The 113,619-nt window shown below is 72.0% G+C and carries 100 protein-coding genes, 2 pseudogenes, 2 CRISPR repeat arrays and 1 riboswitch (1 of these 105 running past the window's edge); of the genes and pseudogenes, 59 read left to right on the plus strand and 43 right to left on the minus strand.

The window, feature by feature from the left end; all coding sequences use genetic code 11:
- Positions 1-2,251 carry the 3' portion of a restriction endonuclease gene (locus tag AB852_RS03350; RefSeq protein ID WP_073783393.1) on the plus strand. The gene continues 83 nt to the left of window position 1, outside the view, so 2,251 of the gene's 2,334 nt are visible here — the last part of the coding sequence; its start codon lies beyond the left edge, outside the window; it ends in the stop codon at positions 2,249-2,251.
- A 547-nt stretch (positions 2,252-2,798) separates the two neighbouring features.
- Here AB852_RS03350 and AB852_RS03355 read toward each other — a convergent pair.
- Positions 2,799-4,190, minus strand: coding sequence for an NAD(P)/FAD-dependent oxidoreductase (locus AB852_RS03355; protein ID WP_073783395.1), 1,392 nt, complete (start codon positions 4,188-4,190; stop codon positions 2,799-2,801).
- 113 nt (positions 4,191-4,303) lie between these two features.
- Here AB852_RS03355 and AB852_RS03360 point away from each other — a divergent pair, with 113 nt between their 5' ends.
- The gene (locus tag AB852_RS03360; protein ID WP_073783397.1) at positions 4,304-5,248 is read left to right on the plus strand and encodes an aminoglycoside phosphotransferase family protein; all 945 of its coding nucleotides are present in this window, start codon (positions 4,304-4,306) and stop codon (positions 5,246-5,248) included.
- Between the two features lie 47 nt (positions 5,249-5,295).
- Positions 5,296-5,769, plus strand: coding sequence for a GNAT family N-acetyltransferase (locus AB852_RS03365; RefSeq protein WP_073783399.1), 474 nt, complete (start codon positions 5,296-5,298; stop codon positions 5,767-5,769).
- Positions 5,770-6,070: 301 nt separating this feature from the next.
- Here AB852_RS03365 and AB852_RS03370 read toward each other — a convergent pair whose 3' ends face one another.
- A complete protein-coding gene (locus tag AB852_RS03370; RefSeq protein WP_073783401.1) occupies positions 6,071-6,499 on the minus strand; it encodes an ATP-binding protein in 429 nt (142 codons plus the stop codon).
- 137 nt (positions 6,500-6,636) lie between these two features.
- Here AB852_RS03370 and AB852_RS03375 point away from each other — a divergent pair, with 137 nt between their 5' ends.
- The 3 genes from AB852_RS03375 (at position 6,637) to AB852_RS03385 (ending at position 9,043) form a co-directional block, all read left to right on the plus strand.
- A complete protein-coding gene (locus AB852_RS03375) occupies positions 6,637-7,743 on the plus strand; it encodes a helix-turn-helix domain-containing protein (protein ID WP_073783403.1) in 1,107 nt (368 codons plus the stop codon).
- 19 nt (positions 7,744-7,762) lie between these two features.
- A complete protein-coding gene (locus AB852_RS03380) occupies positions 7,763-8,341 on the plus strand; it encodes an HD domain-containing protein (RefSeq protein WP_073783405.1) in 579 nt (192 codons plus the stop codon).
- Between the two features lie 321 nt (positions 8,342-8,662).
- Complete coding sequence (locus tag AB852_RS03385; protein ID WP_073783407.1) at positions 8,663-9,043, plus strand: hypothetical protein; 381 nt, start codon at positions 8,663-8,665, stop codon at positions 9,041-9,043.
- A gap of 661 nt (positions 9,044-9,704) precedes the next feature.
- Here AB852_RS03385 and AB852_RS03395 read toward each other — a convergent pair.
- Both AB852_RS03395 and AB852_RS03400 read right to left on the minus strand, forming a co-directional pair.
- Positions 9,705-9,911: a DUF397 domain-containing protein gene (locus AB852_RS03395; RefSeq protein ID WP_073783409.1), complete on the minus strand. Its 207-nt coding sequence runs from the start codon at positions 9,909-9,911 to the stop codon at positions 9,705-9,707.
- A complete protein-coding gene (locus tag AB852_RS03400) occupies positions 9,908-10,747 on the minus strand; it encodes a helix-turn-helix domain-containing protein (protein ID WP_073783411.1) in 840 nt (279 codons plus the stop codon). The genes AB852_RS03395 and AB852_RS03400 overlap by 4 nt, the downstream gene beginning before the upstream one ends.
- Positions 10,748-10,842: 95 nt before the next feature.
- Here AB852_RS03400 and AB852_RS03405 point away from each other — a divergent pair, with 95 nt between their 5' ends.
- The 3 genes from AB852_RS03405 to AB852_RS03415 all read left to right on the plus strand — a co-directional run bounded on the left by AB852_RS03405 (position 10,843) and on the right by AB852_RS03415 (position 13,211).
- The gene (locus AB852_RS03405; protein WP_073783413.1) at positions 10,843-11,106 is read left to right on the plus strand and encodes a hypothetical protein; all 264 of its coding nucleotides are present in this window, start codon (positions 10,843-10,845) and stop codon (positions 11,104-11,106) included.
- Positions 11,094-11,357 carry a hypothetical protein gene (locus AB852_RS03410; RefSeq protein WP_143201168.1) on the plus strand — a complete coding sequence of 88 codons (264 nt, stop codon included), beginning with the start codon at positions 11,094-11,096 and terminating at the stop codon, positions 11,355-11,357. The genes AB852_RS03405 and AB852_RS03410 overlap by 13 nt, the downstream gene beginning before the upstream one ends.
- A gap of 1,035 nt (positions 11,358-12,392) precedes the next feature.
- Positions 12,393-13,211, plus strand: coding sequence for a phosphotransferase (locus tag AB852_RS03415; protein ID WP_073783417.1), 819 nt, complete (start codon positions 12,393-12,395; stop codon positions 13,209-13,211).
- A gap of 47 nt (positions 13,212-13,258) precedes the next feature.
- On the opposite strand, the gene AB852_RS03420 is transcribed toward AB852_RS03415, so the two are convergent.
- The gene (locus AB852_RS03420) at positions 13,259-13,507 is read right to left on the minus strand and encodes a GntR family transcriptional regulator (protein ID WP_245876597.1); all 249 of its coding nucleotides are present in this window, start codon (positions 13,505-13,507) and stop codon (positions 13,259-13,261) included.
- A gap of 519 nt (positions 13,508-14,026) precedes the next feature.
- Here AB852_RS03420 and AB852_RS03430 point away from each other — a divergent pair.
- Positions 14,027-14,224, plus strand: a complete 198-nt coding sequence (locus AB852_RS03430) for a hypothetical protein (protein WP_073783421.1) — start codon at positions 14,027-14,029, stop codon at positions 14,222-14,224.
- A gap of 166 nt (positions 14,225-14,390) precedes the next feature.
- Positions 14,391-14,843: a CRISPR direct-repeat array (repeat unit 26 nt; unit sequence CCACCCCCGCGCGTGCGGGGACCACT).
- 91 nt (positions 14,844-14,934) lie between these two features.
- Here the strand turns inward: AB852_RS03430 and AB852_RS37590 are convergent.
- Positions 14,935-16,353, minus strand: coding sequence for an NsdA family TPR-like regulatory protein (locus tag AB852_RS37590; protein ID WP_245876598.1), 1,419 nt, complete (start codon positions 16,351-16,353; stop codon positions 14,935-14,937).
- A 326-nt stretch (positions 16,354-16,679) separates the two neighbouring features.
- Here AB852_RS37590 and AB852_RS03435 point away from each other — a divergent pair, with 326 nt between their 5' ends.
- Positions 16,680-17,498, plus strand: a complete 819-nt coding sequence (locus tag AB852_RS03435; protein ID WP_073783423.1) for a phosphotransferase — start codon at positions 16,680-16,682, stop codon at positions 17,496-17,498.
- Between the two features lie 49 nt (positions 17,499-17,547).
- A CRISPR array of direct repeats spans positions 17,548-18,368; the repeat unit is 28 nt; unit sequence GGACCACCCCCGCGCGTGCGGGGACCAT.
- 562 nt (positions 18,369-18,930) lie between these two features.
- On the opposite strand, the gene AB852_RS03440 is transcribed toward AB852_RS03435, so the two are convergent.
- Positions 18,931-20,484: an MFS transporter gene (locus tag AB852_RS03440; RefSeq protein ID WP_425444147.1), complete on the minus strand. Its 1,554-nt coding sequence runs from the start codon at positions 20,482-20,484 to the stop codon at positions 18,931-18,933.
- Positions 20,485-20,540: 56 nt separating this feature from the next.
- Positions 20,541-21,770 (minus strand): alcohol dehydrogenase catalytic domain-containing protein, encoded by a 1,230-nt coding sequence (locus AB852_RS37595; protein WP_079184260.1) that lies wholly within the window; start codon positions 21,768-21,770, stop codon positions 20,541-20,543.
- Positions 21,771-21,886: 116 nt separating this feature from the next.
- Between AB852_RS37595 and AB852_RS03455 the strand changes: the two genes are divergently transcribed.
- A complete protein-coding gene (locus AB852_RS03455) occupies positions 21,887-22,552 on the plus strand; it encodes a pentapeptide repeat-containing protein (RefSeq protein ID WP_079184261.1) in 666 nt (221 codons plus the stop codon).
- A gap of 44 nt (positions 22,553-22,596) precedes the next feature.
- Here the strand turns inward: AB852_RS03455 and AB852_RS03460 are convergent, their stop codons facing one another.
- From AB852_RS03460 to AB852_RS03470, 3 genes are all read right to left on the minus strand, one after another.
- A complete protein-coding gene (locus AB852_RS03460; protein WP_073783425.1) occupies positions 22,597-23,097 on the minus strand; it encodes a hypothetical protein in 501 nt (166 codons plus the stop codon).
- A gap of 154 nt (positions 23,098-23,251) precedes the next feature.
- Positions 23,252-23,914, minus strand: coding sequence for a response regulator (locus AB852_RS03465; protein WP_073783427.1), 663 nt, complete (start codon positions 23,912-23,914; stop codon positions 23,252-23,254).
- Positions 23,911-25,251 (minus strand): sensor histidine kinase, encoded by a 1,341-nt coding sequence (locus AB852_RS03470; RefSeq protein ID WP_079184395.1) that lies wholly within the window; start codon positions 25,249-25,251, stop codon positions 23,911-23,913. The genes AB852_RS03465 and AB852_RS03470 overlap by 4 nt, the downstream gene beginning before the upstream one ends.
- A 614-nt stretch (positions 25,252-25,865) precedes the next feature.
- On the opposite strand from AB852_RS03470, the gene AB852_RS03475 reads away from it, so the two are divergent.
- The 8 genes from AB852_RS03475 (at position 25,866) to AB852_RS03505 (ending at position 30,950) form a co-directional block, all read left to right on the plus strand.
- A complete protein-coding gene (locus AB852_RS03475; protein WP_079184262.1) occupies positions 25,866-26,513 on the plus strand; it encodes a GlcG/HbpS family heme-binding protein in 648 nt (215 codons plus the stop codon).
- A 234-nt stretch (positions 26,514-26,747) separates the two neighbouring features.
- Complete coding sequence (locus tag AB852_RS03480) at positions 26,748-28,211, plus strand: M1 family metallopeptidase (RefSeq protein WP_073783429.1); 1,464 nt, start codon at positions 26,748-26,750, stop codon at positions 28,209-28,211.
- A gap of 123 nt (positions 28,212-28,334) precedes the next feature.
- Positions 28,335-28,544: a hypothetical protein gene (locus AB852_RS03485; RefSeq protein ID WP_073783431.1), complete on the plus strand. Its 210-nt coding sequence runs from the start codon at positions 28,335-28,337 to the stop codon at positions 28,542-28,544.
- Positions 28,528-29,049 carry a DUF6879 family protein gene (locus AB852_RS03490; RefSeq protein WP_073783432.1) on the plus strand — a complete coding sequence of 174 codons (522 nt, stop codon included), beginning with the start codon at positions 28,528-28,530 and terminating at the stop codon, positions 29,047-29,049. The genes AB852_RS03485 and AB852_RS03490 overlap by 17 nt, the downstream gene beginning before the upstream one ends.
- Positions 29,046-29,882 carry a helix-turn-helix domain-containing protein gene (locus AB852_RS03495; RefSeq protein WP_073783434.1) on the plus strand — a complete coding sequence of 279 codons (837 nt, stop codon included), beginning with the start codon at positions 29,046-29,048 and terminating at the stop codon, positions 29,880-29,882. Before AB852_RS03490 ends, AB852_RS03495 begins: the two co-directional genes overlap by 4 nt.
- A gap of 54 nt (positions 29,883-29,936) precedes the next feature.
- Positions 29,937-30,083 carry a hypothetical protein gene (locus AB852_RS39525; RefSeq protein WP_178390931.1) on the plus strand — a complete coding sequence of 49 codons (147 nt, stop codon included), beginning with the start codon at positions 29,937-29,939 and terminating at the stop codon, positions 30,081-30,083.
- Positions 30,084-30,116: 33 nt separating this feature from the next.
- The gene (locus AB852_RS03500; RefSeq protein ID WP_073783436.1) at positions 30,117-30,356 is read left to right on the plus strand and encodes a DUF397 domain-containing protein; all 240 of its coding nucleotides are present in this window, start codon (positions 30,117-30,119) and stop codon (positions 30,354-30,356) included.
- A gap of 120 nt (positions 30,357-30,476) precedes the next feature.
- Positions 30,477-30,950, plus strand: a complete 474-nt coding sequence (locus AB852_RS03505) for a hypothetical protein (protein WP_073783438.1) — start codon at positions 30,477-30,479, stop codon at positions 30,948-30,950.
- Between the two features lie 33 nt (positions 30,951-30,983).
- Here AB852_RS03505 and AB852_RS03510 read toward each other — a convergent pair whose 3' ends face one another.
- Positions 30,984-31,559, minus strand: a complete 576-nt coding sequence (locus tag AB852_RS03510) for a TerD family protein (RefSeq protein ID WP_073783440.1) — start codon at positions 31,557-31,559, stop codon at positions 30,984-30,986.
- Between the two features lie 220 nt (positions 31,560-31,779).
- Here AB852_RS03510 and arfB point away from each other — a divergent pair, with 220 nt between their 5' ends.
- The gene (gene arfB, locus AB852_RS03515) at positions 31,780-32,217 is read left to right on the plus strand and encodes an alternative ribosome rescue aminoacyl-tRNA hydrolase ArfB (RefSeq protein WP_073783442.1); all 438 of its coding nucleotides are present in this window, start codon (positions 31,780-31,782) and stop codon (positions 32,215-32,217) included.
- Positions 32,218-32,451: 234 nt separating this feature from the next.
- Here the strand turns inward: arfB and AB852_RS03520 are convergent, their stop codons facing one another.
- A complete protein-coding gene (locus tag AB852_RS03520; RefSeq protein ID WP_073783444.1) occupies positions 32,452-33,027 on the minus strand; it encodes a flavin reductase family protein in 576 nt (191 codons plus the stop codon).
- 510 nt (positions 33,028-33,537) lie between these two features.
- Here AB852_RS03520 and cdgB point away from each other — a divergent pair.
- The 3 genes from cdgB (at position 33,538) to AB852_RS03535 (ending at position 40,056) form a co-directional block, all read left to right on the plus strand.
- Positions 33,538-35,229 carry a diguanylate cyclase CdgB gene (cdgB, locus tag AB852_RS03525; protein ID WP_073783446.1) on the plus strand — a complete coding sequence of 564 codons (1,692 nt, stop codon included), beginning with the start codon at positions 33,538-33,540 and terminating at the stop codon, positions 35,227-35,229.
- A 1,341-nt stretch (positions 35,230-36,570) separates the two neighbouring features.
- On the plus strand, positions 36,571-37,572 hold the full coding sequence (locus AB852_RS03530) for a carbohydrate-binding protein (protein WP_073783448.1): 1,002 nt from the start codon (positions 36,571-36,573) through the stop codon (positions 37,570-37,572).
- A 663-nt stretch (positions 37,573-38,235) separates the two neighbouring features.
- Positions 38,236-40,056: an LCP family protein gene (locus tag AB852_RS03535; RefSeq protein WP_073783450.1), complete on the plus strand. Its 1,821-nt coding sequence runs from the start codon at positions 38,236-38,238 to the stop codon at positions 40,054-40,056.
- 135 nt (positions 40,057-40,191) lie between these two features.
- On the opposite strand, the gene AB852_RS03540 is transcribed toward AB852_RS03535, so the two are convergent.
- The 4 genes from AB852_RS03540 to AB852_RS03555 all read right to left on the minus strand — a co-directional run bounded on the left by AB852_RS03540 (position 40,192) and on the right by AB852_RS03555 (position 44,086).
- Positions 40,192-40,620 (minus strand): hypothetical protein, encoded by a 429-nt coding sequence (locus tag AB852_RS03540; protein ID WP_143201169.1) that lies wholly within the window; start codon positions 40,618-40,620, stop codon positions 40,192-40,194.
- A 191-nt stretch (positions 40,621-40,811) separates the two neighbouring features.
- Positions 40,812-41,750, minus strand: a complete 939-nt coding sequence (locus tag AB852_RS03545) for a 1-phosphofructokinase family hexose kinase (protein WP_073783454.1) — start codon at positions 41,748-41,750, stop codon at positions 40,812-40,814.
- Positions 41,751-41,888: 138 nt separating this feature from the next.
- Positions 41,889-43,034 carry an N-acetylglucosamine-6-phosphate deacetylase gene (gene nagA, locus AB852_RS03550; protein WP_073783456.1) on the minus strand — a complete coding sequence of 382 codons (1,146 nt, stop codon included), beginning with the start codon at positions 43,032-43,034 and terminating at the stop codon, positions 41,889-41,891.
- Positions 43,034-44,086, minus strand: coding sequence for an ROK family protein (locus AB852_RS03555; protein WP_342748454.1), 1,053 nt, complete (start codon positions 44,084-44,086; stop codon positions 43,034-43,036). The genes nagA and AB852_RS03555 overlap by 1 nt, the downstream gene beginning before the upstream one ends.
- A gap of 193 nt (positions 44,087-44,279) precedes the next feature.
- Here AB852_RS03555 and AB852_RS03560 point away from each other — a divergent pair, with 193 nt between their 5' ends.
- From AB852_RS03560 to otsB, 3 genes are all read left to right on the plus strand, one after another.
- Positions 44,280-45,548 carry an extracellular solute-binding protein gene (locus AB852_RS03560; RefSeq protein ID WP_399503392.1) on the plus strand — a complete coding sequence of 423 codons (1,269 nt, stop codon included), beginning with the start codon at positions 44,280-44,282 and terminating at the stop codon, positions 45,546-45,548.
- A 501-nt stretch (positions 45,549-46,049) separates the two neighbouring features.
- Positions 46,050-46,286, plus strand: a complete 237-nt coding sequence (locus AB852_RS03565; RefSeq protein WP_073785341.1) for a DUF3263 domain-containing protein — start codon at positions 46,050-46,052, stop codon at positions 46,284-46,286.
- A gap of 402 nt (positions 46,287-46,688) precedes the next feature.
- Complete coding sequence (otsB, locus tag AB852_RS03570; protein ID WP_073783460.1) at positions 46,689-47,540, plus strand: trehalose-phosphatase; 852 nt, start codon at positions 46,689-46,691, stop codon at positions 47,538-47,540.
- 61 nt (positions 47,541-47,601) lie between these two features.
- On the opposite strand, the gene AB852_RS03575 is transcribed toward otsB, so the two are convergent.
- The 3 genes from AB852_RS03575 to AB852_RS03585 all read right to left on the minus strand — a co-directional run bounded on the left by AB852_RS03575 (position 47,602) and on the right by AB852_RS03585 (position 51,077).
- A complete protein-coding gene (locus AB852_RS03575; RefSeq protein ID WP_073783462.1) occupies positions 47,602-49,041 on the minus strand; it encodes an alpha,alpha-trehalose-phosphate synthase (UDP-forming) in 1,440 nt (479 codons plus the stop codon).
- Positions 49,042-49,769: 728 nt separating this feature from the next.
- Positions 49,770-49,985, minus strand: coding sequence for a hypothetical protein (locus AB852_RS03580; RefSeq protein WP_143201170.1), 216 nt, complete (start codon positions 49,983-49,985; stop codon positions 49,770-49,772).
- A gap of 108 nt (positions 49,986-50,093) precedes the next feature.
- A complete protein-coding gene (locus tag AB852_RS03585) occupies positions 50,094-51,077 on the minus strand; it encodes a glucosyl-3-phosphoglycerate synthase (protein WP_073785343.1) in 984 nt (327 codons plus the stop codon).
- Positions 51,078-51,213: 136 nt separating this feature from the next.
- Positions 51,214-51,431: riboswitch (SAM riboswitch) on the plus strand.
- A gap of 18 nt (positions 51,432-51,449) precedes the next feature.
- Between AB852_RS03585 and thrC the strand changes: the two genes are divergently transcribed.
- The 4 genes from thrC to groL all read left to right on the plus strand — a co-directional run bounded on the left by thrC (position 51,450) and on the right by groL (position 56,007).
- On the plus strand, positions 51,450-52,745 hold the full coding sequence (gene thrC / locus AB852_RS03590; RefSeq protein WP_073783466.1) for a threonine synthase: 1,296 nt from the start codon (positions 51,450-51,452) through the stop codon (positions 52,743-52,745).
- A gap of 234 nt (positions 52,746-52,979) precedes the next feature.
- Positions 52,980-53,255 carry a MoaD/ThiS family protein gene (locus AB852_RS03595; RefSeq protein WP_073783468.1) on the plus strand — a complete coding sequence of 92 codons (276 nt, stop codon included), beginning with the start codon at positions 52,980-52,982 and terminating at the stop codon, positions 53,253-53,255.
- A 448-nt stretch (positions 53,256-53,703) separates the two neighbouring features.
- Entirely contained in the window at positions 53,704-53,907 is a 204-nt protein-coding gene (locus AB852_RS03600; protein ID WP_037910665.1) for a cold-shock protein, read from the plus strand.
- 477 nt (positions 53,908-54,384) lie between these two features.
- Entirely contained in the window at positions 54,385-56,007 is a 1,623-nt protein-coding gene (gene groL / locus AB852_RS03605; RefSeq protein ID WP_073783470.1) for a chaperonin GroEL, read from the plus strand.
- A gap of 283 nt (positions 56,008-56,290) precedes the next feature.
- On the opposite strand, the gene AB852_RS03610 is transcribed toward groL, so the two are convergent.
- From AB852_RS03610 to AB852_RS03625, 4 genes are all read right to left on the minus strand, one after another.
- Positions 56,291-56,569: a hypothetical protein gene (locus AB852_RS03610; protein WP_073783472.1), complete on the minus strand. Its 279-nt coding sequence runs from the start codon at positions 56,567-56,569 to the stop codon at positions 56,291-56,293.
- 76 nt (positions 56,570-56,645) lie between these two features.
- The gene (locus AB852_RS03615) at positions 56,646-58,124 is read right to left on the minus strand and encodes a PTS transporter subunit EIIC (RefSeq protein ID WP_073785345.1); all 1,479 of its coding nucleotides are present in this window, start codon (positions 58,122-58,124) and stop codon (positions 56,646-56,648) included.
- A gap of 119 nt (positions 58,125-58,243) precedes the next feature.
- A complete protein-coding gene (gene murQ / locus AB852_RS03620) occupies positions 58,244-59,212 on the minus strand; it encodes an N-acetylmuramic acid 6-phosphate etherase (protein ID WP_073783474.1) in 969 nt (322 codons plus the stop codon).
- A 130-nt stretch (positions 59,213-59,342) separates the two neighbouring features.
- The gene (locus AB852_RS03625) at positions 59,343-60,281 is read right to left on the minus strand and encodes a MurR/RpiR family transcriptional regulator (protein ID WP_073783476.1); all 939 of its coding nucleotides are present in this window, start codon (positions 60,279-60,281) and stop codon (positions 59,343-59,345) included.
- A 316-nt stretch (positions 60,282-60,597) separates the two neighbouring features.
- Between AB852_RS03625 and AB852_RS03630 the strand changes: the two genes are divergently transcribed.
- From AB852_RS03630 to AB852_RS03640, 3 genes are all read left to right on the plus strand, one after another.
- Positions 60,598-61,077, plus strand: a complete 480-nt coding sequence (locus AB852_RS03630) for a hypothetical protein (RefSeq protein WP_073783478.1) — start codon at positions 60,598-60,600, stop codon at positions 61,075-61,077.
- 143 nt (positions 61,078-61,220) lie between these two features.
- Positions 61,221-61,547 carry a hypothetical protein gene (locus AB852_RS03635; RefSeq protein ID WP_073785347.1) on the plus strand — a complete coding sequence of 109 codons (327 nt, stop codon included), beginning with the start codon at positions 61,221-61,223 and terminating at the stop codon, positions 61,545-61,547.
- Positions 61,544-61,813, plus strand: coding sequence for a DUF4031 domain-containing protein (locus AB852_RS03640; RefSeq protein ID WP_073783480.1), 270 nt, complete (start codon positions 61,544-61,546; stop codon positions 61,811-61,813). Before AB852_RS03635 ends, AB852_RS03640 begins: the two co-directional genes overlap by 4 nt.
- 73 nt (positions 61,814-61,886) lie before the next feature.
- Here AB852_RS03640 and AB852_RS03645 read toward each other — a convergent pair whose 3' ends face one another.
- The gene (locus AB852_RS03645) at positions 61,887-63,119 is read right to left on the minus strand and encodes a Cmx/CmrA family chloramphenicol efflux MFS transporter (protein WP_073783482.1); all 1,233 of its coding nucleotides are present in this window, start codon (positions 63,117-63,119) and stop codon (positions 61,887-61,889) included.
- A 171-nt stretch (positions 63,120-63,290) separates the two neighbouring features.
- A complete protein-coding gene (locus AB852_RS03650) occupies positions 63,291-63,932 on the minus strand; it encodes an HD domain-containing protein (RefSeq protein WP_073783484.1) in 642 nt (213 codons plus the stop codon).
- 392 nt (positions 63,933-64,324) lie between these two features.
- On the opposite strand from AB852_RS03650, the gene AB852_RS03655 reads away from it, so the two are divergent.
- Entirely contained in the window at positions 64,325-65,023 is a 699-nt protein-coding gene (locus tag AB852_RS03655; RefSeq protein ID WP_073783486.1) for a copper homeostasis protein CutC, read from the plus strand.
- Positions 65,024-65,217: 194 nt separating this feature from the next.
- Here AB852_RS03655 and AB852_RS03660 read toward each other — a convergent pair whose 3' ends face one another.
- Positions 65,218-67,317, minus strand: a complete 2,100-nt coding sequence (locus AB852_RS03660) for a HelD family protein (RefSeq protein ID WP_073785349.1) — start codon at positions 67,315-67,317, stop codon at positions 65,218-65,220.
- Positions 67,318-67,524: 207 nt separating this feature from the next.
- On the opposite strand from AB852_RS03660, the gene AB852_RS03665 reads away from it, so the two are divergent.
- The 3 genes from AB852_RS03665 to AB852_RS03675 all read left to right on the plus strand — a co-directional run bounded on the left by AB852_RS03665 (position 67,525) and on the right by AB852_RS03675 (position 68,731).
- Complete coding sequence (locus AB852_RS03665) at positions 67,525-67,920, plus strand: ArsR/SmtB family transcription factor (protein ID WP_073783488.1); 396 nt, start codon at positions 67,525-67,527, stop codon at positions 67,918-67,920.
- Complete coding sequence (locus AB852_RS03670) at positions 67,917-68,429, plus strand: SRPBCC family protein (RefSeq protein WP_073783490.1); 513 nt, start codon at positions 67,917-67,919, stop codon at positions 68,427-68,429. The genes AB852_RS03665 and AB852_RS03670 overlap by 4 nt, the downstream gene beginning before the upstream one ends.
- 104 nt (positions 68,430-68,533) lie before the next feature.
- On the plus strand, positions 68,534-68,731 hold the full coding sequence (locus AB852_RS03675) for a hypothetical protein (protein ID WP_073783492.1): 198 nt from the start codon (positions 68,534-68,536) through the stop codon (positions 68,729-68,731).
- Positions 68,732-68,750: 19 nt separating this feature from the next.
- On the opposite strand, the gene AB852_RS03680 is transcribed toward AB852_RS03675, so the two are convergent.
- Positions 68,751-70,415: a DNA repair helicase XPB gene (locus AB852_RS03680; protein WP_073783494.1), complete on the minus strand. Its 1,665-nt coding sequence runs from the start codon at positions 70,413-70,415 to the stop codon at positions 68,751-68,753.
- A gap of 158 nt (positions 70,416-70,573) precedes the next feature.
- Positions 70,574-73,141 carry a helicase-associated domain-containing protein gene (locus AB852_RS03685; RefSeq protein WP_073783496.1) on the minus strand — a complete coding sequence of 856 codons (2,568 nt, stop codon included), beginning with the start codon at positions 73,139-73,141 and terminating at the stop codon, positions 70,574-70,576.
- A gap of 1,039 nt (positions 73,142-74,180) precedes the next feature.
- Here AB852_RS03685 and AB852_RS03690 point away from each other — a divergent pair.
- Positions 74,181-75,521 (plus strand): hypothetical protein, encoded by a 1,341-nt coding sequence (locus AB852_RS03690; protein WP_073783498.1) that lies wholly within the window; start codon positions 74,181-74,183, stop codon positions 75,519-75,521.
- 182 nt (positions 75,522-75,703) lie between these two features.
- A complete protein-coding gene (locus tag AB852_RS03695; protein ID WP_073783500.1) occupies positions 75,704-76,237 on the plus strand; it encodes a hypothetical protein in 534 nt (177 codons plus the stop codon).
- 112 nt (positions 76,238-76,349) lie between these two features.
- Here the strand turns inward: AB852_RS03695 and AB852_RS03700 are convergent, their stop codons facing one another.
- The 3 genes from AB852_RS03700 to AB852_RS03710 all read right to left on the minus strand — a co-directional run bounded on the left by AB852_RS03700 (position 76,350) and on the right by AB852_RS03710 (position 79,364).
- Positions 76,350-77,195, minus strand: a complete 846-nt coding sequence (locus tag AB852_RS03700) for an ABC transporter ATP-binding protein (protein WP_385917668.1) — start codon at positions 77,193-77,195, stop codon at positions 76,350-76,352.
- Between the two features lie 8 nt (positions 77,196-77,203).
- Positions 77,204-78,217 (minus strand): FecCD family ABC transporter permease, encoded by a 1,014-nt coding sequence (locus AB852_RS03705; protein ID WP_073785352.1) that lies wholly within the window; start codon positions 78,215-78,217, stop codon positions 77,204-77,206.
- A 154-nt stretch (positions 78,218-78,371) separates the two neighbouring features.
- On the minus strand, positions 78,372-79,364 hold the full coding sequence (locus AB852_RS03710) for a FecCD family ABC transporter permease (RefSeq protein ID WP_073783502.1): 993 nt from the start codon (positions 79,362-79,364) through the stop codon (positions 78,372-78,374).
- A 268-nt stretch (positions 79,365-79,632) separates the two neighbouring features.
- On the opposite strand from AB852_RS03710, the gene AB852_RS03715 reads away from it, so the two are divergent.
- Positions 79,633-80,202: an HAD family hydrolase gene (locus AB852_RS03715; protein ID WP_073783503.1), complete on the plus strand. Its 570-nt coding sequence runs from the start codon at positions 79,633-79,635 to the stop codon at positions 80,200-80,202.
- 144 nt (positions 80,203-80,346) lie between these two features.
- Here the strand turns inward: AB852_RS03715 and AB852_RS03720 are convergent, their stop codons facing one another.
- Positions 80,347-80,604 (minus strand): hypothetical protein, encoded by a 258-nt coding sequence (locus AB852_RS03720; RefSeq protein WP_073783504.1) that lies wholly within the window; start codon positions 80,602-80,604, stop codon positions 80,347-80,349.
- A 200-nt stretch (positions 80,605-80,804) separates the two neighbouring features.
- On the opposite strand from AB852_RS03720, the gene AB852_RS41280 reads away from it, so the two are divergent.
- Positions 80,805-81,188 carry a cold-shock protein gene (locus tag AB852_RS41280; protein ID WP_073783505.1) on the plus strand — a complete coding sequence of 128 codons (384 nt, stop codon included), beginning with the start codon at positions 80,805-80,807 and terminating at the stop codon, positions 81,186-81,188.
- A gap of 22 nt (positions 81,189-81,210) precedes the next feature.
- Here AB852_RS41280 and AB852_RS03730 read toward each other — a convergent pair whose 3' ends face one another.
- The 4 genes from AB852_RS03730 to AB852_RS03745 all read right to left on the minus strand — a co-directional run bounded on the left by AB852_RS03730 (position 81,211) and on the right by AB852_RS03745 (position 85,246).
- The gene (locus AB852_RS03730) at positions 81,211-82,083 is read right to left on the minus strand and encodes a 1,4-dihydroxy-6-naphtoate synthase (protein WP_073783506.1); all 873 of its coding nucleotides are present in this window, start codon (positions 82,081-82,083) and stop codon (positions 81,211-81,213) included.
- Complete coding sequence (locus AB852_RS03735; protein WP_073783507.1) at positions 82,080-82,811, minus strand: futalosine hydrolase; 732 nt, start codon at positions 82,809-82,811, stop codon at positions 82,080-82,082. Before AB852_RS03735 ends, AB852_RS03730 begins: the two co-directional genes overlap by 4 nt.
- A gap of 4 nt (positions 82,812-82,815) precedes the next feature.
- Entirely contained in the window at positions 82,816-83,328 is a 513-nt protein-coding gene (locus tag AB852_RS03740; protein WP_073783508.1) for a DUF2771 domain-containing protein, read from the minus strand.
- Between the two features lie 532 nt (positions 83,329-83,860).
- The gene (locus AB852_RS03745) at positions 83,861-85,246 is read right to left on the minus strand and encodes an MFS transporter (protein WP_073783509.1); all 1,386 of its coding nucleotides are present in this window, start codon (positions 85,244-85,246) and stop codon (positions 83,861-83,863) included.
- A gap of 441 nt (positions 85,247-85,687) precedes the next feature.
- Here AB852_RS03745 and AB852_RS03755 point away from each other — a divergent pair, with 441 nt between their 5' ends.
- The 7 genes from AB852_RS03755 (at position 85,688) to AB852_RS03785 (ending at position 95,962) form a co-directional block, all read left to right on the plus strand.
- A complete protein-coding gene (locus AB852_RS03755; RefSeq protein ID WP_073783510.1) occupies positions 85,688-86,662 on the plus strand; it encodes a DUF3027 domain-containing protein in 975 nt (324 codons plus the stop codon).
- A gap of 835 nt (positions 86,663-87,497) precedes the next feature.
- Complete coding sequence (locus AB852_RS03760) at positions 87,498-90,794, plus strand: sacsin N-terminal ATP-binding-like domain-containing protein (protein WP_073783511.1); 3,297 nt, start codon at positions 87,498-87,500, stop codon at positions 90,792-90,794.
- Between the two features lie 276 nt (positions 90,795-91,070).
- The gene (locus AB852_RS03765; protein ID WP_073783512.1) at positions 91,071-91,853 is read left to right on the plus strand and encodes a calcium-binding protein; all 783 of its coding nucleotides are present in this window, start codon (positions 91,071-91,073) and stop codon (positions 91,851-91,853) included.
- Between the two features lie 311 nt (positions 91,854-92,164).
- Complete coding sequence (locus AB852_RS03770) at positions 92,165-92,932, plus strand: calcium-binding protein (RefSeq protein WP_342748455.1); 768 nt, start codon at positions 92,165-92,167, stop codon at positions 92,930-92,932.
- 258 nt (positions 92,933-93,190) lie between these two features.
- A complete protein-coding gene (locus AB852_RS03775; RefSeq protein ID WP_073783514.1) occupies positions 93,191-94,015 on the plus strand; it encodes a hypothetical protein in 825 nt (274 codons plus the stop codon).
- A 218-nt stretch (positions 94,016-94,233) separates the two neighbouring features.
- Complete coding sequence (locus AB852_RS03780) at positions 94,234-95,037, plus strand: DUF5707 domain-containing protein (protein ID WP_073783515.1); 804 nt, start codon at positions 94,234-94,236, stop codon at positions 95,035-95,037.
- Between the two features lie 139 nt (positions 95,038-95,176).
- Positions 95,177-95,962, plus strand: coding sequence for a hypothetical protein (locus AB852_RS03785; RefSeq protein ID WP_073783516.1), 786 nt, complete (start codon positions 95,177-95,179; stop codon positions 95,960-95,962).
- 442 nt (positions 95,963-96,404) lie between these two features.
- Here the strand turns inward: AB852_RS03785 and AB852_RS03790 are convergent, their stop codons facing one another.
- Together AB852_RS03790 and AB852_RS03795 are read right to left on the minus strand one after the other, a co-directional pair.
- Entirely contained in the window at positions 96,405-98,960 is a 2,556-nt protein-coding gene (locus tag AB852_RS03790; RefSeq protein ID WP_079184266.1) for an HAD-IC family P-type ATPase, read from the minus strand.
- A 93-nt stretch (positions 98,961-99,053) separates the two neighbouring features.
- Positions 99,054-99,395, minus strand: coding sequence for a DUF2530 domain-containing protein (locus tag AB852_RS03795; RefSeq protein WP_073783517.1), 342 nt, complete (start codon positions 99,393-99,395; stop codon positions 99,054-99,056).
- 219 nt (positions 99,396-99,614) lie between these two features.
- Between AB852_RS03795 and AB852_RS03800 the strand changes: the two genes are divergently transcribed.
- Positions 99,615-101,066, plus strand: a complete 1,452-nt coding sequence (locus AB852_RS03800) for an NCS2 family permease (RefSeq protein ID WP_073783518.1) — start codon at positions 99,615-99,617, stop codon at positions 101,064-101,066.
- Between the two features lie 316 nt (positions 101,067-101,382).
- Here AB852_RS03800 and AB852_RS41475 read toward each other — a convergent pair.
- Positions 101,383-101,553 (minus strand): annotated as a pseudogene (locus AB852_RS41475) (ribbon-helix-helix protein, CopG family); the annotation flags it as partial.
- 144 nt (positions 101,554-101,697) lie between these two features.
- Here AB852_RS41475 and AB852_RS03810 point away from each other — a divergent pair.
- A complete protein-coding gene (locus AB852_RS03810) occupies positions 101,698-102,135 on the plus strand; it encodes a MarR family winged helix-turn-helix transcriptional regulator (RefSeq protein WP_073783519.1) in 438 nt (145 codons plus the stop codon).
- A gap of 24 nt (positions 102,136-102,159) precedes the next feature.
- On the plus strand, positions 102,160-103,770 hold the full coding sequence (locus AB852_RS03815; RefSeq protein ID WP_073783520.1) for an MFS transporter: 1,611 nt from the start codon (positions 102,160-102,162) through the stop codon (positions 103,768-103,770).
- A gap of 106 nt (positions 103,771-103,876) precedes the next feature.
- Here AB852_RS03815 and AB852_RS03820 read toward each other — a convergent pair whose 3' ends face one another.
- Complete coding sequence (locus AB852_RS03820; RefSeq protein ID WP_073783521.1) at positions 103,877-104,392, minus strand: GNAT family N-acetyltransferase; 516 nt, start codon at positions 104,390-104,392, stop codon at positions 103,877-103,879.
- Positions 104,393-104,423: 31 nt separating this feature from the next.
- On the opposite strand from AB852_RS03820, the gene thpR reads away from it, so the two are divergent.
- Both thpR and AB852_RS03830 read left to right on the plus strand, forming a co-directional pair.
- Complete coding sequence (thpR, locus tag AB852_RS03825; protein WP_073783522.1) at positions 104,424-105,008, plus strand: RNA 2',3'-cyclic phosphodiesterase; 585 nt, start codon at positions 104,424-104,426, stop codon at positions 105,006-105,008.
- A gap of 1,110 nt (positions 105,009-106,118) precedes the next feature.
- Positions 106,119-106,703, plus strand: a complete 585-nt coding sequence (locus tag AB852_RS03830; protein ID WP_073783527.1) for a DinB family protein — start codon at positions 106,119-106,121, stop codon at positions 106,701-106,703.
- Between the two features lie 9 nt (positions 106,704-106,712).
- Here the strand turns inward: AB852_RS03830 and AB852_RS03835 are convergent, their stop codons facing one another.
- Positions 106,713-107,684, minus strand: coding sequence for a GlxA family transcriptional regulator (locus tag AB852_RS03835; RefSeq protein WP_073783529.1), 972 nt, complete (start codon positions 107,682-107,684; stop codon positions 106,713-106,715).
- Positions 107,685-107,826: 142 nt separating this feature from the next.
- On the opposite strand from AB852_RS03835, the gene AB852_RS03840 reads away from it, so the two are divergent.
- Complete coding sequence (locus tag AB852_RS03840; protein ID WP_073785356.1) at positions 107,827-108,666, plus strand: S1 family peptidase; 840 nt, start codon at positions 107,827-107,829, stop codon at positions 108,664-108,666.
- A 22-nt stretch (positions 108,667-108,688) separates the two neighbouring features.
- A complete protein-coding gene (locus AB852_RS03845; RefSeq protein WP_073783531.1) occupies positions 108,689-109,618 on the plus strand; it encodes a GlxA family transcriptional regulator in 930 nt (309 codons plus the stop codon).
- Between the two features lie 243 nt (positions 109,619-109,861).
- Here the strand turns inward: AB852_RS03845 and AB852_RS03850 are convergent, their stop codons facing one another.
- Positions 109,862-110,854, minus strand: coding sequence for an aldo/keto reductase (locus AB852_RS03850; protein ID WP_073783534.1), 993 nt, complete (start codon positions 110,852-110,854; stop codon positions 109,862-109,864).
- Positions 110,855-111,011: 157 nt separating this feature from the next.
- On the opposite strand from AB852_RS03850, the gene AB852_RS03855 reads away from it, so the two are divergent.
- From AB852_RS03855 to AB852_RS03865, 3 genes and pseudogenes are all read left to right on the plus strand, one after another.
- On the plus strand, positions 111,012-111,509 hold the full coding sequence (locus AB852_RS03855; RefSeq protein ID WP_073783536.1) for a helix-turn-helix domain-containing protein: 498 nt from the start codon (positions 111,012-111,014) through the stop codon (positions 111,507-111,509).
- A 162-nt stretch (positions 111,510-111,671) separates the two neighbouring features.
- Positions 111,672-112,638 (plus strand): annotated as a pseudogene (locus AB852_RS03860) (tyrosine-type recombinase/integrase).
- A 304-nt stretch (positions 112,639-112,942) separates the two neighbouring features.
- On the plus strand, positions 112,943-113,344 hold the full coding sequence (locus AB852_RS03865; protein ID WP_073783538.1) for a hypothetical protein: 402 nt from the start codon (positions 112,943-112,945) through the stop codon (positions 113,342-113,344).
- Positions 113,345-113,619: the final 275 nt, after the last annotated feature.

Raw genomic sequence — 113,619 nt, forward strand, 5'->3', positions numbered from 1 at the left:
CCGGCAGGCCCGCGAGCGGCGGGAGTACGAGCGCGAGCAGCGGGCCCGGGAGCGGGACCTGGCCCGGATGCACCGGGAGCAGCAGGCCGCGTACCGCGCGCGGCGGGAGGCGGACGCCCGGGGGCGCACCGAGGAGATCGAGGCACGGGTCGCGGAACTGAGCGGGCTGCTGGTCGCGGGCTGCCGGGCGCCCGCGTTCCGGGTGGCGGCGCTGCGGCGGGAGGAGTCGGTGGCCCCGTTCGAGCCCGGTCCGCTCGCGGCGCCCGTGCCGATGCCCGACCCGAGGGCGTACGTCACCCAGGGCGGCGGCTGGACGGCCGGCGCGCGGGCGCGGGCCCAGCGGGACGCCGAGGACCGCTACCGCCGGGACTGGGACACGGCCCGGCTCGCGGAGGAGCGGCGCCTGCGGGAACTCGCGGACTACCGGCACCGCTACGAGACCTGGGCCGCCGGACGGAACGCCGAGGTCCGCGCGCACAACGCGAACATCCAGGAGATGACGTCCAGTCTGCGCGGCGCCGAACCGGAGACGGTCATCGAGTACTTCTCCGCCGCCCTGTACGCCAACTCGGTCTGGCCGGAGGGCTTCCCCCGGCAGGTCAGCGCCGCGTTCGACCCGGCCGCCCGGCAGTTCGTCCTCAACTGGCAGCTGCCCGCGGCCGACGTGGTCCCCGAGGCCAGGTCCGTACGGTACGTGGTCAGCGCCGACCAGCTGAAGGAGACGGCCCGGCCGCAGACCCAGCGGCGGGCCGTCTACCGGGACGTGCTCGCGCAGAGCGTGCTGCTCGCCCTGCGGGACGTGTTCGCGGCCGACGAGTTCGGGGTGCTGTCGTCCGTCGCGCTGAACGGCTTCGTGGACGACTTCGACCCGGCGACGGGCCGCCGCACGGAGCTGTTCGTGGCGTCGGTGCTGGCGGAGCGCGGCGCGTTCGACGGGCTGCGGCTGGAGACGGTGAACGCGGCGGACTGCCTCACGGACGGGCTCGGCGGCTCGCTGTCGGCCAAGCCCGACCAGCGGGTCGCGGTCCGTCCGGCGCGGCTGCCGGAGCAGGTCGGCGCGGGGGTGGTCAGCCACGGGGACGGTACCGAGCCGGATCTGCTGGAGATGGACCCGCTGGCGTTCGAGGCGCTGGTCGCGGAGCTGTTCCGGGCCCGGGGCATGCAGGCGGTCACCACCCAGCGGTCGGGTGACGGCGGGGTCGACGTCGACGCGGTCGACCCGGACCCGATCAGCGGCGGCAAGATCGTCGTCCAGGTCAAGCGGTACCGCAACACCGTCCCGCCGAGCGCGGTCCGCGATCTGTACGGGACCGTGCAGGACGCGGGCGCCAACAAGGGCGTCCTCGTCACCACGTCCGGCTTCGGCCCCGGTTCCTACACCTTCGCGAACGGCAAGCCGCTGACCCTGGTGTCCGGGCCCGAGCTGGTGGAGCTGCTCCATCAGCACGGGTTGCGGGGGCGCCTCGGGGACGGGGGTCCCCGGGGCGGGTCGTCCGGGGGCGGCCGGTCCTCCGGTGGGGCCCGGTCGTCCGGCGGCAGGCCTTCCAGCGGCGGGCGGTCATCCGGTGGCTCGGGGGGCGGTGCGGAGCCGATCGGCGGTACGGGGTCGGGTGGGGTTGGTTCAGGTGGTTCAGGTGGTTCGGCGGGGTTCTCGTCCACGGCGCCCACGCTGGTCATGCCGACCGGGCCCGACGGCCCTGCGGCGGGGCACGGCCGGCCCGCCGACCGCACCCACGGGGAGGACGACGGGGACCCCGGCGATCACGGGGACTTCAACGTCCTCGGGATGTCCTGGTCCGGGGCGGTCGCCCTCGACGTGTGCGCGCTGGTGTGCCAGGGCGGGCGGGTCCTCGCGGACGACTGGTTCGTCTTCTTCAACAATCCGCGCACCCCGGACGGCTCGGTCCGGATGCTCGGGGACTTCGCGGGGGACCGGGCGGCGGTGCGGGTCGCGTTCGACGCGGTGCCGGACCGGGCCGACCGGATCGTGCTCGTCGCGGCCGTCGACCCGGCGGTCAATCCGGACGCCGACCTCGCGGGCTTCACCGGCGCGGGGATACGGCTGCGCGCGGCCGACGGCACCGAGCTCGACCGGCTGGAGGTGTCCGACGGCCGTGCGGGGGAGAGCGCGCTGGTACTCGGGTCGTTCCGCCGCCGCGCGGGCGGTGACTGGACCTTCGTGGTCGGCGGCAAGGGGTACGGGGGTGGCCTCGGCGAGTTGGTGGGGGACTTCGGTATCGACGTCCAGTAGTCGCCTTCGCTTGCGCCTCCGAGGTCCGTCCGGCGGGACGTACTTGGTTCCTGTGCCGTCGCTCGTCGTTTTCGCGCAGTTCCCCGCGGGGCGCCTTCGCTTGCGCTTCCGAGGTCTGTCCGGGTGGGCGCGCTTGTTCCTGTGCCGTCGTTCGTGGGGTGCGCAGTTCCCCGCGCCCCTTTGGGGCGCATCCGGCCGGTTCTTCGGGTCGGTGCCGGTCGGGATTCTCCGTCCTCGATCCGACACGCTCGGTACGACGTACCCGTACCCGACTGAAGAGCATCGGAGTCTGCGGGCAGAGATTCCCGCCCACCCCCTCCCGCAGCAGCGCGAGTGCGGGAGGAAGGGGGGTGCCCCAAAGGGGCGCGGGGAACTGCGCGAAGACGAGGACCGGCCCGCACCCGAAGAGCGACCGCAAAGGGGCAGCACCTCAGGGGCGCGGGGAACTGCGCACCCACGAACGACCCGCACGGGAACAACTACGCCCAGCCGGACAGACCTCGGAAGCGCAAGCGAAGGCGTAACGCGGAGGTGACCCGGAGAGGGATCAGCCGCGTCCCGCAACGCGGTCCGCGACCCGCGCCAAGCGCGACGACGCGGCGCCCCGACCGACCCGCTCACGCCGGTCCGCCTCGCGATACGTCGCGTACATCCCCTGCACCCCGAGCCAGCGGAACGGCTCCGGCTCCCACTTGCGGACCCGGTGGTTCACCCACGGCAACGCGGCGAGCTCACCCGCCCCGGAACGCCCCGCGTCGTGCCGGACCAGATCCCGCAGCGTCCGCCCCGCGAGGTTCGCCGTGGCGACCCCCGAGCCGACATAGCCGCCCGCCCAGCCGAGCCCGGTCGCCCGGTCCAGCGTCACCGTGGCGCACCAGTCACGCGGCACCCCCAGCACCCCGGACCAGGCATGGGCGATCCCCACCCCCGCGAGCTGCGGGAAGAACCGGGTGAGCACCGCCCGCAGTTCCCGGGCCGTGGCCCGCTGGGTACCGCCGTCGTTGTCGGTGCGGCTGCCGAAGCGGTACGGGACGCCCCGGCCGCCCAGCGCGATCCGCCCGTCCGCCGTGCGCTGCGCGTACATGTACGCGTGGGCCATGTCCCCGAGCGCCTCGCGGCCCGCCCAGCCGACGGACTCCCACTGCTCCTCGGTCAGCGGCTCGGTGGTGATCATCGAGGAGTTCATCGGCAGCCAGGTGCGGCGCTGGCCCTTGAGCGACGCGGTGAACCCTTCCGTGCAGCGCAGCACGTACGGGGCGCGGACCGTGCCGTACGGGGTGACCGCGTGCCCTGGGCGGATCTCCGTGACGGGCGTCGACTCATGGACGGTGACACCCAGCGCCTCGACGCTCGCAGCCAGCGCCTTGACCAGCTTCACCGGGTGCAGCCGTGCCCCGTGCGGGGTCCAGGAGGAGCCCACGGCGCCGGCGATCCTGATCCGTTCGGCGGTCTCGCGGGCACCCAGCAGCAGACGCTCGTCCTCCCCGTACGCGCGTTCCGCCTCGTGGAACGCGCGCAGCCGCACCAGCTGCGCCGGGGTGAGGGCCACCTCCAGCACACCGCCCTGGTGGAGGTCCGCCGACCACTTCTCCTCGGCGGCGACCCGGATCACCTCGGCGACGGTGCCGTTCATCGCCTTCTGGAGCCGTACCGCTGACTCGTGTCCGTGCAGCCGCGCGTACCGGTCACGGCCCGCGATGCCGTTGTACAGCCAGCCGCCGTTGCGGCCGGAGGCGCCGTATCCGCAGAACCGCTGTTCCAGGACGGTGATCCGCAGTTCGGGGTCGGCCCGCTTGAGGTAGTACGCCGTCCACAGGCCGGTGTAGCCGCCGCCGACGATCACCACATCGGCGCTCGTGTCACCGGGCAGGGGTTCGCGGGGCGCCGGGAGGCCGTCCTCGGTGAACCAGTACGAGATGCCGCCGTTGACCGTGCCCATGCGCCCGTTCCTCCCGCTGCCGCCCGCACTGCTGCCGCCGATCGCGAGCGTACGCGCAGGGCGCGCGGATATCCGGAGGCGGGTCGCCCGGTTCTTCTCCTACGCTCGGCGGGATGAGCGCGCAACGGAGGACGCAACAGGGGACGACGGCGCAGGCGCGGGGGACCGGCTTCGAGATCCCGGCGGAACTGGTCGCGAACCAGCACAAGTACAAGCGGGAGGCGGGACGCGCGTTCATCGACGGGCTGCCCGCGCGGGCGGCGGACCATCTGGCGCGCTGGGAGCTCACCATCACCGGGCCCGCGATGCACGGCATGGCCTCGCTCGTCCTGCCGGTGGCCCGCGCGGACGGCTCGTCCGCCGTGCTGAAGATGCAGGTCGCGGACGACGAGAGCGAGCACCAGGGCGAGGGCCTGCGGGCCTGGGACGGCCGGGGGATCGTCCGGCTGCTCGCCTACGACGAGCCGACCACGACCCAGCTCCTCGAACGCGCCGACGAGAGCCGTCCGCTGTCGGCGGTCGAGGACTCCCGGGAGGCGGTGGGCGTCATCGCGGATCTGCTGGCCCGCCTCACCTCCGTCCCCGGACCGCCCGGGGTCCGCCACCTCGCGGACATCGCGGCGGACATGCTCGACGCGCTCCCGGGCGCGCTCCCACAGATCGGCGACCCGTCGGCCCGCCGCGCGCTGTCCGTCTGCGGTGACGCGGTACGGGAGGTGCTGCCCGAGCCGGGGGACCGGCTGCTGCACTGGGACCTGCACTTCGACAACGTCCTCGGCGCCGTACGCGAACCCTGGCTCGCCATCGACCCGAACCCCCTGGTCGGTGACCCGGGCTTCGACCTCATGCCCGCGCTCGTCAACCGCTACGAGGACGGCGAGGTGCTGTGGCGCTTCGACCTGATGACCGAGCGCCTGGGCCTGGACCGGCGACGGGCGGCCCGCTGGACGCTGGGACGGGTGCTCCAGAACTCGCTGTGGGACATCGAGGACGGTGAGCCCCTCCAGGCCACCCAACTGAGGATCGCGGAGCTGCTGACCACGCACCGGACGGGGTAGCACGCCGACCACTGGACCTCGCGACGTCCGGATGGTTTCCTTCCGCCATGATCCGTACTGCCGTCCCCGACGACGTCCCCGTCATCCACGCCATGGTCCGTGAGCTGGCCGAATACGAGAAGGCCCTGCACGAGGTGCGGGCGACCGAGGAGCAGCTTCGCACGGCGCTGTTCGGCGACCACCCGGCGGCGTTCGCGCATGTAGCGGAGGAGACGGGTGAGGTCATCGGCTTCGCCCTGTGGTTCCTCAACTTCTCCACATGGCGCGGGGTGCACGGCATCTATCTGGAGGACCTGTACGTACGGCCCGAGCGGCGCGGCGGCGGACACGGAAAGGCCCTGCTGACGGAGCTGGCCCGGATCTGTGTGGACCGGGGCTACGAACGCCTCGAATGGTCCGTCCTCGACTGGAACAAGCCGTCGATCGACTTCTACCGCTCCCTGGGCGCGACCCCCCAGGACGAATGGACCGTCCACCGCCTCACGGACAAGGCCCTGACCACCCTGGCGGCCCGTCCCTGACTCCCTCGGCGTCGACATCTGCCTCACGTGAAGTCCGCGCTGTCCCGGCCGGACGTATCGCGGGGCGGATGCCGGACGCGTAGGCGATCGAGGCGGCGGTACAGCTCCCGCTGTGCGACGTGGCGGGCCCAGAGCTCTTCGACCTGCCAGGCGAGTGCCGCGATGCGTTCGCGGTACGGGGGAGGGTGGCGGCCGCAGAGGAGAGCGCACTGGTTGCGCTCGTGGTTCGACCGTGGCCGCCCGTGGAGTCGGCACTGTCGCCCCGCTACGGAGGGGAACCGGCGGGGCCCGGTGTGCCACCTCATGTCGGCTGCTTCTCAGTGGGCTTGAGCTCTGCCCAGACGACCTTGCCCCTGCGGCTCCGGTCACAGCCCCAGCGGAAACTCAATGCCTCGATCATGAGGAGGCCACGTCCGGACTCCGAGCAGGCCCCGGCCTGCTGTGGCTCGGGGGCGGTACGTGATCGGTCGCCCACTTCGATGCGTACCCCGCCGGACTCTCCACGTCGGACCTCAAGGTGAAGCGTCGAACAGTCGGTGTGAGCGACGACATTCGCGACGAGCTCACTGACGATCTGCTGCGCGTCGCAGCTCAGATCCCTCAGGCCCCAGGTCTCCATGGCAGCCGCGACAAGGCGTCGAGCCTCGCCAGGAGCGGATGGCTCGCACGTCATGGTTCTGCTGTAGCTGGAAGCGCCAATTGCCATGGTGCGGAAAGCTGCTGTGCGCATAGGGGTTCCTTTGTCCAGTCAACATGACCTCATCGAGGGAGTGTTGACCTCGGTGGGATGGAACCTATGGCGGGGCCGCGTAAGTTAAAACTGACTACGGGTACGTATTCGGTGACTGGCTGCACCCGAGGAGCGTCATGAGCGACAGCGCACTGGGCAGGTGTCGAACGTCGAGCGGGGCTGTCACGGGATTCGTCCTTCGTATCGCCCGGGAGTCGATCCCGGCGACCCAGGTCGGCTTCGCCCAGTTGCTGGGCGTCGATCTGGCCACGGTGCAGGGCTGGGAGTCAGGTCGACGCCCCATGGCCAACATGAAGGTGAGCGCGCTTCTGGGCCTTCGCAGACACCTGCCTGCGCTCGGTGCCGACAAGGCCGTGGTGGCGTTGATCGATGCCGCGATGGACGCGGACAGGATCATCGGCATCGCCCTCGCGCAGGACCGTGAGAACCGCATGCACCCGCTTGCCGAGTGGGTGCACAACCGCGACACGGCGCACATGATCGGTTGGGCGGTCAACGGGACCACGCCGCCTTCCCTCGCGGACCGGCCCGCACCCCAGCGGCGAGGCGCAGTGGCCAAAGCGCCGCTCCTGCCGCAACAAGAACGTTCCGCGTTCTTCGAGCACCTCCGCTCCGCAGCGGAATCAGCCGACAGGACCTCCGAACAAGGCGTCCTGTTGCACAGGCAGGCCCTGTACCTGTCCTCGTACGACCGAACCCAGGGTGCGACCCTGCGGACCGCCCAAGCGCTCCACATCCGTCGTGATGCTCCAGGGGGCCGAGGCTGGAACTCGCATTGGACGGAGGCGCGCTCGACTGCGGTAGGACTGGCTCGTCTTGGAGATCCTGAGCCACTGCTGCGCTTCATCGATCGGTCGATGGCCGATGACGATGTGGCTGAGACGGCGAATCTGAACTACTGGGCGTACTGGCTCGGTGTCTGGGACCACCCTCAGCCCAACGACGGGTTCATGACCGATCGGAGGTCAACCAGCTTCGAACCAGTGGCGCTGCTTCGGCGGCTGGTGGACAACCTGCATCCCGCGCCTGGTTACGTCGAGCTCTATGTCCACAGCCTCTGGGCGCTGCTCATGGCGTACCGGTGGCTTCCACTCGCCGCCCCCGACCTGGCAGCACGACTCCGAGGACAGGCCGGACTTCTCCTCGACGGCAACCAGCTCTCGCCCCGGGCGAGACGAGAGATCAGCAGCGTGCAATACGTTCTACGCGACAACTGCGAGTGAGAGGACCGGAGGACACCACATGGCGGATGACACGTCCAACGCGCGAGGTACCGCGGGCTTTCTTCTGGAAATGGGGATGCTGAAGAGGGCCAAGCGTTCTGGATGGTGGATCGCGGGAGTGAAGGACCCCGAGACGATCGCCGAGCACAGTTTCCGTGTTGCCCTGATCGCTTCTGTGCTGGCCATGATGGAGGGTGCCGACCCGGCCAAGGCGGCCCTTCTCGGCCTGTGGCACGACACGCAGGAGACCCGTGTCGGGGACATCCCGCACATCGGCCGGAGGTACCTCGAAGCCGCGTCGAATGAACAGGTCACCGCGGACCAGGTGTCGGCGGCGCATCCAGCGGTCCAAGAAGGTGCCCAGCGGATCGTGGACGAGTACGAGAACGGCGATTCGCTGGAGGTGATCGTGGCCCGCGAGGCCGACAAGCTGGAGTGCCTGCTTCAGGCCGTCGAGTACCGTGAACAGGGCTGCGCCAACGTCCAGCCATGGATCGACAGCAGCCTTGCGAAGTTGAAGACGGCCTCGGCGCAGGCTCTCGCTGAGGCGGCCCTGAACATGACCTCGGTCGAGTGGCAGAAGACCTACTTGAGGTAGCCCGGAGAGCGCGCGAAGGGCGCCCCACCCGGCCCTTTGAACGGCGGACGGGGCGCCCTGTGGATTTTTGACGGGCGAGACCGGCCCACCAAAAGTATGGGACGAAACTGCTGGTCGCTACTCGGTCTGGTCGAGCTTGTCGCAGTCGCGGCGTTCCCACAGAAACGCATTGGCCTCCAGCCGGACCGGCCGTACCCACACCCGAACGCGACGTGCCCGGGGCCGCATCTTCAAGCAGGGGAACAGCCCGGCTGCCCCCGTCCAACCCGTTCGGGTGGGTGTCCTTGTCCGCTTGTTCCGCGCTGTGCCACGGTGACGCGCATGGACCCCGCACAGTTCGAAGGCCATGTCCGCAGAGGACCGGTGGACACCCTTTCCATCCGAGACGCGTCCCGGCAACTGGACGCGGTCACCCGCTATGTGGCTCAGGCCCGGGAAGACCTCGCCCGGCGTGAGGAGAACGGCGATTTCCCGGTCCTCGATGCTGAGAAGGCGCTGGCCTTCGCCCGCGCGGCCGAGTCCTTGTCGCTGACGGACGACGCCGGCGAAACCGTCGCAGTGGTCATCTCCCCGGCCGTCCTGGAAGTCCAGGAAGACGCCCTTGGGCTCCTCCAGGGCGAGGTGAACCGCTTGCGCGGCACCACCAACACGGTGACCACCGAGGAACTGAGGGACGAACTGAACGGGCGAATGGCCCCGTAGGCCGGGTCCTTTGGAAACAGGATTCCGAGGACGCGCTGACTTGATACGGCAAGAACGACCCCACCGGCGTTGATCAGGGACTCGACAGCGTCAATCTGCTGCCGACCAACCCCCGTCCTTCTGGGGCAAAGGAAGGAGTATGGCGTCGGCAAGTACCGGATTTATGTCGGCCGTTATCGGGTCTGGTACACCATCACGCAGAACAAGCCAGTCGTGATCGCGATCGACCTCGTCGGCCGCGTCCGGTAGCCGGCGCCGTTCCGGAAGGTCCCGCGTGTACGGGGACCACTCACAGCCGTACTTACAAGGCAGATGTCCGCAGGGACCACCCCCGCGCCTGCGGGGACCACCTGTGGGACGCGCACGCCCACCTGCTCGACTGCGGACCACCTCCGCGCCTGCGGGGACCACTTGGTCGGTGAGGTCACCGATCCGCAGCTCGGAGGACCACCCCCGCGCCTGCGGGGACCACGTACAGATCGACCTCGCCACCGATAGCGGGGCCGGACCACCCCCGCGCGTGCGGGGACCACAGCGACTGAGCCGCAGCGCGCGCCTTCTCCGAGGGACCATCCCCGCGCGTGCCGGGACCACACCTCCTGACCTGCGGGTCTCTCACGGGGGCGGGCCGTTTTCGGTCACCGGACGGGGCCGCGCGGTTCTACAGCTCAGCTGACCGAGCGAGGCTGACCAGCCCGGCGAACGCGTGGGTGGACACCATCAGAACGGGTCCGCTTGGGCACTTGCTGTCCCGGACGGGGACCATGCCGGTTGTGGTCGCGCTCTTGGGTGCCCATTCGACGCAGGTGCCACCTTGCCCGCTGTAAGAGGACTTGACCCATATCAAAGTGGAGGAGTCGGTAGTCATCGGGTGCCCTTTCGAACCTCATTGATCATTTCTACGGTGGCCGTCTGGGAGAGTGACACGGCCTGAAGCTGATGGTAGGTCCTCACCAGCGGCAGTACGGAAGCCGGTTCGCGGTCAAGGTGACCTTGGGTCTCAGACTCGACATAGGACATCACGGAGCGATCCGCCATGGTCAACAAGTTGACCTGCCGCTTGAACGGTCGACGTTCACCTAGCTCATACGGGGCGAGCTGGAGCACGGTGTTCCCTTGTGCCGCAAAGTCAACGAGGTTTGCCAACTGCGCATCCATCACGCTTGGTCCGCCTACCACGCGACGGATGCAGCTTTCGTCCAGGACCACGATCACGACAGGCGGTAAGGGGCGGATCATCGCTGCCTGCCTGTCCGCCAGGAAGGCAACTCGCTCCCGAGCCTGATCGGGCGGGATCGCTCCGTACGTGACGACGCTCTGTTCTATGGCTGCCGCGTACTCCGGCGTCTGAAGTAGCCCAGGGATCGCGCCCACCTCGAAGAGCCGGATTTCTGCCGCGCGGGCTTCATGCCCTACGTACTCCGGAAACCCCTCCAGCAGTGCCCCGTTCCGCATCTTGCGCCATGCGTCCGCGAACGTGTCATCAGTGTGTTCGAGCCCGAACACAACGTCAGCACTCATTGCCAGTGCGAGAGTTGGCGGTTTGCGACCGGTTTCAATGGCTGAAATATGCCGCCCTGAATATCCCATGCGCGCACCAAGGTCATCCTGCTTCCAGCCGCGCGCATCGCGTGACCTGCGAAGACGCGCACCGAACGCCGCTTGCGGTGATGCGTCCGGGTTCAACTTCTTGCGATTTACCAATGTGCCCTCCTGATGCGGCTCCGTTGAAGAGTGGCCCGACGATAGTCCACCCTTTGTCTCCCCCGGTAGCGCTTCCACTACGGAGAGGAGTGGTCATGTGTGGCAAGAACGTAGCGGAACAGCCCAAACTCGCGGTTGGTGCCCTCGCGTACGACACCCGCACCGATGCCGTGGGGGTGGTCATGGATACGGGTGCGGTGGTCGATGGTCGCTACTCCCTCCGTCCGCCGGGCGGCGGTGTCGAGTGGACCGCAGTGCGTTCGGACGTTCGGCCGGCCACGGTGGCGGACCAGCTCCGGCCCGCCCTCGCCGAGGCCAACACGCGCAGCAGGAAGGGCGGGTCCGCGTGGGGAGTCTGAATGCCGTGGCCGCCGAGGGGGCGCGGACGCACATCGAATGCGTGTCCGGCATCCCCCGGTGCCGGGCGGAACCGCCCGACGCTGCGAAGGGGCTCACCGGGGGCGACGCGGAAGCGTGGGCCGGACAGCACTTCCGCGCAACCGGTCACCCCCTGTACGACCGTGTCCGCTGCGACACCGTCCTGTGGGAGCCGTCCGCCGATACCGACACCGACGCCGACCCGCGCACCCCGCCCGGGGCGACCGGGTGAGTCATCCGCTGGAGTACCACGCCGAAGTCACTGCGGAAGGGTTCGTGTACGGAGGCGAGCGAAGGGCGCGGGTCGTACTCGGTGAGTTCCGCGCCCACTTCATCCGCCCCGCAGTCGCCTGGCTGAACGCCAAAGCACTGATGATCGCCAACCGGCTGGACCCGCACCCCCGGTCGAGCTGGTGCCCGCCTCAGGCACTGCGGGTCATCCCGGACAGTGTGTGCGCACAACTCGGAGACGTACCAGCACAGTTACGTGCGTGGGCGGCCTGCCGGGACGAGCGACGTGCGGTCATCGAGCGGTTGCGGGAAGGTGATCCGTTCGCGCTGATCGTCAGTGATCACAGCGGCGTGTACGCGTTCACTCTCTGGCCCGTCACCGTTGCCGCGACCCCGCCACCCCCGTCCCCTGGCCGTGCCCGGCACCGCAAGCGGCGCGCAGGCATCCCCTTGCTGGAGAGACAGCCTGTCCCGCGCTGAAGATGTCCGCCCCCTGAATACCTGGCCACAGAGCGTGCAGGTTCATCATGCGGGGCGGCGAACCGGTCCGCCCGACTGGCCATGGACAGCGACAGTCGGGCGGACCACCACCTACCCCCGCTCCGTGCGGCAGTGTCCGCCGGCACTGCGAAGAAACGTACGGAGCGGCACCCCCTCGGACCCGTGCGGTCGGCCCCACAGGTCCGAGGGATGAGGAAGCGGGGCTTGTCCCGCTCCCTGCCCCGGTCGTCCGTGTCCTCCGCTCGGGCGTCCGGGGCCCGAACCTCCCTGCTGTACCTACTGATCAGGCTTCCCTGAACGGTCATACCGGTAGGGGCGGACCCCGGACCGAATCGGGCTGGGGGGAAGTGCACCATCGAACAGGAAGGTTCGCTAATGAAGCCGTGGATTCTGGGCGAGTGTGACCATGAGTGGCGCCCCTGGAGCGGGGCGGACCGGTGCCGCAAGTGCGGTGCCACGAAGAGGTGACCTTGTAGCGAAGGGGGGAGGGGCACCGGACAGCCGGGTTCCCCTCCCGGCACTGAATGAGGGGTCGATGACCGAACGAGTCGAATGGGACGCGCTTCCCGCCGAGTTCCGGAGCGCCGTTGAGGCGCGTACCGGACCCGTGATCGCGTCGGCGAGCGTGACGAGCGGGTTCAACTGCACCCTCGCGATGGATGTGCGCACCCGGAACAGCGGACGCCTGTTCCTCAAAGGTGTACGGCTCTCCGACGATGCCGGGATGGCGGGTCTGCTGTGCGAAGAGCGGGTCAACAGCGTGGTGGGAGGTATCGGCGCAACCGTGCGCTACCGCGTCGAGGCCGCCGGATGGCTTGCTCTGGCATTCATCCACATCGACGGGCGGCACGTCGACTACAGCCCCGAAACAGGCGATCTCGGCGCGGTCACACGCACCATGCAGCGGATGCAACATCTGCGGACTCCGGCCGCTCCCGTCCCGCAGCTCTCCGACCGGTTCGCTGGGCATCTACGTCCTGGTGAGGCGGACATGCTCCATGGCACGCACCTGCTCCACACCGACACCAATCCGCACAACATTCTGATCTCGAACCACGACGGACACGCCTACCTCGTGGACTGGGCGATGCCCGCACTCGGGCCCGCATGGGTCGACGCCGCATACACCGCTACGTGGCTCATGGCCTTCGGGCAGACACCCGAAGACGCGCTTGCGTGGCTCTCAGGCATCCCCAGTTGGCAACAGGCCGACCGCGCGTCCGTCGAAACGTTCGTGAAGGTCACCTGCCGACACTGGACGGCCCGGATGGGGGAGAAGGACGCGGCGGGCAGCAACGCGGAGTTCCGGCATCTGCTCGACACACCCCGCCCACGCGCCATCCGGCAGACGTAGCCACCGAACCGCCCCGCCCGCCTGATGCCCCTTGGCAGACGGAGGGGCTATTCGTCCGCCTGGCGGTCATCCGCAGAGGGCCGGACGAACGTTCCCATGTTCGGCACATTGGTAATCAACCCGGAGTCGCGTAGCGCTTTCGTCGCCTTGCGAACCGTGTCCCGGTTCACGCCGAACTCGGACGCCAACCGGACCTCCGAGAGCTGGAAACGCTCCGGATACTCGCCGCGCTCAATACGGCGGGTGATCTCATCTGCGATCTGCTGCCACTTCGGGCGCATGGGGTCGAACTCCACACCGCGACGGTACCGAGGTACTGCGCATGGCGCACTTCCGCCCCGCACGGCCCCTCGGGGTGGACAGGGGCATACGGGAGACTTACCTTCAGAAACGAAAGCGCCCCGACAGACCGCGCGAACGGTCCATCGGGGCTCCGCCGAGACAGCTTGCTAAGGAGCTGAACGACGTATGCGCGACTCTATCGCCCGCGCCCTTGCATGGGTGCTGTCCACACTTCCGGGGACCCGCCGCACTTGTCCCGGACGGCACACCGCCGAGCACTTCGGCAACCGGTCCGCCCCCGCGCCGCTGATCATCTGCGCACCCCGGACCCCCGTCCCGCTGCACGTCCTCGCCCGGACCGCACCCACGCCGTGGGGGCCCCGCATCCCTCCCTACCTCCGGGGGTGGATCAATGAGCAGGAAGAGCGGGAGCGGCAGCGCGAACGGCGAGAGGCAGCCGCAGCGGCCACACGCGGTGTGGACATCCCGTTCACGTTCGACAGCTCCCACGTCGCCCGGGTGGGAGCGTCCGCATGACGCACGACAACCCCTTCCCCCAAGTGCCCCCGATCTCCGGTGAACACTGCTGCAAGTGCGGACGCTGGACCGAAGCACCCGTGGTGATCGGGTACGGGGCCATGAGCGGAAGCGTCAGCATCACCCACTACGTGTGCGCTGACCACGTCCACACCCGGGGCCCCTGCACCACCGACCACGCGGCGCACAGCTAGACCCCGCAGACAGCGCGCCGTCCCGTTCGCCAAGTGTCGGACGGGGATTCGTCATTGGTCTCCCCTACTCACTGACCATGGCGTACACCCAGCACGGTCAGCCAAGGGCGTTCGCACTTGCGTGGACCACCGCCAGCCGGCGATCGCCGCAGCGCAGACCTACGGGCCACCCCCGCGCGTGCGGGGACCACTGGGCGGCTCGGATGGTGGAGACGAATCCGCTGGGACCACCCCCGCGCGTGCGGGGACCACTCTGCGTCGAAGGCCGCGGGGAACGGCGGCGAGGGACCACCCCCGCGCGTGCGGGGACCACTCCGAAGTAGTTGACGCAACTTCGTGTCCGAGGGGACCACCCCCGCGCGTGCGGGGACCACCTTCACAGCGCCGACTTGGTCACTCCCTGTCAGGGACCACCCCCGCGCGTGCGGGGACCACCCGAACGACACGGTCAACGACCTCGTCTACCGCGGACCACCCCCGCGCGTGCGGGGACCACCACGGAACATGGCGGAGGCTCGCCCTGGTCCGCGGACCACCCCCGCGCGTGCGGGGACCACTGAAGGTGGCGGATGCGTTGCGGTTGGTGAGGCGGACCACCCCCGCGCGTGCGGGGACCACACTTCCTGACCTGCGGGTCTCTCACGGGGTCGGGCCGTTTTCCTTTAGTCGCATCGCACCCCGTGGCCGTCTTCGGAGCCCCTCCGTGCGGATCATGTGCACTCGTGACCTGCTCCGTCCCGGAAGGGTACAACCGTCCTCGGAGATTCTTCGGGCGCCACCCGGTCGCGCATCGACGGGGCTTGGCGTCGGCTAGAGCTCGTTCGTAGACTTCCCGCGCCACCGGGTTGGACCGGTAACTGCGGAGACGGGTACGGATGTTCGCGACGAACGTGTCCACGGCCCCCGAGTGCAGTCCGGTGTGCTCGTCGAGTACCTGCCCCCATGTGCCGCAAGCCAGTTCCAGATGCCCCAGCTCCAGTTGCCTTTCCGCCAGCATGGTGCGGAACCGCATTTCGGTGAGTCGGGAGTCGGTCGGTCGGCGCTCTCAACTGGAAATGGATTTTGCGGGAATCGACGCTACCCGCGACGTCGCCCAGCGAGTAGCGAACCTGCGCGGTGTGGTATGCCAAGGTGGCCAGGGTGTAGCCCCCTAATTGAACCTTCCCGCTGCCCGCCGCATCCATGGCCTTCTCTGTTTCCTTGATGCTGTGCAATGCGGCTTTGCGGTCCCCGGAAAGCGCGAAGCTGTGTGCTTGTTGTCCCGCCATGAACGCACGCATAAGAGGTCCGGTCGCGGGGGCGGCAGTGGCCGCCGCATTCGCCAGCCGGGTGGCAGGAGTGCCATGCCCCAGATCCGCTGCTTGAACCGACATGCCTCGGAGTACATGACAGTACGTGAGGTAGTCGCTGCTTGCTCCCGCCAATTCCAGCGCCTTGGTGTAGTACCTCTGCGCCAGCCCGTGCAGCCCCTCGTCCACCGCCATCCAGCCGGTGATGTAGCACAAGAAAGCCGCGGCGGTCATCATCTCCTTGCGCACGTCTTCGGTGGCGTCCGCGCGAAGGTAGGGTGCGACGGTATTGGCCAAGAATGCCGCTGCCATCGGGCGGGAGGTCCTGCCGCCCCGTTTGTTGTAGACCTCGTTCAGCTTGTCGGTCATTTCGGTGACCATGTCGACGTCGGGAATCCCGATACGCGTGGCCGTACCTGCTTGAACGGCTTCCATTCTCCCTATGACATCCGGCCAGTCAGGAATGGTGAGCGCGACGGAGAACAGGCTTACCGACCCGATGACGCTACGCCTTCCTGGCAGCATGTCGGCAGTCCCGAAGTCGATCAGGGCATCCATGGTCCCGATGCCTCCGAACTGATCAACCGAAGCGGGAAACCCTGCTTCAGCATGGGTGACCGGTCGCCCCAGCTTCCGGGCCAAGGCTTCCAGGATCAGAGGGCGGGTCGATTCCTTCGGCACGTAGCCGTTCAACCACTGGTGTGTGGAAGCTGCTTGGTACTTGGTCGGCGTCCCCCTCTCGGTGCCGACGCGGTTCACCCACTGCGCGAGTTGGCGCAGCGTCCACCCGGTCTCGCGGAACAGTTCTGCCAGACGTACGTTCGGTACGCGGGTCGCCACGTGCGCAACTCCTCACGTTCAAGCGCTTGATGCTCTTAACCCGAAGGCGCTGCCTCAACGGTACTTCGCACACATCGAGGGTGTTACCTGGTGCGACACAGCAGTCACAGGGCCGATCGGGCTTCCCCGAGCGGTCGGACCGGTAGAGGAAGCCTGCGGGAGGATTCAGACATGCAGCCGTGGATTCTGAGCGAGTGCGACCATCAGTACGAGACATGGAGTGGTGCGCAGCGCTGCATCAAGTGCGGTCACACGCAGCGGTAGTGAAGATGGGGGAGGGGGCGCCGGGCCGCCGGCATCCCCTCCGGCGATGATCGAGAGAGCCGATGACTGAACGAGTCGAGTGGGACGAACTCCCGTCTGATCTGCGCAATGCCGTTGAAGCGCGCACCGGGCAGGTGGAGGCGTCGGAGAGTGTGGCGACCGGTTTCAACTGCTCGCTTGCCATGGTTCTGGACACCCGGGGCAGCGGACGCCTGTTCCTCAAAGGCGTACGGGTATCCGACTCTTCCGGGATGGCGGGTCTGCTCTGCGAAGAGCGGATCAACGGTGCGGTGCGCGGTATCAGCGCGACCATTCGCCATCGCTTCGAGCTTTCCGGATGGCTCGTCCTGACGTTCACCCACATCGACGGACGGCACGTCGACTACAGCCCCGGAACAGCTGATCTGGGCGCCGTCACTCACGTACTGCGCCGCACGCAGAGCCTGCGGGCTCCAGCATTTCCTGTTCCACAGCTCTCGGACCGGTTCGCGGGACACCTGAAGCCCGGAGAGGCGGACGTGCTGCACGGCACGCACCTGCTCCACACGGACACCAACCCGCACAACATGCTGATCCCGAACCACGACGGACACGCCTGCCTCGTGGACTGGGCCATGCCTGCGCTCGGCCCCGCTTGGGTCGACGCCGCCTATACGGCGAGATGGCTCATGCGCTTCGGGCAGACACCCGAAGACGCACTTGCGTGGCTGTCCGGCGTCCCCAGCTGGCAGCAGGCGCACCGTAAAGCGGTCGAGACGTTCGTACGCGTGACGTGCCGACAAGCGATCGCCCAGGTGGGAGAACGAGGGTCAGCAACCAGCAACACCCAGTTCAGGCACCTCCTCGACACCCCCGCCCCCCGCCCTTCCCGACAGCCGTAACCACGGAACGGCCCCACCGGCCGCCCGACTCCCAGTCCTCCAGCAGCTCGGACCACCCCCGCGCGTGCAGGGACCACCGGACCAGCCCCTACGGCGCCCCCGTGAACCCCGGACCACCCCCGCGCGTGCGGGGACCACGTCTGCCCGGGGGTCACAGAGTTTCAGCCCACGGGACCACCCCCGCGCGTGCGGGGACCACATCTGCCCGTCACTCCCGATCGGGATCGCGTACGGACCACCCCCGCGCGTGCGGGGACCATTCCTTCAGCGAGGAGTGGACGGACAGGCGCCCGGGACCACCCCCGCGCGTGCGGGGACCATCCGCCGGACCAGATCATGTTGCCGGACTTGTACGGACCACCCCCGCGCGTGCGGGGACCATCCGTCCTCGATGTAGCCCTGGAGCGCGGTGCTGGGACCACCCCCGCGCGTGCGGGGACCATTTCCCCATCGGCATCGATGGCGCGATGGTGGCGGGACCACCCCCGCGCGTGCGGGGACCATCTCGTGGTGACGGACGGCACCTTGGGCCGGATCGGACCACCCCCGCGCGTGCGGGGACCATGCGACAAGGCCGTCCTCGACCCCGTCGATGCGGGGACCACCCCCGCGCGTGCGGGGACCATCCCGCCGCCGTCGCACGCGCCATGTCGTACGTCGGACCACCCCCGCGCGTGCGGGGACCATTGACGGCGACTCGGACGAGTACCCCGCTCGGCCGGACCACCCCCGCGCGTGCGGGGACCATCTCGTCGCAGGCTCCGCAGCGACGGCGAGAACCGGACCACCCCCGCGCGTGCGGGGACCATCTCGTCGCAGGCTCCGCAGCGACGGCGAGAACCGGACCACCCCCGCGCGTGCGGGGACCATACTTCCTGACCTGCGGGTCTTTCACGGGATCGGGCCGTTTTCCTTTAGTCGCATCGCGCCCCCGTGGCCATCTCTGGCGCTCCACCGAACGGATCACGTGTACCCGCGCCCCTGCTCCGTCCAGGAAGCGTACAACTCTCATCCAACGTCGCAACGGGGCGTAAGAATGGGCTGATTGCTGCCCAAGGTCCCCCGGCCGTGCAAGGCAATGGGCTGGCCTCGGGATACCCCCGTCACGTAGATGCGCAGTTCCCCGCGTCCCTCGGAGGCGCCCCAATCGGGTGGGCGTGGAACCCCCCCTCCGCGCGCACCCGCAGGACTCACGTAAGGGGGTGGGCGGGAATCTCTGCCCGCAGACTCCGATGCTCTTCAGTCGGGTAAGAGGGACGTCGTACCGAGCGTGTCGGATCGAGGACGGAGAATCCCGACCGGCACCGACCCGAAGAACCGGCCGGACGCGCCCTAAAGGGGCGCGGGGAACTGCGCGAAACCCACGAGCGACGGCACAGGAACAAGCGCGTCCAGCCGGACAGACCTCAAAAGCGCAAGCGAAGGCGGGAGGCTACACCGCAGGGCCCAACCGCTCACCCCGCGGCGTGCGGTGACGGGGTGCCCCCACCGTCACCATCGTCGCCGCCACGACCACCGCGACCAGCATGATCGCGACCGCCCACCAGATCGCCACGGTGTACCCGTGCACCACCCCGACGTTGGTGACCCGCCCCACCACCGCGGGATCACCCGCGTCCGCGGGGTTCAGGTGCGCCGCGACATACGCCGTCGCGGAACTCGTCGCGATCGTGTTGAGGAGCGCCGTCCCGATCGACCCCCCGACCTGCTGCGACGTGTTGACCGTCGCGGACGTGACCCCGGAGTCCCCCGGCGCCACCCCCTGCGTGGCGGTCGCCATGACCGGCATGAACGTCATGCCCATCCCGAGCCCCAGCAGCAGCTCCGCGGGCAGGATGTGCGTGGCGTACTCCGCGTGCACGGTCAGCTGCGTGAGGATCGTCAGCCCGCCCGCGGCGAGCAGCAGCCCCGGCACCATCAGGGCCCGCGGTGCCACATGGTTCATCAGCCGGGCCGACACCTGGGTCGAGCCGACGATGATGCCCACGGTCATCGGCAGGAACGCGAGTCCCGCCTTCAGCGGCGAGTACCCGAGGATCGTCTGGAGGTAGTACGTCAGGAAGAGGAACGTCCCGAAGAGGCCGATGGTGACCAGCGCCATCGTCAGGAAGCAGCCCGCGCGGTTGCGGTCGCGGATGATGTGCAGCGGCAGCAGGGGATGTGCCGAGCGGGTCTGCCACCACACGAACACGGCGAGCATGGCGACCCCGCCCAGCAGCAGCGTCAGCACCAGCGGATCGTCCCACCCCCGCGGCTCCGCCTCGCTGAAGCCGTACACGATCGCGACCAGTCCGCCGCAGCCGAGCACCACACCGGGGATGTCGAGCCGGGCCTCATGGTGTCCCGCCCGGTCGTGCAGCAGCGACAGCCCGCCGAGGACGGCGATCCCGGCGATCGGCACATTCACGTACAGGCACCAGCGCCAGTCGAGGAACTCGGTGAGCACCCCGCCCAGGATCAGGCCGATCGCGGCGCCGCCACCCGCGATGGCGCCGTAGATACCGAAGGCGCGCGCCCGTTCCTTGGGGTCGGTGAACGACGTCGTCAGCAGGGACAGCGCGGACGGCGCGAGCAGCGCGGCGAACATGCCCTGCAACGCGCGGGCGCCGAACAGCATCCCGGAGTTGACCGCCGCCCCGCCGATGCCGGAGGCGATCGCGAAGCCCACCAGCCCGATGAGGAAGGTGCGTTTGCGGCCCACGAAGTCCGCGATCCGCCCGCCCAGCAGCAGGAGTCCGCCGAAGGCGAGGGTGTACGCGGTGATGACCCATTGCCGGTTGGCGTCCGAGATGTGCAGGTCGCGCTGGGCGGACGGGAGGGCGATGTTCACGATCGTCGCGTCCAGCACCACCATCAGCTGGGCCAGCGCGATGACGACGAGACCCCACCAGCGGTGGACGTCCTGGGCACTCTCCGCCTGGGGCGGGACACCGGGTGGGCCACCCGGCACCCCGCCCGCCGCGTCACCTGTCCGGGGGTCGTTCACCCTGACAGAACACCATGGAACACACCAGGTCGCATCCGGTGCGCGGCCCTTCGGAGTCAGGGCTCCAGGACCACCTTGCCGACGGTGGTCCGGGCCTCCATGGCACGGTGCGCGCCGGCCGCGTCCGCGAGGGGGAAGCGCTGCACGGCCGGGACGAGCCGCCCCTCGGCGGCCAGCCGCAGCGACCGCGACTCCAGGGTGCGCATCGGGTCCGGTCCGCCCACCCGGCTCAGGATGCGCGGACCGAGCACCACCTCGGAGCGGATGCCCCGCTCCGTCAGATACGACGCGGGGAAGGTGAGCGCCTCACCGCCGTGGACGTCGTCGCCCTCGTCGAACCAGCCGAAGACGACATGGTGTCCGCCGGGAGCGAGCAGATCGACCGCCGCCCGCGCGGTGCCCCCGCCCACCCCGTCGAAGACGATCGTGGCGCGGCGGCCCGCGATGCCCGGCCCGCTGCCCAACCTGGCGTCCGGCCCCGTGCCCGGTCCGCCGCCCGGCCCGCCCTCCGGCCCGCCGCCCCGCCTGGCATCCGGCCCGGCGCCCGACCCACTGCCCGGCCCCGCCCCCGGCCCCGGCCCCGTGTCCGCCCCCGGTCCCGTACCCGACCCCGACCCCGACTCCGGTCCCGCCCCCGTACCCGCCGCCTCCGCCCGCCCGTCGAGGAACGCCCGTACCTCGACGGGCCAGTCGGGGTGGGTGCGGTCGACGGCGAGGTCCGCGGCACCGGCCGCCACCAGTGCCGTCCGCGCCGGGTCGCCCGCGATGCCGACGACGGTCGCGCCCGCGTGCTTCGCGTACTGGACGAGCAGGGTGCCCATGCCGCCGGCGGCCCCGGGGACGATCACCACGTCGCCGGGGCCCGGCTCCGCGAACCCGAGGACCGCGAGCGTGGTGCGGCCGGTGCCGATCATCGCGACGGCCTGGGCGAAGCCGAGCGGACCGGGGATCTCGTGCAGCCGCCCGGCCGGGACCGCGGCCTGCTCCGCGTAACCGCCCGGGACGAGGCCCAGATGGGCGACGACGCGCTTGCCGAGCCAGCGCGCGGGGACCCCCGCACCCAGCGCGGTGACCGTTCCCGCGACCTCCCGGCCGGGGACGGTCGGCAGTCGCGGTGGTTCGGGCAGGGGACCGCGGAGCCCCTGGCGCAGGGCAGTGTCGAGGAGATGCGCACCGGCCGCCGCGACCCGTACGAGAACCTCCCCGGGCGCCGGTACGGGATCGGGGACCTCGTCGACGACCAGGTTCTCGGCGGGACCGAAGGCGTGCAGACGGACGGCGCGCATGGGAGCTCCAGTGGGTGTGCTCGGGGAAGGACGATCCGCCCACCACCCTGCGACCTCACGCAACCTTGAGGTCAAGTCCGGACCGGACTGTCAGTGGCGGAGTGCACGATGGGGCCATGACGCGAAACGCGGCGGTGAAGAAGGCGCGGCGGCCCGAGATCCGCCCTCCCGTACTGGCCCCCTTCATGGACCCCGCCCTGGAGCCCGACGGCGACTACGACGGGATGGAGTTCACCGGTCTCGACCTCGCCGGGCAGGACGGCGGCGGCGCCCACTTCCTGGACTGCCGGCTGGACGGGGTCGCCCTGGACGAGACCCGGCTGACCAGAGCCCGCTTCGTCGACACCGTCCTCACGGGCGTGCGCGGCGTCGGCACGGACCTGGCGGAGGCCGTCCTGCGGGACACCGAGGTGCTGGACGCGCGGATGGGCGGTGTCCAGCTGCACGGCGCCCGGCTGGAGCGGGTGATGATCCGCGGCGGCAAGATCGACTATCTCAATCTGCGGCAGGCGGGGCTCAAGGACGTGGTGTTCGAGTCGGTGGTCCTCGCCGAGCCGGACTTCGGCGGGGCGGCCCTGGAGCGCGTCGAGTTCCACGACTGCGTCCTCAAGGGAGTGGACTTCAGCGGCGCCCGGATGACGGACGTCGACCTCCGGGGTGCCACCCGGCTGGAGATCGCCCGGGGGACGGAGGGGCTGCGGGGCGCGGTCATCAGCCCGCCGCAGCTCATGGATCTGGCGGGCCACTTCGCCGCCCATCTGGGGGTGCGGGTGGAGAACTGACGGGACGGGACGGAGGGTCCCGGGGAGCGGGAGTCCGGCGGAGGTCAGGGCAGCCGGGGGAAGCGGGACTGGAGCGTCCAGATCACCGGGTTCTCCGCCAGGTCGTCGTGCAGGTCGCTCAGGTCCGCGATCACATCGTGCAGGAAGTCACGGGCCTCCCGGCGCAGCTCCGTGTGGGAGAACGTCAGCGGGGGCTCGCCGCCCGGCATCCACTCCGCCTCGATGTCGACCCAGCCGAAGCGCCGCTCGAAGAGCATCCGGTCCGTCGACTCCGTGAAGTCCAGCTCCGCGTACTGCGGAGCGGACGCCCGGCCGCCCAGCGGATCGCGGTCCAGCCGCTCCACGGTGTCGCACAGCGCCCACGCGAAGTCCAGCACCGGCACCCACCCCCAGGCGGTGGACAGCTCGCGGTCCGCCTTCGTGTCCGCCAGGTACACGTCCCCGCAGAAGAGGTCGTAGCGCAGCGCGCGGACGTCCGCGCGCCGGTAGTCGGTCTGTGGCGGGTCCGGGAAGCGGTTGGAGAGGGCGTATCCGATGTCGAGCACAGAGGTGATGGTGTCACGCCCGCGCCGCCCCCTTCGCTGCCCCTTCCCCTGGGGCCCGCGACACCCCTGACCCGGACCGCTGGGGTCCCTGACCCGGACCGGTGGGACCCTTGATCCGGACCGGTGGGGTCCCTGACCCGGACCGGTGGGACGTTCAGGTCAGCAGCCGCTGTTCCTTGGCGACCGACACCGCGCCCGCCCGGGTGTCCACCCCGAGCTTGTCGTAGATGCGGCCCAGATGGGTCTTCACCGTCGCCTCGCTGATGAACAGCGCCCGTGCGATCTCCCGGTTGCCGAGCCCCCGGGCCAGCTGCCCGAGGATGTCCCGCTCCCGTTCCGTCAGCGTGGGACGCGGTCTGCGCATCCGTTCCATGACCCGGTCCGCGACGGGCGCCGACAGCGCCGTACGTCCCTCGGCCGCCGCCCGGATCGCCGCGAACAGCTCCTCCGGCCGCTCCGCCTTCAGCAGATAGCCGGTCGCGCCCGCCTCGATCGCCCGGGTGATGTCCGCGTCCGTGTCGTACGTGGTGAGGACGAGGACCCGGACCCCGCTCCCCGAGATCAGCCGGGTCGCCTCGACCCCGTCGGTGCCCTCCCCGAGCTGGAGGTCCATCAGCACGACGTCCGGACCGAGCTTGGCGGCCATCGCCACGGCCTCGTCACCCCCGCCCGCCTCACCGACCACCTCGAAGTCCGGTTCGCTGCCGAGCAGCGCCAGCAGTCCGGCCCGTACGACGGCGTGGTCGTCGCAGAGCAGGACCCGGACCGGGGCGGCGGGGCCGGGTCCGGTGGGACGGGGGCCGGGACGGGAACTCATGGCTGCTCCAGGGGCGGGTGGCCGGCGGGGGGAGGGGTTCCGGGTCCGGGGGCGGCCGGGGAACGGCCGGACAGATCCTCGGGAGGGAGGCCGGGCGGGCGGACGGCCAGCGGGACCGACACGGTCAGGACGGTGCCCTCGCCCGGCGCGGACTCGATCGTCAGCGTGCCGCCCAGATCCCTGGCCCGGGCCCGGATCGCGGGCAGCCCGTGTCCGCGCACCCCCGCCCGCGTCCGGTTCGACGCCCCGGGGACGAAACCCCGGCCGTCGTCCGCGACGTCCAGCACGATCTGGTCGTCCAGGCAGGTCAGGGTCAGTGCGGCGGTCCGCGCGTCCGCGTGCTCACGGACGTTCGCGAGGGCGCCCTGGGCGATCCGCAGCAACGCCGACTCCGCGCGTTCCGGCAGCGCGGCCGGCGTGCCCTCCGCATGGAACCGCACCGGCGGCCCGGTCCGGGACTCGCGGACCGCCAGCGCGCGCAGCGCGGCCACCAGTCCGCCGCCGTCGGCGAGGTCGGCCGGGGCCAGGTCATGGACGAAGCGGCGGGCCTCGGTGAGGCTGCGTTCGGCGATCGACCCGGCGGTCCGTACATGCGTCCGCGCCTTCACGGGCTCCGCGTCCCACACCCGGTCCGCCGCCTGGAGCAGCATCTGCTGACTGGACAGCCCCTGCGCGAGGGTGTCGTGGATCTCCATCGCGAGCCGCTGCCGCTCGGCGAGGGTGCCCGCGCGGCGTTCGGTGGCGGCGAGTTCGCGGCGGGTGCGCAGCAGGTCGTCGATCAGCGCGCGCTGGCGGGCCGCCTGGCGCTGCATGTGCACGAACCCGGCCGTCGCGATCGCCGCGACGGCGGGCGGGGCCAGCAGCAGGTTCGGGTCGAACCTGCCCGCGAGCTGAAGCTGGGCGGCCACGACGAACGCGGTGAGCAGCGCGATCAGGGCGAGTGCCGGACGGGCCGGCAGGATGCGCAGCCCGGTGTAGAAGAGCGGCACGGCGCACCACGCGAAGCTCGGCGCGAGCAGTACGAGCACCACCCACACGGCGACGACCAGCGCCAGCCACAGCAGGACGGCGAGCCGCGCGGGCGTACGGCTCCCCACGCCGCTGTCCGGGCCGTCCGTGCCCAGGCCCCCGTCCCCGTCCCCGATCCCGTTCCCGTCGGGTGTCGTGGGCGGGCGCGGCCGGGTGGGTGCGGCCGAGCCGAGTACGGGACCGAGCACGTACAGCAGCGCGAGGACGACGGACAGCGCGATGACCCACGGGGTGCGGGGTTCCCCGGGGTGGCGCAGCAGGAAACGGGCGAGCGAGGCACCGAGGAGCAGGAAGAACGCGGAGTGCATGACGGCCGCGAGCCAGCGGGCGTCGGGGTCGGGGGAGGCGGTGGCGGAGACCCGGGTGTCCGAGGCGGCCGGGGCCGCGGGGTCCGTCGAGCGCGGGGCCCCGTCCGGTCGGGTTCGTGCGGCCACGTGGTCCTCCTCGCGTACGGTCCTTGGAGCACCGGCACACGGCGCCCGCGTCCCGTATCCGCGCACGGCACCCGCGTCCGGCACCCGCACACGGCGCACGGCACCCGCGTCCGGCACCCGCACACGGCACCGGCCTGCACGTCTGCCGCCGCCACCGCGCGGAAAACGGCCGCCCTACGGCGTGCGCCATCGCGCCGCACGGGCACTTCTCCCATTCTCACCCGCCTCCGTACCGGCGGGGTCATCCGATCGGCCGACCCCCGGGTCGTCCGAGCCGCGTCCCGCGCGCAGCCGGTACGCCGACGGGCACGGGCCCGAACCGGCCCGAGGATCGGAACCAGAGCCGGTCACACCGCACCGGTCTTCACCCGGACCGGTCACCGCACCGGCCGTCCCCCGGACCGGTCCTCACCGGCGCCGGCCACCGCACCGTTCGGTGGCCGTCACCTGTGCCGGTGAGGCCCGGCGACCCCGAAGGAGCCCGTCCCATGAGCCGTCACCACGAGTCCCCCGAGTCCCACGAGCCCACCGGGTCCGGCGCGGTCGGCGTGTCCTCCGGGAGCGCGCGGCACCGGTCGGGCGGCCGGTTCTCCCGGCGGGCCCAGGTGGTCACGGGCGCCGCGGCGCTCGCCGCGCTCGGTGCCGGAACGTTCGGCGCCGTGTCCGCGAGCGCCGGTTCCGCGGCCCCCGCGAGCCGTTCCACGGCCACCGCCGACACCGCGAACCGGCACCTCCAGCAGACCACCCACCTCACCGTCGACGCCGCCGCCCGCGCGGCCCAGGCCGCGCTGGACGCGGCCGAGCGCGAGAACCAGCGGGTGACCGTCGCGGTGGTCGACCGCAACGGCAACACCCTGGTGACCCTGCGCGGCGACGGCGCGGGCCCGCAGTCGTACGAGTCGGCGGCGAAGAAGGCGTACACGGCGGTCTCCTGGAACGCGCCGACGTCCGAGCTGGTCAAGCGGCTCGCCCAGACGCCGAACCTGAAGGACATCCCCGGCACCCTCTTCCTCGGCGGCGGCGCCCCGGTCACGGTGAAGGGCGCGCCGGTCGCGGCGATCGGGGTGGCGGGCGCGCCGTCGGGCGAGCTGGACGAGAAGTTCGCGAAGGCGGGCGTGGCCGCGCTGAACCGCTGACGGCCGTTCCCGCCCGGAGTGCGGGAGGCCCGGCCCGGACCTCCCGCACCCGACAGCCCTCCCCGCCCTTCCCCACGTCCCCCGCCTTGCCCGCCCTGCCCGCCTTCTCCACCTTCCCCCGGACCCATCCGTCCCAGCGGGCAACCCCGGCAAACGGTGCATAAGATCCATCCCGTGGACCGTCGCCCCGTACGCCGCGCCGCCGCAACGAGCACGGCCGCCCTCGCTGGCCTGATGCTCGTCGTGGCCGTGGGCTGCACGGGTACGGGGACGGGGATGAGTACGGGGTCCGGGACCGGTACCGGGACGCGGGACCGGACCGCGGGCGCCGACGGGGTCGGGGACCCGTACTTCCCCCGGATGGGCAACGGCGGCTACGACGTCACCCACTACGCCCTGACCCTCGACTACGACCCGGGTCCCCGCCGTCTCACCGGCACGGCGACGCTCACCGCGCGGGCCGGGCAGGACCTCACGGCCTTCAACCTCGATCTGCTGGGTCTCACGGTCGGGTCGGTGACCGTGGACGGCGACCGGGCGCGGACCTCCAGGGACGGACAGGAGCTGACCGTGCGTCCGGGCAAGGCGCTCAGGAAGGGCGCCGACTTCCGGACCACCGTCCGGTACGCGGGGCGGCCCCGGACGATCACCGACCCGGACGGCTCCGAGGAGGGCTGGCTGCCCACCGCCGACGGAGCGCTCGCGCTGGGGGAGCCCACCGGTTCCATGGCGTGGTTCCCCGGCAACCACCACCCGAGCGACAAGGCGTCGTACGACATCAGCGTCACGGTCCCGGACGGGCTGACCGCCGTGTCCAACGGCGAACCGCGCGGGCAGCGCACCGAGAACGGCCGCACCACTTTCGGCTGGCACAGCTCCGAACCGCTCGCGAGCTACACGGCGACCGTGGCGGTGGGCCGCTACAAGGTCGCCACGTCGCAGATCGCGGCGGACAGGTTCACGGAGTCCGACGGCATCAAGGGTGGCGACGAGCGCCGCCGCCTGCTCGTCTACACCGCTGTCGACCCCGTCGAGGCGGGCGCCTCGCGCAAGGCGCTGGCGCGTATCCCGGAGATCGTCGGGTGGGGCGAGCGCACCTTCGGCCCGTACCCCTTCTCCTCGACGGGTGCGATCGTGGACCGCGAGGGGGACGCCGGATACGCCCTGGAGACCCAGACCCGGCCCGTCTACGCGGGCGCCCCGAGCACCGTCCTGGTGGTCCATGAGCTGGCCCACCAGTGGTACGGGGACTCGGTCACCCCGAAGACCTGGCGCGACATGTGGCTGAACGAGGGCTTCGCCACGTACGCCGAGTGGCTGTGGGACGAGGAGCACGGGGGCCGCACCGCGCAGAGCGTGTTCGCCGCGCTGTACCGGGGCGACTACTACGACGAGCCCGGCGCGAACGAGGCGGTCTGGGCCTTCCCGCCCGCCGACCCGCCCGGCGCCGCGCATGTCTCGGACGCCCCGGTCTACCAGCGCGGCGCGATGGTCCTCCACAAGATCCGCCGTACGGTCGGCGACCCCGCGTTCCGCGAGATCCTCCGCGGCTGGCCCACCACGTACCGCCACCGCAACGCGAACACCGCCGACTTCACGTCCTACGTGGAACGCACCGCAGCCCCGGAACACCGCCGGGCCCTCCGCGAGATCTGGACGACCTGGCTCCACGGCACCGGCAAACCGTCCCGTCCGTGAGGGCCGGCGGCACGTCTTTATGCCGCAACGGGAATCCCCCGCTTCCCCCGTCGACCGGTCGCCGCGCGATGCGTACGGTACGTGGTCGACGGCCTGAACAGGGCCGGAGGACAAGGAGGTTGCATGCCACGCGACGAGCTGACCCGACTGACGGGAAGGTCCGGCGGACCCAACTGCGATGACGACGACTGCCCGAACATCTATGCCACGATGGTGGGCACCATCGTCGTCCAGGGGCAGGTGTCCCACACATTCGAACCGCCTCCGGGTGAGGCACTGGTAGAGATTCCGGAGTCCGTTCTCAGGGAGGCCGTCCGTGCTCTTGGCTGGTGACGCATGGCGGCAGGAGTTCGACTCCTACGAGCGGGACGCCTGGCGGTTCGAGGCCCAGCCCACCTACACCATGCCCAATGAGGCCGAGAACGTCGCGCGCTTCCTCCGGGGCGAGCCCATGCCGCCGACCCACAACGAACGGTGGCACGAGCGGGTGCGGGGCTTTGTCGCCTCGGGACGGACAATTGGACGGGTCCGGGTCGTGCGCGAGACGCTGACCGACTATCAGCGATATCAGTTCGCATGGGGAATCCCGGGAAACATCGCGGCCGGGGAGGACATCCGTGTCCTCGACATCACCCATGACGACCACGGACTTCCCCTCGGTGGCACCGACTGGTGGCTCTTCGACGAGGTGCGACTTGTGCACCTCAACTACCGGGCGGACGGCACCCAGATCAACAGGGAGTTGCTCACCGGAGACATCACGCCCTACTTGGAATGGCAGCGGACAGCACTCGCCCACGCCGTTCCCTTCGCGGAGTACGTGAAGTCGATCGAGTGAGTTTCGATCCGGGACAACTGGGCCGATCGCAAGCGGATCTCGCCCAGACACTGCGCGCGTTGCGCAAGCAAGCCGGTCTCACGGGAGACCGGCTTGCCCGGCGTTGCAACATGTCGCAGTCCCAGATCAGCAAGTTCGAGACGGGAAGGAGAATTCCTGGTCCCGTCGATGTGGAACGGATTCTCCGCGCGCTCGGCACCCCGCGGGAAATCGCGGACGAGGTGACGGCACTTGCCCGGGTCGCCAATACCGAGTGGCAGGGAAAGCGCTCCTCGTGGCGCCAGGGGGCCGAGAAACGCCAGACGGAGCTGCGGTCCCTGGAGTCCGAGGCCGCTGAACTCAGGTACTTCCTGCCCGCGATGATCACCGGTCTCCTCGCGACGCCGGAGTACATGGCAGCGGGGCTCGGCCATGTACCGGGGAACCGGGCGGGGATCGTGGACCGCAAGGTGGCACGTCAGGCCGTTCTCCACGACACCTCGAAGACGTTCACGTTCCTGCTGTCCGAGCAGGCCGTCCGCTGGGCGATCGTCCCCGCCCCGGACATGGCCCGCCAGATCGACCGTCTCGTCATGGTGTCCCGGCTGCCGAACGTCCGTATCGGTGTGCTTCCGATCGGCACGGTGATGCCTCGCGGGCCCATGAACACCTTCACCGTCTATGACGAGCGACTGGTGACGGTCGAGAACTTCACCGGCCGGATAGTGTTCCGCGACTTCCGAGACATCTCCGAACACCTTTCCGTGTTCTCCGTGTTCGAGGAATGTGCTCTCTTCGACGGCGAAGCGAGGGAACTGCTCGCGCGCTGGGCGGACGAACTCCGTGATCTTTAGTCGGCAACGGGAATGGCACTGGAAGTCGCTTCTCCGGCGTCCGAAGATGAATCCATGCCGAGCAAGAAGAACAGTGCTGGTTCCGAACCGGCGGCCAAGCGCCGACGCGTGGATCTGATTCCCGGCCGGGCCGCCGTACAGGACATCGACGGAACGGTACGGCTCACCGTCGTGTCCGAGTTCTCCAGGTTCCCCCGCTGAGCGCACCCCTACCGAGTCCACCAGGAGGCATCCATGCGCCGACCGCGCGACCTCTACACCCTCCCCCTCGACGGAGCCCGCTTCGTGACCGCCACCGCCTGCGGTGGCAACACCCACCCGGACGGCGAGTCCTGCGTGACCCTGGCCCGTATCGATGACGACGTCTGGGCCCTGGGCGACACCAAGCGGCCCCAGGCCGAACCGCTGAGGTTCACCACCGCGGAGCTGACCGCCGCCGGTATCGACCCCGGCCGGTTCGTGCGCTCCGCCTGACCCGGCGGACCTGACCCGCCCAGGACCCCGGTCGGCCCCGGCCGATCCCCGCCCGCCCAGGGCCGGGGCCGGCCGGCTGCACCTCTCACCCCACCCCGTACGGCGAAAGCAGGCTCGCCCGTGCACCATCACGGCTATCTCTGGACCGGGCCCAAGAGCCGTTTCGACGACGAGGCGCTGCGCAGACCTCCGTACCCCGAACCGCCCCCGCACGGCAGCCGGCCGGAGCTCGTCCAGCGGTACCGCGAGGTCTCCGCCGAGTTCGCCACCAGCGACCTTCCGCCCATCGAGACCGCGCACTGGCTCCTCAAGCCCGCCGTCCTGATCCGGGGCACCTGGGACAAGCCCGAGGAGGCCGCGGCGTGGATCGCACGGCAACTCACCGCCCACGCGCCCCGCTTCGACTCCACCGCCGAACGCGACCCCGCCCGGATCGCCGCCCGCGCCGCCTCCGCCGCCGCGCGACTGGCCGCCGGGGGTGACGTCTCGCTGGGTCACTACCTCCAGCGGCCCGTGTTCCTGTCCCTGGCCGTGCTGAGCTGCGGGCGGGGTCCGGCGCCCTGCCCCCGTACGGCCGGGACCCCCGGGGCGTGATGCCCCGGGGGTCCCGTACAGCCGGACCGGACGTCAGACGTTGACGCCGAAGTCCTGCGCGATACCGACCAGGCCCGAGGCGTAGCCCTGGCCGACGGCGCGGAACTTCCACTCGGCGCCGTTGCGGTAGAGCTCGCCGAAGACCATGGCGGTCTCGGTCGCCGCGTCCTCGGAGAGGTCGTAGCGCGCGATCTCCGTGCCACCGGCCTGGTTGACGATGCGGATGTAGGCGTTCCGCACCTGGCCGAAGTTCTGGCTGCGGTTCTCGGCGTCGTAGATCGAGACCGGGAAGACGATCTTGTCGATGTCGGCGGGGAGACCGGCGAGGTTGACGTTGATCGCCTCGTCGTCGCCGGCGCCCTCACCCGTGCGGTTGTCGCCGGTGTGGACGATCGTCTGGTCCGGCGTCTGCTTGTTGTTGAAGAAGACGAAGTGGCCGTCCGAGTAGACCTTGCCCTGCGGGTTCACCGCGATGGCCGAGGCGTCGAGGTCGAAATCGGTGCCGGTGGTGGTCCGGACGTCCCAGCCGAGGCCCACCGTGACGGCGGTCAGGCCCGGGGCCTCCTTGGTGAGGGAGACGTTGCCGCCCTTGGACAGGCTTACAGCCATGGGATGTCCCTTTCCATGCGATGTGTGTCGGGCTCCGTACTGAGGACGAAGCTACCGTCACCTCTATGAACGTGAGCAGGATGCCCTGAGGTTCCTGGTGTCGCGTCCGATTTTCTCGTACGCGTATTCGATTCGAGGGGAAGCGGGGTCCCCGTACCGGTCCCGGCGTATCCGGTACCCGGCGAAAAACGCGTGACGGGAGGCCGTCCGGGGCGCGACCATGGACGGCATGTCCGGTCCTCACGTCATCCGCGGTTCGGTCCTCCTCCCGGAGGCCGAGCTGATGTGGCGTTTCTCCAAGTCGTCCGGGCCCGGCGGCCAGCACGTCAACACCACCGACTCCCAGGTCGAGCTCCGCTTCGACCTCGCGGGCACGGACGCGCTGCCCCAGGTCTGGAAGGACCGGGCCCTCGCCCGCCTCGCCGACCGCCTGGTCGACGGGATCGTCACCGTACGGTCCTCCGACCACCGCTCGCAGTGGCGCAACCGCGAGACCGCCGCCGTCCGTCTCACCGCGCTCCTCGCCGAGGCGACGGCCCCGCCCCCCAAAGCCCGCAAACCGACCCGCATCCCGCGCGGGATCAACGAACGGCGGCTGCGGGAGAAGAAGGCGCGCGCGGAGACGAAGAAGGGGCGTTCGGGACGCGGCTGGTCGTGAGGGACCCGTTGGTCGGCTCCGATGGCCGTTCGGCGGCCGGATCGGGGGCGGCGGGCCGTGCGCGGCGGATCGTTCGCGGCCCGGGACCGGAATCGTCTGCCCGGGGTCGCCGGGGCCGCCACGACCTCCGCGGCATCGGAGCCTCCACGGCGTCGGAACCACCGCTCCGCCGGGACCCGCGTCGGCGGGAACCCGCCATCTTGCGGGCGCGACGACGGGCCCGCCACGCCCCGCCTACCCCAGCTGCCGGTACCGCCCGCGGAAGTACATGAGGGGGCCGCCGTCCGGGCTGGGCAGGCTCGCGGTCAGGACGCGGCCGATGACAAGGGTGTGGTCGCCCGCCGCCACCCGCTGCTCCGTCTCGCACTCCAGGTTCGCGAGCGCGCCCCCCACCAGGGGGGAGCCCGAGACCTCGCCCCGGGTGTACGGGATGTCCTCGAAGAGGAGGCGGTCGCTGATGCGTCCCTTCATCGCGAAGCGGCCCGCGATGTGCCGCTGACTCTCCGTGAGAACGGAAACAGCCCAGTGCGGCTGTTCCAGGAGCAGGTCGTCCATCCGGGAGCCCTCCCGCAGGCTGACCAGCACGAGTGGCGGATCGAGGGACACCGACAGGAACGCCGTGGCGGTCATGCCGACGTCCTCGCCGCGGGGTCCGTCGGACGACAGGGGCGGTTCGTGCGCGGTCACCAGCACCACGCCCGCGGCCAGCCGGGACATCGCGGCGCGGAACTCGTCGTTGGTCACCCCCTCAGCATGCCCGGCCGATGGGCGGGCGGAGGGGACGGCGGCGTGGGCGGAGGTGTTCAGCACGAGATCACGCTAACCGGACGTTCCGGTTCATCACATCGGGCCCCAGGGCGGACGATGGACCTAGGACCACGGGACCGGTTTGCCGTACACGGAGGCCCGTCGCGGAGTACCTTCGGCGTACCTCGCGGAGGGAAATGGATGTGTATACCCAACACCGTATGTATCCAAAACCCTTTTCCATGATTTACCGGAGCACGCGCTTCTGGTGTGAACGCGCCCCCCGTGCGCTGCTGTACCGACCTCCGCAGCCCCGGAAACACTCGTCAAACAGGACCAGGGCGGTCAGTGGATTTGCCGTCCGCAAACGGCGGAGCGGCCGGTCTATGCGCGTCAACTGGCATATTCACCCACTGTGACATGAGTCACAGGGTCCATTATTTGTTGACCCTGTGTACCGGGTGCACAGCTCGCTGTGATTCAGTGGCAGGGACGCCGCACCCGGGTGCACCCAGCCGCACCCGGCCGCAGAGAGACCTTGGAGTTGCTGTAGACGTCTCGGGGAGGGCGAGCATGGAGACGGAATCGGAGCCGTACGTCCGCCTTGCGACCCTGCGGCAGCTGCATCAGGTGATGGCCGACATGAACACGGCGCGCAGCCTCGCGGACACCGTGCAGACGGTCGCGAACGGTGTCGTCAGCGGCCTCGGGTACGAGCTGGCCGCGGTGAACCTGGTACGCCCCGACGGCGACCTCGTCGTCGCCGCCTTCGCCGGGAACGCGTCCGCCGAAGCCCTCATCACCGGCCGGGTCGGCCCGCGCGCCGCCTGGGACCGGCGGCTCGGCATGGGGGAGCGCTGGGGCAGCCTGATCTTCATCCCGCACTCCGAGGGCTGGGTCCTCGACGAGGACGACGTCCCGCAGTGGTACACCGACGGACCGGAGCCCCGGTTCGAGGACGAGTGGCACCCCTCCGACCGCCTCTTCGCCCCCCTCTGGGCCAACGGCGCACTGCCCGGGGAGCTGATCGGCGTCCTCTCCGTGGACCGTCCGCGCAACGGCCGGCTGCCCGGCGCGTGGGGCCGCGAAGCCCTCCAGATGTACGCGTTCCAGGCCGCCATTGCCATAAGCAACGCACGTCTGCGAGCAAACATGCAGCGCGCACTCGTCCGCCTCGAACGCGAGCAGCAGGCACTGCGGGCCAGCGAGGAGTCCTTCCGGCAGGCGTTCGAGTACGCGCCCAGCGGAATGGCGATAGCGGAGATGGGCGGCGACCAGCGCGGCCGGCTGCTGCGCACCAACGACGCGCTGTGCCGCCTCCTCGGCCGCCCCGCCTCCGCCATGCGGCGCTACTCCTTCTCCGACCTGGTCCACCCCGAGGACATCGGCACCCTGCTGCGCACCTCCGCCGAGGGCGGGCGCGCGGAGCTGCGGCTCGCGCGCCGGGACAACACCTACGTATGGGTGTCGCTGCGCAACTCCGTCGTCGCGGACGCCGCCGACGGGCCCCGCTTCCTGCTGACGCACGTCGAGGACATAGAGGAGCGCAAACGGCGCGAGCTCCAGCTCGCCCACCGGGCCAGCCACGATGCCCTGACCGGACTCCCGAACTCCGCGGAGCTGCGGTCCCGGCTCTCCGCGCGGCTGTGCCGGCGGCCCGCGTCGACCGCCGACGGGCGGGAGGCGGCGGGGGAGTCCCCGGACGCCGCGTACGGGGGGCCCGGGATGCACGGCTTCGACCAGGAGGAGGCGCTGGCCGAGCGGGCCGCGCGGGCGGTGGAGCGCTTCGACACCCCGGCCGGTCAGCCGGTCGTCGGGTACGACCATGTGCACGTCGTCGCCCCCGAGGGCGAGCACGACGACGGGACGAAGGGGCTCGCCGTCCTCTTCTGCGACCTCGACGGCTTCAAGTCGATCAACGACCGGTTCGGGCACCACACGGGGGACGCGGTCCTCATCGAGGTCGCGCGGCGGCTCACCAGTGGGGTGCGGGACGGCGACACGGTGGCCCGGCTGGGCGGCGACGAGTTCGTGGTGCTGGCCGACGGGCTCGGCAGCGCGGACGCGCAGGATCTCGCGGTGCGGCTGCGGAACGCGATCGTTCCGCCCATCCGGGTGGACGGGCGGGCCGTGCGGGTGGGGGCGAGTTTCGGGATCGGGTGGGCGCGGTGCGGGATGACCGCGGAAGAGGTGCTGAAGTCCGCGGATCAGTTGATGTACGCGGAGAAGCGGAGTCGGGCGAAGCAGCAGCGTCGCGCGGGGTAGTCCTGGTCCTCCCTCCCGTCGGCCCCGCAGTTCCTCGCCCCGGCGGTTCCACACCTGGACGTACTCGTCCCCGTGCGGGTCGCCTTCGCTCGCGCCCCTGGGGTTCCCCACCTGGCCGTACCTGTTCCTGTGCGGGTACGTCCGTGGGTGCGCAGTTCCTCGCGCCCCTGGGTTTGCTGTGCTGGGCGTACTTGTCCCTGTGCCGTCGCTCGTGGGGTGCGCAGTTCCCCGCGCCCCTGGATGCTGCCCCATTGCGGCTGCTCTTCGGGTCCGGGTCCGCCCTCGTCTTTTGCGCAGTTCCCCGCGCCCCTTTGGTCGCGCCTCTTGCGGTTCCCGCTCGGCTGCGGATGGCCCTTGGTTGCTCGCGCAGTTCCTCGCGCCCCTGGGTTTGCTGTGCTGGGCCTGCTTGTTCCCGTGCGGGTCGGACGGGGGTGCGCAGTTCCCCGCGCCCCTTTGGGGCGCCCCCTGAGGTCGTCCTTCGGGTGCGGAACCCCCCTCCTCGTGCAGTCGCATGGCTGCGGGAGGGGGTGGGCGGGAATCTCTGCTCGCAGACTCCGATGCTCTTCAGTCGAGTCACTGGACGTGTTACCGAGCGTGTCGGATCGAGGACGGAGAATCCCGACCGGCACCGACCCGAAGAACAAGCAGATGGCGCCCCAAAGGGGCGCGGGGAACTGCGCGAAGACGAGAACCGGCCCGCACCCGAAGAGCGACGCACAGGGGCAGCATCCAGGGGCGCGAGGAACTGCGCACCCACGAACGACCTGTGCGGGAACAAGTGCGTTCAGCCGGACGGACCTGGGAAGCGCAAGCGAAGGCGGCCCGCGGGGAACTGCGCACCCACCGAGCGACGGCGCAGGAACGGAGTGCGTCCCGCCGGACGGACCTGGGAAGCGCAAGCGAAGGCGACCTGCGGGGAACTGCGCACCCCACGGGCGACGGCGCAGGAACGGAGTGCGTCCCGCCGGACGGACCTGGGAGGCGCAAGCGAAGGCGGCCCGCGGGGAACTGCGCACCCCACGGGCGACGGCGCAGAAACGGAGTGCGTCCCGCCGGACGGACCTGGGAGGCGCAAGCGAAGGCGGCCCGCGGGGAACTGCGCACCCCACGAGCGACGGCACGGGAACGGAGTGCGTCCCGCCGGACGGACCTCGGAAGCGCAAGCGAAGGCGGCCCGCGGGGAACTGCGCACCCACCGAGCGACGGCACGGGAACGGAGTGCGTCCCGCCGGACGGACCTCGGACGCGGGAGCGAGCTGCGGCTGTCACCCAATGGGATGACCCAGAACGGGTAGGCTCGCCCGCATCACGCACCAGGACCTGCTGAGGAGTGACCCAGGTATGACGGCCGGCAACAACGGCGCGAGCACGCCGGAGGACGACGACCCGTTCGGCTATCTGTACGCCGACGGCCAGGCGTCCGGGGCCACCCCGCCCAGTGGTGGCGGCGGCTACGGCTACCCGGGCCCCCGCTCGTACAACCAGGTCCGCCCGGTGGGCGAGCGCAAGTACGGCGGCCCCCAGCAGCAGGCCCCCGCCCAGCAGCCCACCGCCGCGTACGGCCAGGTGCCCCCGCAGCAGCAGTACGGGGCGCCGCAGGGCCCCGGCCAGTACGGCGCCCCCCAGGCCCCGGGCCAGTACGGCGGCGGCCCCCAGGGCCCCGGCCGTGCCGCCCCGGCCCCCCAGGGCGGCCAGGGACGCGGTCGCGGCCCCAACACCAAGGGCCTGCTGATCGGCGCCGTCGCGGTCGTCGCCGCCGTGGTCGTCGGGATCACCGTCGTCATGATGAACGGCGACGACGCCGACAAGGGCAACGACGACAAGGCGGTCACCACCCCCTCCGCCACGGCCGAGCAGTCCGGGCCGAAGGAGGAGGACAAGAAGCCGGAGGAGGACGACGAGAAGCCGGCCGAGCTGCCGAGCCTCGACGCCAAGGCCCTCAAGCTGGAGGGCGGCACCAGCACCGCGTCCGACGTGGAGGGCTCCAAGGCCGCGGGCGGCGTCTACGTGACCGGCTTCAATCAGGTCGGCGCGTCCGTCACCTGGACGATCAACGATCTCCCCGACAAGGGCCAGTACACGGTCTACGTCGGCTACGGCGTACCCGGCAAGGACGCCGACGCCACCCTCACGATCAACGGCACCGCCCACACCCGTCCGTTCAACCTGAAGAACTACGCGGGCGCCCCGGAGGGCGATCTGGAGAAGGGCTGGACCGAGTCGTACGGCTACGTCGATCTGAACGAGGGCACCAACACGATCAAGCTGTCCTGCGAGACCGGCAACAGCTGTGACGCCAACATCGACCGCGTCTGGCTGGTCAAGGGCTGGAAGAAGCAGTAGTCCCGCCAGGTCCGGGCCCGGCCCGCCTCCGGCCCCCCGGACCTGCCCCAGCCCCTCAGCCCACCCCGGACCTGCCCCGGCCCCCAGCCCGCCCCCAGCCCTGCCCAGGGCCCCGGGACGTGCCCCGCGAGCCCCGGGCCGCCCGGCCGCCCCGGCCCCGGGACGTGCCCCGCGAGCCCCGGGCCGCCCGGCCGCCCCGGCCCCGGTACGTACCCCTCGCAGCCGCCAGGGCCGCCCGCCCCGCCCGCCCGGGGCCGCCCCCCGCCCGGGGTCGCCGCCCGCCCGGGGTCACCCGCCGCACGGAATCCCGCCACCCGGAATCCCGCCGCCCGGAATCCGCCCGCCCCCCCGGAACCGTTCCGACCCGTCGGTACGTCAATCACCCACGTACGAACGGGCTTTGGGTCGCCGAGGTGTCGGTGTCACCCCCGGTAAGGGGTAAGGCGCTGGCCAAGAATTCACCTCCGGCCGGGGAAATCGGCGGTGATGCCCGCATATAAGGGCCGTGCGACGGATCACGGCCGTGGCTCCCCGTGGGCCGGGCGGATAATCTGACGCGATCCGGTGTTCCCAGCCAGCAGGTCAGACCTTTTCGGATCGACAACCGGGCGCTTTCGCGAGGACAAGGCGCCTCGGGCGGCACCAACGGAGGACTCAGCAACCGTGGACGCGCAAAGCCGCGGGCGGTCGGACGACATCGACCCCGCAGACCAGTGGGTGCGGAACCCGCAGACCGGTGAGTACGAGCTGCGGCTGAACCGGAAGCCACGGCAGCCGGCCGGTGCCCGGCCGCAGGACGCCTCCGCCCGCCCGGCCGCCCCCGGCCCCCGCTCCGACCCGGCCGAGGCCGAGCGGGGGGCCAAGGCCCCCGCCGGGGACCGCCAGGTCCCGGGCCAGCGTGGCCGCCGCGCCGCGGAGCCCCGGGGCGAGAGCCGTACCGCGCAGCCCCGGGCCGGGGGACGTGCCGCGCGGTCCCGGGGCGAGAGCCGGGCCGCCGAGGCCGCCGGGCCGGGCCGCCGCAAGCGCAAGAAGGCCGGGGGGAAGAAGAAGGCCCTGCTCTGGACGGGCGGGACGATGGGGTTCGTGCTCGTGGCCGCCGGGGTGGGCGCGTACCTCGTGTACGACCGGCTCAACGGCAACATCGACTCGATCGACATCGGTGACGCGGCCAAAGGCGGCTCGCTGAAGGACGGACCGATCAACGTCCTGCTCCTCGGCACCGACCGGCGGACCGGCAAGGGCAACGAGAGCTACGGCGACCGCGCCAACTCCACCGGCCACGCGGACACCACCCTGCTGCTGCATGTCTCCGAGGACCGCACCAACGCGACCGTGCTGAGCATCCCCCGGGATCTGAGGGTCGACATCCCCGACTGCCCCACCAAACAGCCGGACGGGTCGGAGAAGGTGATACCGGGGAAGCTCGACACCCGGTTCAACGAGAGCCTGGGCGTCGCGGGCCGGGACCCGGGGTGCACGATCCGCACGGTCGAGGCGATGAGCGGGATACCCGCCAACCACTTCATGATGGCCGACTTCAACGCCGTCAAGGATCTGACCACGGCGATGGACGGCGTCGAGGTCTGCCTGGACAAGCCCATCAAGGACAAGGACTCCAAGCTCGACCTGGGCCGGGGCGAGCACACCGTGCAGGGCGAGCAGGCCCTCGCGTTCGTCCGCAACCGGCACGGGCTCGGCAACGAGAGCGACCTGGACCGGATCAAGATGCAGCAGCAGTTCGTCGCCTCGATGATCCGCAAGATGAAGACGGAGGTCCTCGGCAGCCCGACCAGGATGTTCGACCTGGCCGACGCCGCGACCAAGGCCCTCACCGTCGACCAGCGCATCGGGGACATCCCGAAGCTGACCGAGCTGGCCAAGGAGCTCGGCAAGGTCGACATCAAGAACATGACGTTCACGACGGTCCCGGTGAAGGACAACCCGGCCGAACGGGTCGCGGCGACCGTGGTGCTGGACGAGACCAAGGCGCCCCAGGTCTTCAGCATGATCCAGAACGATGTGTCCTTCACCGAGGTGGAGAAGAAGGAGAAGAAGGACAAGGCGGCGGCCCGGAGCAAGCAGGCCAAGCTCCTGGTGGGCCCCCGGGCCGAGGCCGCCGATGTCCGGGTCGACGTCTACAACGGCAGCGGGGTCCAGGGGGCCGCGCAGAAGACCCTCGACTGGCTCCAGAACACCGAGGACGTCCTCAAGTCGTCGAACAAGAGCAACGCGCCGGAGAAGCTCGCGAAGACGGCGCTGGTCTACGGGCCGAACCAGGCCGACCAGGCCCGCAAGCTCGCGGATCTGATGGGGCTGCCCGCCACCGCGCTGAAGCCCACCGCCCAGGACGCCCCGGAGACGCGGCCCATGTCGCTCACCCTCGGCGCCGACTTCAAGGGCCCGGGCGTGCCGATCACCGGCCCCGGGAAGGCGCCGAAGGACATCCAGCGGGTCGAGGCCGACAAGAAGATCTGCGCCCAGTGACGCGAAAGGCGTCGGGCGACGCCCGGTGAGCGGACGGCGGTGACGGCCGGCCGGGCGCCCTGGGCCGGGGGCGGGCGGCCGTCACCGCGGGGCGGGTATCCGTACAGGTCACCGCGGGGTGGATACCCGTACGGTTCAGCAGACCGTGGAGGTGGAGCCGCCGGTGTTGTCGAGGAAACCGGTCGCGTGGGTGCAGTACGCGGTGGTGTTCGCGCCCGGACCCCAGAGTTCGGACCGTCTGGTGTTGTCGACCCGCGCTTCCCCGTAGTCGTTGCCGGAGTCGGAGTGGTTGACGATGTAGACGTACAGGTCCCAGTCGGTCCGCGTGCTGCGGAACTGCTGCCATACGTAGAGGTAGGCGTAGTTGCGGCCACAGCCGGCGTACTGCTTGACCGAGGCCGCGTTCATGCCGCCGACCGTGAGCACCCTGGTGCTGCCGATCTGGGAGACGGAACCGCAGCCGGACGGGGTACTGGCCGCCGCCGAAGGGGCGTTGACCAGCGAGAGGCCGGTGAGCGCCGCGAGGGCGCACACGATGGAGCCTGTTCGCGCGATGAGTCGCATCCGTTGACCCCCAAGTGAATTGCGGGCAGGCGGAGGTGACGTTAATGGAATGGTCATACCGCCGCAATCGCCTTTGGCACGGGGGCGCCCTGAGTGCGGAATGCGGTGTGTGAGGTGACTGGACCGGCTTCGGTACGCCTTGCCGGTACGGCATTTGGGGATGATGGGGACGCGTCAAACAGCGGGTGGACTCAGTCGGCCGGGCCCTCCGGGGTGACCTCGGCCAGTTCCAGGTACTCCGCGTAGACGCCCGCGTCGAACTCGCCCGCGACCGGCGCCCGTACGGTCGCCGCCGACAGGGCGACCGCGCGGGCCAGCCGGACGGGCCACGGTTCGCCGGACACCAGGCCCGACAGCAGCCCGGCGACCGCCGAGTCGCCCGCGCCGGTCGGGTTGCCGGACACCCGGGCGGGCGGGGCGGCCCGCCAGCGGCCCTCGGGGGTCACCGCGAGCAGTCCTTCGGGGCCGAGCGAGGCGACGACCGCGTGGGCGCCGCGGCGCCGGGTCTCCCGGACGGCCTGGGCGGGCTCATGGGAGCCCGTGAGTTCCGCCAGCTCGTCCGCGTTCGGCTTCACCATGTCGGGCCGGGCGGCGACGCCGCGGCGCAGCGGCTCCCCGCTGGTGTCGAGCAGCACCGGGACGGACGCGGCCCGCGCGGCTCTGACCAGCCGCGCGTACGCCCCGACCGGTACGCCCGGCGGCAGACTGCCGCACAGGGCCACCGCGGCGGCGGTCGGCAGCAGCGCGTCGTAGCGTTCCAGGAAGGTGTTCCACTCGGCCGGGGAGACCAGCGGGCCCGGTTCGTTGAGCTGGGTGGTGTCCCCGGTGGCCGCGTCGACCACGGCGATCGTCCGGCGGGTGGCCCCGGCGACCGGTACCAGCGCGTCCGTGAGCGGACCGGCCTCGTCAAGTCCGGCGAGCGCCGTGCGCAGCGCCCGGCCCGTACCGCCCCCGGCGAAGCCGGTGACGGTCACCGGGTGGCCGAGGGCCGCGAGGACCCGGGCCACGTTCAGCCCCTTGCCGCCCGGCCGTTCGATCACCTCGGTGATCCGGTGCGAGGAGTGCGGACGCAGGGACGGCACCCGGTAGGTGAGGTCGAGCGCCGTGTTGAGCGTGACCGTCAGGATCACCGTGAACCTCCCCCGGAAGGATTGCGTCCGCCGGGCCCCGAGGGGCTCCGGACCTGATCTTGTGCCGGGCCTGATCATGCCAAACGGAAGGCGGTCGGCACAGACCGCACTGCCGACCGCCGTCCCGCTGTCCGTAGGTCAGCCCAGCTCGGGCTCCACGATCCACTCGCCGCGGCGCATCACGCCCTTGAGGGCGAAGTCCGCGTCGAGGACGACCAGGTCGGCGTACTTGCCGGGCTCCAGCGAGCCCACCGAGCCGGCGAGCCCGAGCAGCCGTGCGGGGTTGGCGGAGATCGCCTGGACGGCGGCCTCCACGGACAGCCCGTCGACGGTCACCGCGCGCTGGAAGGCGCGGTCCAGGGTCAGGGTGGAACCGGCGATGGAGCCGCCCTCCACCAGTCTGGCGACCCCGTCCTTGACCTCGACCTCCAGCGGGCCGAGCCGGTAGCTGCCGTCCCCGAACCCGGCCGCGTCCATGGCGTCGGTGATGAACGCCACACGCTCCGGACCCGCGTGATGGAAGGCCAGCTGGAGCGAGGCGGGGTGCAGATGGGTGCCGTCGTTGATCAGCTCGACGGTGACCCGGGGGTCCTCCAGGAGCGCCGCGATCGGGCCGGGCGAGCGGTGGCCGAGCGGCGGCATCGCGTTGAACAGATGCGTCGCGACGGTCGCGCCCGCGTCGATCGCCTCGACGGTCTGCTCGTACGTGGCGTCGGTGTGCCCGATCGCGGCGATCACCCCGTGCTCCACCAGCAGCCGTACGGAGTCGATCCCGCCGGGCAGCTCGGTGGCGAGGGTGACCATCCGGGCCTGGCCGCGGGCCGCGTCGATCAGCTTGCGGACCTCCGCCGGGTCGGGGTGGCGCAGCAGGGCCTCCGAGTGCGCGCCCTTGCGGCACGGCTCGATGAACGGGCCCTCGAAGTGGACGCCCGCGATCTCCCCCTGCTCGGCCAGCTCGGAGAGCAGTCCGGCGCGGTGGGCGAGGGTGTCCATCTCGCCGGTGACGGTGGACGCGACCACGGTGGTCGTGCCGTGCTGCCGGTGGGTGCGCACGCCCCGGAGGATGTCGTCCACGCTGCCGTTGGTGAAGGAGGCGCCGCCGCCGCCGTGGTTGTGCATGTCCACGAAGCCGGGGACCAGCCAGTGGCCGGTCAGGTCGAGGGCGGGGGTGTCGGCGGTGAGGCCGCCGGTGATCCGCTCACCCTCCACGATGACGCGTCCGCCGTCGACGGTCCCGGTGGGCAGCACCACCCGGGCACCGGCGAGCACTTTGCTAGGGGCCATCAGGCGGGTACCTCCGAGGAGTCAGATGGTCCGGACCGACGTGGTCCGGAATCGGATGCCGTGCCTTTCGTGACCGCGGTGGTGCCCCCGGCGCCGGTGCACAGGTCCCAGGCGAGCAGACCCGCGCCGAGGCAGCCGGCGGTGTCGCCGAGTGCCGCCGGGACGATCTCCGGCATCTTCTGGAAGGTGACGCGCCGCTCGACGGCCGCCCGCAGCGGGGTGAAGAGGGTTTCCCCGGCCTCCGCGAGACCGCCGCCGATGATCAGCATCCGCGGGTCCAGCAGGGTGAGCGCGGTGACGAGCCCGTCCGAGAGCGCGTCCACCGCCTCCTGCCAGACCTTGACGGCACGCGGATCGCCGGACTCCACGGCCTTCGCGCAGTCCGCCGCGTCCGCCCTCGGGTCGCCCGAGGCCTCGGCCCAGGCGCGGCTCACCGCGCCGGCCGACGCCAGCCGCTCCAGACAGCCGCGCTGTCCGCAGCTGCATTCCGGGCCGCCGGGCCGGACCACGATGTGGCCGATCTCACCCGCGTAGCCGTGTGCGCCCGGCTCTATCCGGCCGTCGATGCCGATGGCCCCCGCGATGCCGGTGCCGAGCGGGATGAAGAGGAAGCGGTCGGCGCCCTGGCCTGCGCCGATCCGTCCCTCGGCGAGCCCGCCGGTCCGTACGTCGTGGCCCAGGGCCACCGGAACACCGTCGAGACGGCCGCTGAGGAGCTTCCTCATGGGCACGTCCCGCCAGCCGAGGTTGGACGAGTAAACCGCGATGCCCTCCTCGGCGTCGACGATGCCGGGCACGGCCACTCCCGCGGCGGAAGCGGGCACGCCGAAGTTCTCCACGCCGTACGCACGAAGCTCCGCGGCGAAGTCGAGGATGCCCTCGACGACCGCTTCGGTACCGTGTTCACGGCCCGTCGCTCTGCGCGCCGTGTGGAGCAGCGTTCCGTCCTTGGCTACCAGGGCGGCCTTCATCCCGGTCCCGCCCACATCGAGGGCGATGACGTGTTTCCCGGCCGGGGCTCCGGGGGGTGTCACCCGGGTCGTTGCAGTCACGGGGAACAGTGTCGCGTGTCGACCCGCGAGAGGTCTAGTCCAGTTGCGGTACGTACCTTTGGTCACGGGCCGTTGCCTAAGTGATACGTGGCCGGTGTCGACCTCTTGCGCGCCCGCACGGGACACTCGCGGCCTACCGATTGCAGGGCCGCCCCCGGGGACAGGGCGGTCCGCCGAGGGCGGGGACACAGGCGTGCAGCGTCGCATGACAGGTCTGATCGCGGCGGGCGCCGCGCTGGGGATGACAGTGGTTCTCGCCGGGTGCGGGAGCCCGGGGGGATCAGAGGTCACTAAATTGACGCTGGTCGCAGCAGACTACGGAACTTCGGCTGAAAACACCTCCCGGAAGTACTGGGACAAGGTCATCGACGCGTTCGAGGAGAAACACTCCGGCATCGATGTCGAGGTGACCGTCCTGTCGTGGAACGACGTGGACGCCGAGGTCAAGAAGATGGTCGACGCGGGCGACGCGCCCGACCTGGCCCAGATAGGCGCGTACGCGGACTACGCCGCCGCCGAGGAGCTCTACACGGTCGAGGACCTGCTCTCCATCCAGGTCCACGCGGACTTCCTGCCCACCCTCTCGGACGCCGGTGAGGTCGCCCGGGTCCAGTACGGGATGCCGTTCGCGTCCTCCACCCGGCTCCTCTTCTACAACAAGGACCTCTTCGAGCGGGCCGGGATCACCAAGGCCCCCCGGACCTGGGACGAACTCCAGGAGGCCGCGCGGCTCCTCAAGGACGAGGACGTCCTCTACCCCTACGCGCTGCCGCTGGGCCCCGAGGAGGCGCAGGGCGAGACGCTGATGTGGCTGCTGAGCGGTGGCGCGGGCTACACCGACGACATCGGCTCCTACCGCCTCGACTCCGAGGCCAACGTACGGACCTTCGACTGGCTCAAGGACGAACTGGTCGGCGAGGGGCTGACCGGTCCCGTCCCGCCCGCCGAACTGAACCGGGCGGACGCGTTCGCCGCGTTCACCGACGGCAAGGTCGGGATGCTCAACGGCCACCCCACGCTGATGCAGAAGGCCGCGCAGAAGGGCGTCGACTTCGGGATGGTCCCCATGCCCGGGATCAAGGGCGAGGCCGACGCCTCGATGGGGGTCGCCGACTGGATGATGGCGTTCCGCCAGAACGGCCACCAGGACGAGATCGGGGAGTTCCTCGACTTCGTCTACGCCAAGGAGAACGTCCTGGACTTCTCACGGCGCTACGACATGCTGCCCGTGACGGTCTCCGCGGCGGAGGAGATGGCGGGCAACGCGGACGACGCCGCACTGGTCACGTTCCTCGACGGGCTGCCGTCCGCCCAGCTGTACCCCGTCGGGAAGACCTCGTGGGCCCGGGTCAGCGCCGACATCAAACGACGGATCGGGACGGCGGTGACGGAGGGCGGGGACCCGGCGGTGGTCCTCAACGCACTTCAGCGGGGGGCCGCGCGAGCAGACCAACCGGAGTAGTCCCCCGGTACCCCTCACGCCCCCGGGTCCCCCCGGGTGGGCGCGCTTGTTCCCGCACAGGTCGTCCGCGGGTGCGCAGTTCCCCGCGGGTCGCCTTCGCTCGCGCCCCTGGGGTTCGTCCGGGCCGGCGGAGTTGTTCCTGTGCCGTCGCTCGTGGGGTGCGCGGTTCCCCGCGCCCCTGGGGTTGTCCGGGTGGACGGGCTTTTTCCTGTGCGGGTATGTCCGGGGGTGCGCAGTTCCTCGCGCCCCTGGGTTCGTCCGGGTGGGCGGAGTTGTTCCTGTGCCGTCGTTCGTGGGGTGCGCAGTTCCCCGCGCCCCTGGGTTCGTCCGGGTGGACGGGCTTTTCCCTGTGCGGTCGTTCGGTGGTGGCGCAGTTCCCCGCGCCCCTGGGGTTGTCCGGGCTGGTGGAGTTGCTCCTGTGCGGTCGCTCGTGGGGTGCGCGGTTCCTCGCGCCCCTGAGGTGGCGGCCTTGTCCGGTGCGGGTGGCGTACCGTGTTTTGGATGGTGGGTGATGAGGGGCTGGGTGAGCGGGAGGTCGGGGTCCTCGCGCTGGAGCGGATGAGCTGGGCGAGTCCCGGGGCCAAGGAGCGGGCCATCCGTGAGCGGTTGGACATGGCCCCCGTGCGCTACTACCAGCTGTTGAACGCGTTGCTGGACGACCCCCGGGCCCTGGCCCACGACCCCGTGACGGTCAACCGCCTGCGCCGGGTGAGAACCACCCGCCGCACAGACCGCTGACCGCAGCCGACCGACTACCGCAAGCGGCGCGACCCCAGGGGCGTGAGGAACCGCGCACCCCCGGACGTACCCGCACAGGAACAACTCCGCCAGCCCGGACAACCCCAGGGGCGCGGGGAACTGCGCACCCCCGGAGCGACGGCACAGGAAGAAGCCCGTCCACCCGGACAACCCCAGGGGCGCGGGGAACTGCGCACCCCACGAGCGACGGCGCAGGAACAAGCCCGTCCAGCCGGACGAACCCAGGGGCGCGAGCGAAGGCGACCCGCGGGGAACTGCGCACCCACCGGACGACCCGCACCGGAACAAGTGCGCCCGGCACGGGGAACCCCGGGGCGAGGGGAGGGCGACGGCTCGCCGGTCCTCTGTCTGCCGGCCCGGCTAGGGCTACGCTCGGGGACCATGGGCAGCCACCCGAACACCTTGCCGAGCCCCACCACCCCCGCCGGCCGCGAAGGCCTCCACCGTCTGCTCACCGCCCCGGACCACGCGGTGATCGCCCTGGACTTCGACGGCACCCTCGCCCCGATCGTCGCCGACCCCGACCGGGCCCGGGCCCACGAGGGCGCCGTCCCCGCGCTCAGATCCCTCGGCCCCCTCGTCCGCTCGGTCGCCGTCATCACCGGCCGCCCGGCCCCCGTCGCCGTCCGCAACGGCGGCTTCGCCGGGGTCCCGGGCCTGGAGCACCTCGTCGTCCTCGGCCACTACGGCGCCGAACGCTGGGACGCCCGTACCGGCACGCTCACCGCGCCCGACCCGCATCCCGGCGTCGCCGCGGTCCGCGCGGAACTCCCCGCCGTCCTCGACTCCGCCGGTGTCCGGCAGGGCGCGTGGATCGAGGAGAAGGGCCACGCGGTCGCGGTCCACACCCGCCGCGCCGACGACCCGCAGGCCGCGTTCGACGCGCTGCGCACCCCGCTCGCCGCGCTCGCGTCCCGGCACGGCCTGATCGTGGAACCGGGCCGGATGGTCCTGGAACTGCGCCCCCCGGGCATGGACAAGGGCGTCGCCCTCACCCGGTACCTCAAGGAGACGGACGCCGCGGCCGTCCTGTACGCGGGCGACGACCTGGGCGACATCCCCGCCTTCGCCGCGGTGGAGAAGCTGCGTTCCGGCGGCTTCCCCGGGCTGCTGGTGTGCAGCGGCAGCACCGAGGTGACGGAGCTGGCCGAGCGTTCCGACCTGGTCGTGGACGGCCCGGCGGGCGTCGTCGCGCTGCTGGCGTCCCTCGCGGCGGCCATCCGGACGCCCTGACCGCCACGGACCGGCGCCGACCACCCGGAGAACGGTTCCCGGTGGCCGGTCCGGTCCGTACTCAGTCGTCCAGGGCCCGCAGCTGGTCCAGGAACCACCGGTCCGGGGGGAGCGCGGTGGCCGCCGCCGCGAGATGCTTGGTCCGCTCGGCCCGTTCGGCGTCGGGGGTGGACAGGCCCCGGTGCAGGGCGTCGGCGGTGGCGGTCACGTCGTACGGATTGACCGTCAGCGAGTGCTCCCCCAGCTCCTCGAACGCGCCCGCCTCCCGGGACAGCACCAGGACGCAGCCCTGGTCGGAGACCACCGGGATCTCCTTCGCGACGAGGTTCATCCCGTCCCGGACCGGGTTCACGAGGGCGACGTCCGCGAGGCGGTACGCGGCCAGGGACCGGGCGAAGTCGTCCTTCACATGCAGCACGACCGGCGTCCAGCCCTCCGTCCCGTACGCGCCGTTGATCTCCCCGGCGACCCTCGACACCTCCTCGGTGTACTCGCGGTAGACCGCGAGGTCCTGCCGCGACGGGTACGCGAACGCGATGTGCACCACCCGGCCGCGCCACTCGGGGTACCGCTCCAGCAGGTCCCGGTAGGCCAGCAGCCCGCGCACGATGTTCTTCGACAGTTCCGTACGGTCCACACGGACGACCGTCCGCCGCGGGCCGCCGTCCGGCGCGGTGCCGATCTGCTCGCGCAGGGCGGTCATCCGCTCCTCGACGTCCGCGCGGTGCGAGCGCTCCCGCAGGAACCCGGCGTCCGCGCCGAGCCCGTGCACCCCGATCCGGGTGCCGCCGGTACCGCCCAGGATCTCCTCGCAGCACGCGGTGAAGGCGTCCGCCCAGCGGTGGGTGAGGAACGCGGCCCGGTCCGCGCCGAGGATGCCCTTCAGCAGTTGCTCCGCCACGTCGTCCGGCAGCAGCCGGAAGTAGTCCACCGGGGCCCACGGGGTGTGCGAGAAGTGGCCGATCCGCAGATCGGGGCGCAGCGCGCGGAGCAGTCCCGGGACCAGGGCCAGGTGGTAGTCCTGAACGAGGACGGCGGCGCCCTCGGCCGCCTCGTCCGCGAGGGCGCGGGCGAACGCGGCGTTGTACGACTCGTAGGCGGCCCAGCGGGTGCGGAACTCCGTGTCGAACACGGGCTCCAGCGGGGTCTGGTACAGCATGTGGTGGACGAACCACAGGACGGAGTTCGCGATGCCGTTGTAGGCGTCGGCGTACACCTCCGGCGGGATGTCGAGCATCCGGACCCGCTGGTCGCCGGTGTCCTCCTGGGGCAGGGCGCCGCCGGTGCGGCGGACCGCCTCGCGGTCGCCGTCGCCGAGGGCGGCGCAGACCCAGACCGCGTCCGTGTCCGGGCCGATCGCGGAGAGGCCCGAGACGAGGCCGCCGCCGCCTCTGCGAGCTTGCAGGGTGCCGTCCTTCTGTACGTCGTACGAGACCGGGCCGCGGTTCGACGCGACGAGGATCCTGGCGCCTTGCCCTTGCCCACCCTGAGAGAAACCCATACGGCGATACCTCGCCCACCCCCCTGCCCCCCAAACGTCCCATCGGCCCCCTGTCCGAGCACCCGGTGGATTTGCCCGCAGTTCGCCTTCGCTCGCGCTTCCGAGGTCCGTCCGGCGAGCGCACTCGTCCCCGCACAGGCCGTCCGTGGGTGCGCAGTTCCCCGCAGGCCGCCTTCGCTTGCGCCTCTGGGGTTCCCCACCTGGGCGTACCTGTTCCCGTGCGGGCCGTCCGTGGGTGCGCAGTTCCCCGCGCCCCTGGGTGCTGCCCCGGTTCGTTGTCCGTCGGGTGCGGGTCCGCCCTCGTCTTTTGCGCAGTTCCCCGCGCCCCTGAAGGGGCACCCCTCTCCTCGCGCAGTCGCGCTGCTGCGGGAGGGGGTGGGCGGGAATCTCTGCTCGCAGACTCCGATGCTCTTCAGTAGCTCCGCTGGACGTCGTACCGAGCGTGTCGGATCGAGGACGGAGAATCCCGACCGGCCCCGACCCGAAGAACAAGCCGGATGCGCCCCAAAGGGGCGCGGGGAACTGCGCGAAACCACCGAGCGACGGCACAGGAACAAGCGCGTCCCCCCGGACAGACCTGGGAAGCGCAAGCGAAGGCGACCCGCGGGGAACTGCGCGAAACCACCGGACGACGGCACAGGAAGCAAGTTGGCCCAGCACCGAGTACCCAGGGACGGCGGCGGAACGGGGCCGGCCGAGTTCGTATACGGCGCCCGGGGCGTCGGGGGTTACCTCGGGCCGTTCACCCTGCTGCGGATGCCCACCGCCAGCAACGCCGCCATCGCGACCAGCGAGACCCCCAGCCCCGCGTACAGATGCACCGCCGACCCCTCCCGCCCCGAAGGCGCGCCCGCCGGGCTCCCCGCCACGGGGGTGGCGCCCGCTCGGGGCGACCCCGCCGCGTACGCGGACGAATCCGCCGTCACGGCGAGTGCCAGCGCCACGAGGACCCCTGCCGTCCACACGGCGAACCGTCGGACGCCACCGCCCGATACCTTCCCCCTGGGGTGTGAAAAACGCATAAAGGTGAAAATAGACAACCGAGACCCTGACTACGCGACCCGCCGCGCCGCGTACTCCGCGATCCCCCCGATCGGCGGCCTCTCCTCGGTGTCCACCTGGTACGTCCGAGGCTCGAACCCCCGCTCCCCCCGCTCGAACTGCGTCAGCTCGGGCCGCAGCAGATGCCCCCGCGCCAGCCGCAGCTGCGCGGTCCGGTAGATGGCCGCCGCCATCCGCCCCAGCGCCCGCCCGTCCTGGTGGCGGTGCCTTCGCACCCCCACGTCGACCTGCGCGAGCGCGTCGAGCCCCACCGTGTGCAGCGCGTCGACCAGCAGCCCCAGCTCCACCCCGTACCCGACGGGGAACGGCAGCCGCTCAAGGAGCGAGCGCCGCGCCGCGTACTCCCCGCCCAGCGGCTGGACGAACCCGGCGAGCAGCGGCCAGTGCATGTTGAGCAGCGGGCGCGCCATCAGCTCGGTGACCCGGCCGCCCTGCTCGCCCCCCGCCCCGCCGGGCCCTGCCCCGCCGGGCCCCGCCCCGGCCCCCAGCGGACGGTCGTACATCGCCTTGACGAACTGCACCTCCGGCTCGGTCAGCAGCGGTCCCACGATCCCCGCGACGAAGTCCGCCGAGAACTCCCGCAGATCCGCGTCCACGAAACACACGATGTCGCCGCTGGTGACCAGCAGCGACCGCCACAGCACCTCGCCCTTGCCGGGCACCGCGGGCAGCCGGGGCAGGATCGCGTCCCGGTGCACCACCCGCGCGCCGGCCGCCGCCGCGACCTCGGCCGTCCGGTCCGTGGAACCGGAGTCCACCACCACCAGCTCGTCCACCAGCGGCACCGGTCCCCGCATCAGCTCCTCGCGGATCACGGTCACGATCTGGCCGACGGTCGCCTGTTCGTCGAGGGCCGGAAGGACGACACTGACCCGGGCGCCCGAAGCCCGTTTCGCCGTGACGAGCCTGCTCCGCGGCCGGTCGGTCACGGACCAGGAGCGCCTGCTCAGCCAGTTCTCGACTTCTTCCAGCACGGTCAGCGGCTCCCAACTGTGATCCATCTCGCGGTGCGGACGACTATCTCAACTGTCCTGGCCTTCGGTTACAGTCTTGAACAACGCGGATGACCGTCGCATGTCGGGGTCGCCGCGCCGACACACAATCGAATACCGCTCATCCAGAGGGGCAGAGGGATACGGCCCGTTGAAGCCCCGGCAACCCTCCAGCCGGTTCTCGTAACCGTCAGTGATCCGCCGACGCAGCACCACGTCATCCGTTATGACGTCACGCGTCGACGTACCGGACACTGCGCGATGTCGCGAGGCTCCCCGGCTCGGGAAGGTGCCAATTCCGTCTCGTGGCGAAACGCGTCACGGGGAAGATGAGGAGAAAGGGCCTCGCCTCTCATGGCTGTTCAGACCGTCGCACCTTCCACCGACGCCCCCGCGGTCGATCTCGGTCCCGCCGCCGCGCTGTCCTGCCGGGAATGCGGGGAGCGCTTCGCCCTCGGCCCGATCTTCGCGTGCGAACTGTGTTTCGGGCCCCTTGAAGTCGCCTACGACCTCCCGGTCGGTGACCCCGAGGGGCTCCGCAAGAAGATCGAGTCGGGCCCCGAGAACATCTGGCGCTACGCCCCGCTGCTCCCCGTCCCCGCCGATGTGGCGTCCAAGCCGAATCTCAACCCCGGCTGGACCAAGCTCGTCAAGGCCGACAACCTCGCCCGTGAGCTCGGGGTGACCGGCGGCCTGTACATCAAGGACGACTCCGGCAATCCGACGCACTCCTTCAAGGACCGGGTCGTCGCCCAGGCCCTGGAGGCCGCGCGCGCCTTCGGCTTCACCACGCTCTCCTGCTCCTCGACGGGCAACCTCGCGGGTGCCGTCGGCGCCGCCGCCGCCCGGGCCGGTTTCCGGTCCTGTGTCTTCATCCCGCACGACCTGGAGCAGGGCAAGGTCGTCATGGCCGCCGTCTACGGCGGCGACGTCGTCGGCATCGAGGGCACGTACGACGACGTGAACCGTTTCTGCTCCGAGCTGATCGGTGACCCGCTCGGTGAGGGCTGGGGCTTCGTCAACGTCAATCTCCGCCCGTACTACGGCGAGGGCTCCAAGACGCTGGCGTACGAGATCTGCGAGCAGCTCGGCTGGGAGATCCCGGACCAGCTGGTGATCCCGATCGCCTCCGGCTCCCAGCTCACGAAGATCGACAAGGGACTCCAGGAGCTGATCAAGCTCGGCCTCGTCGCCGACAAGCCGTACCGGATCTTCGGCGCGCAGGCCGAGGGCTGCTCGCCGGTCTCCGCCGCGTTCAAGGCCGGGCACGACGTGGTGCGTCCGCAGAAGCCGGACACCATCGCCAAGTCGCTGGCCATCGGCAACCCGGCGGACGGCCCGTACGTGCTCGACATCGCCCGCCGGACCGGCGGCGCGGTCGAGGACGTGGACGACGCGACGGTCGTCGAGGCGATCAAGCTGCTGGCCCGGACCGAGGGCATCTTCGCGGAGACCGCGGGCGGGGTCACGGTCGGTGTCACCCGCAAGCTCATCGAGGCGGGGCTGCTGGACCCGACGCTGACCACGGTGGTGCTGAACACGGGCGACGGGCTCAAGACCCTGGACGCGGTGGAGCCGACGACCGGCCCCACCGCGACCATCCCGGCCAGCCTGGAGGCGTTCCGCGCGGCGGGCCTCGCCACCGACTGACCGGTACGTGACCGGGGTGGGACCGGGACGCCGCCTTCCTTGTCCCCGCCCGCCCCGGCCCCCCGGTCCCGTTCCCGCCCCGTCCTGCCCCGCACCGTCCCGCCTGTCCTGCCCCGATCCGCCTGCCCCGACCCGGTCGCGTCCCGGTTCCGTCCGGGCGGTGGCGGGGGACGGGGGCGCCCGGTGGGCCGGGGCACCCGCACCCGCCGGTAACCGACCCGGAAAGGCCGCCACATGAGCGTCAACGTCCGTATCCCGACCATTCTGCGCACCTACACCGGCGGCAAGGCCGAGGTGCCCGCCGAGGGCGCGACCCTCGGTGAGGTCATCGCCGACCTGGAGAAGAACCACCACGGAATCGCCGCGCGCGTCCTGGACGACCAGGGCAATCTGCGCCGCTTCGTGAACGTCTACGTCAACGACGACGACGTCCGTTTCGAGCAGGGTCTCTCGACGGCCACGCCCGACGGCGCGGGTGTGTCGATCATCCCGGCGGTCGCCGGCGGCTGAGCCCCGCCCGTACTCCTGGTGACCGCTCACGGTGTGTCACCGTCCGCGCCCCCTCCGCGAAAGACGCGGAGGGGGCGATTCTCTGGTCAATTCTCCAGGGTTGAACGCGATAGAGTTGGGGAAAAGGCCGCGCCGCCCGTGCCGAACTCAGATGAGTTATTTGGCCGCGCGCCGATAAGAAGTAGCCAAAGAGCTTTGCCGAAGTATTCCTTTCGCGGCATTTGCCGGGCCCGACTTGCCCTGAATTCAAGTCAATTCGCCGGAAATCTCCGATCGGTCGTGCCCGGATTTCTCGTCCGATTGACCTGTTGCAGACGGCAGTTGGACAGATACATTCAGCGGCGGTCGACGCGTTCCGGCGCACACCCCCAGCCGATGAGGGGTGGAGGTCTGACCCGGGCCCGCGAAGTGCGGTCCTGTGCAAGGGCCAGTAATAGGGGAGTTAGGCATGGCTCAGGGCACCGTCAAGTGGTTCAACGCGGAGAAGGGCTACGGCTTCATCGCGGTCGACGGTGGTGCGGATGTTTTCGTCCACTACAGCGCCATCCAGATGGACGGGTACCGCACCCTGGAAGAGGGCCAGCGGGTCGAGTTCGAGATCTCGCAAGGTCAGAAAGGGCCGCAGGCGGACATGGTCCGCTTGGCTGTCTGAGGCGCGCGTCGACGGACGGCAAGCGACCTGGTGAAGGGGTCCGCACCCGATGAGGGGGCGGGCCCCTTCACTCTCTGTCGCCCCGGCCCCGCGCGGCCGGCTCCGGCCCCTTCCGGTCGGCTCCGGTCCGTTCCGGTCCGGTACCGCTTCCCGCAGGGGTCGCGCGCCCGCGCGCAGGGGGGTCGAAAACCCGTACAGACCCCCCTCGACCGCGCTACCGAACGGGAAGTCGGACGCCCTGGAAGGGGCTGAGCCGCTTGCACTCGCACCGGTCGAGTGCTAATCATTGGCGTTAGCACTCTCCGAGTGAGAGTGCTTACGAAGGACCGGGTCGGTGAGGCCCGCGGACCGGGCGGGGCAAGGAACCGCACGGCCCCGCAGGCCGTCCGTCGCGGGCGCCAGCGCGGTCCGAACCATCCGCTCCCACGCCGTAAGGGCGCGGGTAGGACCCCCTTCAGTCCGGGAGGACCACTTCACATGGCCAAGATCATCGCGTTCGACGAGGAGGCGCGGCGCGGCCTTGAGCGCGGTATGAACCAGCTCGCCGACGCCGTCAAGGTCACCCTCGGCCCCAAGGGCCGCAACGTCGTCCTTGAGAAGAAGTGGGGCGCCCCCACGATCACCAACGATGGTGTCTCCATCGCCAAGGAGATCGAGCTCGAAGACCCGTACGAGAAGATCGGGGCCGAGCTGGTCAAGGAGGTCGCGAAGAAGACGGACGACGTCGCCGGTGACGGCACGACGACCGCGACCGTCCTCGCCCAGGCGCTGGTCCGCGAGGGTCTTCGCAATGTCGCCGCGGGTGCCAACCCGATGGCCCTGAAGCGTGGCATCGAGAAGGCCGTCGAGGCCGTCTCCGCCGCGCTGCTGGAGCAGGCGAAGGACGTGGAGACGAAGGAGCAGATCGCCTCCACCGCCTCCATCTCCGCCGCCGACACCCAGATCGGTGACCTCATCGCCGAGGCCATGGACAAGGTCGGCAAGGAAGGCGTCATCACCGTCGAGGAGTCCCAGACCTTCGGTCTGGAGCTGGAACTCACCGAGGGCATGCGCTTCGACAAGGGCTACATCTCGGCGTACTTCGCCACCGACATGGAGCGTATGGAGGCCGTCCTCGACGACCCGTACATCCTGATCGCCAACTCCAAGATCAGCAACGTCAAGGACCTGCTGCCGCTCCTGGAGAAGGTCATGCAGTCGGGCAAGCCGCTGCTGATCATCGCCGAGGACGTCGAGGGCGAGGCCCTGTCGACCCTGGTCGTCAACAAGATCCGTGGCACCTTCAAGTCCGTCGCCGTCAAGGCTCCGGGCTTCGGCGACCGCCGCAAGGCGATGCTCGGTGACATCTCCATCCTGACGGGTGGCGAGGTCATCTCCGAGGAGGTCGGTCTCAAGCTCGAGAACGCGACCGTGGACCTCCTGGGCCGCGCCCGCAAGGTCGTCATCACCAAGGACGAGACCACGATCGTCGACGGCTCGGGCTCCGCCGACCAGGTCGCCGGCCGGGTCAACCAGATCCGTGCCGAGATCGAGAACTCCGACTCGGACTACGACCGCGAGAAGCTCCAGGAGCGCCTGGCGAAGCTCGCGGGCGGCGTGGCCGTCATCAAGGCCGGTGCCGCGACCGAGGTGGAGCTCAAGGAGCGCAAGCACCGCATCGAGGACGCGGTGCGCAACGCGAAGGCCGCCGTCGAGGAGGGCATCGTCGCCGGTGGTGGCGTCGCGCTGCTCCAGGCTGCCGCCGTCTTCGACAAGCTGGAGCTGGAGGGCGACGAGGCCACGGGTGCCGCCGCCGTCAAGCTGGCGCTGGAGGCCCCGCTCAAGCAGATCGCCGTCAACGCCGGCCTTGAGGGTGGCGTCGTGGTGGAGAAGGTCCGCAACCTCACGCCGGGTCACGGTCTCAACGCCGCGACCGGTGAGTACGTGGACATGATCGCCGAGGGCATCCTCGACCCGGCGAAGGTGACGCGTTCCGCGCTCCAGAACGCCGCGTCGATCGCCGCGCTGTTCCTCACGACCGAGGCTGTCATCGCCGACAAGCCGGAGAAGGCCTCCGCGGCCGCTCCCGGTGGAATGCCGGGCGGTGACATGGACTTCTGAGCCCTTCCCGGCTCGGACGTTCCAGCAGGTTCCCAAGGGCGGTACCCCACAGCGGGGGTACCGCCCGCGGGCGTTTTCCGGGGAGTGGGGGCGCCTTCGCTTGCGCTTCCGGGGTCTGTCCGGGTGGGCGCGCTTGTTCCTGCGCCGTCCTTCGTGGGGTGCGCAGTTCCCCGCGCCCCTGGATGCTGCCCCTTCGGGCTTGTTCGTCGGGTGCGGGTCCGCCCTCGTCTTCGCGCAGTTCCCCGCGCCCCTTTGGGGCGGCTCCTGGGGTTGTCCGATCTCGTTACCCGAACGCCGCGGTCAGCGGCATCCTGACGTCGGAGACCGGTACGCCCACCCCGGCGAGCCGTTCGACGGCCCACATCACGGCCTCCTTCGCCGAGGCCGCCCGTACCGTGCAGGGGAACCGCACACCGCTCGGGTCCTCCTCCCACCCGATCTCGCCACCGGCGAGCGTGGCCGCGTGATCGAAAGCGTCGGACTCCCGCTCGTTCGGGCGCCGTTGCGGGTACAGGACGAAAGTCCAGTCACGCGCAGTCGCCGTGCTTCCGGGTGAACTCATCGATGTGACCTCCAGGCCCGGGGAACGAACAAGCGGCCCGGACGGTCACGGGAACGTATGCGTCGGGGTTCGGGGGTCAGGCTCGGGCGGGTTCCGGGGTTGGGTCGGGGTCCGGGGTCGGGTCGGTGTTCAGTTCCTTGAGGGACTGGCTGGTGAAGCCGAAGAAGTATGTCGTGAGGAAGCCGGCCAGGTACCCGACGACCAGGCCGCCCCCGTACACGGCGACCGTGACGCCGAACCCCCGGTTCCCCTGGACGAGGGGGAACAGGGCCCATCCGGACGGGCCGATCGCCGTGGACCCCACCTTCGTCCCCAGCATCGAGAACAGCCCCACGAACGCCCCGCCCGCCGCCCCGCCCACGCACGCCGTGACGAACGGGCGGCCCAGCGGCAGCGACACCCCGTAGATCAGCGGCTCGCCCACCCCGACGAAACCGGCGGGCAGCGCCGAGCGGATCGTGGCGCGGATCGTCCGGTTGCCCCGCAGCCGGACGAACACCGCGATGGCCGCGCCCACTTGCCCCGCCCCGGCCATTGCGAGGACCGGCAGCAGCACCGTGTACCCCTGCTGGTCGATCAGCGTCGTGTGCAGGGGGATCAGCGCCTGGTGCAGCCCCAGCATCACCAGCGGCAGGAACAGCCCGCCGAGCACCAGCCCCGCGAACGCGCCCGTGGACGCCAGCAGCAGATCGGCGCCCCTGCCGATCGCGGACGACACCTCGCCCGCGACGAACATCAGCCCGTAGACCGTCACCAGTCCCGTCAGCAGGATGGTGAGGGTGGGGGTCAGCAGGACGTCCACCGACTCCGGGACCCAGCGCCGGCACCATCTCTCGATCGCCGTGGCGAGCAGCGCCGCGCCCAGCGCCCCGAGGACCCCGCCCTGCCCCGGCGACAGCCGCTGGCCGAACGCGCTGATCTCGGTGACCCCGGGGAAGACGACGACCGCGGCGACCGCGCCCCCGATGACCGGTGTCCCGCCGAACTCCTTCGCGGTGTTGACGCCCACGAACACCGCGAGCAGCGCCAGGAACGCGGACGCCATCGCGCCGAGCGCGGGGGTGATCCCAGGGAGCCGGCCGGAGTTGACGAGCAGGCCGTTCAGCCCGGCGATCAGTCCGCAGCCGATCAGCGCGGGGATCAGCGGCACGAACACGGCCGCGATCCGGCGCAGCAGCCGTTTGAACGGGGTGGCGTTGCGCTGTGCGCGGTCCGCGCGCAGGGCCGCGCCGCGTTCCGCGAGCGCGTCGGCGGTGACGGGTACGGTGCCGGACACCGTGCCGGGTGCCGCCTCGACGAGCTGTTCGAACCAGCGGGTGACCCGTGCGGCGCGGCCCGGTCCCAGCACGATCTGGTACGTGTCGCCGTCCTCGACGACTCCGAGGACGGCCGGGTGGGCCCGTACGGCGTCGTCCTGGACGCGGGCGCGGTCCCGGACGCCGAGTCGCAGCCGGGTCATGCAGTGCGCGACCGAGGTGATGTTCCCGGCGCCCCCGACGAGGGGCAGGAGCTCCCCGGCCGTCCGCTGGTTCGTGTCCGGTGTCGTGGGTGCCATGGTGTCGCCTCGCTGGTGGTGCGGGCCCGTCAGGGCGGGGGGCATGGGTCGTGGGGCGGGTTCCTCCGGGAGCGGGCGGACGAGCGGGCGGGGGCGTGGGACGGGCCGGGGGGCGGTGGTCAGCCCGCGGCGGCCAGGGCCTCCCGCAGCCTTCCGTCGGTGGTGCTCAGCAGCAGCTCCGCGGTGGGGGCGTCGATGTCGGCGAGGACGATGAGGATCGCGTTCTTCACCTCGCCGTCCGCCGCGGTCAGGGCCCGGTCGACGGTGGTGTCGTCGGCCCCGGTGGCCAGGGCGACGATCCGCCGGGAGCGGGCGCGCAGCTTCTCGTTGGACGCCCGGACGTCGACCATGAGGTTCCCGTACGTCTTGCCGAGCCGGATCATGGTGATCGTCGAGAGCATGTTGAGGACGAGCTTCTGGGCGGTGCCGGACTTCAGCCGGGTGGAGCCGGTGAGGAGTTCGGGTCCGACGACGACCTCGATCCCGTGGTCCGCGGCGGCGGCGAGCGCGCTGCCCGCGTTGCACGAGAGGCCGACGGTCAGCGCCCCGTACCGTTCCCGGGCGTGGACGACCGCGCCCACCGCGTACGGGGTGCGGCCCGACGCGGAGACCCCGACCACCGTGTCGTCGGCGGTCAGCTCCAGGGCGTCGAGGTCGGCGGCGGCCAGCTCCCGGGAGTCCTCGGCGCCCTCCGCGGAGGTGACCAGCGCCGCGGCGCCACCCGCTATCAGCCCGACCACCTGCCCGGGGGCGGTGTTGAAGGTGGGCGGGCACTCGCTGGCGTCCAGCACCCCCAGCCGTCCGGCGGTCCCCGCCCCCGCGTAGACCAGCCGCCCGCCCCGCGCCATCCGCTCGGCGATCCCGTCGATCGCGGCGGCGATCCGGGGGAGCTGGTCGGCGACGGCGGCGGGGACGGCGGTGTCCTCGCCGTTCATCAGCCGGGCGATCTCCAGGGTGGGCAGCAGGTCGATCCCGGCGAGTTCCGGACGGAACGCCTCGGTGGTGAGCGAGGCGAGCTGCGCGCGCAGCGTGCCGTCCGGGGTGTCGCCGGGGGTGTCCTTGGAGGTGGTACGGGCCGAGGAGGGCATGGGCGGGACTCCGGTACGTCGTGGATTGCTGGACGGGTGCGAACGGGTGGGGGGTGGGGTGGGTGGGCCGGTGGTCCGGGGTGGTGCGGACGGGGGGTGCGGGGCGGTCCGGACGGGGGTGCGGGGCGGGTCAGCGGCCGGGGGCCCGGGCGCTGCGGCGGTGGGCCAGGGCCTCGTACGAGGCGGACAGCGCGGGGCCCGCGGTGTCGTAGGTGCGCTGGGCGACGCCGATGAACAGGCAGTCCACGACGAGGAGCTGACTCGTCCGCGAGGACATCGCGGCGGGCCGCAGCTCGCTCTCCCGGGCCTTGGACGTGGTGAGGACATGGTCGGCGTACTGGGTGACCGGGCCGTCGGGGCGGCCCGTCATCGCGATGGTGGTGGCGCCGTGCTCGAAGGCGACGCGCAGCGGTTCGATCACATCGCCGGTGGCGCCCGAGTCGGTGATCGCGACCGCCGCGTCGCCGCCGCGCAGCTGGACCGCGTTGGTGACCGCGAGGTGCGGGTCGCTGTGCGCGTGGGCGATCAGTCCGATCCGCAGCAGCTTCTGCGCCAGGTCCTGGCCGACGAGCGCGGAGGCGCCGATGCCGTAGATGTCGATCCGGCGGGCCGAGGCCAGCGCGGCGACGGCGGCGGCGAGCTGCTGGATGTCGAGGGCGTCGGCGGTGTCGGCGAGGGTCTGCCGCTCGTCGTGGGCGAGCTTCGCGACGACCTCGTGCAGCGGGTCGTCGACGGCGATGTCCGCGGTGACCGCGGGGGCGCGGCCCGACTGCTGCTGGGCGGCCAGCCCGGCGAGCGCGAGGCGCAGGTCCCGGTAGCCCGGGTAGCCGAGGACACGCGCGGTCCGCACGACGGTCGCCTCGCTGGTGCCGGTGCGTTCGGCCAGCCCGGTGACCGTGAGCGCGGCGCAGGCCGCCGGGTCGGCGGCCACGGCCTCGGCGACCCGCTGCATGGAGCGGGTCATGGTGGGCACCAGCGTGCGCACCTTCGCGGCGAGCGCGGCGGGCGGCGGGGGTGTGGTGGGGGGTACGGGAGCGCTCTCGGAAGTTTCCTTCACTGTTTCCGTCACGCTTGAAAGATATTTTCACCCCGGGGGGCGGTCAAGAGGACGTCCACGCCCGGGGGAACGCCCGACCGGTGCCGGAGCAGCGCGGGTGGGGTCGGAGCAGCGCGGGTGGGGTCCGGTCCCGGTGTTCCGTCTGCGCGGCGGTGGCCGGGTCCGGACGCGTGGCGCGGTCCCGTGACCCCGGGTGCGGGGAATGCGCGAAAAGCGTGCGGGCATCGTCGCATCGCGGCCCGGACCCGCCGGTAGCGTCGGCGGCGAACCCCGTTGAGGTACCGGCCGGTCTTCCGGGCACACCACCGCCGATCCATCGAGGAGCCTCATGAAGTCACGTCTGGTGAGTGCCGCCGCCGTATCCGCCCTGGCCCTGACCCCCGTCATCGGTTTCGCGGGCCCCGCCTCGGCCGCGCCCTTCAAGTGCAGCGTCAATCAGCCGAAGACCTTCCCCACACCCGGCACCGACACCAGGCTCACCATCTATCTGTGCGTGGAGAAGGAGGGCGCAAGCAGCTACTCGGCGCGAGCGGGCGTCAGCTACGCCAATGGCGGCGGCTCCATGAACAAGTTCGACAAGCTGGACATCCACGTACGGCTGGAGCGCTACGACGTGGCCCAGGCCGGTCTGGTGTGCAACTTCTACCCGATCGTGAACTTCGGGGTCTCCGGGAGCGACATCCCCTGCGGCCCCGTGATCGACAACACGACCTCCCCCGTCACGGCGGACGGCACGGTGATCTACAACATCGACGGCGACGGACTGGGCGACTTCCGCTGGGACCTCACCGGGTCGCCGTCGCTCTGACCGGCCCCGTGACCCCGGGCCCCGGCCGTCTTCCCCCGCGGCCGGGACCCGGTGCGCCGAGGGCGCACAATGGAGGGGTGGTGAACGCGGATAAGGGTGTGTCCGGAACGGAACAGGCACTGCACGCGGCCCGGGCGCTGGTGATGGCGGACCTGGTCGCGGGCGATGTCGCGGACGCGGACATCGTCTCGCTGGTGGAGGACGCGGTCGCGCACCGCCGCTGGTGGGCCGAGCAGTGGCCCGAGGGCGCCGCCTATGTCGCCGGGCTCGTCGCCCAGGATGTGCAGGACGCCCTGCTGGAGCGGTACGGGCGCTGGCCGCTGTGCCCGGTGTGCGGCGACGGGGAGCCGCACGCCCTCGACGTCGAACCGGAGCTCGGGCCGGACCCGCACTGGGTCTGCTCGGAGGCGGGTGTGGAGATCGCGCCCGTCGGCTCGCTCGGACGGCCGCCCGGGACACCCGGGCGATGACGCTGTACATCGACCCGCCCACCTGGCCGGGCCACGGCCGCCTCTGGTCCCATCTCGTCAGCGATGTCTCGTACGACGAGCTGCACGCCTTCGCCGCGCTCATCGGCGTACCGCCCCGCGCCTTCGATCGCGACCACTACGACATCCCCTCCCACCGCTACGCCGACGTGGTCCGGGCCGGTGCGGTGGAGACCGGTTCGAAGGACCTGGTCCGCCGGCTCACCGAAGCGGGTCTGCGCCGCCGGAAGCACCGCCCGCGCCCCTGACCCACGGTCGGCCGGGGCGCTGATGCCCGGGCGCGGCGGTCGGTACCGGCTCAGCGCGCGGCCCGCCGGTGGCTCAGCGCGCGGCCCGCGGGGCCGACGGCTCCACCGGACCGAGGGGCACCGCGGCGGGCGTCCCCGCCGTCACGACCAGGGACCCGCCGCCGCGCCGGTGCAGCCGCATCGACACCAGGACCACACCGATCGCGACGAGCATGATGGCCGCCCCCGCCCACGCGGTCGACTCGTACCCCCAGCCCGCGTCGATCGCCGTGCCGCCCAGCCAGGGGCCGCCGGTGTTGCCGAGGTTGAACGCGGCGGTGGTCGTCGCCCCGGCGAGGGTCGGCGCGGCGCCCGCCACGTTGAACATCCGGGCGTTCAGCGCGGGCGCGGTCCAGAAGCTGGAGATCCCGAGCAGGAACGACACCACGATCGCCGCCACGGACCACTCGGCGAGCAGCGCGAGCGCGGTCAGCAGCACCGTCGACGCGGTGATGCCCGACAGCATCACCCCGAACAGATGCGCGTCCGCGTACCGGCCGCCGAGCCAGGTCCCGATCAGCGCGCCCAGCCCGAACAGCCCGAGCACCGTCGGCACCCAGCCGTCCGCGAGCCCCGACACATCGGTGAGCAGCGGCGCGAGATAGCTGAACGCGCAGAACACCCCGCCCGCGGCGAGCGCGGTGAGCGTCACCGCCAGCCACACCTCACGGTCGCGGTAGATGAGCAGCTCCCGGCGCAGCTTCGGTGCCTCGGCGGGCAGCGGTATCCGCGGGATGAGCGTGACCACACCGACCAGCGCGAGCGCCGAGGCCGCGCCGACCGCCCAGAACGCGGACCGCCAGCCCAGGTGCTCCCCGAGGAACGCCCCGGCGGGGACCCCGAGGACGTTCGCGATCGACAGTCCGCCGATCATCACGGCCATGGCCCGGGCCCGTGAGGTGACCGGCACCATCGCGATGGCGACGGCCGCGCCCAGCGCCCAGAACCCGGCGCAGGCGAGCGCGCTCACCACCCGCGACACGAACAGCACCTCGTACGTCGGGGCGAGCGCGCCCGCGACCTGCCCGAGGCCGAACGCCGTCAGCAGCGCCACGAGGGTCGCCTTGCGCGGCAGCCGCAGGGTGGCCACGGCGAGCAGCGGCGCGCCGATCACCATGCCGATCGCGAACGCGGAGATGAGCAGGCCCGCCTGCGGGATGGTCACGCCCATGTCGTCCGCGATCGGCGGCAGCAGCCCCGACAGCATGAACTCGCTGGTGCCGAGCGCGAAGACGGAGAGCCCGAGGATGTAGACGGCCAGCGGCATCCGTTTGCCGGGCTGTCCGGGGGTGGGGGCGGGGACAGCGGCGGGGACGGATATCGGCGCAGGCATAACGGAACACAACCCTGATGAGCGTCCCCGTATTCCCTGTATTCCCCGGTATCTCCTGTGCTCCGGCTGCTGGGACGTCGTCGGCTCGGCTCGGCCCGGGGTGGCTCAGGGGGTGAGGCGGGTCAGTTCGGCGGTCATGTTGCGGCGGGCGGCGGGTTCCCAAGTGCGGGTGGCGTACGGGGTGCGGAAGAGCTCCGGCAGTTCCAGGAGGTGGCGCAGCACGGCCGCGCGGCCGGTGCGGAACGCGTCGTCGGGGACGAAGCGGTACTCCTCGCGGACGGCTTCCGCGTAGCGGGCGTACTCCTCGGGGGTGCCCGCGAGGACCGCGAGGTCCGCGTCGCACAGGACGGCGCCGTTGGGGTCGCCGGGCCGCGCGTCGTGGTGCGTGGTCAGCCGGACCAGCCGGGCCACCTCCTGGACGGCGGCTGCCGTGAGGCCCAGTTCGGACAGGGCGCGTTCGGCGAGGCGGGCGCTGCGTTCCTCGTTCTCCGAGCGGTCGGGGCGGTACACGGCGTCGTGGAACCAGGCGGCGAGGCGGACCAGGGCGGGGGAGTCCGCGTGCGGGGCGAGGGTGTCCACCTGGTCCAGCACGGCCGTCAGATGGGTCACGGTGTGGTACTTCCGCTGGGGTTCCGTCCAGCGGCGCAGGAGTTCCGCCCCGTACGGTGCCGGGTCGGCGTACGGGGTGGTGTGCCCTTCCCGGGCCTCGTCCACGGTCCGGTTCCATCGCTCCATCAACTCGGCCATCCGCCCATTGTCCCCCGTGCGTACGCGTACGGGGGAGGGGGCGTGAACCCCGGTCCGCCCGTACCGCAGGTGTGGGGACCCAGCCATGGACCCGTCCCCGTGGTGAACCGCACCCCTGCCCCGCTCACCCCCGGACACCCCCGTCTGACCGGCGGATTCCCCCGCCGGACAGGTGTGGACCCGCTGCTCGGAGGGCAGCCACTTCCGGTCAGATTGGCGTGTTCCGGGTGCCTCGCGGCCCTTTGCGTCTGTTGGCGAAAGCCCTTGCGGCGTAGGCTGGCATTGGACTAGACCTATCGGGCTACTCGCCAGTACCCACAGCCGGCCCGACCGACACACCCGCCCAGACGCACCCCGGGCTCCCGGGGACGTCCAGCAAGAGATGGGGTCCCATGAGCAAGAGTGCAGTCCTGGAGGTGATCGCCCTCGACGCGAGGGACGCCGTCGCCGCCCAGGCGGGAGGCGCGGACCGCCTGGAGCTGGTCACCGACATGGCCGCCGACGGTCTGACCCCCTCCCGCGAGTGCTTCGCGGAGATCCGGGCCGCCGTGGACATCCCCCTGCGGGTGATGCTCAGACTCAGCGACGGGTTCGCCGCCGGTGACGCCCAGGGCGTCGAAGCCCTCGCCCTCGCCGCCCGCGGCCTGCGCGCGGAAGGCGCCGACGAGTTCGTGCTCGGCTTCCTCACCGACACCGGCGAGGCCGACGTCTACGCCGTCGAGGCCGTCGCCGCCGAACTCTCGGGGTGCCGGTGGACGTTCCACCGCGCCCTCGACCGCGCCGCCGACCGCGACGCCGTCCGCAAGCAGCTCGCCGATCTCCCCGGGCTCGACACCTACCTCACCGCGGGCGCCGCGGCCGGGGTCGACGACGGGATGACAACGTTGCTCGCCGAGACCGCCCGTTCCGGTGAACCCGGCTACGAGCAGGAGATCCTCGTCGGCGGCGGGCTGCGCCTCGCCCACGTCCCCGAGCTGCGCGCGGGCGGTGTCCACGGCTTCCACATCGGCGGCGCGGCGCGCCCCGGCGGCTGGCAGGGCCCCGTCTCCGCGGACGCGGTCCGCCAGTGGCGCTCGGCCGTCGACGGCTGACCCCTCCGGGAGTACCCCGCTGGGCGCCACCGGCCCAGCCCGTACGGCGGCCGGGACGCCGACACCCGGACCGCCACCTCCGGCGGAACCCGGTCCGGGACGCCAGCACCCGGACCACCCGGGGACACCCGGCCCGCCACCCCCGAGCGGCCGGGTCCGGCTCCCCTGACCGGACCGGACCGGGCCGGACCGGGTCAGCCCAGCGTGTCCGGCAGCGGCCTCGCGTGGAGGACCGTCAGGCCGGAGACCGCGCGGGTCAGCGCCACGTACAGGCGCCGCAGGCCCGTCCGCTCGTCCGGCTCGCCGCCGACCACCGCGGCCGGCTCGTCGAGGACCACGAAGTCGTACTCCAGACCCTTCGCCAGGGACGCCGGGACAAGGGTGAGCCGCGTCCCCGGACCCGTCTCCTCGCCCGGCGCGAGATACGGCGTCCCCGCCGCGTCCAGCGCCGCCGCCAGCGCGGGAATCCGCGCGTCCGCCGCGATCAGCCCCGTCGACCCCGCGTGCTCCAGCGCCCGCGCGCACGCCGCGAGCACCGCCCCGGTCAGCTCCTCCTGAGGGACCTCCCGCACCACCAGCGACCCCGGCGCCTCCCGCACCGACTCGACCGCCGCCAGCCCGGGGGCGATCGACGGCAGCAGCCGTGACGCGTACGCGATGACCTCGCGCGGCACCCGGAAACCGGCCGTGAGCTCCTCCACCACCGCGTCCTCCTTGCCCAGATGCCGCAGCGCCTCGGACCAGCGCGGGGTCGCCCACGGAGTCGTGCCCTGCGCGAGGTCGCCGAGGACCGTCGCCGAGCCCGTCGAGCAGCGCCGCCCCACCGCCCGGTACTGCATCGGGGACAGGTCCTGCGCCTCGTCCAGGACCACATGCCCCAGCGACTGCGTCCGCTCGACCAGGTCCCGCGCCTCGTCCACCAGCACCGCGTCCGCCGCCGACCAGCGCGCCGAGCGCACCCCGCGCGCGGGCCGCTCCCACAGCACGGCCCGCTGCTCCTCCCCGCTCAGCAGCCCCTCGGCGTGCTCCGCGAGGAACTCCGCGTCGGACAGCAGCCGCAGCACCAGCTTCGCCGGGTCGACCGGCGGCCACACCTCCTTGACCAGCGCCTTCACCGCCCGGTCCCGGGCCACCGCGTCCTGCACCCGGTCGTCGGGCGCCTCGCCCGACTGCTCCATCCGCACCAGCACCGCGTGCGCGATCCGCTGCGGCAGCGCCTCCCGCGCGGCGCCGTACCGCAGGCCGCGGGCCCGCAGCTCGTCCACCATCGCGGTCAGCTCGTCGGCCGGGACCCGCCACCGCCGGGAGCCGCGTACGACCACCACCGGCCCGGCCGGCGCCGACACATACGAGCGCAGGGCCCGGCTCAGCACCTCGGCCATCCGGGCGTCGCCCTTCACCAGCGCGGCGGCCGGGCCGTCCGTGGCCCTGACCTCGACATGCGCGACCAGGTCCGCCACCGTCGCCTGCCGCACCCGCAGCTCGCCCAGCGCGGGCAGCACCTGCTCGATGTACTGGAGGAACGACCGGTTCGGGCCGATCACCAGCGTCCCGGTGCGCGCGAGGCGCTCGCGGTGCGCGTACAGCAGATACGCGACCCGGTGCAGTCCCACCGCCGTCTTCCCGGTGCCGGGACCGCCCTGGACGCACACCGTGCCGGACAGCCCGCCGCGCACGATCTCGTCCTGCTCCGGCTGGATCGTCGCCACGATGTCCCGCATCGGCCCGACGCGCGGCCGTTCGATCTCCCGCTGGAGCAGCGCGCTGGTACGGGACTCCTCGGCGGGGTCGGACAGCCGCTCGTCCTCGTACGCGGTGAGGTCGCCGCCCGTGTAGCCGAAGCGGCGGCGCAGCCCGATGTCCATCGGGTCCTTCTTCGACGCCCGGTAGAACGCCTGGGACACCCGCGCCCGCCAGTCGATCACCATCGGGTCGCCCGCGGCGTCGTGCACATGGCGCCGCCCCACGTAGAACACCTCACCGGCACCGGCACCCGGGTCGGGGTCGGGGTCGTCCGCCGTCCCTGGGGCGCGCAGGAAGTCCAGCCTGCCGAAGAACAGGGGCGTATGCGCGAGGTCCGCGAGTGCCTTGATCCGCAGCTCGATCTGGTGCTGGAGCGCCGCCGCGTTGACCCAGTTCGCGGTGACGTCCTTGATGTCGAGGGACTCGACGTCGTCCCGCATACCGCGCAGGGCCGCCCGGGAGGCGGCGAGATGCGCCCGCTCCAGGGCGAGGGGGTCCGGGGACCCGGGGGCGGCGGGGGGCGGGGCGGACTCGGGGGGCGTGCTGGACACGGATGCGGCCTTCCGGGCGGTGTGCGGTTCGGTGAGGGGGCCGTCCGGTTTCCGGCCGGAGGGCGGCACTCCGCGCGGGAGGCGGGCAGGAGCGGAGATCCTAGGCGAGGGCGGTCGCCGGGCGCCAACGGGTTTCTCTCCTCCGGAGCGTACGTTTCTCCGTCCAGGTGGGGACGAATGCGTAACCTGTGGGTTACGCTTCCCGGCATGGACGATGTGGCCGTGGCGCTGGCCGATCCGGTACGGCGGGAGATCCTGATGATGCTGCGGGCCCGGCCCCTGCCCGTCGGGGAGATCGCACGCCCCTTCCCGATCAGCCGCCCGGCGATAAGCCGTCATCTGCGGGTGCTCCGGGAGAGCGGACTGGTCCGTGACGAGCCCGTCGGACGGCGGCGCCTGTACACCCTCACCCCCGAACCGCTGGGCGAACTCGCCGGCTGGATCGCCCGGCTGAGCGCCCCGGCCGGCTGGGAGCACCACCTCGACGCCCTGGAGACCGAGGTCCACCGCACCCGCAGGGAACGCGCGACGGGCGGCACCGCCGGACCCGCCGCGGGCCCCGCACCGCACACAGGTCACGAACGCACGGAGGACACCGCATGACACCGCAGCCCACCGGTCGCCTGTTCCGCAGCGCCGACGGCGACGAGCTGATCCTCACCCGCACCTTCCGGGCACCCGTCGAGGACGTCTGGGCGAGCGTGACCGACCCCGAGCGCACCGCCCGCTGGTTCGGCCCCTGGGAGGGACAAGGCGCACCCGGCCGCACGGTCCGGGTACGACTCGCGTTCGAGGAGGGGGAACCCTGGTCCGAGGTACGGATCGACGCCTGTGAACCGCCCCGGCGGCTGGTGGTCACCACCCAGGACGACTACGGCTCCTGGCGGCTGGAGATCCGCCTGACCGGGACGGACGACGGGCACACCCGGCTCGCGCTGGTGCACCACCTCACCGGCACCGAGGGCCTCGGCGAGGTCGGACCGGGCTGGGAGTACTACCTGGACCGGCTGGTCACGTCCCGTGACGGCGGGGACCTGCCGGAGTTCGAGGCGTACTACCCGGCGCAGAAGGCGTACTTCGAGGGACTGACCCCGCTCCCCCCTGAGGACTAGGGGACGGTCCCAGGGTCGCCGTCCGTCGCTGGTCGTAGAGCGGCGCGCGCGGGTTCCGCCCTCCGGCAGATGTGCCCGGCGTGCGGAAAACCGACACTGGAGGTATGAGCAGCACGGCATTCACCCCAGGTCCTGTCCGTACCGCGAGGCCCGGCTCCACCGCCCTGAGCGGCGCCCACCGGGCGCACCCGCTGGGTGACGCCCTGCGGGCCGTCAAGGTCTTCGTCTCCACGGCGTTCGGCGTCGCGGTGCTCGGGGAGTACACGGAGGAGGCGGGCGTCCGCACGGCCCGCCACCACTGACCCCGGCCCGCCGATCCCCCTACTCCGGCTGTTCCGCCGCCGACGGATCGCTCAGCAGGTCGTCCGCGTCGACGATGCGGTACGCGTACCCCTGCTCCGCCAGGAACCGCTGGCGGTGCGCCGCGAAGTCCTGGTCGATGGTGTCGCGGGCCACGACCGAGTAGAAGCGGGCCTCGTGCCCGTCCGCCTTCGGCCGCAGCACCCGGCCCAGCCGCTGGGCCTCCTCCTGACGGGACCCGAAGGTGCCCGACACCTGGATGGCGACCGTCGCCTCCGGCAGGTCGATCGAGAAGTTCGCCACCTTCGACACCACCAGCACCGACAGCTCACCCGCCCGGAACGCGTCGAACAGCTTCTCCCGCTGCGCGTTCGAGGTCTCGCCCTTGATCACCGGGGCGTCCAGATGCTCCCCCAGCTCGTCCAGCTGGTCGATGTACTGGCCGATCACCAGGGTCTGCTCCCCCCGGTGCTTGCGGACCAGCGCCTCCGTCACCTTCCGCTTCGTCGCGGTCGTCGCGCAGTAGCGGTACTTCTCCTCCGCCTCGGCGGTCGCGTACGCCAGCCGCTCCGCCCCGGTGAGATTGACCCGCACCTCCACGCAGTCGGCGGGCGCGATGTAGCCCTGCGCCTCGATCTCCTTCCACGGCGCGTCGAACCGCTTGGGCCCGATCAGCGAGAAGACGTCCGACTCACGGCCGTCCTCCCGGACCAGGGTCGCGGTCAGCCCGAGTCTGCGCCGGGCCTGGAGATCGGCGGTGAACTTGAAGACGGGCGCGGGCAGCAGATGCACCTCGTCGTAGATGACGAGCCCCCAGTCCCGGGAGTCGAACAGCTCCAGATGCGGGTAGACGCCCTTCCGCCGGGTCGTCAGCACCTGGTACGTGGCGATGGTGACCGGGCGGATCTCCTTGCGGGTGCCGCTGTACTCGCCGATCTCCTCCTCGGTCAGCGAGGTCCGGCGCACCAGCTCGTGCTTCCACTGCCGGGCGGAGACGGTGTTCGTGACGAGGATCAGCGTGGTCGCCTTGGCCTCGGCCATCGCCCCGGCCCCGACCAGCGTCTTGCCCGCGCCGCACGGCAGCACGACGACCCCGGAACCGCCGTGCCAGAACCCCTCCACGGCCTGGCGCTGATAGGGCCGCAGCGCCCAGCCGTCCTCGGCCAGCTCGATCGGGTGGGCCTCCCCGTCCACGTACCCGGCGAGGTCCTCGGCGGGCCAGCCGAGCCGCAGCAGCGTCTGCTTGATCTGCCCGCGCTCCGAGGGGTGCACGGCGACGGTGTCCGCGTCGATCCGGATGCCCACCAGCGGGGCGATCCGCTTGGACCGCAGGATCTCCTCCAGCACCGGCCGGTCGGTGCTGGAGAGCACCAGTCCGTGCGCGGGATGCTTGCTCAGGGTGAGCCGCCCGTAGCGGTCCATCGTCTCGGCGATGTCGACCAGCAGCGCGTGCGGCACCGGATAGCGGCTGTACTCCACCAGCGCGTCGACCACCTGCTCGGCGTCGTGTCCGGCGGCCCGCGCGTTCCACAGCCCGAGCGGCGTGAGCCGGTAGGTGTGGATGTGCTCGGGCGCGCGCTCCAGCTCCGCGAAGGGCGCGATGACGCGCCGGCAGGCGTCGGCCAGCTCGTGGTCGACCTCCAGGAGCAGGGTCTTGTCGGACTGGACGATCAGGGGTCCGTTCACGCGCGTCCCTTTCTGCGGTGCGGTCGTGCGGCGGGGCCCACGGGGGTGTGCCGGGCCCGGCGGACCGCGTGGCGGCCCTCGCGGCCAAACATCCAGTGTGCCTCACCGGCCGCGCACGGTGGCCGGGACCGCCCGCCGCCGGGGGCCGCCGGGGTCCCTCAGCCCTCGCCCTCCGCGAGCTCCGCGACCCCGGTGACCCGGTGCAGGGGGTAGGTCCGGACCTCGTCGGCGGTGTGGTCGTACGCGGTGACGAAGCCGCCCTCCACCCGGATCGGGGCGATCACCCGCTGGCTGGCGGCGCCCTCCGCGTTCACATAGCCGATCCAGAGGGCCTCACCGGTCATCACCGCCGCCTGGACGGTGGCCAGGGTCTCGGCCGCGCTGGTCCTCGGCAGATCGCCGGACTGCTCGGGCGCGGCCTTGCGGGGCACCGTCGCGGCCAGGTCCCCGGCCCGCACCGCGCGCACCGCGGCCCGCAGCAGGACGTCGTCGGGGCGCGGGGGACCGTCGTGGACCGGTTCGGGCGGGGTACGGGGGCCCGTGCGGTACGCGTGGGCCCGGGCGATCATGACGTCGCCCTCGGGGGTCTCGGCGGCCGGTGCGAAGCCCATCGTGCGCAGCACCTCCAGCAGCGACCCGGGGTCGGCCTGCGCGGCGAGCACGGTCGGGGCGAGCCGGCGCAGCCGCAGGGAGTCGGCGCGGCGGTCCGCGAGGATCTCGTCCAGCGTGCTCTCGTCGTCGCAGCGGACGTAGGCCGAGGCGGCCCCGATCCGCAGCTGCCCATGGCGGCGGGCGACATCGTCGATCAGATAGGTGAGGGGCTGCGGGACGGGGGTCCGGGAACGGGCGGCGAGGAACGCGTGGAGATCGCTCGCGGTACGCCCGGCGTCCAGGGCCCGGCGGACCGACCCCGGGGTGAAGCGGTACACGGTGGCCCCGCCCTTGGACTCGACGTCCGCGAGGACGGCGAGGGTCTCCGCGAGCGGCCGTTCCAGCGGGCCGGGGGCGACGGCGGTGAGGTCGGCCTGGAGCAGGACATGGTCCAGGGGGCGCGGGAGCAGCGGCGCGAGCCGTTCGGCGGCCCTTCCGGCGGCCCGTGCGAGCCGGTCGGCGGACGGGGCGTCCGGGTCGTCGCCGATGTCGGCGAGGAGCGTGCGGCCCGGGGCGGACAGGGCGCCCCGGCCGGTGATGCCGAGCAGTTCCGCCTCCGCGAGGGTCCAGTGGGCGAGTCTGCTGCGCAGGTCGCCGTACCGCTCGCCCTCGGGGACGGGGGCCCCGTACACGGGCGGTCCGTACGCGGGCGTCCCGTACGCGGGGGCAGCGGCGGCGCCTCCCGACGCGCCCGCGCCCGCACCCGGGGTGCCGGGGTGGACCGGGCGCTCCCAGCGGAGCCGGGCCAGCACGGTGTCGGGGTCCGGCGCGGCGCCCTCGGGCAGACCGGCGAGCAGGCTGAGCACCCGCAGCCGCACCCGGGGCGCGGCGGAGCGGTCCAGCCCCGGGCCGAGCGCCGCCAGCGCGCGGTCCTTGGCGTCCCGGCCGCCGACGAGTCCCGGGGTGCGGGTCGTGGCGAGCCAGGTGGTGACCAGCACGGCCCAGCGGTCGGCGGGGGCCAGCTCGCGCCATCCGTCGTAGGCGGGGGTGGCCGCGTACCGCTCGTCGGTGCGGCCGTCGGAGGCGATCAGCCCGGCGCTGTGGGCGAGTTCCACCCAGAACGCGGCGACGGGATCCGGGAGGTCCAGCGCGACGGCGGTCCGCTTGAGGTCACGGACGCTGAGGCCGCCCGAGCGCAGCACCGAAGGACCGCCCTCGTCCCAGTCCGTGAGCAGTTCCTCGACGGTCGCCAGCGCGGTGTACGCCTGCCCGGCGGCCGTCGCGTCCACCACCTGGGGCCGGTGACCGGTCCGTTCGGTGACGGCGGGCGGCAGCGGTTCGGGGACGCGGTGCGCGCGTCCGGCCCGCAGGTACAGGGCCACCTCGCGGGGCAGGACGACCGTGCCCGGGGTGGTCGGCAGCAGCAGTCCCCGGTCCAGCAGCCAGCGCAGCCGGGGCGCCGGATCGGCGTTGACCTGCCCGTACGGCGGCCCCCAGACCAGCCGGTCCAGCACCTCCAGGGAATCGGCGGGGGCCTGCGCGAGGAGTGCGGCCATCCGGTCGCGGTTCCCGAACAGGGCCCCGAGCGCGGCGACCGCCGACACGGAGTCGTGCGTGTTCGGCAGCCCGGCCGTCGTCACGATCGTCTGGACGCGGCCCGGCGACATCCCCGCGACGGTCTCCGTCACGCTCGGACCGAGGCCGGTGGGGGAGGGCTGGGACGGGCCGGGGGCCAAGAGCTCGCGTGCGGTGCGGACCAGGCGCAGCCGCCGGTCGTCCCCCCACAGCAGCGCCTGCTCGCGCAGCCGGGCGACCGCCGCGGGCAGCGCGGCGGTCACCTCCGGGTCCTCGTCGTCCCCGGCCATCAGCCGGAGCAGGTCGTCGTACGAGGCGGGGTCGGGGGCCACGCACAGGGCTTCGGCGGCCTGCTGGGTGAAGCGGTCGAGTCTCTCCAGGGCGCGCAGGACGCTGGCGCGGGTCCCCGCGCGGGTGGCGAGCTGGGTGAGGTCGCCGGGGACGGGGCCCAGGAGGTCGGGGCGTGCCCGCAGGAGGGCCGCGAGGGCGGTGTCGTCCCGGGTGCGGAGCGCTTCTGCGAGGGACCTTGGCGGTTGGCTTACGGGTGACGTGCCGCTCATCCGGCTCACGGTACGACACGGGGGGCTCCCCGGCTCACTCCTGGCCGTACTTGGCCCCGTGCGGGTCGCCTTCGCTCGCGCTTCTGAGGTCTGTCCGGCGGGGCCCAATTGTCCTCGTACGGGTCGTCCGGTGGGTGCGCAGTTCCCCGCGCCCCTGGGTCTGTCCGGCTGCACGCACTTGTTCCTGTGCCGTCGCTCGTGGGTTGCGCAGTTCCCCGCGCCCCTGAGGTGCTGCCCTGTTGCGGTCGTTCTTCGGGTGCGGGTCTGCCCTCGTCTTTGCGCAGTTCCCCGCGGGTCGCCTTCGCTCGCGCGCCGGGGTTGCCTGTGGTGGACGAACTTGTCCCGTGCGGGTCGTCCGGTGGGTGCGCAGTTCCCCGCGCCCCTTTGGGGCGCCCGCCTGGGGCTGTCGTCCGGCTGCGGACTCTCATCGACCGGGGTCGGGGTTCAAACCCCCTCCTCTCGCAGGCGCTCGGCTGCGTAAGGGGGTGGGCGGGAATCTCTGCTCGCAGACTCCGATGCTTCGGTGGAGCAACTGGACGTCGTACCGAGCGTGTCGGATCGAGGACGGAGAATCCCGACCGGCACCGACCCGAAGAACCGGCCGGACGCGCCCCGAAGGGGCGCGGGGAACTGCGCGAAAACGACGAGCGACGGCACAGGAACAAGTGCGCCCAGCCGGACAGACCCAGGGGCGCGAGGAACCGCGCACCCACGGACGACCCGTACAGGAACAAGTGCGCCCAGCACAGGCAACCCCGGGGCGAGAGCGAAGGCGACCCGCGGGGAACTGCGCGAAAGCGACGAGCGACGGCACAGGAACAAGTGCGCCCACCCGGACAGACCTCAAAAGCGCGAGCGAAGGCGACCCGTACGGGAACAAGTGCGGCCCGCCGGACGGACCTCAGAAGCGCAAGCGAAGGCGGTACCCTTTGGGGCCCAGGACCAAGCCGCGCGGCGACCCGCGCGACACCACCGAGCACCCGCACAGGATCACGTAGGCCCAGGCACGAGAACCTGGCGGCGCGAGCGAAGGCGACCCGTGGGGATTGAGAGCGACCAGCTCGTCTTCGACTATCTGAGTCGGGTGGGCGATCTGGCACAGCAGCGGCAACTGCCGTCGGCCGCGCGCATGCGCCTCGTCTCCGGGCTGCGGGAGGAGATCGACCGGCGTCGGGCGAAGACCCCGGTCGACACCCCCGCGTCCGTACGCCGCATCCTCAACCGCCTCGGCGACCCGACCGAACTGGTCACCCAGGCGGGCGCGATGACGGCGGACCGGACCCGGCCGGACGCCCCGCCCCCCGTGGGCACCCCCGTCGCCGTCCCCGAACAGCGCACCCCCGAAACCCCCCACGCACCCGCGCCCCCCACCGAACCCCCGGGCGCGCCGGTACCCCCGGCCGACGCCCCCGGCCCGCACCCGGCCCGGTCCGACGCCCCCGGCCCGCACCCACCCTGGTCCGATGCCCCCGGCTCGCCCCCGGCCCGGTCCGGAGCGCCCGGCCCACCCACGGCACCGCCCGACGCGACGCGTCCAGCCACGGCCCCGCCCGACGCGCCCCCCGGGCACGGGCCCCGTACCCCCGCGGACCTCACCAAGTCCCCCGGCCCCCCGAAGCCCCGCGGGCTTCGCCGGCTCGTCCCGCGGCCCCGGTCCCGTACCAGCGGCCCTGCGGCGCCCGTGGAGGGCGGACCCGGTAACGGTGTCGCGCAGCGCCCGCCGTCGCCCCCGCATCTGGCGGGGCTGGAGGAGCTGGGCGAGTCCGCGGAGCAGCAGGACTGGTGGCGGGTGGAGACCGGGACGGGGCTCAGCGACCATGTGCCCGGCTTCGTCGGCGGCATCGAGATCCCCGAGATACTGAAACCCCCGCCCAGCGACGACGAGGACGAGGAGGACGGGGACGGCACCGGGGACGAGGAGGAGCGGCCCGGCGGCCCCGGGCGCAGGTTCCTGCGGCGGGCCCTGGCCCTGCGCCGGTCCCCCGCGAAGGCCGCCGCGCCCGCCGTGGAAGGCGGCTCGCGTCATCTGGGCCGCGCCCTGCTCACCGGGTGGTCCAACCCCCTGCTGCTGATCGCCGCCGCGCTCCTCGTGACCGGCGCGGTGATCGGCAACCCGCTGGCGCTCGGCGCGGGCTGGGTGATCGCCTGGGCGTCCCGGCGGCTCAGCCCGACCGAGTCCAAGTTCGCCGTGCTGTGGCTGCCGGGTCTCGCGCTCTCCGGGGGCGTGGTGTGGCTGTGGGGCCGGGTCGACGGCCGGTGGGGCGACCCCGTCGCCGACGGACAGCTGACCACCGCGATCGAGGGCACCTGGCCCTGGGTGCTGCGCGGCGCCGCGTTCGCCACCGCGCTGTACCTGGTGTGGCGCTCCCAGCGGAGGTGACCGCCCCGGGCCGCACCGCCCCAGCGCGGTCACCTCGGGCCGCACCGACCCGGGCCGCACCGCCTCGCGCCGACCTGCGCCCCACCCCACCGCCCCGCGCGGCCCCTGGCGTTCACGCTCCCGTCACCGGCAGTACGGGGTGAGTTGGGGACCCCGTAGCGGGGGAGAGGGAACGTTCGACCATGGGGACCGACTTTGACCCGGCAGCCGCCGCGCGTGGTCCCCGGACCGCGCGGCTGCTCGGGTCGGCGCTGTGCGCGCCGCTGACGGCCGCGGGTGGCTGGCTGTTCGGCACCGGGCTGGTCCGTGACCATCCGGCGGGGAGCTGCGGTGCCTACGGGGAACCGCTGTGCACCCGGGACGACTTCACGGCCGCGGTCTCCGAGGTCGGCTGGGCGCTGTTGTTCAGCTTCGGCGGTATCGCGCTGTGGCTGCTCGCGCTCGCCGTCGGACTGGGCCAGGCGACCGACGCGACGGACGGCCGCCCGCTGGTGGCGTCCGACTGGCCGGTGTTCCTCGCCGCGGTCACCCTCGCGCTGTGCGGCGCGGCCTTCGCGGGCGGCGCCTTCCACGGTGCTCCGCTGTGGCCGGCCGCCGTCACCGCGTCGCTCACCGTCCTCCTCGCCACCCGTCGCCCGGCACACCCGGCACCCGGCGCCAGGACCCCGCCCCCGGACCCGTCGCCGGAACCGCCCACGGACCCGGCGACGGGCTGAACCGGCCGGGCGCGAACAACCGGCCGGGCGCGATGAACCGGCCGGGCGCGATGAACCGGCCGGGCGCGATGCACCGCCCGGACGGGTGCCGCGTCGCGTCGGACGTCCCGGCTCAGGCTCCCGCGGGCTGCCAGGGGAGGCCGGGGACGATCAGGGGGGAACCCGTCACCGGATCGGGGACGACGACGCAGTCGAGGCCGAACACGTCCCGTACCAGTTCGGCGGTGACGACCTCGGAGGGCGGGCCCTCCGCGACGATCCGGCCGTCCTTCATCGCCACCAGGTGGTCCGCGTACCGGGCGGCCTGGTTGAGGTCGTGCAGGACCACCACGACGGTGCGGCCCCGGTCGTGGTTGAGCTGGCGGACCAGGTCCAGCACCTCCACCTGGTGCGAGATGTCGAGATAGGTGGTCGGCTCGTCCAGCAGGAGGAGTTCCGTCTCCTGGGCGAGCGCCATGGCGATCCACACCCGCTGGCGCTGACCGCCGGACAGCTCGTCCACCGGACGCTCCGCGAGGGCCGTGACATCGGTGCGGTCCATCGCCTCCGTCACCGCCCGCTCGTCCGCCTCGGACCACTGCTGCCACCACCGCTGGTGCGGCTGGCGGCCGCGGCCCACCAGATCCGCGACGGTGATCGCCTCGGGCGCCACCGGGGTCTGCGGGAGCAGCCCGATCTGCTGGGCGATCCGCTTGGTCGGCAGGGTCGCGAGGGCCGCGCCGTCGAGGAGCACCGCGCCGCCGCGCGGCTTCAGCAGCCGTCCGAGCGCCCGCAGGGTGGTCGACTTGCCGCACGCGTTGGGGCCGACGATCACGGTGACCGCGCCGTCGGGGACCGCGAGGTCGAGCGAGTGGACGACGGTGCGGTCGTCGTAGGCGAGGGTCAGTTCGCTGGCGCGCAGCCGCGACCCGTCCGGTATCGGGGTGTCCCCGTGCGCCGGGGCCGCCTTGCTGGTCAGTGCCTTGCTCACGCGGTACCTCCACTGCGGCTGCGGATGATGAGCCAGATCAGGTAGGGCGCCCCGACGGCCGCCGTGAGGACGCCCACCGGGAGTTCGGTCGGGGAGAACATCCGCCGCGCCAGCAGGTCCGCGAGGACCACGATCACGGCGCCGAGCAGCGCCGACGACAGCAGCGGGATCTGCGCGGTGCGGGTGAGCCTGCGGGCGACCTGCGGGGCGAGCAGCGCCACGAAGTCGACGGGCCCGGCGGCCCCGGTCGCCACCGACGCGAGGACGACCCCGAGGGCGACGAGCCCGAGCCGGACCCGGCCGAGGCGCACCCCGAGGGCGGTCGCCGTGTCGTCGTCGACGCCGACCCGGCGCTGGGCGTGCGCGGCCCACACCACGGCGGGCAGCAGCACCAGCATCGTCCAGCCGAGCGGTGCGGCCTCGGTCCAGCCCCGGCCGTTGAGCGAGCCGGTCATCCACACCTGGGCCTGCTGGGCCACCAGATGGTCACCCTTGGTGAGGAACAGCGAGGTCACCGAGCGCAGGGCGACGGCGATCCCGATACCGATGAGCACGAACCGGGTGGCGTGCAGCCCGCCGCGCCAGGCGAAGACGTAGACGAGCGCGGCGGCGACGATGCCACCCGCGACACCGATGTACGGCAGTACGGCGAACGAGCCGATGCCGAAGGTCATCGCGCCGACGGTGACGGCGGCGGCGCCCTGGCTCACCCCGATGATGTCGGGGCTGGCGAGCGGGTTGCGGGCCACGGTCTGGATCAGCGCCCCGGCGACCCCGAAGGCGGCGCCCACCAGCAGCCCCACCACCAGCCGCGGGGCGCGCAGGGTGCCCACGACGAGCTCCGCCGACGACGGCTGCCCGGTCAGGACGCGCAGCACCTCGCCCGGCGGTACGAACGACTCACCGACGCACAGATAGGCGACGCTCGCCGCGGCGAGCAGCAGCGTCAGTCCGGTGACGGCGACCGAGGTCCGCCGGTGCAGCAGGAACGACGCCGTCCCGAACCGCAGGGGGGTGTATCCGGCGGGCCGGGAGCCCCGCGCGGCGGGGACCTTGCCGAGCGGGACGGGCGGGGACGGGACCTGGCCGGTGGCGGGTCCGTCCGCGGTGCGGGACCTCACGGGCGTACCGCCCGCACTGCCGCGCCGGGCCTGACGGGGACGGTCACGCGGCTACCGCCTTTCTGCGGACGAGGGTGATCAGGAACGGGACGCCGATCAGGGCCGTCATCACTCCGGCGGGGACCTCGCTCGGGGGGAACACGATCCGGCCCACGGTGTCGGCGACGAGCAGCATGGTCGGGCCGATCAGCGCGGACATCGCCAGCAGCCAGCGGTGGTCGCCGCCGACGATCGCACGGGCCATGTGCGGGACGGCGAGCCCGACGAACGCGATGGGTCCGGCCGCCGCGACCCCCGCGCCGGTGAGGACGGTCGCGCCGAGGCCGCCCACGATCCGTACCGTCGCGACCTTCTGGCCGAGGCCCTTCGCCATGTCCTCGCCGAGCGCCAGGGCGTCCAGGCCACGGGCCACGGACACCACCAGGAGCGCTCCGGCGAGCAGGAACGGCCAGATCTGGTGGACCAGTTCGGCGTCGCGTCCGGAGAGCGAGCCGACCTGCCAGAACCGGAACTCGTCCATCGCGGCGGCCCGGGTCGTGAGGACCGCGGTCAGCACGGAGACGAGCAGCGCGTTGATCGCGGCGCCGCCCAGCGCGAGTTTGATCGGGGTGGCACCCCCCCGACCCCGGGCCGCGATCGCGTAGACGGCGACGGCGGCGGCACCCGCGCCGGCGAACGCGAACCAGACATAGCCGTGCAGGCTGTGGACGCCCGCGAAGGCGATGGCGAACACCACCCCGACGGACGCGCCCTGGCTGACACCGAGGATGCCGGGGTCGGCGATCGGGTTGCGGGTGATGCCCTGCATCGCGGCGCCGGCCAGCGCGAGACCCGCGCCGACCATCACCGCGATGACGGTGCGCGGCACCCGCAGGCCCCGGACCACCACGGCGTCCTCGCTGGTCCCGCCGTTGAGCAGGGCGTCGAACACCACGGACGGGGCGATCGCGCGTGATCCCACGGCGAGGCTGAGCAGTATCGCGAGCAGCAGCGCCACCACGGCCGCCAGCATCGCGACGGTACGTCTGACCGGCATCGGCTGGCGCTCCCCGTGGCACGAAGGTTGGTAAGGCTTGGCTAAGTGTATGCGGGAGATCAGGCCATCGGTGATCACGGTGCCCGTGATACGTCTCCCGCGCGCGACGGGTGGTCCGGGCCGCGCACCGGATGTCCGCCGTTCCCCGGACCCGGGCACAATGGCTGTTGTGACGCCCGCTACGCAACCCGCAGGAAATCCGTCCCCGCCGCCGAGGGGGAACGGCCCGGCCGGCGGCCCCGCGCTCGTCGTCGGATTCGACCTCGATATGACATTGATCGACTCCCGGCCCGGTATCAAGGCCTGTTATGACGCGCTCGCGGCCGAGACGGGTGTTCCCATCGACACCGAACTGGTGGTCAGCAGACTGGGACCGCCGCTCGTCGACGAACTGGTGAACTGGTTTCCCGCCGAACACGTCGCGGAAATGGCCGATCGCTACCGGGCGATGTATCCGGCGATCGCGATCGCGCCGACCCGGGAGATGCCGGGCGCCCGGGAGGCCGTCGCCGCGGTCCGGGCGGCCGGGGGCCGGGCCGTCGTCGTCACCGCCAAGTACGGGCCGAACGCCGCGCTCCACCTCGCCCATCTCGGGATCGAGGCGGAGGTCGTCGGGGACCTCTGGGCGGAGGGCAAGGCGAGCGCCCTGCGCGAGCGCCGCGCCTCGGTGTACGTGGGCGACCACGTCGGGGACGTACGGGGGGCCCGCGCCGCGGGCGCCCTCGCGGTGGCCGTCACCACCGGACCCTGCGCCGAGGCGGAGCTGCGGGAGGCCGGGGCGGACGTGATCCTCCCCGACCTCACGGCCTTCACCCCCTGGCTGGCCACCCACCTCTGACCCGCCCGGTCGCGGAACACACCGGCGCCACCCGCCGGCGGGGCGACCGGAACACCCCGGGGACGACCGGAACACCCCGGGGACGACCGGAACACCCCGGGGACGGCGGGTTCCGGCCAGACTCGTGGCACGCGCCTGCCGGAATCAGCCCCCCGCGGCAGCGCCTCGCGCCTGCGCCCGCTGCGCCGCGATCGACCGCAGCAGCCCGGCCCCGGAGATCGCGAAACCGACCCCCATCAGCATGCTCAGCCAGAACATATAGGTCGGGAACGGGGTCGTCCCGAGAAACAGCGGTGCCACCGTGACCACAGTGGCCACCGCACCGAGGATGAAGACGATCGCACCGGCCCGGATCAGTCCCTCGCCCGGTGCCGCGGAATTCGCTTGGGTTTTGTCGCGCACCCCACCAGGGTAGTTCCCAGCGCGAAGGAACAACGCGGGACCGTCCTGTCAGCGACCCACCGACCCATAGGCTTGGCCCCGGCGGGTCGGCGTGGCCCGCCGCACCACTGTCCAAGGCCCTATCCAGAGCCGCTTTCCCGATTTCCCCAGTGCCGTCCCCAGACGGGACGGATCGACGAGTACGAGGACGAGGACTTCACGTGCCTACCGGCAAGGTCAAGTGGTTCAACAGTGAGAAGGGCTTCGGCTTTCTCTCCCGCGACGACGGCGGTGACGTCTTCGTCCACTCCTCCGTACTGCCCGACGGCGTCGACGCCCTCAAGCCGGGCCAGCGCGTCGAGTTCGGCGTGGTGGCGGGCCAGCGCGGCGACCAGGCCCTGTCGGTGACGGTACTGGACCCGACCCCGTCCGTGGCCGCCGCCCAGCGGCGCAAGCCCGACGAGCTGGCGTCCATCGTCCAGGACCTCACGACGCTCCTGGAGAACATCACGCCCAGCCTGGAGAAGGGCCGCTACCCCGACAAGGCCGCCGGCAAGCAGATCGCCGGACTGCTGCGCGCGGTCGCCGACCAGCTCGACGTGTAGCCGCGCCCCGCCCGGCCACCGGTCAGGGGAAGGCCAGGGCCCCGGGGCCGAGGGGCGGTACGAGTCCCTCGGCCGCCGCCCGGGTCAGCAGCCCCCGCACCGCCGCGTACCCCTCGTCACCGAGGTCGGCGGTGAACTCGTTCACGTACAGCCCGATGTGCTGGTCCGCGACGGCCGGGTCCATCTCCTGGGCGTGCGCGAGGACATACGGCCGGGACACCTCCGGGTCGTCCCACGCGGCCCGGACCGAGGCCCGGGTGGCGTCGGCGAGCCGGGCCAGCAGCGGGGCGCCCAGCGAACGCCTGGCGATGATCGCGCCCAGCGGGATCGGCAGCCCGGTCGTGGACTCCCAGTGCTCGCCCATGTCCGCGAGCCGGTGCAGCCCGTACGCCTGGTACGTGAAGCGGGCCTCGTGGATCACCAGCCCCGCGTCGACCTTCCCGTCCCGCACGGCCGGCATGATCTCGTCGAACGGCAGCACCACGACCCGGCCGACCCCGCCGGGCACCCGCTCCGCCGCCCACAGCCGGAACAGCAGATACGCCGTCGAACGCTCGCTCGGCACCGCGACCGTCCGCCCGGTCAGGTCCAGCCCCGGCTCCCGGCTCAGCACCAGCGGCCCGCAGCCCCGGCCCAGCGCCCCGCCGCACGGCAGCAGCGCGTACTCGTCCAGCACCCACGGCAGCACCGCGTACGACACCTTCAGCACGTCGTACGTGCCCTGCCGCGCCCAGCCGTTGGTGAGGTCGATGTCCGCGAACGTCACGTCGAGCGCGGGCGCGCCGGGCAGCCGTCCATGGGCCCAGGCGTCGAAGACGAACGTGTCGTTGGGGCACGGCGAGTAGGCGATGCGCAGCGCGTCACCGGTGGCCGGTGCTTCGTCGGGGGTCGTCATACCTCTCGCCAACTCTCCAGGACCGTCGCGCATTTCCCGAACCCCCCGGTCAGCTCCGCGAGCGCGGCGCCGATCCGCCAGCCGTCCCGGTCACGGGGGCCCACCGGGTTGGACACCGCGCGGATCTCCAGCACCGGGACGCCGTGCGCGGCGGCGGCCTCGGCCACCCCGAACCCCTCCATCGCCTCGGCGAGCACCCCCGGGTGCCGCGCGCGCAGCACCCCGGCGCGGGCGGCGGAACCGGTCACCGTCGACACGGTGAGCACCGTCCCCGCCGCGCAGCCCAGCGCGTCCGCCACCTCGCGCACCAGTCTCGGCGGCGGCTCGTGGGTGACGGTGCCGAAGCCCAGCGCGGTGACCGGCAGGAACCCGTCCGCGTCCGTACCGGACTCGGCGCCCAGGTCCGCGACGGTGACCGCGTCCGCGACCACCAGCGAGCCCACCGGGGCGAGCGGCTCGAAACCGCCCGCGATCCCGGCACAGACCACCAGCCCGTACGGTGTCCCGTCGAGCGCGGCGGCGGTCAGCGCACCCGCCGTGGCCGCCGCGGCGGCGGCCGGGCCGACCCCCGCCGCGAGCAGGTCCCAGCGGGCGCCCGCCGTGGTGATCCGCCGCAGCTCGGCCCCCGGCAGCCGGATCTCCCGCTGCTCGGGCAGGAACGCGAGCGCCACCGCGTCCCGCTCGGCGGGGACCGCGGTGACGACGAGGAGACGCGCGGGCGCTGTCACGGGGTCAGGAGGACCCCTTCTTGAGCCGGAACGACCACAGACCGGTGACCTTGTTCTCGCCGCCCTCGGCGATGGTCACGATCGTGGACGAGCCGCTGGCGCCGTACTGCTCGTTGAAGAAGACGCTGCCCGGGACGGCGAGGTACGTCTTCTTGCTGTAGTCGGTCAGCCGCTGCCCGTTGAGCAGGAGCGTCCAGCTCTTGTCGGCGATGACCGGGTCGACGCCGAAGCGGACGGTCTCGGTGGGATCGACGGTGATGTGCCTGACGTCCTTCTTCTCCTTCAGGCACTTGTCGACGTCGGCGGGCTTGATCGCCTTGCCGTCCTCGTAGCAGGTGGCCTCGGAGGTCACGGAGATGTCGGCGACGGTGACGGTCGCGACGGCGGTCGGCTTCTCGCACGCCGTGAGGACGAGCAGACCGGCACAGACGGCGCCCGCGACGGCGATGGTCCGACGGGACCGGGCGGCGGCCGGGGCTGACTTCAGGTGCGGCTCGGCCGCGGACAGGGACGTCATGCGCGAAAGGCTATCGGGCCAGCCCCCGCGGGCCCTCACGCGGGTGCGCCCACGCCCCACCCCCCACCCGGGTGGTCCCAAAGGTCCCCCCTTGGCTCGCACCCGAGGTCTGTCCGGCTGGACGTACTTGTTCCCTGTGCCGTCGCTCGTCGGGTGCGCAGTTCCCCGCGCCCCTTCGGGGCGCCATCTGCTTGTTCTTCGGGTCGGTGCCGGTCGGGATTCTCCGTCCTCGCTCCGGAGGGAGGTTCCGCACCCGAAGGACAACGGGAACGGGGCGCCCCCAAAGGGGCGCGGGGAACTGCGCAAAGACGAGGGCAGACCCGCACCCGAAGAGCGACCGCAAGGGGGCAGCATCCAGGGGCGCGGGGAACTGCGCACCCACCGAGCGACGGCACAGGGACAAGTGGGTCCAGCCGGACAGACCTCGGAAGCGCAAGCGAAGGCGGCCCGCGGGGAACTGCGCATCCCACGAACGACCTGTACAGGGACAAGTGCGTCCAGCCGGACAGACCTCGGAAGCGCAAGCGACGGCCTAGGCGATGCGGGGGTGGGCCGGACCGCCCCTCGCCGCTGCCAGGAGGCCCCGTACGGTCGTGGACCAGCCGAGGCCCACGATGCCCGCCGCGACCGACAGTCCGAGCGCACCGTTCAGCGGCAGGACGATCCCCACCGCGCCCCCCACCACCCACGACATCTGCAACACGGTCTCCGACCGCGCGAACGCCGAGGTCCGCACCAGCTCCGGCACGTCCCGCTGGATCAACGCGTCCAGCGACAGCTTCGACAGCGCCTGCGCGAACCCCGCGACCGCCGCGAGACACGCCACCATCACCGCCCCGAAGAACACCGCCGCCAGCGCCGCCATGCCCACCACGCACGCCACCACCGTCACGATGATGATCTCCGGCGCGCGGGCCCGCAGCCACGCCCCCACCGCCGTACCGAGCGCGTTGCCCGCGCCCGCCGACACCCCGACCACCCCGAGGGACACCGCCGCGCTCTGCCCCGTCATCGGATGCTCCCGCAGCAGGAACGCCAGGAAGAAGATGAGGAAGCCCGACAGACACCGCTGCGAGGCGTTCACGGCCAGCGCGTGCGTCACCGCCGGGCCGACGGTCCGCAGGCCCGGCCGCCGCACCTTCCCCGTACGGGCGCGGTACACATGGTCCGGGTCGGCCGCGAGCAGCGCCCGGTCCTCGCCCTTCGCCGAGTCGACCACCCGCGGCATCGACAGCGACAGGAACGTCCCCGCCACGAACAGCACGAACGCCCCGTACAGCGGCCAGCGCGGCCCCAGCATCTGGAGGCCCGCGCCGATCGGCGCGGCCACCCCCGTCGCGAGCAGCCCGCCGAGGGTGACCCGTGAGTTCGCCTTCACCAGCGAGAACCCGGGCGGCAGCAGCCGGGGCACCACCGCGCTGCGGACCACCCCGTACGCCTTGGACGCGACGAGTACGCCGAGCGCCGCCGGATACAGCTCCAGACTGCCCGTGGCGACCGCCCCGGACAGCAGCAGCGCGAGGACCGCGCGGGCCAGCATCGCGCCCGCCATCGCCGCGCGGCGCCCGTGGGGCAGCCGGTCCAGCAGCGGGCCGATCACCGGTGCGAGCAGGGTGAAGGGTGCCATCGTGATCGCCAGATAGAGCGCGACCCGGCCGCGTGCCTCGTCGGTGGGGACGGCGAAGAACACCGTCGAGGCGAGCGCCACGGTGATCATCACGTCCCCGGCGCCGTTCACCGCGTGCAGCTCGATCAGTTTGCCGAGCCCCGACTCACCCGCCCCGTGGGCGTGCGTCGCCTTGCGGATGCCCCGGGCCGGGCCCGTGAACGGCATCCGCAGCACACGGCCCACCGAGCGGCCGGCCCGGCGCAACGGGCCGGGTCCGCCCGGCGAGCGGGGCGACCTGGCTACTGCCATCCCGTCATAGTGCCCCCTGGGAGCACGATCAAGTGGGGATACCGCGTCCCCCGGACGTGGCGTGCCCCACGTACCGCCCCGTGTACCGGCCCCCGTCACCTGGGGCAGGGCGCCCGTACAGGCCCCGCGCCGGTGTGTCGGGGTATGTCGTGGGGCGGGCCCCGGGAGGTCTCGGGGTGGGAACAACGCGAGCCGCACCGTACGCCGGTGTGGGCGCGGGCCGCCGGAGAGGGTAGCGTGCGTAGCGCGCCTGCGGTGGTCGGTCCTGGCCGCGCGCCTCTCCGTCATCACGCAGAATGGGTGACACAGGTGCGCCCGGGTTGATCGGGCGCGGACGTCGACGCGGCCCGCTGGTCCGCTCCGTCCGCGTTCCCGGTGGAACCGAACGCCGCCCGCCAGGAGGGCGCACTCGACAGACGGCGTAGGAGAGAAGCGATACCCGTGAGCGCAGCCACAACGCGAAGCCGTACCCCGGACCGTCTGTGCGCGGAGGCCGTCGGCCTCGCCCGCACCGCCGCCGAGGAGACCGCCGCGCCGGGGGTGGTGGGTGAGCATGTCGCGACGGTCGTCGAGGGCGACCGCGTGGTCACGCATCTGTTCGAATGCAAGGAGCCCGGCTACCGGGGCTGGCGCTGGGCCGTGACCGTGGCCCGCGCGTCCCGCGCCAAGCAGGTCACCCTCGACGAGACGGTGCTGCTGCCGGGCCCCGACGCGCTGCTGGCCCCCGAATGGCTGCCCTGGAGCGAGCGGCTGCGCCCCGGTGACCTCGGTCCCGGGGACCTGCTGCCCACCGAGGACGACGATCCGCGGCTGGAGCCCGGCGCCGTCGTGGCCCCGGAGGCCGTGGAATCCGACGACGCGGACGCCGCCCTGTCCGGGGCCGTGGACGACACCCGGCTGGCGGGCGGCCGGTCCGGTGAGGACGCGCCCGCGCCGAACTCCGTCCGCTCCGAGGAGTGGGCCGGGCTCGACGCGGCCCGGGAGGCCGCGGGGAGGACCGACGGGCCGCCGCCCGCGCTGCCCGTCACGCCCTCGCGCGGGGACATCGCCGAGGTCGCCGTCGAGCTGGGGCTCGGGCGGGCCCGGGTGCTGTCGCGGTACGGGCTGCGGGACGCGGCGGACCGCTGGGACGTGGCGTTCGGCGCGGGTACGCCGATGGCGCAGGCCGCGCCGGCGAACTGCGGTTCGTGCGGATTCCTCACCCCGCTGGGCGGTGCGCTCGGGCAGGCGTTCGGTGCCTGCGCGAACGAGTTCTCGCCCGCGGACGGGCGGCTCGTGTCGCTCGCGTACGGGTGCGGGGGGCATTCGGAGGCCGCGGTCATGCCCCGGGCCGCCCCGATGACCCCGCCGGTCCTCGACGAGACCCGCGTCGACGTCTTCCCCCTCCACACCACGGAGTCCCCCGACCCCACCTGACGCCTTCGCTCGCGCTTCCCAGGTCCGTCCGGCTGGACGCACTTGTCCCTGTGCCCCGGGGTCTGTCCGGCTGGACGCACTTGTTCCTGTGTAGGTCGCTCGGTGGGTGCGCAGTTCCCCGCGCCCCTGGGGTTCCACACCTGGACGTACCTGTCCCTGTGCGGGTCGGACGGGGGTGCGCAGTTCCCCGCGGGTCGCCTTCGCTTGCGCTTCCCAGGTCCGTCCGGCTGGACGCACTTGTCCCGGTGCCGTCGCTGGTCGTTTTCGCGCAGTTCCCCGCGCCCCTTTGGGGCGCGTCCTGTGGGTTCTTCGGGTCGGTGCCGGTCGGGATTCTCCGTCCTCGCTCCAACGCGCTCGGTAGGGACGGGAAGGTGGCCCCACTGGTGGCGTCGGAGTCTGCGGGCAGAGATTCCCGCCCACCCCCTCCCGCAGCAGCGCGACCGCGCGAGGAGGGGGCCCGCACCCGAAAGACAACGGGAATGGGGCGCCCCGTCAGGGGCGCGGGGAACTGCGCAAAAACGAGGGCGGACCCGCACCCGAAGAGCGACCGAAATAGGGCAGCATCCAGGGGCGCGGGGAACTGCGCACCCCACGAGTGACGGCACAGCAGCGAAGTACGCCCAGCACAGGAAACCCAGGGGCGAGGGGAACTGCGCACCCACCGAGCGACCCGCACAGGAACAAGTGCGTCCAGCCGGACAGACCCAGGGGCACAGGGACGAGTGCGCTCAGCGGAGAGACCTCAAAAGCGCGAGCGAAGGCGACAAGGTACCTTCGCCGCTGAGGGCCTGAGGCCACCGTAAGAGGACGACCGAGGACAACCGAGGAGCACCCCGTGACCCAGCCCGCGAGCCCCACCCCGGAGGGGACCGCCGACCCCTTCGGCACAGCGAGCCTGCGCCAAGAGGTCCTCACGGCCTGGCACACCACCCCCACCCGCTTCCGCGAGGACGCCAACGCCGAGGAGGACCTCGCCCTCGGCGGCCACCGCGACCGCCTCGTCGTCGAACTCGCCCAGAACGCCGCCGACGCGGCGTCCCGCACCACCGCCCCCGGCCGGCTGCGCCTCACCCTCCACGACGACGGCACCCCGCACGGGGTCCTCACCGCCGCGAACACCGGCGCCCCCCTCGACGCGACCGGCGCCGTCTCCCTGTCCACCCTGCGGGCCTCCGCGAAGCGCGACGACGACGCGCGGGGCGCGGTGGGCCGCTTCGGCGTCGGGTTCGCCGCCGTGCTCGCCGTCACCGACGAGCCCGCCGTCCTCAGCCGCGCGGGCGGCGTCCGCTGGTCCCTCACCGAGGCCCGCGCCCTCGCCGCCGAGACCGCCGCGCAGGCCACGGACACGGGCACCGGCAAGGGCAAGGGCACCGCCCCCCGTACCGGCAGCCTCGACGACGAACTGCGCCGCCGCGAGGGCCATGTCCCGCTGCTGAGGCTCCCGTTCCCCGCCGAGGGCCCCGTACCGGACTCCTACGACACGGTCGTCGTCATGCCGTTGCGTGACGCCGCCGCCCGTGACCTCGCCGAACGGCTCCTCACCGGGATCGACGAGGCCCTGCTGCTCACCCTCCCGGGCCTCGCCGAGGTGACCGTGGAGCTGCCGGACGGCTCCGTACGGACCCTCGGCCGCCGTACGGACACCCCGTACACGGTGATCGAGGACAGCCGCGACGGCACCACCCGGTGGCGTACCGTCGCCCGTGCCGGCGCGCTGACCGCCGATCTGCTGGCCGGCCGTCCCACCGAGGAACGTCTGCGTCCGCACTGGTCGGTGACCTGGGCGGTGCCCGTGGACGACGCCGGTGCCCCCCGTCCGCCGCGCACCGCGCCCGTACTGCACGCGCCGACCCCGAGCGACGAACCCCTCGGCGTACCGGCCCTGCTGATCGCGTCGTTCCCGCTGGACCCCACCCGCCGCCACGCCGCCCCGGGCCCGCTGACCGACTTCCTGGTGACCCGCGCCGCCGACGCCTACGCCGAACTCCTCGCCGACTGGCGCCCGGTGGGCCCCGGGATCGTCGATCTGGTCCCCGGCCCGCTGGGCCGCGCCGAACTCGACGGGGCGCTGCGCGCGGCCGTCCTGGAGCGGCTGCCCCGCACCGCGTTCCTGCCGCCCGCCGCCGACCCCGACCGCACCCCGCACGGGGACGACGCCGCACCCGGCGGATGGGACGACGGCACCACCACCCGCGGCCCCGACAGGCACGCGCTGCGCCCCCGGGACGCCGAACTCGTGGAGGGCGCGGGCGCGGACACCGTACGGGTCCTCTCGGAGGTGCTGCCGAGCCTGCTGCCCGCCGGGCTGGAACGGCGCGCCGAGCTGCGCACCCTGGGTGTGGCCCGGGTTCCGCTGACCGACGCCGTCGACCGGCTGGCCGGGCTGGAGCGCGACCCCGAGTGGTGGTGGCGGCTGTACGACAGCCTGGCCGGGGTCGACCCGGACCGGCTGACGGGCCTGCCGGTGCCGCTCGCCGACGGCCGGACCACGATCGGGCCCCGGCAGATCCTGCTGCCCGTCCCCGGTCAGGGCGCGGGCACCGGGCCGGAGCCGGGCGGTGGCGGTCCCGCCGCGCTCGCCCGGCTCGGTCTGAAGGTCGCCCACCCCGACGCGGCGCACCCGCTGCTGGAGAAGCTGGGCGCCCTCCCGGCGACCCCCCGCGCGGTGCTCACGACCCCGCAGGTCAGGGCCGCCGTCGCCGCGTCGATGGACGACGAGGCCTGGTACGACGACCCGTTCCCCGACGACTCCGGCGCCCCCGGCGCCGGCGGCCCGCCCGACGCGGAACAGCTCGCGGAACTCGTCCTCGGACTGGTCCGGGACGCCGCGCTCGCCCCGGGCGACGAGCCGTGGCTCGGCGCGCTGGCCCTCACCGACGAGGACGGCGAACCCGCTCCGGCGGGTGAGCTGGTCCTGCCGGGCAGCCCGTTCGCGCAGGTCGTCCGCGAGGGCGAACTGGCGGCCGTGGAAACGGAGCTCGCCGAACGCTGGGGCGCGCAGCCGCTCGCCGCCTGCGGGGTCCTCGCCGACTTCGCGCTGGTCCGCGCCATGGACGTGGTCCTCGACCCGGACGAACTGGAGCCCCGCGAGGGGGACTTCGCCGAGTCCGACGACGCGGGCCTGCTGGACGCCGTCGACGTGTGGTGCGAGGACCTGCTGGACGGGCTCCCGGACACCCCCGTCCCGCCGGTCGCCGCCGAGCTGATCGCCGTCCGAGACCTGGACCTGGTGGACGACGACCGCTGGCCCGAGGCCCTCGCCCTGCTGTCCCGGCCGCCGCTGCGGGACGCCCTCACCCAGCGGGTGCGGGTGCTGCTGCCGGACGGCCGCGTGCAGAGCGTCCGCCCGTACACGGCCTGGTGGCTGCGCGGCCACCCCGTCCTGGAGGGCCGCCGTCCGGCGGGGCTGCGCGCGGCCGGGAGCGACCCGCTGCTCGCCGGGCTGTACGAGTCCGCCGACGCGGCCGGTTTCGACGACGAGCAGGTCCTCGCGGCCCTCGGGGTGCGGACCTCGGTCGCCGCGCTGCTGGACGAGCCGGGGGGCGCCGCCGAACTCCTCGAACGCCTCGCGGACCCGGACCGCGATGTCACCACCGCCCAACTCCACGCCCTGTACGGGGCGCTGGCGGAGCTGGAGCCGGACCAGGTGACGCTGCCGGACGAGCTGCGGGCCGTGGTCGACGGCCGGGTCACCGTCGTGGACGCGGCCACCGCCGTGGTCGCGGACTCCCCGGACCTGCTGCCGCTGGCCGCCGGGCTGCCGCTGCTGCCGGTCAGCCCGTCCCGGGCCGCCGACCTCGCCGAACTGTTCCAGGTGCGGCGCCTGGGCGCGGTGGTCACGGGGGACGTGTCGGACGACGGTGTGGTGCGGACGACCCCGGAGCCGGTACGGGTCCTGCTGGGCGCGTCGGTCCCGGCCACGTACACCGAGCACGAGGAACTGTTCGTCGGGGACGTGGAACTCGACTGGCACCGCACGGCCGAAGGGGTCGTGCACGCGGCGACGCTGGAGGGTGTCGCGGCCGGTCTCGCCTGGGCGGCCGGTCAGTGGCCCCGCCGCTTCGAGGTCGCCGCGCTGCTGGAGGACCCGACCCGTACCGACGAACTGGCCCGTGACCGCTGGTTCGACTGACGTCCCGACCGCCCCTCCCGCGCGACCCCGACCACCGCTCCGGGGCCCGGCCCCGACCCCGGAGCCGGGCCTCGCGTCACCATGCGAACGGTGTTAACTCGGCTCACGCGATAAAATCTTGTGGACGGATGCAACCGTTCAATGGCATGGTGTGTCTTGTCCGTTGAGTCATCCGGCTCAACGGACCGACCCGGGCTTTCCGGTGGCCCCGCGCCCCAGAATTGGGGGGTGGCGTGTGCGGCCGCTCGTCAGCCCCTGGATTTACTTGGGGAATTCATGCGCATCCGCGTATCCGCCGCCGTCGTCACCGGCGCCCTGGCCGTCTCCGCGCTGGCCGTCCCGGCCGCCCAGGCCGCTCCGGCCGCCGAGGCCGTCAAGCTGACCAACATCAAGGTCAACGGCGGCAAGGACGTCGTCGTGGGCACCACGGCCAAGAAGACGTTCACAGTGACCTTCACCGCCAGCCACAGCTCGGGCATCTACCCCGACGCCAACATCACGGTGGAGCGCGGGAACGTGTCCACGACCGGCAACATCCTCCTCCCGGAGGAGTGGGGCACCGGGGCCGACGCCTGCAAGTCCGTCTCCGCCACGACCTCCAACTGCAAGGCCACCTTCGTGGTCGAGCCGTACTACGACTTGGACAATGTCGACGCCGCCACGTGGAAGACCGACGTCCTGGTCCAGTCGCTGGAGGGGGCCGACCTCGAATCGAACAACATCAAGAGCTGGCGCCTCCAGCGCCTCTCGAAGCTCACGGTCAACGCGGCTCCCGAGCCGATCAAGAAGGGCAAGACCCTGACGGTCACGGGCGCCCTGACCCGCGCCAACTGGGACACCGACAAGTACGCGGGTTACACCTCGCAGCCGGTGAAGCTCCAGTACCAGAAGCGCGGTTCGACCGCGTGGAGCACGGTCAAGACCGTCAAGAGCGACGGCCGTGGCAACCTGAAGACCACGGTCAAGGCGACCGCTGACGGTTCGTTCCGTTACAGCTTCGCCGGTACGTCGACCACCCCGGCGGTCAACTCCGGCGCGGACTACGTCGACGTGCGCTGACGCACCACGATCCGCAGCGTATGACGGGCGCTGCCGCCATCGGGGCCAGAGGAACCCTCTCCCCTTCGGCGGCGGCGCCCTTCCATGTCGCGGCGCGTACGCGTTTCCTGCAACCAGGCGGCCGTCCGCGGGGTCTGAGCGGGTGGAGCCGGTACGGCTCCACGACCGAACCGGGTCGCCGGACACAGGCACGCCCCCGTATCGGACGGTGGCGTGCCGGGCCGGCGGCCCCACGGCACCTGGGGACAACACATATGCGAACTCGCGCTTCTGCCGGCTTAACCACCGGCGCTCTGGCCCTTTCCGCCCTGATGGTCCCGGCCGCGCACGCGTCCGGTGACGACTCCCGCGTTCCCGCCGACCTGCCGACGCCGTTCGCGGCGTCCTCCAGCGCCGCGGGGAACATCACCAAGGTGACCGTCAACGGCGGCAAGCCCGTCGCCGTCGGCACGTCCAAGAAGAAGTTCACCGTCGAGGTCAGCGCGTCGAACGAGGCGGGCGTACTTCTTGCCGTCGCCGCCCTGTGGCGCGGCAGCGACTTCGACAACCCGGACGTGTTCCTGGAGGAGGACGACACGGGGACCGCCGAGCCGTGCAAGTACACCGCCACCACGGCCACCTGCAAGTACACGTTCACGGCCGACCCGCGGGCGAAGCTCGCGAACAAGGACGCGGGGTCCTGGAAGGTCGCCGGGATGGCGATCGACGGCACCTTCCAGCCCGTCGCCCTGGTGGAGAACTTCAAGAGCGTCAAGGTGCTGCGCGCGGCCAAGCTCACGGTCAACGCGGCTCCCGAGCCGATCAAGAAGGGCAAGACCCTGACGGTCACGGGTGCTCTGACCCGTGCCAACTGGGACACCGACAAGTACGCGGGTTATACCTCGCAGCCGGTGAAGCTCCAGTACCAGAAGCGTGGTTCGACCGCGTGGAGCACGGTCAAGACCGTCAAGAGCGACGGTCGTGGCAACCTGAAGACCACGGTCAAGGCGACCGCTGACGGTTCGTTCCGCTACAGCTTCGCCGGCACCTCGACCACCCCGGCGGTCAACTCCGGCGCGGACTACGTCGACGTGCGCTGACGCACCACGACCCACAGCGCATGACGGGCGCCGCCGCCGACGGGACCGGAGGAATCCTCATCCCCGTCGGCGGTGGCGGCATCCCGCCTCGCGGCAGATGCGTGTTTTCGTACAACCTTTCGCCCGCCGACGCGGTCTTCGCAGGTGGAGCCGGTACGGCTCCATGACCGAACCGGGTCGCCGGACACGGGCACGCCCCAGTATTGGGGGGTGGCGTGCCGGGCCGGCGAGCCGCACAGCACCTGGGGAAAAACACATATGCGCACTCGCGCCTCTGCCGCCGTATTGACCGGCGCTCTGGCCCTTTCCGTCCTCGCAGTCCCGGCCGCACACGCGTCCGAACGCGACCCCGGCGCCCTCACGCAGTTTGCGGCCCCCGCAGCCGCCGCCACGGGCAAGATCACCAAGGTGACCATCAACGGCGGCAAGACCATCGCCGTCGGCACGTCCAAGAAGAAGTTCACCGTCGAGGTCAGCGCGTCGGACAGGAAGGGCGTGACCCTGGCCGTGGCCGCTCTGTATCGCGGCACCGTGAACAACCCGTCAGCGGTACTGGTGCCCGTCACGCTGGTCGATCACGACCCGTGCAAGCGCACCGCGACCACGGCCACCTGCAAGTACACCGTCGTGGCCGACCCGAAGGCCGACCTCGCCAACCAGGACGCGGGAACGTGGAAGGTCCTCGCGGCGGCGATCAGGTTCGAGGCGGACGGCGAGGACAAGACCGTCGCCGAGAACCTGAACTACAAGAGCGCCAAGGTGGTGCGCGCGGCGAAGCTCACGACCAACGCGACGCCCGAGCCGGTCAAGAAGGGCAAGACCCTCACGATCAGCGGCGCGCTCACCCGGGCGAGCTGGGACAACCTCAAGTACAACGGCTTCGCCAGCAACTCGGTGAAGCTCCAGTACAAGAAGAAGGGCGCCGGCGCCTGGACGACCGTGAAGACGGTCAAGGCCGACAGCCGTGGCACCGTGAAGACCACCGTCAAGGCCTCGGCCGACGGTGACTACCGCTTCACGTACGGCGGTTCCGGCACCACCGGTTCCGCGACGTCGGTCGCCGACTTCGTGGACGTCCGCTAGCCGTAGCGCGGGGGACCGGTCGCCCGGTCCTTCCCGAACCTCGCGGGGGCAGCCCCGCCCGGACGGACCTTCACGGGACCTCTGACCCGTCCGGGCGTGGCGCCCACCGCGTCCCATGGAGTCCACGGACTCCTCATCCAGACCACCGGGATCCGGTCGACAGCCGCCTGCGGACGGATGTTCCGCAGCCGCCGACCGTCCCGTACCCAGGGGAACGTATGCGCACTCGTGTATTTGCAGGGCTGACCACCGGCGCTCTGGCGCTGACCGCACTGACCGGCACCGCCGCCCAGGCCGACGACCGCGCCTCCGCGAGCCGCGCCACCCCGCCGAAGATCACCAAGGTGACCGTCAACGGCGGCAAGGACCTCGTGGTCGGCGTCTCCAAGAAGACGTTCACCATCAAGGTCACCGCGAAGGACGACTCGGGCATCTCGATCGCCCTCGCCGCCCTCTGGCGTGGCGGCACCTCCGCCGACAACCCGCAGACGATCCTCATGCCGGACATCCGCATGGGCGACTGCGTCCAGAGCAGCGACACCACGTCCACCTGCACGTTGAAGGTCGTCGCCGACCCGAAGTCGCCGGAGGGCCTGTTCGACCTCACCAATGCGGGCGCGGGCAAGTGGCATGTGGCGGTCGCGGCCGACAGCATCGACGGCGGCTCGGTGGAGCGGCAGAAGTACGCCACCCACCAGGTGAAGCGGGCGGCGAAGCTGACCGCCGACGCGACACCGGAGCCGGTCCGCCGGGGCGACGCTCTCACCGTCTCGGGCTCCCTGACCCGCGCCGACTGGAACACCCACAAGTACAACGGTGTCGCCAGCAGCGCCGTGAAGCTCCAGTTCAAGAAGAAGGGCACCAGCACCTGGCGGACCGTGAAGACGGTCAAGGCGGACAGCCGGGGCAAGGTGAGGACCACCACGAAGCCCACGGCCGACGGTGACTTCCGCCTCAGCTACCCGGGTACGGCCACCACCGCCGGTGTCACGTCGAAGGCGGACTTCGTCGACGTGCGCTGAGTCGCCGGCCTCCCGTACGGCGGGGACACGACGCCCCCGCCGTACGGGTTCCCGCCGATCGGAGGGGATGCCCGCGGGACGGGTGCGCACTAGGCTCCAGGAACCCGACCGGGCTCCGGCCGACCTCCCTGGGGGACCCATGCGTATCCGTGCCGCCGCCACCGCACTCACCGGTGCGCTGGCCCTGACCACGCTGACCGGACCCGCCTCCGGGCCCGTCGCCGCGGCGCAGGGGCCGGGCGCGAGCACCCGGATCACCGGGGTCGACGTCAACGGCGGCAAGGACATCGTGGTGGGCTCCACCGCGAAGAAGCACTTCACCATGTCGGTGCGGGCCGAGGACTCCGCCGGGATCCGGGACGCCTACGCGTGGCTGTGGCGCGGGAACAGCGCCGAGCACATCGACGGCATGCTCTACCCCGACACCAACGAGGGCTCCTGCGCCGACACGGCACCGGGCGCGGCCGTCTGCACCCTCCGCTTCACCGTCGACCCGACGCTGGACCTCCAGGGGTCCAACCATCTCGCGGGCGAATGGCAGTTGTACGTGGAGGCCACCGCCCGGGACGACGGGTACGCCTCCGACGACCGCTACCGGACGGTGCGGCTGAAGCGGGCCGCGCGGCTCGCCACGGACGCGGCGCCCGAGGCCGTGCGGCCGGGCAAGCCGGTCAAGGTCACGGCCGATCTGCGACGTGCCGACTGGAACAAGGGGCGTGACGCCGCGTACGGGGGGCAGCGGGTGACCCTCCAGCGCAAGGACGGTGGGTCCTGGACCTCCGTGAAGTCGTTGCGGACCGGTGCGGGGGGCGAGGCCACGGTGACGGTCCGCCCGACCCGCACCACCACGTACCGCTACACCTACGGCGGCACGTCCACCACCGCGCCGACCACGTCCGCCCCCACCACGGTCGCCGTCCCCTGACAGGTCGCCTTCGCTAGCGCTTCCGAGGTCCGTCCGGCTGGACGTACTTGTCCCCGTGCGGGTACGTCCGTGGGTGCGCAGTTCCCCGCGCCCCTGGATGCTGCCCCCTTACGGTCGCTCTTCGGGTGCGGGTCGCCCTCGTTTTCGCGCAGTTCCCCGCGCCCCTGAAGGGGCACCCCCTTCCTCCCGCAGGCGCGCTGCTGCGGGAGGGGGTGGGCGGGAATCTCTGCTCGCAGACTCCGATGCTCTTCAGTAGCTCCGCTGGACGTCGTACTGAGCGTGTCGGATCGAGGACGGAGAATCCCGACCGGCACCGACCCGAAGAACCGGCCGGGTGCGCCCCAAAGGGGCGCGGGGAACTGCGCGAAACCACCGAGCGACGGCACAGGAAACAGGTGCGTCCACCCGGACAGACCTGGGAAGCGCAAGCGAAGGCGACCCGTTACCGGTCGACCCACCTCCACGCTGCCTCCAGCACCCCGCCCGCCACCACCGCGACCCCCACCGCCCCCCACGGCATCACCGTCCCCACCAGCTTCAGCGCGAAGAAATGCTGGAGCCACGGCACGACAAGCACCAGCAGGAACCCCGCCCCCATCGCCGCGACCAGCGCCACCCGCCACCACGTGTACGGCCGCGCCACGATCGCGAGCACCCACATCGACACCAGGAACAGCGTCAGCGTCGCCGCGCTGGTCTCCGCGTCCAGCGCCCCCGCGCCCGTGTAGTGGTGCCGCGCCAGCAGGTACGTGACGAACGTGGCCGTCCCCGTGACGATCCCGCCCGGGATCGCGTACCGCATCACCCGCCGGACGAAGTGCGGCCGCGCCCGCTCCCCGTTGGGCGCGAGCGCGAGGAAGAACGCGGGGACCCCGATCGTCAGCGTGGACAGCAGCGTCAAGTGCCGCGGCAGGAACGGGTACTCGACCTGTGAGCACACCACGAGCACCGCCAGCAGCACTGAGTAGACCGTTTTGACCAGGAACAGCGTCGCGACCCGCGTGATGTTGCCGATGACCCGGCGGCCTTCCGCCACCACCGAGGGCAGCGTCGCGAAGCTGTTGTTCAGCAGCACGATCTGCGCGACGGCGCGGGCCGCGTCGGACCCCGACCCCATCGCGACCCCGATGTCCGCGTCCTTGAGCGCGAGGACGTCGTTCACCCCGTCCCCGGTCATCGCGACGGTGTGCCCACGGGACTGGAGCGCGCCCACCATGTCCCGCTTCTGGCGCGGGGTGACCCGTCCGAAGACGGTGTGCGTGTCGAGCACCTGCGCCATCCGCTCCCGGTCCTCCGGCAGCGACCTCGCGTCGACCGTGTCCGCCGCCCCCGCGAGCCCCAGCTTCCCGGCGACCGCGCCGACGGACACCGCGTTGTCCCCGGAGATCACCTTGGCCGTGACCCCCTGCTCCGCGAAGTAGCGCAGGGTCTCGGCGGCGTCCTGCCGGAGCCGCTGCTCCAGTACGACGAGCGCGGTGGGCAGCGCGTCCGCCGTGACCTCCGGATCGTCCAGCGGACGGGACACCCGGGCCAGCAGCAGCACCCGCAGCCCGCGTTCGTCCAGCTCCCGCGTCGCCGCCAGCGCCTCGTCGCCCTCCGCAAGCAGTACATCGGGCGCCCCGAGCAGCCACCCGCTCACCCCCCGCGCCCCGCCCTCCCGCGCCCCGCCCTCCCGCGCCCCGCCCTCCCGCGCCCCGCCCTGCCCACCGCGACCGTTCCCTGCCCCGCTCCCCCCGTCTCCCTCGCCCCTTCCGTCTCCCTCGCTGCCCTCGCTGCCGTCGCTCCCGCCGCTCCCGTCGGCCCCGCCCTCCTCGAACCGGGCGCCGCTGTACTTGCGGGCCGACGAGAACGGCAGGGTGTCGAGGCAGGCCCAGCCGCCGTCCCGGGGCGGGGGATACGCGTCGGCGACCGCCCGCAGGGACGCGTTGGGCCGTGGGTCGGACACCGCGAACGCGCCGAGCACCGAACGGACATGACGCTCGTCGGCACCGCCCAGCGGACGCAGCTCCAGCACGTCCATCCCGCCCTCGGTGAGAGTGCCCGTCTTGTCGAGGCAGACGGTGTCCACCCGGGCGAGCCCCTCGATCGCGGGCAGTTCCTGCACCAGGCACTGCTTGCGGCCGAGCCGGACCACCCCGATCGCGAAGGCCACCGACGTCAGCAGCACCAGCCCCTCGGGCACCATCGGGACGATCCCGCCGACCGTGCGGGCGATGGAGTTCCGGAAGCCGTTGTCCTTCACGACCAGTTGGCTGATGATCAGCCCGATCGCGGTCGGGACCATCATCCACGTCACGTACTTGAGGATGGTCGAGATCCCGGACCGCAGCTCGGAGTGGACGAGCGTGAACCGCGACGCCTCCTCCGCGAGCCGCGCCGCGTACGCCTCCCGGCCGACCTTCGTCGCGGTGAACGCGCCGCCGCCCGCGACCACGAAGCTCCCGGACAGCACGGGGTCGCCGGGCCGCTTCACCACCGGGTCGGCCTCACCGGTCAGCAGCGACTCGTCGATCTCCAGCCCGTCCGCCTCGGCGCAGACGCCGTCCACCACGATCTTGTCGCCGGGCCCGGTCTCGATGACGTCCCCGAGCACGAGCTCCGAGGTGGTGACCGCGACGGCGGCCCCGTCCCGCCGCACCACCGGCCGGGCCTCCCCGATCACCGCGAGCGAGTCCAGGGTTCGCTTGGCCCGCAGTTCCTGGACGATGCCGATCCCGGTGTTCGCGATGATCACGAAGCCGAAGAGGCTGTCCTGGATGGGTGCGACGATCAGCATGATCACCCAGAGCACACCGATGATCGCGTTGAACCGGGTGAAGACGTTCGCCCGCACGATGTCCACGGCCGACCGGCTGCTGCGCGCCGGTACGTCGTTGACCTCGCCACGGGCCACCCGCTCCGCGACCTGCGCCGAGGTGAGCCCGTGTGCCGGGGGCCCGCCCGGTACGGGGACGGGGTGCACGGGATCGAGTTCGGCACCCGCGTCGATATGCGTCATGTTCCGACGGTACGGAAGGAAACGTCCACCACCCGTGAGGAACGCCGGGGCGGATTCCGGCGGCCCGTGGGTCCCGCCGACCCGGTCCGGGGCTCAGCCCGCCGGGCCGCTCCCGCCGCCGGAGGCTCCTTCGCCGGAGGTCCCGTCGGTGGAGGTACCGCCGCCGGCCGCCGCGTCCCGCTTGATCGCGGCGTCCCGCTTGCGGACGTACCAGATGCCGATCAGTCCGAGTCCGGTCCCCGCGAGACAGGTCCACACCCACCACAGGTGCCCGTGCTCGTCGAACCATCCGTAGAAGGGGAGCTGCACCAGGAACAGGACGAACCAGAGGATCGTGCCGCCCGTGACGGTGGCGGTCACGGGCCCTTCCAGGGGCTCCGGCGCGTCGTGCTTGAGGGGGCCCGGCCTGAGGAATCCCGGTGCGCGATCGGTCATACGCCGAGTTTAGGTGAGTCCCGCCCGGGGGCCCTGAACGGGACGGACCGCCGGTCCGGGCGACGGTCCTGGCGGCCCGGAGGGTTCCCGTACCGCCGTCCGGGCCGACGCCACCGGTATCTACGCGCGGAGATAGCGATCATCCATGTCATATGTTCATACTGAAACGGTTCCGCTCCGGCCCGTTTCCCTCGTAGGAACCTACAACTGAGGTCCTGTATGTCCCCCTCGGCCACCGCTCAGGTCGACGCGTCCGGAAACTCTCCGGTCCCCCCGCCGGTCAACGGCATCGACCGTTTCTTCCGGATCTCGGAACGCGGTTCCTCGTTCCCGCGCGAGATCCGCGGCGGTTTCGCCACCTTCTTCGCGATGGCCTACATCATCGTGCTGAACCCGATCATCCTCGGCAACGCCAAGGACATCCACCAGAATCAGCTCGACAACGCGCAGCTCGTCACCGCGACGGCGCTCACCGCCGCGTTCACCACCCTGCTGATGGGTGTCATCGGCAACGTCCCGATCGCGCTCGCCGCCGGGCTCGGCGTCAACACCGTCGTCGCGCTCCAGCTCGCGCCCCGGATGTCCTGGCCCGACGCGATGGGCATGGTCGTCCTCGCGGGTCTCGTGGTGATGCTGCTGGTCGCGTCCGGGCTGCGGGAACGGGTGATGAGCGCGGTGCCGCTGGGGCTGCGCAAGGGCATCGCCATCGGTATCGGCCTGTTCATCATGCTCATCGGCCTGGTCGACGCCGGCTTCGTCTCCCGTATCCCCGACCTGGCCGAGACGACCGTCCCGCTCCAGCTCGGCGGCGACGGTCACCTCACCGGCTGGCCCGTCCTCGTCTTCGCGCTCGGCGCGCTGCTCACCCTCGTACTGATCGTGCGCAAGGTGCCCGGCGCGATCCTGATCTCCATCGTCGCCATGACGGGTGTCGCGCTGATCATCGAGGCGGTCGCGAAGGTCCCGTCCTGGGGCCTGACCACCCCGAAGTGGCCCGGCAATCCGGTCTCCACCCCCGACTTCGGGCTGATCGGCCAGGTCAGCCTGTTCGGCGGGTTCGAGAAGGTCGGCATCCTCACCGGTGTCCTCTTCGTCTTCACCGTGCTGCTCTCGTGCTTCTTCGACGCGATGGGCACGATCATGGGCGTCGGCGACGAGGCGAAGCTGACCGACTCGAAGGGCAACTTCCCCGGGATCAACAAGGTCCTGTTCGTGGACGGTATCGCCGTCGCGGCCGGTGGCGCCTCGTCCTCCTCGGCCACCACCTGCTTCGTGGAGTCCACGGCCGGGGTCGGTGAGGGCGCGCGCACCGGCTTCGCCAACATGGTCACCGGCGGTCTCTTCACGCTCGCCCTGTTCCTCACCCCGATCGCCACGATGGTCCCGTCGCAGGCGGCGACCCCGGCGCTGCTCGCGGTCGGGTTCCTGATCATGTCCGGCTCGGTCCGGTCGATCGACTGGAGCGACTACACGATCGCGATCCCGGCGTTCGTGACCATGATGATGATGCCGTTCACGTACTCGATCACCAACGGCATCGGCATGGGCTTCATCACCTTCACCGTGCTGCGGGTGGCCGCGGGCCGGGGCCGTGAGGTGCCCGTCGCGATGTACGCGGTCTCGGCGGTGTTCGTCTTCTACTACCTGATGCCCGGACTCGGGCTCATCTGACCGGGACACCGGCCGGTCGGCCGCTGCCGGGGGCCGTCGCGTCACGCGACGGCCCTTCGGCGTTCCCGGGCGCGGACCCGGGGCCGGACGCGCGGGCCGGGTCCGCCGGGCCGGTCAGGCCCATGAGGTCCGCCGGGTGCGCCGGGTCGCTCGGGGCCGCCGGGTCGGTGGCGGACGCGGCGCGCAGGGCCGTCATGCTCAGGGTGCCCGTACCGGCGACGGTCGTCCCGGTCGCGGCCCTGCTGAGCGGGACCGTTTCCCCGTCCGGGCCGCCGTGTCCCGCGGGCTCCCCGGCCGTGTCCCCGTCGGCGCCCGCGTAGAACCGTTCCGTCTCCTCCACCGCGGACTGGAACCGTTCGTCGAAGTCGTCGCGGACCAGTGTCCCGATCACATAGTCCTGGACGCTCATCCCCCGCTTCGCGGCATGACCCCGGAGCCGTTCCAGCAGCTCGCCGTCCACCCGCAGGCTCAGCACATGTGTCCCCATGGGTACGAGGGTCCCGGGCGGCGGCGGTATTTTGTATCACTTTCCGCTCAGGGCTCACTCGTACGGGTGATGATCGGTCCGGGTGCGGTGGATCACGGTTTAACGGGTGTTCTTTAGGAAGGGTAATGAGTTAAGCTAAAGAACATGTCTGACCTTACTCACGGCGACGACGCCGCGGCCGTGAACGCACTGCGTTCGGCGGTCATGCGCCTGTCGCGACGGCTCAAACACCAACGGGTCGACGAGTCGCTGAGTCCGACCGAGATGTCGGTGCTCGGCACCCTGGCCCGGTGCGGTTCCGCCACCCCGGGCGAGCTGGCCCGCAAGGAGCATGTGCAGCCGCCCTCGATGACCCGCATCGTGGCGCTCCTGGAGGCCAAGGGCCTGGTCAGGCTGGAGCCGCACCCCGAGGACCGCCGCCAGAAGGTGGTCACCCAGACCGAGACGGCCGAGGCCATGCTCGACGAGAGCCGCCGCAGGCGCAACGCCTGGCTGGCCGGTCTGGTCGAGGACCTGGACGAGGACGAGTGGGCGAAGCTGCGCGCCGCCGCCCCCGTGCTGGAGAAACTCGCGCATCTGTAACCGACCGCCGAGGAGGCGACCCTTTTGAGTCCGGGACCCGGAGCAGACTCCGCACCCGCACCCCAGTCCGACCACGACACCCCCGCCCCACCCGCCCGTGCCTCCGGCAGGTCCCGTTACCTGCCCGGCCGCCTCATACCCGGTACCGCCCGCATACCCGGCACCGCCCGTTTCCGTACCCGCCGGCGTACCCGTACCGGCCCGCGCGCGGACGTACCCGGGACCGGGCCGCGTCCCGTGTCCCTGGTCAAGACCCCCGGGCCCACCGGCCGCCCAGCCACCGGCCGCTCAGCCTCGGACGGCCCGGCCACCGGCGGCTCACCCTCAGCCGGTCCGGACACCGGCGGCGATGACCGTGGACCCGGCGGGATGTTCTCCTCCCTCCGTATCCGCAACTACCGGCTCTTCGCCTCCGGGGCGGTCGTCTCCAACACCGGCACCTGGATGGCCCGGATCACCCAGGACTGGCTCGTCCTGAGCCTCACCGGCTCCTCGGCGGCCGTCGGCATCACCACGGCGATGCAGTTCCTGCCGATGCTGCTGTTCGGCCTGTACGGCGGGGTCATCGCCGACCGGTTCCCCAAGCGGACGCTGCTCTTCTTCACCCAGGGCGCGATGAGCTTCGGCGGACTCTTCCTGGCCGCGCTGACCCTCAGCGGCAATGTCCAGGTGTGGCACGTGTACATGACGGCGTTCTTCACCGGACTGGTCACCGTCGTCGACAACCCGACCCGGCAGACCTTCGTCTCCGAGATGGTCGGCCCCGACCAGGTGCGCAACGCGGTCAGCCTGAACTCCGCCAACTTCCAGTCGGCGCGGCTGCTCGGCCCCGCGATCGCCGGTGTCCTGACCGCCGCGGTCGGCCCCGGCTGGGCGTTCCTCGCCAACGGACTGTCGTTCCTCGCCCCGCTCACCTGCCTGCTGCTGATGCGCACCGCCGAACTGCACCCCGGCCCGCGCACCCCGCGCGGCAAGGGCCAGCTCCGCGAGGGCCTGCGATACGTGTCCCACCGCCCCGAACTGATCTGGCCGATCGTCCTCATCGGCTTCATCGGGATGTTCGGCTTCAACTTCCCGATCTGGCTCAGCGCCTACGCCGACGACATCTTCCACGGCGGCTCGGGCATGTACGGACTGTTCAACACGCTGATGGCCGTCGGCTCGGTGGTCGGCGCGCTGCTCGCGGCCCGGCGCGGCACCTCCCGGCTGCGCGTCCTGGTCGGGGCGGCGGTGGCCTTCGGCGCCCTCCAGATCGTCGCCGCGGTCACCCCGTCCCTGTGGGTGTTCGCGCTGCTCCTGGTGCCGATCGGGATGCTCGGCCTGACGGTGAACGTCACCGCCAACTCCTCCGTCCAGCTCGGCACCGACCCCGCCATGCGGGGCCGGGTGATCAGCCTCTTCATGATGGTGTTCGTCGGCGGCACCCCGATCGGCGGCCCGCTCTTCGGCTGGCTCACCGACGCGTACGGGGTGCAGATCAGCATGGCCGTCGGCGGACTGGTCAGCGCGGTGTCGGCGCTGGTGGTCGGCCTGGTGCTGGCCCGCGCGGCGGATCTGCGGCTCAAGGTCGATCTGCGCAGGGGGCAGCCGCATCTGCGGTTCGTGCCCAAGCGGGATCTGGTGACGGTGGCGTAGCCCGGGGGCGGGCGGGGGCACGGGACGCTCGCGGTTCGCGGGGTGCGGGTCCGGCCGGGGTTCGGGTGAACCCTGGCCTGTCGCGTCCCGTGTCCCCGGTCCGGGGTCAGACGCGGCGGGCGAGCACCTGGCCGGGCCAGGCGTCCTCGCCGACCGTGAAGCGTTCCGCCGGGGTGAAACCCTGGCCCTCGTAGTACGCGACGAGCTTGCCGTCGTCGCCCGCGTAGCAGTCCACCCGCAGCAGCGACCGGCCCGCGCGGCGGGTCTCGTCGGCGGCGTGCGCGAGCAGCGCGGCGCCGATGCCCTCGCCCGCGCGGCGGCGGTCGGTCGCGAAGACGTGGATGTACCGCTCGGGCTCGTCGGCGCGGGGCACGTACGAGCCGGGGCCGTCGGTGAGGGTGAGCGTGCCGACGACGGCACCGGCCGCGTCGGCGAGCCACAGATCGCCCTCCCCGGCGTACCGGGTCACCATCTCCACCGCGCGCGGGTTGGTGGACCACGGCTCGGTGCCCCACTGGCCCGTACGTCCCCGGGCGGCCAGCCATTCCACGGCCCGGTCCATCAGCGCGAGGACGGCGGGGAGGTCGCCGGGGCCGCCTTTCCTGATCGTGAAGGTATCCATCCGGTGAGGCTAACCGGGTGACACTGGCCGGATGAGACTCTTCGCCGGCGTGCTGCCCCCGCCGTCCGTGGCCGCGGAGCTGGGACGGGCCGTCGACCAGCTGGAGGACCTGCCCGGTGCGTCCGCGCTGAAGTGGACGGGCCGTCCCGGGTGGCACCTCACCCTCGCGTTCTACGGCGAGGTGCGCCAGGAGCCCGCGGACCCGGTTCCCGAGCTCATCCGGCGCCTCGCGCTCGCCGCGCGGCGCACCCCGCCCTTCACGCTGGCGCTGCGCGGGGCGGGTGTCTTCGGGGGCCGGTCCCTGTGGGCGGACGTGGCCGGTGACACGGGGGCGCTGGCGCGGCTCTCGGACGGGGCACAGGAGGCGGCCCGGGGGGCCGGGCTCCCGATGGGGGAGCACCGGCGGTTCCGGCCGCATCTGTCGCTCGCGCGGGACCGTGCCGGGGACTTCGACTTCGGTCCGTACGTGGACGCGATGGCCGGGTTCCGGGGTGCGGAGTGGGAGGTGGGGGAGGTGGCGCTGGTGCGCAGCGATCTTTCCGGGGGCGGTGGTGGGGTGGGGGCGCGGGCGCGTTACGAGGTGGTCGCCGCGTTGGCGCTCGGCGGGGGCGGTTAGGCTTTCGGGTGTGGACCCGAAGACACGTAACCGGATCATGGCCGGTGTGCTCGTACTGATGTTCCTCGTCGTGGCGATCGGCGCGGCGCTGGGTGGCTAGGCTCACCCGCGTTCGCGGGCGCCCCTGAGTTCTCCCTCGCGGGTCGCCTTCGCTTGCGCTTCCCAGGTCCGTCCGGCGGGGCGTACTTCGTTCCTGTGCCGTCGCTCGTGGGGTGCGCAGTTCCCCGCGCCCCTTTGGGGCGCGTCCGGTCTGTTCTTCGGGTCGGTGCCGGTCGGGATTCTCCGTCCTCGATCCGACACGCTCGGTACGACGTGAAGTGGCTCTACTGAAGAGCATCGGAGTCTGCGAGCAGAGATTCCCGCCCACCCCCTCCCGCAGCAGCGCGACTGCGCGAGGAAGATGGTTCACCCCGCCCCCGCAGCCTGAGAACAGCAGCAAGAGGGCGCCCCCAAAGGGGCGCGGGGAACTGCGCGAGCAACCAAGGGCCACCCGCACCCGAACGGGAACCGCAAGGGGCGCGACCTAAGGGGCGCGGGGAACCGCGCACCCACCGGACGACGGCACAGGAACAAGCGGGTCCAGCCGGACAGACCTCGGAAGCGCAAGCGAAGGCGACCTGCGGGGAACCGCGCACCCTCCGAGCGACGGCACGGGAACAAGCGGGTCCAGCCGGACAGACCTCGGAAGCGCAAGTGAAGGCGACCTGCGGGGAACTGCGCAAAAGACGAGGGCGGACCCACACCCGAAGAGCGACCGCAAGAGGGCAGCATCCAGGGGCGCGGGGAACTGCGCGAGCAACCAAGGGCCACCCGCACCCGAACGGGAACCGCGAGGGGCGCGACCTAAGGGGCGCGGGGAACTGCGCACCCACCGGACGACGGCACGGGAACAAGCGCGCCCAGCCGGACGGACCTGGGAAGCGCAAGCGAAGGCGACCTGCGGGGAACTGCGCACCCACCGGACGACGGCACAGGAACAAGTGGGTCCAGCCGGACAGACCCAGGGGCACAGGGACGAGTGCGCTCACCGGAGAGACCTCAAAAGCGCAAGCGAAGGCGACCTGTGCGGGATCTTGAGACCACGCGCGGCGCATGGCAGGCTCGTCCCGCATGATCGATGACTTCGCGAAGGACAACCTGCACGGGAGACTGCGGCGGGACCGCGAGGCGCTGCTCTGGAAACTCGACGGGCTGTCCGAGTACGACGCCCGTCGGCCTTTGACAGCGACCGGGACCAACCTCCTCGGCCTGGTCAAACACGTGGCCACCGTCGAGGCCAGGTACTTCGGCGAGGTCTTCGACCGTCCTTCACCGGAACCGCTGCCCCGGTGGCAGGACTCCGACGGCGGCGATCAGTGGGCGACCGAGGACGAGACCCGCGATCGGATCATCGGGTTCTACCGGCGCGCGTGGGAACACTCGGACGCGACGATCGACGCGCTTCCCCTCGACGCCCCCGGCCACGTGCCGTGGTGGCCGGAGCCGTACCCCAATACGAAGCTGTTCGCCGTCATGACCCATGTCCTCAGCGAGACCGTCCGGCATGCCGGACACGCCGACATCCTGCGCGAGGGCCTCGACGGCCGGACCGGGCTGCGCGCCGGGAACGAGCAGCGGATCGACGAGGAAGCCCGCGCGGCCTACTGCGCGAAGATCGAGCAGGCCGCCAGGACGGCCGCAGCGGTCAAGGCTTGAGACACCCTCTCACCCGGGTCCTCGGGTGCGGGGGGTGTCCTCGGTGAACATGGTGACCATCGAGCGGAAGGCGGCCCGGTAGACGCCCGGAGTCGTCCCGTTGAGGCGCTGGAACTGATGGCGAAGATTCGCGGGCGTCCCGAACCCGGTCCGCGCGGCGATGTGCTCCACCGGAAGATCCCCCCGTTCCAGCAGCTGCTGGGCCCGCTCGACCCGGACCCGGAGCAGGTACTGGAGCGGACTGAGCCCGGTCTCCGCGCGGAAGCGGTGACTGAGGGTACGGACGCCGGTCCCCGCGTGCGCGGCGATCTCCGTGAGGGTCAGCGGCCGGTGCGACCCCGCCTCCATCCACCGGATCGTCGGCCCGAGCGCGCCGTCCCCGCCGGCGGCCCCGGGTGGTCCGTCCGGCAGCCGGAGGAAGAGCCGGCGGTCCGCCTCCCGCCGCACCCGCTCGCCGTGGTCCTCCTCGATGAGGCGCAGCCAGAGGTCCTTGCCGCCGAGCACCCCCGCCGAGGTGAGGAACGGCCCGTCGGCGACGGCCTCCTCCGCCGGGGCGACCACGACCCGGGGGTGATCCGCGGCCAGCTCCCCGACGCACCGCCAGTCCGTGGTGGCCCGGCGGCCGTCGAGCAGTCCGGTGGCGGCGAGGGTGAACGTCCCCGTGCCCACCGCGCCGATCCGGCAGCCCCGGTCCGCCGCCGCGCGCAACGCGTCGGGCACGGCGGCCGGGGGCGCGTCACGGAAGCCGTGGTGACCGGCCACGATCACGGTCGCCGCCCCGTCGAGGCCGTCCAGCCCCCAGCGCGTGGTGAGCCCGAACGGGCCCGGCCCGGCCGTGGCGCGGAAGCCGGGACCGGCGCACACCCTCAACTCGTACGGGGCCCGGTCACAGCTGTGCGGGACGGCGCCCAGCAGCATCCCGGGGGTGGTGAGCTGGGGTCCGGGGATGCCGTCGAGCGCGAGAAGGGCGACCACTGCCATGGCCAGAATTTAGCCGAGGGTGGCATCGCGGTGGCTGTTTCCGGTCGGTCGGCGGCCCGGAGGATGAAGGTGCACGCACCGGGAACGAGGGGATGCCCGGGCCGCGCGCACCCCACTTGACCACGTGAAAGGGATGTCCACCATGCTCCACCCGACCCGCCCGCAGCAGACCCGACCCGCCCGCCGACCGGCCGCGCGGACAGCCGCGGTCGGCGCGGCGGCCGCACTCGCCGTCACCGGCCTGACCGGAAGTGCCGGGGCCGTCGTCAACGGGGAGGACTCCACCCGGCCGTACTCGTTCATGGTCTCGGTCCCGCAGGTCATGCAGGCGCCCGGGGGCAAGGAGTACGGGGTGTGCGGCGGCACGCTGGTCGCTCCCCGGTGGGTGCTCACCGCGGCCCACTGCGCCGGTCATCCGGAGATCCCCGCCGAGCCGACGGGGAAGGTCAGGGTCGGCAGCGAGTACCAGGGCAAGGGCGGGACGGTACGCACGATCGTCAAGAAGGTGCTCCACCCGGACTACGCCCTCGGCGACGCGCCTCGGGGCCACCACGACCTCGCGCTGCTCAAGCTGGACCGCCCGGTCCACCAGCAGCCGGCGCACCTTGCGGACCGGCCCCCGAAGACCGGTGCGCAGACGCGGGTCCTCGGCTTCGGCAATACGGCGGACGGCCCCGACTGGTCGTTCTCCGAGCGGCTCCAGCAGCTCGACACGCGCAGGATCGCGGACTCCGCCTGCTCCCCGTTCAAGCCGGGTGCCGAACTGTGCACCGGTTCCCAGGTCCCCGGCGCCATGGCGTGCCGGGGTGACTCCGGCGGCCCGCAGATCCAGCGGATCGGCGGACGCTGGCAGCTGGTCGGGGCGACCTCCGGCGACGGCAATGTCGCGGCCGGTCCGGACTGCGGCAACGGTCCCGGGGTCTGGACCTCGGTGCCCGCCCACAAGAGCTGGATCACGAAGACGATGGGCAAGCACCGCTGATCCCCTGGCATACGGTCGTCCCATGCCTGTGGTCGCCCTTCTCGTGCTCGACGGGGTCCCCGGACACCAGCTCACCACCCCGGGCCTGGTCTTCGAGGCCGCCTCCGCACCCACCGAGCTGCGCGTCTGTTCCGTCCGGCCCACCGTCGCCACGGCCGGTCCGCTGCCCCTGGACATCACCGTCCCCTGGGGACTCGACGCCCTGGCCGACGCCGATACGGTCGTGCTCACCGGCCATGACGGCTTCCTCGCCGGTCCTCCGACCGGAGTGCTCGACGCGTTGCGCGCGGCGGCGGCCCGGGGCAGCCGGGTCGCCGCCGTCGGCACGGGTACGTTCACCCTCGCGGCCTCCGGGCTGCTCGACGGACGCCGCGCGACCACCGAGTGGTGCCGGACGGCCGAACTGGCCGCACGTCATCCGGGCGTCGAGGTGGACCCCGCCGGAACGGTGGTGACGGACGGTCCGTTCCTCACCTCGGCGGGTGTCCTCGGCGGCATCGACCTCTACCTCCGTCTCCTCGGGCTGGACCACGGTCCGGCGGTCGCCGGGCGCACCGCCCGGCAGCTGATCGCGCCCCTGCACGAGGACGTCGGGGCGACCCGGGAGGAGATCGACCGCGAGCTGGCCGGGACGGCGGGCCTGGAGCCGACCCTGCGGTGGCTTCAGGAGCATCCGTACGACGCGCCGTCCCTCGCGGAGATCGCCGCGCACGCGGGGACGAGTGTGCGCACGCTCAACCGCCGCTTCCGGGAGCGGACCGGGCTCACTCCACGCCAGTACTTGCTGCGGGCCCGCGTGGAGCGGGCCCGGAGGCTGCTGGAGAGCGGTGACGGGACGGTCGACGAGGTCGCCGCGCGGACGGGCTTCGGCTCGTCCGCGAGCCTGCGCCGCCACTTCCGCCGCCTGACAGGCACCACCCCCGCCACCTACCGCCACCACTCCCGCCCCTAGCCCGCCCCGGGGAACCGCACGAAGGCGAGGGCGGACCCGCACCCGAGGAGAACGACCCGAAGGGGCAGCATCCAGGGGCGCGGGGAACTGCGCACCCACGACCGACCTGTGCGGGAACAAGTACGCCCAGCACCGAGTACCCAGGGGCGCGGGGAACTGCGCACCCCCCGAGCGACGGCACAGGAACAAGTACGTCCACCGGCACAAACCCGGAAGCGCAAGCGAAGGCGACCCGCGGACCGGCTACCAGGCGAACGCCTCGGGGGACGGACCCGGCCCGGGGAACAGCGCGTGCAGCTCCGCGAGGAGTTCCGCGGAGAGCGACAGCCCCACGGCCCGCACGGCCGAGTCCAACTGCGCGGCCGTACGGGGCCCGACGATCGGCCCGGTCACCCCGGGACGGCTCAGCAGCCAGGCCAGCGCCACCTCACCCGGTTCGAGCCCGTGCTTGCCCAGCAGATCCTCGTACGCCTGCACCTTCGCCCGCGCGGCGGGATCGGCCAGCACCTCGGCCGCCGTACCGGAAGCGCTGCGCCCGCCCGTCGCCTCCTTGCGGAGCACCCCGCCCAGCAGTCCGCCGTGCAGCGGTGACCAGGGGATGACCCCGAGCCCGTACTCCTGCGCGGCCGGGATGATCTCCATCTCGGCGCGCCGCTCGTACAGGTTGTAGAGGCACTGTTCGCTGACGAGCCCGAGCCGTCCGTGGCGGGCCGCTGTCTCGTTGGCCTGGGCGATCTTGTAGCCGGGGAAGTTGGACGATCCCACGTAGAGGATCTTGCCCTGCTGGACGAGGACGTCGAGGGCCTGCCAGATCTCCTCGAACGGCGTGTGCCGGTCGATGTGGTGGAACTGGTAGAGGTCGATGTGGTCGGTCCGGAGCCGGGCGAGGCTCGCGTCGACGGCCCGGCGGATGTTCAGCGCGGAGAGCCGGTCGTGGTTGGGCCATGCCTGGCCCCGGTCGCCGCCCATGTTGCCGTAGACCTTGGTGGCGAGGACGACCTTGTCGCGGCGGTCGCCGCCCTTGGCGAACCAGTTGCCGATGATCGTCTCGGTGCGGCCCTTGTCGTCGCCCCAGCCGTAGACGTTGGCGGTGTCGAAGAAGTTCAGACCCGCGTCCAGCGCGGCGTCCATGATCGCGTGACTGTCGGGCTCGTCGGTGTGCGGACCGAAGTTCATCGTCCCGAGGACGAGCCTGCTGACCTTGAGACCTGTGCGGCCGAGCTGCGTGTACTCCATGGGCCCAGCCAACGTCTTCGAGCGTGCTCGACGCAAGGGCCGGTGCCCCGGCGTGGCTCGCGCCCGCCCCCCGGGTGCCGCCCACCCGGACGCACGCCGGTACCGCCAAGGGCCGATCGGAGTACCGTTCTTGGGGACGGAGGAACGGAGCAGGTCCATGCCCGATCAAGAGGAGCGCGTCGGCGCTCGTATCGCGTCGAACCGGAAGCTGGCAGGCTATACGCAGAACGGCCTCGCCGCCGAAGCACATGTCTCCCTCGGCGCCATCCGCAAGGTGGAACGCGGGGAGCGGCTGCCCACCCACGGCCTGCTGATCGCGGTCGCCCGCGCGCTGCGGGTCACCGTGGAGGAGCTGACCGGACAGCCGTACAAGGGCGAGAAGCCGTCCGACCGACGGACGCACGCGCCCGTTCAGGGAATCCGCACGGCGGTGCGCAGACACGACCTGCCCGTGGACTGGTACACGGCACCGAGACCGGTGCACGAGTTGGCCGGGGACGTACGGACAGCGGCCGGTCACCGCGCGGCGGCCCACTACAGCATGCTCGGCGCGATGCTTCCCGGTCTGCTGGAAGAGCTGACCGCCGGGGTCCATCTCACCAGCGGGAAGCGGGGGTTGAGGAACATCTACGTCAGATCGTGCGCTAAGCCTTGATCGGCCCTGGTGGGCGGCTGACGGGGCGTCGGTCGCGGGGCCGGTCTGAAGTCTTCCCACGGATAACGCCCCATTATCTGCGGCACCGGGATGTGTCACCTGCGGCGACGTCCCCGGGCCGCTGCGCGAAGCGGCCCTGTTATCTGTGGCAAAGGGGAAGCGGTGCCCGCCGTCGTACAACTGCCCGTCGGGAAGGCGCTCACGGTCCGCGCTGCGGCCGACGTCTTCCTGGACTCGCTCGGCAACCCGAACACGGTCCGGAGCTACGGGGCCGGGGTGGGCAAGACCGCCGAGCGGATCGGCGAGGGCCGGCCGCTGGCGTCGGTCGCGGACGACGAGATCGGCGAGGCCCTGGAGGTGCTGTGGGGCCGGTCCGCGGTGAACACCTGGAACGCGCGCCGGGCATCGGTCCTGTCCTGGCTGGGCTGGTGCGGCGAGCGTGGGTACGACGGCCCGGCGGTCCCGGCCTGGGCAAAGCGCCTGCCCACGCCCGACTCGCAGACCCCCGCCCGCTCGAAGATGGCGGTCGACCGTCTGATCGCCCGGCGTGAGATCGCGCTGCGGGAGAAGATGCTGTGGCGGATGCTCTACGAGACCTGCGCCCGCGCCGAGGAGATCCTCGGCGTCAACATCGAGGATCTGGATCTCGCCGGGCACCGGTGAAGGCCAAGGGCTCCGCCGTCCGCCGTAGGGCGGCCGGGGCCGCGAGGACTTCGTGCTGGAGACGGTCTACTGGGACGCCGGCACCGCGCGGCTCCTGCCCCGGCTGATCAAGGGCCGTACGCGGGGGCCGGTGTTCGTCACGCACCGCCGTCCCGGTCCGGGGAAGGTCGTGAGCCCGCGGGACGTGTGCCCGGACACCGGGCTGGCCCGGCTCTCCTACGGCCAGGCCCGCGCTCTGCTCGATGAACACACCGCCGTGGGCGGAGAGGCGGGCACGGGCTGGGACCTGCATGAGTACCGCCATTCCGGTCTCACGCATCTGGGTGAACAGGGTGCGTCGCTGCTGATGCTGATGGCCAAGTCCCGGCACAGGAAGCCGGAGAACGTCCGCCGTTACTTCAAGCCCTCGCCCGAGGCGATCGCGGAGCTGACCAGCCTGCTCGCGCCGGGCGACAGCCGCCGCTGACCCGTCCCAGCCGGGCCCACAAGGGGTACCGCCGAGTGGGCCCAGAAGGGGCCACGGGATGATCCTGGGGCGCTCTTGCGGGTGGTTGCCGGTGAGGTCGAACGGAATTCGCACTTCTATCACCTGGTCGGCTGATCGCATCGTCGGACTGGAATGGTCGCCGGGCGTGCTGCGCAGCCTCCAGGCAGGCCCGTGCTCCTCGTACGGGCCGATGCTTCCCGCCCCGTACGTCCGACCGTCCTGGGTGAATCACCCGGGTGGGAGAACAGCGGCGCGGGCGGGTAGCAGACACAAGGGAGCTGACATGAACCGTTCCACGCGTATCCGCGGTGCCGCGTTAGCGGCAGTTGCCCTGCTCGTGGCGGGCACCGCCACGACCGCCGCCGCCGACAAGAGCGGTGATTCCACGGCGGCCACCAGCGCCAAGGCGGCAGCGCCGATGTTCACGCGGGTCGAGGCGCCGGACGTGCTCGACGTCCGGGGCGGCCAGCGGGGCGAAGTTATTGTGCAGTGCCCGTCCGGCATGCAAGCCGTCTCCGGGGGCCACTGGCAATCATTGGGCGACAAGTTCACCGTGCTCTTCTCGGCTTCAGTCCCCCTCGGCGGAAACACGGGTGGTTGGTCCGTCCAGATCAACAACTGGGGCACCCAGAATGTGTACCTCATGGCCGAAGCCCTGTGTGTCGACTCATCCCAAATCGGCTAGTAGGGCACCCGCAGTGATGGGTCACCGGCCCAGGCCCGTTCACCGGGGCAGTCGCCGGGGATGACAGACAGGCACCCCGACCCGCCTGTCTCACCGGCCGTGGCGACCGGAAACCAGCCGCCGTGACTCACAGCGTGACCCTGGACGGAGGGTGGCCCCCAAGCGAAGAACCGGGGCCACCCTCCGTCCGGAGGGCTCGACGGTCACGTCCAGGCCGTGACGCGCTCGGATCTCCCGACGCCCCGCCCGAGACCGACCACCTGCGGCACCCATCG

The organism is Streptomyces uncialis, from assembly GCF_001905345.1.
GTDB lineage: Bacteria > Actinomycetota > Actinomycetes > Streptomycetales > Streptomycetaceae > Streptomyces > Streptomyces uncialis.

What these genes read in the sequence shown, in the direction of transcription:
- AB852_RS03355 (WP_073783395.1), bottom strand. Translation starts at nt 4,190, where the DNA reads ATGGGCACGGTCAACGGCGGCATCTCGTACTGGTTCACCGAGGACGGC.
- AB852_RS03360 (WP_073783397.1), top strand. Translation starts at nt 4,304, where the DNA reads ATGAGCGCGCAACGGAGGACGCAACAGGGGACGACGGCGCAGGCGCGG.
- AB852_RS03365 (WP_073783399.1), top strand. Translation starts at nt 5,296, where the DNA reads ATGATCCGTACTGCCGTCCCCGACGACGTCCCCGTCATCCACGCCATG.
- AB852_RS03370 (WP_073783401.1), bottom strand. Translation starts at nt 6,499, where the DNA reads ATGCGCACAGCAGCTTTCCGCACCATGGCAATTGGCGCTTCCAGCTAC.
- AB852_RS03375 (WP_073783403.1), top strand. Translation starts at nt 6,637, where the DNA reads ATGAGCGACAGCGCACTGGGCAGGTGTCGAACGTCGAGCGGGGCTGTC.
- AB852_RS03380 (WP_073783405.1), top strand. Translation starts at nt 7,763, where the DNA reads ATGGCGGATGACACGTCCAACGCGCGAGGTACCGCGGGCTTTCTTCTG.
- AB852_RS03385 (WP_073783407.1), top strand. Translation starts at nt 8,663, where the DNA reads ATGGACCCCGCACAGTTCGAAGGCCATGTCCGCAGAGGACCGGTGGAC.
- AB852_RS03395 (WP_073783409.1), bottom strand. Translation starts at nt 9,911, where the DNA reads ATGACTACCGACTCCTCCACTTTGATATGGGTCAAGTCCTCTTACAGC.
- AB852_RS03405 (WP_073783413.1), top strand. Translation starts at nt 10,843, where the DNA reads ATGTGTGGCAAGAACGTAGCGGAACAGCCCAAACTCGCGGTTGGTGCC.
- AB852_RS03415 (WP_073783417.1), top strand. Translation starts at nt 12,393, where the DNA reads ATGACCGAACGAGTCGAATGGGACGCGCTTCCCGCCGAGTTCCGGAGC.
- AB852_RS03430 (WP_073783421.1), top strand. Translation starts at nt 14,027, where the DNA reads ATGACGCACGACAACCCCTTCCCCCAAGTGCCCCCGATCTCCGGTGAA.
- AB852_RS03435 (WP_073783423.1), top strand. Translation starts at nt 16,680, where the DNA reads ATGACTGAACGAGTCGAGTGGGACGAACTCCCGTCTGATCTGCGCAAT.
- AB852_RS37595 (WP_079184260.1), bottom strand. Translation starts at nt 21,770, where the DNA reads ATGCGCGCCGTCCGTCTGCACGCCTTCGGTCCCGCCGAGAACCTGGTC.
- AB852_RS03455 (WP_079184261.1), top strand. Translation starts at nt 21,887, where the DNA reads ATGACGCGAAACGCGGCGGTGAAGAAGGCGCGGCGGCCCGAGATCCGC.
- AB852_RS03465 (WP_073783427.1), bottom strand. Translation starts at nt 23,914, where the DNA reads ATGAGTTCCCGTCCCGGCCCCCGTCCCACCGGACCCGGCCCCGCCGCC.
- AB852_RS03470 (WP_079184395.1), bottom strand. Translation starts at nt 25,251, where the DNA reads ATGCACTCCGCGTTCTTCCTGCTCCTCGGTGCCTCGCTCGCCCGTTTC.
- AB852_RS03475 (WP_079184262.1), top strand. Translation starts at nt 25,866, where the DNA reads ATGAGCCGTCACCACGAGTCCCCCGAGTCCCACGAGCCCACCGGGTCC.
- AB852_RS03480 (WP_073783429.1), top strand. Translation starts at nt 26,748, where the DNA reads ATGCTCGTCGTGGCCGTGGGCTGCACGGGTACGGGGACGGGGATGAGT.
- AB852_RS03485 (WP_073783431.1), top strand. Translation starts at nt 28,335, where the DNA reads ATGCCACGCGACGAGCTGACCCGACTGACGGGAAGGTCCGGCGGACCC.
- AB852_RS39525 (WP_178390931.1), top strand. Translation starts at nt 29,937, where the DNA reads ATGCCGAGCAAGAAGAACAGTGCTGGTTCCGAACCGGCGGCCAAGCGC.
- AB852_RS03500 (WP_073783436.1), top strand. Translation starts at nt 30,117, where the DNA reads ATGCGCCGACCGCGCGACCTCTACACCCTCCCCCTCGACGGAGCCCGC.
- AB852_RS03510 (WP_073783440.1), bottom strand. Translation starts at nt 31,559, where the DNA reads ATGGCTGTAAGCCTGTCCAAGGGCGGCAACGTCTCCCTCACCAAGGAG.
- arfB (WP_073783442.1), top strand. Translation starts at nt 31,780, where the DNA reads ATGGACGGCATGTCCGGTCCTCACGTCATCCGCGGTTCGGTCCTCCTC.
- cdgB (WP_073783446.1), top strand. Translation starts at nt 33,538, where the DNA reads ATGGAGACGGAATCGGAGCCGTACGTCCGCCTTGCGACCCTGCGGCAG.
- AB852_RS03530 (WP_073783448.1), top strand. Translation starts at nt 36,571, where the DNA reads ATGACGGCCGGCAACAACGGCGCGAGCACGCCGGAGGACGACGACCCG.
- AB852_RS03540 (WP_143201169.1), bottom strand. Translation starts at nt 40,620, where the DNA reads ATGCGACTCATCGCGCGAACAGGCTCCATCGTGTGCGCCCTCGCGGCG.
- nagA (WP_073783456.1), bottom strand. Translation starts at nt 43,034, where the DNA reads ATGGCCCCTAGCAAAGTGCTCGCCGGTGCCCGGGTGGTGCTGCCCACC.
- AB852_RS03565 (WP_073785341.1), top strand. Translation starts at nt 46,050, where the DNA reads ATGGTGGGTGATGAGGGGCTGGGTGAGCGGGAGGTCGGGGTCCTCGCG.
- otsB (WP_073783460.1), top strand. Translation starts at nt 46,689, where the DNA reads ATGGGCAGCCACCCGAACACCTTGCCGAGCCCCACCACCCCCGCCGGC.
- AB852_RS03575 (WP_073783462.1), bottom strand. Translation starts at nt 49,041, where the DNA reads ATGGGTTTCTCTCAGGGTGGGCAAGGGCAAGGCGCCAGGATCCTCGTC.
- thrC (WP_073783466.1), top strand. Translation starts at nt 51,450, where the DNA reads ATGGCTGTTCAGACCGTCGCACCTTCCACCGACGCCCCCGCGGTCGAT.
- AB852_RS03595 (WP_073783468.1), top strand. Translation starts at nt 52,980, where the DNA reads ATGAGCGTCAACGTCCGTATCCCGACCATTCTGCGCACCTACACCGGC.
- AB852_RS03600 (WP_037910665.1), top strand. Translation starts at nt 53,704, where the DNA reads ATGGCTCAGGGCACCGTCAAGTGGTTCAACGCGGAGAAGGGCTACGGC.
- groL (WP_073783470.1), top strand. Translation starts at nt 54,385, where the DNA reads ATGGCCAAGATCATCGCGTTCGACGAGGAGGCGCGGCGCGGCCTTGAG.
- AB852_RS03610 (WP_073783472.1), bottom strand. Translation starts at nt 56,569, where the DNA reads ATGAGTTCACCCGGAAGCACGGCGACTGCGCGTGACTGGACTTTCGTC.
- AB852_RS03615 (WP_073785345.1), bottom strand. Translation starts at nt 58,124, where the DNA reads ATGGCACCCACGACACCGGACACGAACCAGCGGACGGCCGGGGAGCTC.
- murQ (WP_073783474.1), bottom strand. Translation starts at nt 59,212, where the DNA reads ATGCCCTCCTCGGCCCGTACCACCTCCAAGGACACCCCCGGCGACACC.
- AB852_RS03630 (WP_073783478.1), top strand. Translation starts at nt 60,598, where the DNA reads ATGAAGTCACGTCTGGTGAGTGCCGCCGCCGTATCCGCCCTGGCCCTG.
- AB852_RS03635 (WP_073785347.1), top strand. Translation starts at nt 61,221, where the DNA reads ATGGCGGACCTGGTCGCGGGCGATGTCGCGGACGCGGACATCGTCTCG.
- AB852_RS03640 (WP_073783480.1), top strand. Translation starts at nt 61,544, where the DNA reads ATGACGCTGTACATCGACCCGCCCACCTGGCCGGGCCACGGCCGCCTC.
- AB852_RS03645 (WP_073783482.1), bottom strand. Translation starts at nt 63,119, where the DNA reads ATGCCGCTGGCCGTCTACATCCTCGGGCTCTCCGTCTTCGCGCTCGGC.
- AB852_RS03650 (WP_073783484.1), bottom strand. Translation starts at nt 63,932, where the DNA reads ATGGCCGAGTTGATGGAGCGATGGAACCGGACCGTGGACGAGGCCCGG.
- AB852_RS03655 (WP_073783486.1), top strand. Translation starts at nt 64,325, where the DNA reads ATGAGCAAGAGTGCAGTCCTGGAGGTGATCGCCCTCGACGCGAGGGAC.
- AB852_RS03665 (WP_073783488.1), top strand. Translation starts at nt 67,525, where the DNA reads ATGGACGATGTGGCCGTGGCGCTGGCCGATCCGGTACGGCGGGAGATC.
- AB852_RS03670 (WP_073783490.1), top strand. Translation starts at nt 67,917, where the DNA reads ATGACACCGCAGCCCACCGGTCGCCTGTTCCGCAGCGCCGACGGCGAC.
- AB852_RS03675 (WP_073783492.1), top strand. Translation starts at nt 68,534, where the DNA reads ATGAGCAGCACGGCATTCACCCCAGGTCCTGTCCGTACCGCGAGGCCC.
- AB852_RS03685 (WP_073783496.1), bottom strand. Translation starts at nt 73,141, where the DNA reads ATGAGCGGCACGTCACCCGTAAGCCAACCGCCAAGGTCCCTCGCAGAA.
- AB852_RS03695 (WP_073783500.1), top strand. Translation starts at nt 75,704, where the DNA reads ATGGGGACCGACTTTGACCCGGCAGCCGCCGCGCGTGGTCCCCGGACC.
- AB852_RS03710 (WP_073783502.1), bottom strand. Translation starts at nt 79,364, where the DNA reads ATGCCGGTCAGACGTACCGTCGCGATGCTGGCGGCCGTGGTGGCGCTG.
- AB852_RS03715 (WP_073783503.1), top strand. Translation starts at nt 79,633, where the DNA reads ATGACATTGATCGACTCCCGGCCCGGTATCAAGGCCTGTTATGACGCG.
- AB852_RS03730 (WP_073783506.1), bottom strand. Translation starts at nt 82,083, where the DNA reads ATGACGACCCCCGACGAAGCACCGGCCACCGGTGACGCGCTGCGCATC.
- AB852_RS03740 (WP_073783508.1), bottom strand. Translation starts at nt 83,328, where the DNA reads ATGACGTCCCTGTCCGCGGCCGAGCCGCACCTGAAGTCAGCCCCGGCC.
- AB852_RS03745 (WP_073783509.1), bottom strand. Translation starts at nt 85,246, where the DNA reads ATGGCAGTAGCCAGGTCGCCCCGCTCGCCGGGCGGACCCGGCCCGTTG.
- AB852_RS03765 (WP_073783512.1), top strand. Translation starts at nt 91,071, where the DNA reads ATGCGCATCCGCGTATCCGCCGCCGTCGTCACCGGCGCCCTGGCCGTC.
- AB852_RS03770 (WP_342748455.1), top strand. Translation starts at nt 92,165, where the DNA reads ATGGTCCCGGCCGCGCACGCGTCCGGTGACGACTCCCGCGTTCCCGCC.
- AB852_RS03775 (WP_073783514.1), top strand. Translation starts at nt 93,191, where the DNA reads ATGCGCACTCGCGCCTCTGCCGCCGTATTGACCGGCGCTCTGGCCCTT.
- AB852_RS03780 (WP_073783515.1), top strand. Translation starts at nt 94,234, where the DNA reads ATGCGCACTCGTGTATTTGCAGGGCTGACCACCGGCGCTCTGGCGCTG.
- AB852_RS03785 (WP_073783516.1), top strand. Translation starts at nt 95,177, where the DNA reads ATGCGTATCCGTGCCGCCGCCACCGCACTCACCGGTGCGCTGGCCCTG.
- AB852_RS03790 (WP_079184266.1), bottom strand. Translation starts at nt 98,960, where the DNA reads ATGACGCATATCGACGCGGGTGCCGAACTCGATCCCGTGCACCCCGTC.
- AB852_RS03795 (WP_073783517.1), bottom strand. Translation starts at nt 99,395, where the DNA reads ATGACCGATCGCGCACCGGGATTCCTCAGGCCGGGCCCCCTCAAGCAC.
- AB852_RS03800 (WP_073783518.1), top strand. Translation starts at nt 99,615, where the DNA reads ATGTCCCCCTCGGCCACCGCTCAGGTCGACGCGTCCGGAAACTCTCCG.
- AB852_RS03810 (WP_073783519.1), top strand. Translation starts at nt 101,698, where the DNA reads ATGTCTGACCTTACTCACGGCGACGACGCCGCGGCCGTGAACGCACTG.
- AB852_RS03820 (WP_073783521.1), bottom strand. Translation starts at nt 104,392, where the DNA reads ATGGATACCTTCACGATCAGGAAAGGCGGCCCCGGCGACCTCCCCGCC.
- thpR (WP_073783522.1), top strand. Translation starts at nt 104,424, where the DNA reads ATGAGACTCTTCGCCGGCGTGCTGCCCCCGCCGTCCGTGGCCGCGGAG.
- AB852_RS03830 (WP_073783527.1), top strand. Translation starts at nt 106,119, where the DNA reads ATGATCGATGACTTCGCGAAGGACAACCTGCACGGGAGACTGCGGCGG.
- AB852_RS03835 (WP_073783529.1), bottom strand. Translation starts at nt 107,684, where the DNA reads ATGGCAGTGGTCGCCCTTCTCGCGCTCGACGGCATCCCCGGACCCCAG.
- AB852_RS03840 (WP_073785356.1), top strand. Translation starts at nt 107,827, where the DNA reads ATGCTCCACCCGACCCGCCCGCAGCAGACCCGACCCGCCCGCCGACCG.
- AB852_RS03845 (WP_073783531.1), top strand. Translation starts at nt 108,689, where the DNA reads ATGCCTGTGGTCGCCCTTCTCGTGCTCGACGGGGTCCCCGGACACCAG.
- AB852_RS03850 (WP_073783534.1), bottom strand. Translation starts at nt 110,854, where the DNA reads ATGGAGTACACGCAGCTCGGCCGCACAGGTCTCAAGGTCAGCAGGCTC.
- AB852_RS03855 (WP_073783536.1), top strand. Translation starts at nt 111,012, where the DNA reads ATGCCCGATCAAGAGGAGCGCGTCGGCGCTCGTATCGCGTCGAACCGG.
- AB852_RS03865 (WP_073783538.1), top strand. Translation starts at nt 112,943, where the DNA reads ATGAACCGTTCCACGCGTATCCGCGGTGCCGCGTTAGCGGCAGTTGCC.